Consider the following 115343-nt stretch of genomic DNA (forward strand, 5'->3'; position numbering starts at 1 on the left):
CCTCAAGGCTTCGCACCTGACACCTAACACTCATGGGGCACTTAGCGGTGCTTTTCACCCACAATGGTGGCGGGTGTTCGCCATACCAACAGCGCGCCCAGCAAGAATAGGCCCGATGCGGCCCACATGGTAATAGGCAGGCTAGTAGCATCAACAACCCGGCCACCGACCATCGCGCCCAGCCCAATGGAGAGGTTGAACACAAAGGCCATCAGGGCGGTCGCAGCTTCGGTATTGGGTGCGGTGCGTAAAATCCACGTCTGTATGCTCACCGACACGCTGCCAAACGCGGCCCCCCACACCATGAGTAGCAGCACGCCGCTGACAGGCTCGACCCCGAGCAGCGGGAAAGACGCCACCACCAATAGCAGCAAGCTTGGGATCGCCAGCACCGCCCGATAAGGATGGCGCCCAGCGAACATGCCTGCGGCGATATTGCCCAGTATTCCTGCCGCCCCATACAGTAGCAGCAAGCTGCCCACATGGCGCTGAGCTACACCGCTTATCTCCTGAAGGATAGGGCTAATGAAAGTGTACGCTGCAAAGTGTCCGACAACTACAAAGCCCGTGACCAGAACCGCGACCCGAACGCCACGGCTAGTGAACTGCTGGGCCAGCACTTTGAGACGGACTGGCTCCCTGGGTGGAAGTGGCGGCAGCCAGCACCACAGTGCCAGTGCGGTTAACAGGCTAAAACCGCCCAAAGCCCCAAACGCGATTCGCCAGTTGCTTAGATCACCCAGTAAGGTACCCAGTGGCACGCCAAGCACCGATGCAGCGGCTACGCCGCCAAAAATAATCGTCATGGCCTTGGGCACTTTATCGCTGGGCACCAAGCGCGGAGCAATACTCCCGGCCACGGCCCAATAACCGCCGATACTGACACCCACCAGCACGCGGGCGGCCAGCAGTAGGATAAAGCTACTGGCCAGCGCTGAAAGCACGCTACCAATCACCATGACGACCATGAGTAGCGTGAGCATAATGCGCCGATCCAACCGGCCTACCGCCACGGGCAGTAGCGGCGCCGAAAAAGCGGCGACCACGCCCGGTACCGTTACCATCAAGCCAGCGACACCGGGCGTTACATCCATGGATGAAGCCACCTGAGACAACAACCCGATAGGCAGCTGTTCAGCGGTTACCAATAGAAAAATGCCGATCATCACGGCGACCACCGCCCACCAACGCGGTGCCTGTTCCTTCTCCATGCCTACTTCCTTCTAACTAAAACGTCCACCCAACCAAACGCTCTTTTAATCACACTTTCTTTCAACCAAACGACTCCGCCCCCGCAACCAGGGGCTACGGGGGCGGAAGAGACAACCTTACGGCGACTTAGCCCGCGGTGTTCTCACTTTCAGCGGCAAACGCTGCTTTCTCTTCTTCGGTGATCTCTTTCATCGAGAGCTTCACGCGGTTGCGGTTATCGATGTCGAGCACCTTCACAATCACGTCGTCGCCTTCGTTCAGGAAATCGCGCACGTTGTTAACGCGCTCAGCCACGATTTGCGAAATATGCACAAGACCATCAGTACCCGGCATGATGTTCACAAAGGCACCGAAGTCAGCAATACGTACGACCTTGCCGTTATACAGCTTGCCAATTTCCGCTTCTGCCGTAATCGCCAATACGGTATCGATGGCTTTTTTCGCCGCAGCCTTGTCTTCAGCGTAGATGCGCACGGTACCGTCGTCATCAAGGTCGATAGACGCGCCGGTATCATCGCAAATCTTCCGAATGGTGGCGCCGCCTTTACCAATAACGTCACGGATCTTGTCCGGGTCGATCTTGATGGTGGCCATGGAAGGCGCATTATCGGAGACGTCGGTACGGCTCTGGCTGATGACTACATTCATCTGCTCAAGAATACCCAGGCGCGCTTTGTGGGCTTGCTGAAGCGCAGTCTCCATGATCTCTTCGTTGATGCCTTCAATCTTGATGTCCATCTGCAGGGCAGTAACACCCTCTTCTGAACCGGCCACTTTAAAGTCCATATCGCCAAGGTGATCTTCATCACCCAGGATATCGGTCAGTACCGCGTAGCCATCTTCGTCTTTCACCAGCCCCATGGCGATACCCGCCACCGGTGCTTTCAGCGGTACACCCGCATCCATCAGCGCAAGTGAAGAGCCACATACTGACGCCATCGAGCTTGAGCCGTTGGATTCAGTAATTTCCGATACCACACGAATAGTGTAGGGGAAGGCTTCTTCAGACGGCAGCATGGCCTGAACACCACGGCGTGCCAAACGGCCATGGCCGATTTCACGACGTTTCGGGCCACCCATAAAGCCCGCTTCACCGACCGAGTAGGGAGGGAAGTTGTAGTGCAGCATAAAGCGGTCTTTACGCTCGCCTTCCAGCGACTCGATCAGCTGAGAGTCACGCAGGGTGCCCAGCGTTGCCACTGCAATCGCTTGGGTCTCACCACGAGTGAACACCGCCGAACCGTGAGTCTTGGGCAGCGCGCCCACTTCGATCGCTAGCGGGCGCACGGTGAAGTTGTCACGGCCATCAATGCGTGGCTCACCTTTTACAACGCGTGAACGTACAACGCGTTTCTCAAGACCAGCAAAGGCACCTTTTACTTCGTCTTTGCTGAACTTGTCGTTAACCGGTTCACCGTCAATGGCTGCCAGCTGTTCAACCGCCTGATCTTTCAGGGCTGCCAGGGCATCCTGGCGCTGCATCTTATCGGTGATGCGATAGGCATCGCCCACCTGCGCTTCAAACGCATCCGCAATGGCGGTTTTCAGCGCTACGTTCTCAGGGGCTGGCTGCCAGTCCCAACGCGGTTTGCCGGCCTCGGCAACCAGCTCGTTAATCGCGCTAACCGCGACCTGCATTTCCTGGTGACCAAACAGTACGGCGCCCAGCATCTCGTCTTCCAGAAGCTCTTTGGCTTCGGACTCGACCATCAGCACGGCGTTTTCAGTACCGGCAACGACCATGTCCAGCTCGGAAGTCGCGAGCTCTTCAACGGTCGGGTTAAGGAAATACCCCTGCTCTTCGTTGAAGCCAACGCGCGCAGCACCGATCGGGCCATTGAACGGCACGCCAGAAATGCTCAGTGCAGCGGAGGTACCCAGCATCGCGGCAATATCCGGGTCGTGATTACGATCGGTGGAAAGAACGGTACAGATAACCTGCACTTCGTTCATAAAGCCTTTGGGGAAAAGCGGACGGATCGGACGGTCGATCAGACGCGAGGTCAGAGTTTCTTTCTCGGTCGGACGCCCTTCGCGCTTAAAGAAGCCGCCGGGAATTTTACCTACTGCGTAGGTTTTTTCCTGGTAATGAACCGAGAGCGGGAAAAAGGGTTGGCTGGGGTTGGCTTCTTTGCGCGCCACCACGGTACACAGCACAACGGTATCTTCCATGGTGACCATAACGGCCCCCGTGGCTTGACGAGCGATACGCCCGGTTTCTAGCGTGACGGTGCTACGACCGTACTGAAACGTTTTTTTTACCGGATTCACGGCGACTTCCTTTAACATTAATATCTACTTGTCTATTCGTTTGGGTCGTTTTGACTCGCCACCATTCTAGGCGCTGTAGCGCCATACGGCTACCAGAAACCCAAAATCACCGGGGCAAAGCTACGGCCTGTGGGCGACATACATAAAAAAACGGGCAGCTCACAAGGAGCTGCCCGTTTCTCAATCTTCGCCAACAATAGCTTAGCGGCGCAGACCTAAACGCTGGATCAGAGACTGATAGCGTTCGAAATCTTTACGCTTCAGGTAGTCCAGCAGTTTACGACGCTGGTTTACCATGCGGATCAGACCACGACGCGAGTGGTGATCCTGCTTGTTGGTTTTGAAGTGGTCCTGCAGGCCATTGATGTTGGCGCTCAGCAGTGCAACCTGCACTTCAGGGGAACCGGTATCGTTATCGCCGCGGCCGTATTCGTTGACGATTTCGGCTTTCGTTTCAGCGGTTAATGCCATCTGTCTCTCCAGTAAGCAATATGCCTAAAATTTAATGGGTGAGACCACGCATATTTGCAGTCTCAGGCGACTCTTTTCGACGTACTGTTTCCAGCACTATTTCAAGTACCGTTTCCAGTACTATTTCAAGTGCTATTTTCGCGTAAATCGTCACATCCTTGCAACGTTTCACCCGGACTCTTACGAGATAGCGACGGTACTTAACAGCCGCTTGGGTGCTACTTCCTGAGCACCTTTTACAACACCGAGGCCGATAAACGTCTCAGCATAATAAAGCCTTGCCAACGCATCGGGAGCCAGCGTACCAATACTCAAGTTGGCCGATTGACCGTGGGCTAAGCGCCCGTAAGCCGTTTCGTCCACCTCAAGCGTCGGCAGATGATCCACCAGCACATCAGCGGGCATTAATTCAGCCTCACGCGAGGTCTGATCCGCCAATGCTTCAAGCGCTTCGAGGGTCCACATCGTGTCACCCGTAAAAGGCCCGGTTTTGAGCCTGCGGAGCTGACTGATGTGAGCACCACACCCCAGCGCCAAACCGATATCTTCGGCCAGCGTACGGATGTAAGTCCCCTTGCTGCAGGTGACTTCAAGCTCGAAGGCTTCGCCGTCAAATGCAAGCAGGCGCGCATCATACACGCTTACCCGCCGCGCTGCACGCTCTACCTGCTTACCCTCACGGGCCAGCTCATAGAGTTTCTTACCCTGATGCTTGAGCGCCGAATACATCGGCGGCACCTGATCGATCTCACCGCGAAAGCGCGCAATCGCGGCTTCAACGTCATCCGCTGTCAACGACGGCACATCGCGGCGCTCAATCACCGTGCCTTCTGCATCACCGGTGTCGGTGATCACACCCAGCTCAACGCGGGTGCGATACATTTTGTCGGCTTCCAGCAGGTGCGCGGAGAACTTGGTGGCCTCGCCCAGGCAAATCGGCAGTAAGCCGGTTGCCATAGGGTCCAGCGTGCCGGTATGTCCGGCTTTTTGGGCCTCGAACAAACGACGTACACGCTGTAGGGCATGGTTGCTGGAAACGCCCTTGGGCTTATCCAGCAGTAATACCCCATTGACCGGTAAACCGCGACGGCGACGAGCCATTAGCGCGTCTCCTCACCTTGATCAGAATCACCCTCTTCATCCACTTGACGAGCCCGGTCAGTCGACACGGCCTCTTCAATCAGGGAAGAGAGGTGCTGCCCACGCACCACGCTCTCATCGTAATGAAAGCGCAGTTCAGGGACATGGCGCAACTGAATGCGTTTGGCAATCTGGCTCCTTAGAAAACCGGCGGCACGCTTAAGCACCTGCAGGTTCTCTTTGATACGCTCAGGCTCCTGCTCACCCAACAGGGTGACATGGATATCGGCGTAGCCAAGATCACGGCTAACGGTTACGCCGCTCACCGTGATCATGCCCAAACGCGGGTCTTTCACTTCGCGTTGAATAAGTACCGCCAGCTCCTTTTGGAGCTGGTCGGCTACTCGGTCGGTACGCTTAAATTCGCGCATGGTTGTCTCCTCGCGGCCTTACAGGCTGCGCTCGACTCTGACTTGATCGAAGACTTCGATCTTGTCGCCGACCTGGACATCGTTGTAGTTCTTCACGCCGATGCCACACTCCATACCGTTACGCACTTCTTGTACGTCGTCCTTGAAGCGGCGCAGCGATTCGAGCTCGCCTTCGTAGATGACCACGTTGTCACGCAGTACGCGGATGCGTTTGCTGCGAGACACGGAACCTTCGACGACCATACAACCCGCCACTGCACCGATCTTCGGCGCACGGAACACATCGCGCACTTCGGCAACACCGACGATTTCTTCTTTCCAGTCGGGGGCGAGCATACCGCTCATCGCCTGCTTGACCTCATCGATCAAGTGGTAGATGACGCTGTAGTAACGCAGATCCAAGCCTTCACGCTCGATAATCTCGCGGGCAGCGGCGTCGGCACGGACGTTGAAGCCGACCACGATTGCCTCAGAGGCCAGCGCCAGGTTGGCGTCAGTACCGGTGATACCACCAACACCTGAAGAGACCACAGCCACTTGTACTTCATCAGTGGAGAGTTCTTCAAGGGCACCTTTAATCGCCTCCAGAGAGCCTTGTACGTCAGCTTTAAGAACGATATTAACCTTGGCCACTTCATCCTGACCCATCTGGCTAAACATGTTCTCAAGCTTGGCTTTCTGCTGACGCGCCAGACGTACTTCGCGGTACTTGCCTTGACGGAAGTTAGCCACTTCGCGGGCTTTCTTCTCATCGGCCACGACCATGAAGTCATCACCCGCATCCGGCGTACCGTCCAGGCCCTGAATCTCAACGGGCATGGCCGGGCCAACGCTCTCAACCTGCAGGCCAAGCTCGTTGGTCAGCGCACGTACACGGCCGTAGTGCAGGCCAGCCAGAACGATATCGCCTTTCTGCAGCGTACCGTTTTGAACCAGTACGGTGGCAACCGGGCCACGACCTCGGTCAAGACGTGACTCAACGACAACGCCTTTAGCAGGTGCCGACGGCACTGCTTTCAGCTCAAGTACTTCAGAAACCAGCTGAATCGCTTCCAGCAGCTCTTCAATACCGTCACCGGTCTTGGCGGAAACGTGTACAAACTGCGTATCACCGCCCCACTCTTCGGAAATCACGCCGTGCTGCGAGAGTTCGTTACGAATGCGGTCAAAATCAACACCAATCTTATCGACCTTGTTCACCGCAACGACCATGGGTACTTCAGCCGCTTTGGAGTGCTCGATCGCCTCAATGGTCTGGGGCATCACGCCGTCGTCAGCAGCGACCACCAGGATAACCACGTCGGTTGCCTTGGCACCACGAGCACGCATGGCGGTAAACGCCGCGTGGCCAGGGGTATCCAGGAAGGTCACGCCACCATGGCTGTCTTCAACGTGGTAAGCACCGATATGCTGGGTGATACCACCCGCTTCACCGGTGGCCACTTTGGCACGGCGAATGTAGTCCAGCAGTGAGGTCTTACCGTGGTCAACGTGGCCCATAACGGTCACGACGGGAGAGCGGGTGATCTCTTCGCCTTCATAGGAGATGCCTTCAAGCATTTCCGTTTCCAGCGCATCATCCTTCACCAGCTTGACCTTGTGGCCCATCTCTTCCACTACGATGGCCGCTGTATCCTGGTCAATCGTTTGGTTGATGGTCACGGCCGCGCCCATGTTAAACATGGCCTTGATGACTTCGTTGGCCTTGATCGACATTTTGTCGGCAAGCTCAGCCACGCTGATTGACTCAGGGATCGATACTTCACGTACGATCGGCTGAGTCGGCTTTTGGAAGCCGTGCTTGCCATTGCCGCTCTGACTTGGGCCACGGCGGCCGCCACGACGCTCGGCACGTTTTACTTTCTTCGCCCCGCCGCCGCGCTTACGCTCTTCGCGATCACCACGGTCATCTTCGTCATCACGACCTTTTTTCTTCGCGACAGCTTTCTTGGGCGGTGCAGTACGACGGTCGGTACGGCCCTCTTTCGGCGGTGCTGGCGGCATTTCCTCTGTCGCTGGCGCAGCTTCGATCTGAAGTTCGGGCACTTCAAGTTTAGGCTCAGCCGCTGCTTTCGCTTCGGCTTCTTTACGCGCGGCGTCTTCCGCTGCCTTGGCTTTAGCGGCGGCTGCTTTCTCGGCAGCTTCACGTGCTTCGCGCGCTTTACGCTCGGCTTCGGCTTCGGCCATATCGCCCACTAGCTGGCGTGGACCTGAATGCTTGGGCTCAGCGACTTTCGGCTTATCCTCTTCGGCGCTTTTAACGTACGTTTTTTTCTTACGTACTTGCACTTCAATCGTTTTACCGCGTTCGCCGGTTTTAATGCGGCTGCGCGTTTTACGGGTCAGCGTGATACGGTTTTTGCTTGTATCAGTGTCGCTGTCGCCGCCATGGCTTTTCTTCAGAAAGGTCAGCAGTTTCTGCTTGTCTTCTTCAGACACGGCATCGCCTTCAGAGGCGTGCTTCAAGCCAGCTTCTTTCATCTGTTCTAGTAGGCGGGGCACATCACGGCCCACCTTTACTGCAAAATCTTTAACTGTCATATCTGACATAGTGACCCTCCTCAGCCCGTGACCTGTTTACTGTGTGTTCGAATCCGATGCGTTATCGTCTTCAAACCAGGGCGCACGGGCAGTCATGATCAGTGCCGCTGCGCGCGCTTCGTCCAACTCCTCGATATCGACCAGATCGTCGACAGACTGCTCGGCGAGATCTTCCATAGTGACAATGCCACGGCTAGCCAGAATGAAGGCCAGATGGCGCTCCATGCCGTCCATTTCCAGCAGATCAGTTGCTGGCTGGGCACCGTCTAGCGCTTCTTCCGAGGCAATCGCCATCGTCAGCAGCTCGTCTTTCGCACGTGCACGCAGCTCTTCAACCAGATCTTCATCGAACTCTTCGATCTCGAGCATTTCTTCAAGCGGCACGTAGGCAACTTCTTCCAGGGTAGTAAACCCTTCTTCTACCAGCAGGCGGGCCACGTCTTCGTCCACTTCAAGGTGCTGAACGAACGTGTCCACCAGGCTATCAATCTCCTGCTCGCGCTTGGAATCAGCTTCTTCTTCGGTCATCACGTTGATACGCCAGCCGGTAAGCTCTGACGCCAAGCGTACGTTTTGACCACTACGCCCAATTGCCTGTGCCAGGTTATCCTGAGCAACCGCCACGTCCATTGCGTGGGCATCCTCGTCGACAAGGATAGACCCAACATCAGCGGGCGCCATGGCATTAATGACCAGCTGGGCGGGATTGTCGTCCCACAGCACGATATCGACACGCTCATTTTGCAGCTCAGACGAAACAGCCTGAACGCGTGAACCACGCATCCCCACACACGCCCCTACCGGGTCGATGCGGCGATCATTGGTCTTAACGGCAATTTTGGCACGTGAGCCAGGGTCGCGCGCAGCCCCTTTAATCTCAATCAGCTGTTCAGCGATTTCAGGTACTTCAATTTTAAACAGCTCGATAATCAACGCCGGGTTGGTACGCGACAGCTGCAGCTGGGCACCCCGTGCATCCGGGTCAACTTTAACCAGCAGTGCGCGAACCCGCTCGTTCATGCGGTAACGCTCGCCGTGGATCATCTCATTGCGCGGCAAGAAGGCTTCAGCATTCTCGCCCAAATCGATAATCAGGCCGTCGCGAGTGGTCTTTTTGACAATACCAGCCACCAGCTCGCCTTCACGGTCCGCATATTGGCGAACCACTTCAGCGCGCTCAGCTTCACGCACTTTTTGTACGATGACCTGCTTGGCGGTTTGGGCGGCAATGCGTCCAAACATCGCGTTTTCGATCTGCTGTTCGACAACGTCGCCAAGCTTCAAAGGCGGGTCGCGCTGCTCGGCGATGGTTTCTTTGATTTCGTAATCTGGCGTTTCGAATTCGTCATCTTCAACCACTGTCCAGTAGCGGAAGGTGTCGTATTCCCCTGTACGGCGGTCGATACGCACCCGCACATTGGCTTCTTCATTTTCAAAACGCTTGCGTGACGCGCTCGCAAGAGCCGCTTCTACCGCCTCGAAGATGACATCCCGGGGGACGCCTTTTTCGTTGGAGATCGCGTCAACGACCATTAAAATTTCTTTACTCATGCGTTTGCCTCGCCAGAAAACCTGTCCTTTTGTGCATCACCCCGGCAGCCTGCCGGCAGCGCCGCCACCCGGTTAATCGTCGAACTGCGGTACGATGTGCGCTGAATCAATGCTTTCAATCGGAAAGCAGAACTCCTCGCCATCCAGTTGTAGCAGTACTTCATCACCCTCGACACCTGCCAAGAGCCCCTGGTATTTGCGCCGTCCATCAAACGCCACGCGCAGCTTAAGTGCGACATGGTGGCCTTGATAGCGGGTAAATTGATCCAGGGTATATAAAGGGCGTGCCATACCGGGCGAAGAGACTTCCAGCCGGTACTCACCGGGAATGGGATCTTCCACGTCCATCACAGCACTGACTTGGCGACTAATATCAGCGCAATTTTCCACACTGACACCGCTTTCGCTTTCGATGTAAACCACCAACCGCGAATGCTTGCCTTGGGAAACATGATCGATGCCCCATAGCTCAAAGCCCATGGCGGCGACGACAGGTTCAATTAGCGCATGTAGCGCTGCGTGTTTAGTGGCCACAGACAAAGCTCCTATAGCCGTTGCATCAGGCACCTGGCCAGGAGTTATTAGAGAAGCCAGGAGGCTGATTGGCGTTACCCGGAATGTGTCTCCGGCAACTCGGACGATATCCGCTCTTGAGACACGCTTGTTAACAAAAAGCTTGCTAACAAAAAGCCCCTTCACAGGAAGGGGCTTTTCATAAGAAACCTGTAATACCAACCAGGAAACACAGCGCAGGATTTACCTACTTGGCAATTAACCCTTATCGACATCTCATTACCATGATCTGTCAGGCTAGTCGCCTATCTAACGTGCTACCAGGAAATGGTAGCGGGGACCGGATTTGAACCGATGACCTTCGGGTTATGAGCCCGACGAGCTACCAGACTGCTCCACCCCGCATCAATCTAGGTCGACGATAATAGACACTTGAACCACTTACGTCAAGAACTCTTTTCGTCTCAGGCGCTAAACCTGGGTTTCTTTATCAAAACGTTTTTTGACGAACGTTGTTTGATAAAGAGTCTGGGAAGCTGGCGAGCCAGCAAAATAGATGGTGCCGAAGGCGGGACTTGAACCCGCACGACCATACGGTCACTACCCCCTCAAGATAGCGTGTCTACCAATTCCACCACTTCGGCATCAGGGGAGGCTAAAGAAAGCGACATCAAGCATTTACTCGCTGCTTTCCTCTAGCACTGGCGCGGTATTATCCACACTTGCAGGGCTATCGTCAAGCGTTGGAACGCTTTGCTGTTGCTCGATCAGGCGTGAATCAGGAATACCCGCTTCCGGCGCCTGGCCTGCTTGCGTTGCAAAGTACGCCAGCGCCATAGAGGTTACGAAAAAACCTGCTGCCAGAACCGCGGTGGTACGCGACAAAAAGCTACCGCTACCGCGCGAGCCAAATACCGTTTGCGAGGCACCGCCTCCAAACGCGGCACCCGCTTCGGCACCTTTACCCTGCTGAAGCAGGATCAATACAACCAGGGCGACCGCAATCACCACGTGGACCATAAGAATTGCAACTTGCATGGCGTTATCCTGCTGACTGACAAATGGCGTAAAAATCATCGGTTTTGAGCGAAGCACCGCCCACTAAACCGCCGTCGATATCCGGCTGGGCAAGTAGCTCAGCCGCATTTTTTGCGTTCATACTGCCGCCGTAGAGCAACCGCATCTGCTCAGCGAGCGCTGCACTAAACTCTGCGAGGTAGGCGCGGATTCCGGCCATTACGTCCTGCGCCTGCTCGGGCGTTGCTGTCCGCCCGGTACCAATCGCCCATACGGGTTCATAGGCAATCACGACCGCTTGGCGCTGCTCGGGCGCTAAACGCGTCATCGCATAGCCTACCTGGCGCAATACCACATCCATGGTCTTCTCGGCATCGCGTTCGGCAAGTGACTCACCCACACACAGAATGGGTGTCAGGCCATTATCCAGCGCCGCCAATAAGCGATCAAACACCTGCTCATCGCTTTCACAGTACAGCTCGCGACGCTCGGAGTGACCCACCAGCACATACGCCACTTCGAACTCTTTGAGCATACATCCGCTCACTTCACCCGTGTGTGCACCAGACTCGACAGGATTGAGCGTCTGGGCGCCTAACGCTAGCGGTGTATTGCGAAACGCCTGACGCGCCGCGTCCAGATAAGGAAAGGGGGGAATAAGCACAACGTCCAAGGCTGCAGGTAACGAGACATCAGCAAACGCGCTGCCAAAATCATTTATCAGTGCAGCGGACCCGTTCATTTTCCAATTACCGGCAATTAATGGCGTACGCATGAACTCTCCTCACTCAAGGTGGAGCGAAATGGTATAGGAGCGGCCTTGACAAGACAACCGCTGACAAGCACAGCTGCCTTATTTGAGCAAGGCTTGAACACGATCAGCCAGCCCCTGAGTCAACTGATCAACATTCAAGTGACCGCAGCCTTCTACCATCACGCGAATCAATGGCTCGGTGCCGGAGGGCCGCAACAGCACCCGCCCTTGATCACCCAGCTGTTTTTCAACGTCAGCAACAGCGTCCTGCAGGGCGCTTAATGCCATGACATCATGCGCCAAGGTCCCAGCGGGCAAGCGCACATTCACCAAGGCCTGCGGGACTTTCTCAAACCCTTTCAGCAATTCCGGCAGCGATGCTTGCTCACGGATCATCAATGCCAACACCTGTAGAGCAGCGACAATGCCGTCTCCAGTGGTTTGCACATGACCGCATACAATATGCCCCGACGCTTCGCCACCCAGCTCCCACTCGTTAGCCGCCATCATCTCCATGACAAAGCGGTCGCCTACCTTGGCCCGCTTAAAGGGAATACCCAGCTTTTCAAGCGCGACAGCAAGGCCAAAGTTACTCATTAAGGTGCCGACCACGCCGCCTGCTAACAGGCCTCGCTCATGACGGTCACGAGCAATCAAATAGAGGATATCATCGCCATCAATTTCGCGGCCATCACTATCCACCATCAGCACGCGGTCCCCATCACCATCAAATGCGATGCCTAAATCGGCCCCCCGGTGGATGACCGCAGCACGTAGCGCCGCAGGATGTGTAGAGCCTACTTGATGGTTAATATTCAAGCCGTCAGGTGACGCGCCGATAACGCTGACCTCTGCGCCTAGCTCGCGAAACACGTTTGGCGCAATGTGATAGGTCGCACCGTGGGAGCAATCCAGCACAACGTTTAGCCCATGCAGGCTTAAGCGGTCTGGCAGTGTCGATTTGCAAAATTCAATATAGCGGCCAGCGGCATCACCGATCCGAGTTGCCTTGCCCAACTGGGCCGCTTCAGCGGTCGTTAACGGCGCCTCCAGCATGGCTTCGATACGGTCTTCTGTCTCATCGGGGAGCTTTTTGCCCTCTGCCGAGAAAAACTTGATGCCGTTATCATCAAACGGATTATGTGATGCTGAAATCACGATCCCTGCATCGGCACGAAACGTGCGGGTGAGATACGCAATACCTGGTGTCGGCATGGGCCCCAAAAGCGACACATCAACGCCAGCGGCTGAAAGCCCGGCCTCTAACGCCGACTCAAACATATAACCTGAAATACGCGTGTCTTTACCAATCAACACCCGCGTCCGACCCTTTTCGCGGCGCAATACCTGGCCCGCTGCCCAACCAAGCTTGAGCATAAAATCGGCAGTGATTGGTGCTTGTCCGACCGTGCCCCGAATCCCGTCGGTACCAAAATAGCGTCGTGTCATGAATATTTTTCCTCGTTTAGCGGCATGTCGCACCCCTCCTGGAGTACCGCCCAGGCCATATTAACGGCATCGACCGTCGGCCCCACATCGTGCACGCGTAGGATTTTAGCGCCACGTTCAACGGCCATGGCAGACAGCGCAAGACCACCCGCCAAACGCTCTTCTACCGGGCGCCCCAGCACTTTACCAATCATGCTTTTACGCGACATTCCCACCAATAGCGGCAAACCAAGCGCCTGCAGGGCATCCATATATTTTAGCAGGCGCAAATTGTGCTCAACCGTTTTTCCAAACCCAAAGCCCGGGTCGAGCAGCAAGCGGCTGCGACGCAGGCCAGCAGCCTCGCACTCCGCGACACGCTGCGCTAGATAATCAGCGACAGCCACTTCCACCGGCTGGTCATAAGAAGGTGACTGCTGCATATCCTGTGGCTCACCCTGGCGGTGCATTAAACAGACAGGAAGCCCGCTGCCAATGGCCGCCATTAAGGCATCTTCACGCTCAAGCGCACGCACGTCGTTAATCATTCCAGCGCCCAACGCACTTGATTCGCGCATCACCAGCGAGCAGCTGGTATCGACTGATACCAACGCATCCAGCTCACGAACCAGCGCCTCAACAACCGGCGCGACCCGGTCCAGCTCCTCTTGAGCACTTAGCGGCTCAGCCCCGGGGCGCGTCGACTCGCCGCCCACATCAATAATCGCAGCACCTTCGGCAAGCATACGCTCGGCATGACGCAGCGCGTCATCCAGCGCTACGTGCCGACCACCATCAGAAAAAGAGTCGGGCGTAACATTTAAAATCCCCATAACGCGAGGAAAAGAGAGATCCAGCACATGGCGCCCACAACGCATGTGCACATTCTCATTCATTGCGGGTGATAAAGAGGGGTCAATTATTGATTTCATGCGGCTGCCTATTAAAAAGAAGCACTGCTACTGCCTGAATAACAGCATAACAAAAAGGCGCCCCATATTGGGGCGCCTTTGCAGTGGCCGGAGCGTATCAGGAGCCCGTTGAACCACCAAGCGGGTCAGAGGGGCGTCGGCGAGGCTTGTCATCATCCTCGTCACCCTCATCCCCTGAAGCACCACCACCAGACGCATGATCAGTGGCGTTCGGTGAATCGTTCTGCGTCGTCGGCACGTCATCGCTAACGGGCGTTCCACCGCCAGGTGAATCACCGTCGTTCCAACCTTCCGGCGGACGCGGATCACGGCCTTCCATGATGTCTTTCAACTGGTCGGCATCGATGGTTTCGTACTTCATCAACGCTTCGGTCATGGCTTCCAGCTTATCGCGATTATCGGTCAATATCTGACGCGCCTGCTCATAACAATCGTCAATAATCTTACGAATTTCTTTATCAAGACGCGTCGTTGTGTCACCCGACTTCATCTTGCTGCCGCCCTGGCCCGGGCCACCGAGAAACTGATGTGACTCATCTTCGTCGTACATGATCGGGCCCATCTCGTCTGACAGCCCCCATTTCGTGACCATGTTATGAGCCAGTTCGGTAGCGCGCTTGATGTCATTAGAAGCACCGGTGGTGACACCGTTGGCCCCCAGCGTCATCTCTTCGGCGATACGACCACCGAACAGCGAACAAATCTGGCTAAGAATCTGCTGACGCGACAGGCTATAACGGTCTTCCTCGGGCAGGAACATGGTGACACCTAATGCCCGACCACGCGGAATAATCGTTACCTTGTAGACCGGATCATGCTCAGGCATCACCAGACCGATAATCGCATGGCCCGATTCGTGATAAGCCGTATTCAACTTCTCTTTATCGGTCATGACCATCGATTTGCGCTCAGCGCCCATCATGATCTTGTCTTTGGCAAGCTCCAGCTCTTCCATGCTGACCAAGCGCTTGTTACGGCGTGCGGCGAACAGCGCTGACTCATTCACCAGGTTAGCCAAATCGGCACCTGAGAAGCCTGGCGTTCCACGCGCAATGATCGACGGTTTAACGTCTTCCGCCAGCGGCACCTTACGCAGGTGAACGCCCAGAATATGCTCACGGCCACGGATGTCCGGCAAGCCAACGGTCACCTGACGGTCAAAGCGGCCTGGACGCAGCAGCGCCGGGTCGAGTACGTCCGGGCGGTTGGTGGCGGCAATCACGATAACGCCTTCGTTGGCTTCAAAGCCGTCCATTTCAACCAGTAGTTGGTTGAGCGTCTGCTCGCGCTCGTCGTTACCGCCACCCATACCAGCACCGCGTGACCGGCCAACCGCGTCAATCTCATCGATAAAGATGATGCAGGGCGCCTGCTTCTTGGCCTGTTCGAACATGTCACGTACACGCGATGCACCGACACCCACAAACATTTCAACGAAGTCGGAACCGGAAATCGAGAAGAACGGCACCTTGGCTTCACCGGCAATCGATTTTGCCAGCAGCGTTTTACCGGTACCCGGCGGGCCCACCATCAATACACCGCGAGGGATCGTACCGCCCAGGCGCTGGAACTTGGTTGGATCGCGCAGGAAGTCGACAAGCTCCTCCACTTCCTCTTTCGCTTCATCACAACCGGCTACATCGGCAAACGTGGTTTTGATCTGGTCCTGAGAAAGCAGCTTGGCCTTGGACTTACCAAAGCTCATCGGGCCGCCTTTACCGCCACCAGCGCCGCCCTGCATCTGGCGCATAAAGAACATAAAGATGGCCAGGATCAACAGAATCGGGAAGCTTGCGATCAGCAGGCGCATCCAGATGCTTTGCTGCTCTGGCGCTTTACCCACCACCGTTACATTATTGCTTAGCAGGTCATCCATCAGCTTGGGGTCTTCAGCCGCCGGACGAATCGTCTGGAACTGCGAACCGTCCGTACGCTCACCGTTAATGGTATAGCCATCAATGGTAACGCTACGCACCTGCTGATTTTGCACCTGCTCCACAAACTGGGAGTAATTGGTGCTTTGGGGAGCACTTTCGGTACTAAAATTGTTGAACACTGTCAGTAGCACAGCCGCGATGACCAGCCACAGAATCAGGTTCTTCGCCATATCGTTCAAGGGGCTACCCTCATTACAAGAATCCGTCAGTTAAACGCCAATACTGAGACCTTACACCAGTACCTGGCGTTCAACCATTGCCAAAGCACTATTAACTTTGGGCCATCTGTATCACGCTTATCTCATGCGTATAATGTGACACACCTTGCGCCTGCCTGTCTGGCAATCGCGATGATAAATCTTTGCTATGCACGACCTGTCAGTTTAGCCGCGAAACCCCTCCGCTAAAAAGTAGACTTCCCGCGAACGAGCCCGCGAGGCATCTGGCTTACGGATCACGACACGATCAAAACTGCCGCGCAATTCTTTAAGGTAGGCGTCAAATCCTTCCCCCTGAAACACCTTGGCCAGAAAGCGGCCTTTGGGGGGCAGTGTCTCACGGGCGAGCTCTAGCGCCAGCTCTACAAGGTACATAGCCTGAGGCTGGTCAATCGCAGCCATACCACTCATATTGGGGGCCATGTCGGACATCACAAGGTCTACCTGACGATTTCCCAGCCGTTCAAGAATCGCATTAAGCACCGACTCTTCCGTAAAATCGCCTTGAATAAAGTCCACCCCTGCCAGCGCGTCCATCTCCAGTATGTCAGAGGCGATCACCACACCGTCCATACCGACTTTTTCAGCGGCGATCTGACTCCAACCGCCAGGCGCCGCGCCTAGATCAATGATCGTCATGCCCGGGCGAAGCAGCTTATCTTTTTCATCCAGCTCCAGCAGTTTATAGCTTGCGCGAGAGCGATAACCATCCTGCCAACTCTGTTTCACGTACTGGTCGTCAAAGTGCTCTTTCTTCCAGTTGTTGCTGGTTTTGCTCACTGAATGTTTACGACTCGGGGGCTTTTGCTGCATATCAGAATCTAACACTGCAATATAGAGATGGGCGCGTTAACGCGATAGCTTTCACTTGGTGGCATTTCACCGTAAGATGGAACGTTAAGCGCTAACCGGGATACCGCAAGATACCATGAGCTTGTCACAGGCACAAAAGAAAGCATTTCGCAGCATTGGCCACCATTTGAACCCAGTGGTCACCGTTTCTGAAAACGGCGTCTCCGAAAATTTGCTCACAGAACTCAACCGCGCGCTCAACGATCACGAGCTTATCAAGGTGAAACTTGCCCTGCCTGAGCGTGACGACCGTGCGGCCATGCTAAACGAACTGGTCACCGGCAGCCGCGCCGACGTCGTGCAAACGATTGGCAAAATGGCACTGCTTTATCGCAAAAACCCTAAAGCCAATCCGAAGCTCTCTAACGTTTCACGCTTCGAGGGTCACCACGGCCGCCACTAACGCGTCACTGTCTGGCTGTTACAAAGAGCGATAAAAAGCCCGCGATTCGGTTGATATCAACCTGATAAGCGGGCTTTTTTATGGGCACCCATTAAGTTGGGCACCCACTAGCTCTATAGACCTAGCGCTTAGGCATATTCAACACTTTCGATCTCATACTCAACGTCGCCACCGGGTGTTTTCACCACGGCAACGTCGCCCTCTTCTTTACCGATCAGCGCACGTGCAATAGGGGACGTGACAGAAATGCGGCCAGACTTAATATCTGCCTCATCTTCGCCCACAATGCGGTAGGTCACGCTGGCATCCGTATCCAGGTTGAGCAGAGCGACCGTGACACCAAAGATCACTTTCCCTGTATTCGGCAGCTTGGTGACATCAATCACCTGCGCTACCGAAAGCTTGCTCTCGATTTCCTGAATACGGCCTTCGATAAACCCCTGTTGTTCACGGGCAGCGTGGTATTCGGCGTTCTCCTTAAGGTCGCCGTGCTCACGCGCTTCGGCAATCGACGCAATCACTCGCGGGCGCGCTTCGCCCTTCAAATGATTGAGTTCTTCGCGAAGGCTTTTTTCACCCGCAACCGTCATCGGGACCTTGTTCATTGACTTGCTCCTGCATGCAGATCCTGAAGGCGACGCACCGTAATCTCCCTACCGTACTCAAGTGCCATACAAACGGCATTAGCGCCCGCCAAGGTGGTTGCATAGGGCACCTTGCGCGCAAGAGCAGTACGGCGAATGACCGAAGAGTCATTAATAGCCTGACGACCTTCGGTAGTGTTCACGATGTAGGCGATTTCGTCGTTCTTAAGCAGATCGACGATATGGGGACGACCTTCATAGACTTTATTGACGTGCTCGACCGCAAGCCCAGCGGCTTCCAGTGCTTCGGCTGTGCCGCGTGTCGCGCATAGTGTGAAGCCTAATGTTAGCAGAGAACGAGCGACTTCGATAATCCCCGCCTTGTCCGGCTCACGCACGGAAAGGAACGCCTTGCGGTCACCCTCAAGCGCCGGGATTGCTTCGCCAGCACCCAACTGCGCCTTAAAGAATGCTTCGGCAAAGGTCTCGCCTGAACCCATTACTTCACCGGTGGACTTCATTTCCGGCGACAGAATCGGGTCAACGCCCTGGAACTTATTGAACGGGAAAACCGCCTCTTTCACGCTATAGAAGTGCGGAATGATTTCGCGCTCAAAGCCCTGCTCGGCAAGTGTCGTGCCCGCCATGCAGCGTGCCGCAATCTGGGCCAGAGAGGTACCAATGCACTTGGAGACAAACGGCACGGTACGCGACGCACGCGGGTTAACTTCAATCACGTAGATCTCGCCATCCTGCCAGGCAAGTTGCACGTTCATTAAGCCCTTAACGCCCAGCTCCACGGCCATCTGCTTGATCTGCTCGCGCATCTCATCCTGCACGTCGGCGGGCAGCGAGTAAGGCGGCAGCGCACAGGCGGAGTCACCGGAGTGAACGCCCGCTTGCTCGACGTGCTGCATAATGCCGCCAATGACTACCTGCTGGCCGTCTGAAACCGCATCAATGTCGATCTCAATGGCAGCACTCAGGAAGTGGTCCAGCAGCACCGGTGAGTCGTTGGAAACCTTGACCGCATTGGTCATGTAGTTCTCAAGCTCAGAGGCGTCGTAGACGATCTCCATGGCCCGACCGCCCAACACGTAGCTGGGGCGCACTACCAGCGGGTAACCGATGGCTTCCGCCTTGGCGAAGGCTTCTTCAAAGCTGCGTGCGGTAGCGTTAGGCGGCTGTTTCAGGCCAAGCTTGTCGATCATCACCTGGAAGCGCTCGCGGTCTTCAGCACGGTCAATCGCATCCGGTGTGGTGCCGATAATTGGCACACCAGCCGCTTCCAGCTCACGAGCCAGTTTCAGCGGCGTTTGACCACCGAACTGAACAATCACGCCAACCGGCTTCTCTTTGTCAGCAATTTCAAGCACGTCTTCCAGCGTCACCGGCTCGAAGTAGAGGCGATCAGAGGTGTCATAATCCGTCGACACGGTTTCCGGGTTGCAGTTGACCATGATGGTTTCATAGCCGTCATCGCGCATGGCGAGCGCAGCGTGAACACAGCAGTAGTCAAACTCGATGCCTTGACCAATACGGTTCGGCCCGCCACCCAGCACCATGATCTTCTGGCGATCAGATACGTCCGCTTCACACTCCTCTTCATACGTGGAATACATGTAGGCGGTATCAGAAGCGAACTCGGCGGCGCAAGTATCCACGCGCTTGTAGACCGGACGAATACCGGCGGCCTGACGCGTTTGGCGGAACTCTTTTTCGCTCACGCCCAACAGCTTGGCCAGGCGCGCATCGCCAAAGCCTTTGCGCTTGAGCTGATAGAGTTCGCGCGCAGAGAAATCGCTTAGCGAGCGCTTGGCAACGGCGGCTTCCGTCAGCACCAGGTCTTCCATCTGGGCCAGGAACCAGGGGTCGATATTAGTCAGCGCAAAGACGTCATCCACGCTCATGCCCGAACGCATGGCATCGGCAACATAGAAGATACGCTCAGCGCCTGCCGCCTGAAGCTCTCCCTTGATCAGGGCCATATTTTCCGGGTTGAAATCGGTAATAATCGGGTCGAGGCCGTCGTTACCGGTTTCCGTACCGCGCAGTGCTTTTTGCAGCGACTCCTGGAAGGTACGGCCAATGGCCATGACCTCGCCCACCGACTTCATCTGAGTCGTCAGGCGATCATTGGCCTGCGGAAACTTCTCAAATGTGAAGCGCGGGATCTTGGTGACCACGTAGTCGATAGACGGCTCGAACGACGCTGGCGTGCGTCCACCGGTAATATCGTTTTGCAGCTCATCCAGGGTGTAGCCAATCGCCAGCTTGGCGGCAATTTTGGCAATCGGGAAGCCGGTTGCCTTGGACGCCAGTGCGGAAGAGCGTGACACCCGCGGGTTCATCTCGATCACGACCAGGCGGCCGGTTTTCGGGTCCATTCCGAACTGTACGTTGGAGCCACCGGTTTCCACGCCAATCTCGCGCAGCACCGCAAGGCTTGCGTCGCGCATGATCTGGTACTCTTTGTCCGTCAGCGTTTGTGCCGGTGCGACAGTAATCGAGTCGCCAGTATGCACACCCATCGGGTCAAAGTTTTCAATCGCACAGACAATGATGCAGTTATCTTTTTTGTCGCGCACGACCTCCATTTCGTACTCTTTCCAACCCAGCAGCGACTCATCAATCAGCAGCTCGTGGTTGTTGGAAAGCTCGAAACCACGCGTACAAATCTCTTCAAACTCTTCCTTGTTGTACGCCACGCCGCCACCGGAGCCGCCCATGGTGTAGGAGGGCCGAATAATGGTCGGAAAGCCAAGCTCGGCTTGAATTTCCCACGCTTCGTCCATGGTGTGCGCGACTTTCGCTTTCGGGCACTCAAGGCCAATACGCTTCATGGCCTGGTCAAACAAGTCACGGTCTTCGGCCATGTTAATGGCGTCGGCGTTGGCACCGATCATCTCCACGCCGTGCTTTTCCAACACGCCATGTTTTTCCAGATCCAGCGCACAGTTAAGCGCGGTCTGACCACCCATGGTGGGCAGAATAGCATCGGGCTTTTCAGCCTCGATGATCTTCTCAACGGCCTGCCAGGTAATCGGCTCAATGTAGGTAGCATCCGCCATGGCCGGGTCGGTCATGATGGTGGCCGGGTTGGAGTTCACCAAAATAACCCGGAACCCCTCCTCGCGCAGCGCCTTACACGCCTGGGCGCCGGAGTAGTCGAATTCGCAGGCCTGGCCGATAACAATCGGGCCAGCGCCAATGATCAAAATACTGTTTAAGTCGGTACGCTTAGGCATAACGGTTCCCGCAAAAAATGGTGACGAAGAGCGACAAAAGCGGCATACAGTGATGAAGCAGAGCCTGCGTTAGCGGCGTGCCTGCATCATCGTGATGAAGCGATCAAACAGCGGCGCTACATCACGCGGGCCGGGGCTGGCTTCCGGGTGACCCTGAAAACTAAATGCGGGTCGGTCGGTGCGCTCAATACCCTGTAGCGTGCCGTCGAACAGCGAACGATGGGTGGCGCGCAAATTGGCCGGAAGGCTCGTTTCATCGGCGGCAAAACCATGGTTCTGACTGGTGATCATCACAGCGCCCGTGTCCAAATCCTGAACCGGATGGTTAGCACCGTGGTGGCCATGGTTCATTTTGACGGTTTTGGCACCCGAGGCGAGCGCGAGCAACTGGTGGCCCAGGCAAATACCGAACACCGGCGTGTCCGTTTCGAGTACATCCTGAATGGCTTTGATGGCGTAATCGCAGGGTTCGGGGTCACCTGGGCCGTTGGCCAGGAAAACACCGTCCGGATTCATCGCCAGCACGTCAGCGGCGGGTGTTTGCGCGGGCACCACCGTCAGGCGGCAGCCGCGGGCAGCCAGCATGCGCAGAATGTTGAATTTCACGCCGTAATCAAACGCCACAACATGGTAAGGGCGCTCGCCTTTCGTTGCATCCGCATAGCCTTCGCCCAGCGTCCACTCACCCTCTGTCCACTCATAAGCCTCTTTGCAGGAGACTTCTTTGGCCAGGTCCATACCTTTCAAACCAGGAAAGGCGTTGGCGGCCGCCAACGCGCGCTCAACGGCGTCATCACCTTGTGCGTCTTCGCCTGCCAAAATCGCACCGTTCTGGGCACCTTTATCGCGCAAAATACGCGTCAGGCGGCGGGTATCAATATCAGCGATACCCACAACGTTTTGGCTTGCCAGGTAGTCAGACAGCGTTTGCTCAGAGCGGAAACTGCTGGCCATCAGGGGCAAGTCGCGGATAACCAAACCGGCGGCGGCAATAGAAGCTGACTCAATGTCTTCAGCGTTAATGCCGGTATTGCCGATATGGGGGTAAGTGAGCGTTACGATTTGGCGGGTATAGGAGGGGTCAGTCAGGATTTCTTGATAGCCGGTCATGGCTGTATTGAACACTACCTCACCGCTTGTTAATCCGTCCGCGCCAATGGCGATTCCATGAAACACGCTGCCGTCTTCCAGGGCCAAAATCGCAGGTTTGCTCAATGCGGGGTTATTCAAGTCAAGGTCCTCCCATGCTGGTGGGAGCCTGTGGGCGCAGGCTCAGCGATGCTGGTTGAAAGCATCCGCAGGACACCCTCACCAGAATCGAGATTAATGTTTGAAGTCTGGTTTTTTAAACCCGGTGTTGAAACCCAGCTACCAAAACTTCAGTATCAAATGCTTAAAACTCGGGTCGTAAAAAAGCGGGACGAAGCCGATAAAGAAAAAATCGGTTTCATCCCGCTTGTTGTTCTGGGCATCTCAGGTCTGTGATCAGGCCTATATGCCAAAGGCAATACAGACGCTGTAGCTAATTTCGCTGTCACTAAATTCGCACTAACGAACCTGAGTAGGCAGTGGGCTGACCAACGCAACAAGCGCGCCGTCTGTTTTTCATGGGCCACCCGGCCAAAATTTATGGAATGTTACAGCATATTCTGGCCTTTGACTACCCATAAAAACCCGCAACGCGTGGTGCGCTTCTAAAGCGGGCCAAGATCGATGCGATGCTTCTCACTAAAGCCCTAACACATCCTGCATGTCGTAACGGCCATGCTTTTGGCCTGCGACCCAGCGCGCCGCACGTACAGCCCCTTTGGCAAACGTCATGCGGCTGGAAGCCTTGTGGGTAATTTCGATGCGCTCGCCTTCGGTGGCGAACATCACCGTGTGCTCGCCGACGATATCGCCCGCACGTACAGTGGCAAAGCCAATCTCTTTATCGGTACGCGGACCACACTGGCCTACTCGCTCAAACACGCCGTGCTCTTTTAAGGTACGTCCGAGGCTATCGGCCACCACTTCGCCCATTTTAATCGCAGTGCCGGAGGGCGCATCCACCTTGTGGCGGTGATGCGACTCGATAATCTCGATATCGTAGCCTTCATCGCCCAGCGCTTTAGCGGCGGTTTCCAGAAGCTTGAGCGTGAGATTAACCCCAACGCTCATATTAGGTGCGAACACCATCGCCACTTTATCGCGGTAGCTATCCAGCTGGGCCAGCTCATCATCGCTCATGCCCGTGGTGCCAATCACCATGCGCTTATCGTGCTTGGCACAAAATGCCAGATTCGCCAGCGTTACCTGAGGCGCGGTAAAGTCGATCAGCACATCGAAGTCGTTAACGATTGCATCAAGGGAGTCGACTGCGCTAACACCGCGCTTGCCCACGCCCGCTAACTCACCAATATCCGCACCTGCCAACGAGCTGCCTGGCTCGACAATTCCACCGGCGAGCGTCGCGCCAGCATCCTGTTCAATAGCGCTTACCAGCGTACGGCCCATTCGGCCAGCCACGCCTACAATGGCAACTCGGGTCATGCGAACTCCTGCATTTTGCGATCAATTACGTCGAATCAAACTGAATAGTAACCAAGCGGTGATTATAACAGACGCTTCAAGCAGTGCTGTGCTTGTGTTTCAGGCGGCCTGACTTTCCTTGCCGCTGGTTTTCAACGCTCTAGCATCTAAAGGCATGTCTTCTAAAAGCGTCAGTTTTGCCAAACGACAATCAGTTCCTCGTCTTTCGCCATGCGCACAAGGTGATTTTCCACCACGCCTTCCAACTGATCCAGATGCTCCTCTTCCAGGGCTTCGATAGACACCAGCAACTTGTCAGCTTCTGCGTGCAACAAGCAGGTGCCTTTGTCAGGAAATACAATCCTGCCCTCCTGCTGGCTGTGCTCAACCTCCAACTTATGCGCCCAGTGCTTGCAAAGCCGGTTAATGATGCGCTCGCCTGATGCAGTCGCAATTTCAGCACGTGATAAAGGCATAGTATTCTCCACTGGATAAAGGGTGTTACCTCTAGCTTATGGGTAACAGGGATAGCCGCCAAACAGTTAAATGCCTTGATAGCGCAACAGCGTGTTCAGCATCTCTGAAAAATGTTCTCACCGTAACAGATGTCATCTCGACAGCTACATCGGATTCCATGATAATGCATCACTATGAGAATGCGAATTATACCCAAAAACTTTATATTCGATGCTATGCGCTGACACCAGCTCCAGCCTGGCGCACTGACAACCGACCCACCCACAAGTGATCAATACGCTTATGACGTCCTCTCTTTTAAAAACGCTGATAGGTACGGCAGCGGTTGTGAGCTGCACTACGGCAGCGGCAGACCCTGTTACCGTTACCGATGTTACCGGCCGTGAAGTCACACTGGAGGCGCCCGCTGAGCGTGTTATCCTGGGAGAGGGTCGTCAGATCTACTTGCTCGGTCTACTGGAGCCTGAGGCCCCGTTTGCGCATATCGTCGGCTGGCGCGAAGATTTTTTCCAAGCAGACCCTGATAACTACGCCCGCTACGCGGAACGCTTTCCCGAAATTGAAGCTCTGCCAACGTTTGGCGGCTTTAAAGACGGCACCTTCGACGTTGAGCAGGCCGCCTCGCTTAACCCTGACGTGGTCTTTATGAACCTTGAGGCCAAAGCCGCCACCGAAGATGCCGCCTATGATGACAAACTTGCTCAATTGGGCATTCCGATCATCTACGTCGATTTTCGTGAAGACCCCATCGAGCACACCATCCCCTCCATGCGCATCATGGGCCAGGTCATGAACGACGAAGCGGCAGCTGAGGAGTTTATTGACTTCGCTGAGGCGCAGCTGGCGCGGGTGACCGATGTCATTAACGAAGCGAACCCCGAGCGCCCCAGCGTCTTTATCGACCGCGCGGGTGGCTACTCGGATGAGTGCTGCATGAGCTTTGGGCCCGGCAACTTCGGCGAGTACGTGACACTGGCAGGCGGCATCAATATTGCCGACAGCATCATTCCCGGCAGTTTCGGCACGCTGAATCCTGAGCAGATCATTGCTGCAAACCCTGATCACGTTGTTGTGACCGGCGGTAATTGGGACGCCTACGTACCCGGCGGTGCCTGGGTAGGCGTAGGGCCCGGCTCTGATATGCAAGCCGCTCACGCCAAGCTTGAAGCGCTGACCTCGCGTACCGCCATGACCGGCATCCAGGCAGTGGAAGATGGAAACTTCCACGCCATCTGGCACCAGTTCTACAACAGCCCCTACTACTTCGTGGCCATTCAGCAGCTCGCCAAATGGCTGCACCCATCACTGTTTGAAGATCTAGACCCTGAAGCCACCCTGCAGGAGCTTCACGACCGCTTCTTGCCTATTAATTACGAGCCGGGTTACTGGGTATCGCTCCATGACGACTGAGACCATCGCCCCCGACAGCTACTCACAGGGGCGCGCCTTCTACCGCACTCAGGTATTCCGCCGCCAGATGATTCTTCTGGCGCTGGTGGTGGCGCTGTTGTTTAGTCTCTGTGTTGATTTGGCGCTGGGGCCAGCCCGCTACAGCCTGGGCGAAGTGGTCGCCGCTCTGCTGACCCCCCAAAGCGTCAGCCAGCAGGCACGTGTCATTCTCTGGGAAATCCGCATGCCGGTGGCGCTAATGGCCCTGGTGGTGGGCGCCAGCCTTTCGGTAGCGGGCGCACAGATGCAGACCATCCTGAGCAACCCGCTGGCCAGCCCCTTTACGCTGGGCATTTCCGCCGGAGCGAGCTTTGGCGCCGCCCTTGGGCTAGCCTTCGGCGTGGCGATTGTACCCGCCGCCATTGAGTTCGTGGTGCCGCTCAACGCCTTTATCATGGCCATGTTCACCGCATTTCTCATCCACGCGCTGAGCCTTAAACGCGGCGTTACGGTGGAAACCATCGTACTGCTCGGCATTGCCATGGTGTTTATCTTCAACTCACTAATGGCGCTGATCCAGTTTTTTGCAAGCCAGGAAGCCGTCTCGGCAGTGGTGTTCTGGACCATGGGCAGCTTAACCAAAGCGACATGGCCCAAGTTCTGGATTGCGCTGGGCATTCTTGCCGCCGTTATGCCGCTGCTTGCCCGTCACGGCTGGGCGCTTACCGCCATGCGCCTGGGCGATGCCAAGGCCGAAAGCATGGGCGTTAACCCGCGTGCGCTGCGTTTGGAAGTACTGGTGCTGGTATCGCTGCTTGCCGCAGTGGCCGTGGCGTTTGTGGGCACTATCGGTTTTATCGGCCTGGTGGGGCCGCATATTGCGCGCATCCTGCTCGGTGAAGACCAACGCTTCTTCCTGCCGGGTTCAGCACTTTGCGGTGCACTGATTCTTTCGGTGGGCTCGGTGATCTCCAAGATTATTATTCCAGGCACGATTATTCCCATCGGTATTATCACATCGCTGGTGGGCATTCCCTTCTTCCTGTTTCTGGTGCTCAACCACAAGAAGGCTTCATGGTAACCCTACAGCTAACCCGCGTTTCGGCCCGCTACGGGCGCCGCTCAATTCTGGAAGATATCACGACGCCCTGCTTTCAAGGCGGTCAAGTCGTCGCCCTGCTGGGCCCTAACGCCGCCGGGAAATCGACGCTTTTCAGGCGTATTCTAGGCCTGCTGAAAGGCGAAGGTGACGTCGCTATACGCCATACGAGCGCCGAGCGCCCAGTGGCCTATATGCCTCAGGACACGGGCGCCAAAGCGGTGTTGACGGTTTATGAGTCGGTGCTGCTCGCACGCATGCAAGGGCGCAGCCTGAAAGTGCAGCCAGAGGATCTGGCCCAGGTGGACCGGGCACTTGAAGAGCTTAATATTACGGCACTTGGCGAGCGTGACATTGGCGATTTAAGCGGCGGCCAACGCCAGTTGGTCAGCGCGGCGCAGGCACTGGTACAAGAGCCCGAGATTCTGATGCTGGATGAACCTACTTCGGCGCTGGACCTTAACCGCCAGATCAACCTGCTAACGGTCTTACGCCGCTTGGCAGATGAACGCCAGATGCTGATTCTGGTAGCGCTCCACGATTTGGGCCATGCGCTGCGCTTTACCGATGCTTCCATGGTGCTTGAAAACGGTCGCCTGATCGCATGCGGCCCCACAGAAGAGGTCATTACTCCTGAGCTTTTGCGCCAGGTGTACAAGGTGGCGGCACGTATCGAGCCATGCTCGAAAGGCCGCCCCCAGCTTATCGTCGAAGAAGCTGTCTAAACCGCCGCCCTTCCAGGGCGGCGAGCGCCACCCCACTGAGCATCAAGGGAAGCGCCAGCAAGAAATTACTCGATACCGGAATACCGAACAACACCCAGTCGGCCGCTACTGGCCAAATCAGCGCAATGTACTCAAACGGTGCAAGCCGCGATGCCTCGGCATAGCGAAGCGCCAGCGTCATGGCAATATGCGCCGCGCCACCAAACAGCCCCGAGAGCACCAACAGCCAAAGGGCCTTTGTATCCAGCGCCGCCCACCCCAAAGGTAGCGTGGCCAGCCCCGCAAGCGCAGACACCAAAATAAAGTAAAAGGCGATAGAAGCCGCCGTTTCAGTACGTGAAATGCGCCTAACGGTAAGCAGCGCCCCCGCCGTTAAAAGTGCGCTTAGCGCGCCCAACGTATAGCCGGTCATCAGGCCACTTTCAGAACTAGCATTAAGGCCAGGCAGCACCAGCACCGCCATACCGGCAAGCGCCAGCAAAATGGCCCCCGCGCGATAATACGAAAACCGCTCACCCAGTAACAGCACCCCGCCCACCGCCATAAACACCGGCGTCAGCTGAGCCAACAGCGTTGCCTCGGCAACGGGCAGCAAAGCGACCGCCGCAAACGAGGCAAACATTGCCGCCGCCCCCAACCCTGAACGCAACGCATGGCCCAACGGACGACGCGTCGCCAGCCCTCCCGGGAATTCCCGACGAATCATCAGAAAAACCATAATCGGCAACAGCGCAAACAACGAGCGGAAAAACACCGACTGCCCCACCGGCACTTCATCACTCACCGCTTTAATACATACCAGCATGCCGGTAAACAGCAGACCGGAAAGGATTCTGAGCCAAATGCCCAACGTGGGCTTGTCCTGCAAGCTATCCATTACGCTTTATGTTCCTTAAACGTCAAAAACCCCCGGCCTGGGCCGAGGGTCTGCGGAACCTAACATTGTACAATTACGTTAGGGCAGTCACACCAAAATCAGGGCTTCATCTCTTCAAAGAACTTCTTCACGCTGTCGAAGAAGCCAGTTTTCTTGGGTGAGTGGCTATTGCTGCCTTCCAGACTTTCCTGGAATTTACGCAGCAAATCGCGCTGCTCTTCACCCAGGTTGACCGGGGTTTCGATAACGACTTTACAGAGCAGGTCGCCCGGCGCACCACCGCGTACTGGTTTGACACCTTTGCCGCGCAGACGGAAGAGTTTGCCGGTTTGCGTCTCCGGCGGAATCTTCAGCTTCACACGGCCATCCAGCGTGGGTACTTCAAGCTCGCCACCCAGCGCTGCATCGACGAAGTTGATCGGTACGTCGCAGTGCAGGTTTTTACCATCGCGCTGGAAGATATGGTGCGCTTTGATAGAAACCTGAACGTAAAGATCGCCCGCTGGGCCACCATTAACGCCGCTTTCGCCTTCGCCGTTCAGACGAATGCGATCACCGGTATCAACACCCGGCGGAATCTTCACAGAGAGCGTACGCGTTTCACGCACACGGCCTTCGCCGTTACATTTGTGGCACGGCACTTTGATGTGCTGGCCGCTACCGTGACAGGTTGGGCAGGTTTGCTGTACCGCGAAAAAGCCCTGCTGCATACGCACTTGGCCGTGGCCATGACACGTGGGGCAGGTTTCCTTGGAAGAGCCTGGCTCAGCGCCGTCGCCATCACAGCGGTCACACTCAATGTGGCGTGGCACGCGGATGTCGACAGTGGTACCGGCTACCGCACTCTCAAGGTCCAACTCCAGGTTGTAGCGAAGGTCGGAGCCACGTGCGGGCGCGTTAGGACCACGACGGCGGCCGCCGCCCCCGCCACCGAAAATATCACCAAACACATCGCCGAAGATGTCGCTAAAGTCACCCGCGCCACCGCCACCGAAACCGCCGCCGCCAAAGCCACCGCCTTGGCCATCAACACCGGCATGACCAAACTGGTCGTACGCCGCACGTTTTTCGCCATCGCTAAGCACTTCGTAAGCTTCTGACACTTCGCGGAATTTTTCCGAGGCAGTATCATCGTCCGGGTTTCGATCAGGGTGGAATTTTTGCGCCAGGCGGCGGTAGGCCTTTTTGATCTCTTTCTGATCGGCCCCTTTATCGACACCCAGGACTTCGTAATAATCGCGTTTGGACATGGGTCCTACGCCTCCTGGTTAACTATGCTCTTGATTAGGCGTCTTGACCGCGGAAACAGCAACGCGGGAGTCTCCTCCCGCGTTACCTTCTTCCTTGGTAGAAAGAGGATGTTACGACTGCTTTTTATCGTCGTTGACTTCTTCGTACTCGGCGTCAACCACGTCATCTTCCTGCTTGGTGCTAGCATCTTCAGCACCTTCACCCGCCTGCTGAGCAGCTTCCGCCTGTTCGGCGTACATCTTCTGCGCCAGCTGACCAGACGCTTCGGTCAGTGCATCCAGTTTCTTCTGGATGTTGTCCGTGTCGTCAGTCTTGACGGCTTCTTCCAGCTCGCTGATGGCGGTTTCGATAGCCTGTTTCTCATCATCCGTCGCTTTGTCGCCCGCTTCTTGCACGGTTTTGCGCGTTGCGTGGATCATGCCATCGGCCTGGTTACGCAGCTGTACCAACGCTTCGAATTTTTTATCTTCGTCAGCGTGGGCTTCAGCGTCGCGTACCATTTGATCGATCTCTTCATCCGTCAGACCGCTGGACGCTTTAATGACAATCGACTGCTCTTTACCGGTCGCCTTGTCTTTGGCAGAAACGTTCAAAATACCGTTGGCATCCAGGTCAAACGCCACTTCGATCTGCGGAACACCGCGCGGTGCAGGCGGAATATCAGACAAGTCGAAACGACCGAGCGACTTGTTCTGAGTCACTTGCTTACGCTCACCTTGAACGACGTGAATGGTCACGGCCGTCTGGTTGTCATCCGCCGTGGAGAAGGTTTGCGTCTTCTTCGTCGGGATGGTGGTGTTCTTGTCGATTAACGGCGTCATCACGCCACCCATCGTTTCGATACCCAGAGTCAGCGGGGTTACGTCCAGCAGCAGTACGTCTTTCACGTCGCCGCCCAGAACGCCACCTTGAATCGCTGCACCTACGGCAACCGCTTCGTCAGGGTTAACGTCTTTACGCGCTTCTTTACCGAAGAAATCAGCGGCTTTCTTCTGCACCATCGGCATACGTGTCTGGCCACCGACCAGGATCACTTCGTCGATTTCAGACGCAGACAGACCCGCATCTTTCAGCGCCATTTTGCAGGGCTCAAGTGAACGCTGAACCAGCTCTTCTACCAGCGATTCCAGCTTGGCACGAGTCACCTTAACGTTAAGGTGTTTCGGGCCAGTGTTGTCAGCCGTGATATAGGGCAGGTTAACGTCGGTCTGCTGGGCGCTTGAAAGTTCAATTTTGGCTTTTTCAGCGGCTTCTTTCAGACGCTGCATGGCCAGGTTGTCACCCGACAGATCAATACCGCTGTCAGACTTGAACTGGTCAACCAGGTAGTTGATCAGCGCCAAGTCGAAATCTTCGCCGCCCAGGAAGGTGTCGCCGTTGGTGGCGAGTACTTCAAACTGGGTTTCGCCTTCAACGTCGGCAATTTCGATGATCGAGATATCGAACGTACCGCCACCCAAGTCATAAACGGCGATGGTTTTGTCACCGCGTGACTTGTCCATACCGTAGGCGAGTGCTGCTGCGGTCGGCTCGTTGATAATACGCTTAACGTCCAGCCCCGCGATGCGGCCTGCATCCTTAGTGGCCTGGCGCTGGCTGTCGTTGAAGTAAGCCGGTACGGTGATAACCGCTTCCGTTACCGCTTCACCGAGGTAATCTTCGGCGGTTTTCTTCATTTTCTTCAGCACTTCCGCACTTACTTGCGGCGGCGCCATTTTTTTACCTTTTACTTCTACCCATGCATCGCCGTTATCAGCTTCAGCGATCTTGTAGGGCACCATCTTGATGTCTTTTTGAACAACGTCGTCTTTAAAGCGACGGCCGATCAGACGCTTGATGGCGTAAAGCGTGTTTTCCGGGTTGGTAACGGCTTGGCGCTTGGCTGCCTGGCCTACCAGGGTTTCGCCGTCATCGGTGTAAGCGATGATCGAAGGCGTGGTACGGCCACCTTCAGCATTTTCGATAACTTTAGCACTGTCGCCATCAAGTACTGCCACACAAGAGTTGGTAGTACCCAGGTCAATACCAATAATGCGTCCCATAGCAAAAACCTCGAATTCAGTTGTATCAATACTTAAAACGTGTGCGGGATTTCCCGCGTGGTTGGCCTTTATCTGGGGGCCGCCAGTGACTTTTCAAGGGTTTTTTTACACTTTGCGTCACTAATCGGCTTAATTTGCCTTCTGGCTGACCACAACCATCGCTGGGCGAACCAAACGCCCATTGAGCAGGTAACCTTTCTGCATCACTTCCATTACGGTATTGGGTTCAAGCTCGGGGTTCGGCACCATCGCCATGGCTTCGTGCACTTGGGGGTCAAAGGGCTCGCCTTGGGGCTCAATGCTTTCAACACCAAATTTATTGAGCACCCCCAGCTGCATATTGAGCGTCATGGAAACGCCCTCGCGGTGCGCCTCAGAGGCGCCGTCCTGCATGGATTCAAGCGCTTTTTCCAGGCTATCCACCACAGGCAGCAGCTCTTTTACAAATTTTTCCAAGGCAAACTTACGTGCCTTGTCCGCTTCCTGCTCGGCACGGCGGCGAACATTCTGAGCTTCAGCGGCAGCGCGCAACGCCTGGTCCTTGGCTTCTGCCAGGTTTTGCTCCAGCTCATTTACCTGAGCGGCTAGTACGTCGGCCTCGGGGTCGGCGAAGCTGCCTTCAAGCGGCGCTTCGTCGTTAATCAGGCCTTCCAGCTCCCCATCAATCAAGCGCTCTTCAGACTCCTGGTCCCTCATATCGGCTTCCCGCTCTTGGCGAGCGAGTTCGTCATCTAATGGAGTTTGCGGTTCTTTTGCCATGCCATGCTCCTCAAAAGGGGTTCGGGCTTTATCTGCCCAACACTGCTCATAAAAAATAATCAATAAATCAGTTTTAAAACAGCCCTAAACACGTATAGAGGCTATATGGGGGCCATAAAAGCCATCTCAAGAGGAGCATTGAAGTCAGTTATCGACTACTGTATAAAACAACATTTATTGGATAAGTATCCAGCTTCTGTGTCGCACCGCCTCAGGAGGCATCATGCTTACTCAGCTAGCGATTCAAGATTACGCGATTGTCGACCGCCTTGAGCTTGACCTAACCCACGGTATGACGGCCATCACGGGGGAAACAGGTGCAGGCAAATCCATTCTTCTAGGCGCGCTGGGCCTGTGCCTTGGTGAGCGTGCCGATGCTGGCAGCGTACGCCACGGCTGCGAGCGCACCGACCTATCAGCGCGTTTCGACATTCAACACCTGCCCGCCGCCGTCGAGTGGCTCACAGCCCGCGAGCTCCCCACCGACGAATGCCTGCTGCGCCGTGTAGTGACCGCCAGTGGGCGTTCAAAAGCGTGGATTAACGGCCAGCCAGCGACCATCACGGACTTAAAATCGCTTGGCGAGCAGCTCATTCAAATTCATGGCCAGCATGCTCATCAAGCGTTAATGCGTGAAGAGGTGCACCTGGCCCTGCTGGATGATTATGCCGGGCTACGGGAGGCTCGCCAGCAACTGGCAGAAACCTTCCACGAATGGCGCAATGCGCGACGACGGCTTAAAAAGCTCAGTGAAGAAGGTAGTGAAGTAGAAGCCAAGCGCCAACTGCTGCGCTACCAGGTTGAAGAGCTGGACCAGCTTGGCCTGGGTGAAGGCGAACTACAGACGCTTGAAGAGGAGCAACTGACCCTTGCGCATGCCGAAGAGACGCTGCGTGAAACCCAGTTGGCTGCCGACTGCTGCGCCAGCGATGAAGGCGGCGCGCTGTCGCTTCTTAATCAAGCTTATGCACACTTAAGCGCCCTGCCGGGCAGCGATAAGGGCACGCTTGCTAATACGCTCGCCATGCTCAGCGATGCGCGCATTCAGGTGGAAGAGGCCGCAAGCGAGTTGCAGCACTTTGCCAGCAGCACCGAGCTCGACCCAGAGCGCCTGATGTGGGTGGAAGAGCGTTTGACTGACATACACCGCATTGCGCGCAAGCATCATGTCGCGCCTGAAGAAATATGCGCCCTGCATAGCGCGCTTCAACGTGAAGTGGCGCAGCTTGAAACCAGCGATGAAGACCTTGAAGCGCTGAGCGGTCAGGTCGCCGAGTACCGTGAGCGCTACCGCAGCGAAGCCAAGAAAATCAGCGATACCCGTCAAAAAGCTGCCCTACGGCTGGGTAAAGAAGTTCAGCAGCAGCTGGCCTTTCTGGCCATGGGGAAGGCACGCTTTGAAGTGGCCGTTGCTTCGCGTGAAACACCCACGCCTGAAGGGCTGGATAGCGTACAGTTTTTGATCAGCGCCAATCCAGGCCAGCCTGCTCGCCCGCTCGCCAAAGTTGCCTCCGGGGGTGAGCTTTCGCGTATCAGCCTGGCGATTCAGGTGGTGGCCGCCTCGCATTCGACGATCCCAAGCCTGGTGTTTGACGAGGTGGATGTGGGTATTTCAGGCGCCACGGCGGAAATTGTCGGCCAGTTATTGCGCAAGTTAGGACAGAACGGCCAGGTAATGACCGTGACGCACCTGCCCCAGGTGGCCGCACAGGCGCACCAGCACCTGCATATTGAAAAGCGTGCCAAGCGAGATTCTACGCGTACCTATATGGCCTTGCTGGACGAGCGGGGGCGCATCAGCGAGCTTGCGCGCATGCTGGGCGGGGTCACGCTCTCTGACCAAACACTGGCTCATGCCCAGGAAATGCTGCATGCCAGCCAGCGCCTGCCTCATTAAGAGCTTTCTCAAATCACGCTTTCATTAACGGCACGCAAAACACCCCCATGCTGCTCCCTGTAACAAGGAGCGGCATGGGGGGTTCGTCGCGGCCAAAACAGGTTTGCGGGAAACCCTATTTTTTATTGATCGACACGTTAACCTGGCGCGTTACGTCCGACCCGCGAGGGCGTACGTAAAGTACCAGAGCGTGATCGACAAGCTCGTAGCCGTGCTCTTCTGCAATTTCTTGCTGGCGTCGTTCAATGATGTCATCAAGAAACTCGATGATTTCACCACTTTCCAAACACACCATATGGTCGTGATGGTCTTCTTGCGTCATCTCAAAGACAGCGTGGCCACCGTCAAAATTATGACGAATTACCAAACCTGCTGATTCAAATTGCGTCAGCACGCGGTAAACGGTTGCCAAGCCAACATCCTCGCCCGCATCAATCAGTGTTTTATACACTTCTTCTGCGCTAAGGTGGTGTTGACCCGAAGCATTTTCGAGAATCTGAAGGATCTTGACGCGCGGCAGGGTCACTTTCAGCCCGGCTTTGCGCAGTTCATGGTTCTGATCGGCCATGGTTGCTCTTCGCAGTAACAGGTTAGGTCGGGTATGATCGACCGAAACCACGATAGTGAAGAACAGGTCCAAATGCAAAAATTGACTCGCATCATTACGCTTTCCGTTGCCCTTACTGTTGTAAGTGGCTGTAGTTACGTCGGTGTTTACAAACGTGACATCCCACAAGGCAACCTGGTAACCGAAGAAATGGTTAGCCAGCTTCAGCCGGGCATGACGCAGGAGCAGGTCACCTACGTTATGGGCCGCCCTTTGTTGGAAGCCCCGTTTGATTCAAGCCAGTGGGATTACGTCTATCGATTGGACGAAGCGTACGGTGGCGTTGTACAGCGACGCGTCACACTTACTTTTGACCCGATGGGCCGCTTAGCCAACGTTCAGCAGCAGGGCGATTTTTCCACCGATCTTCCGCTAAGCACCGACTCCAGTCTGGGGCCTGCCGTTGAAGGCGCTGACCCGCTGAATACTCTTCCCCAAGAGAATATAAGCACGCAAACACCGGAGACAGCACCCGCACCTCAGCCCGTATTGCGCGCTGAGTAACAACGTTACTGGCCGCTTGCTTGGCGTTTGGCACGTTCCAGGCGGGCGGCTTTAGGGTCGATCTCAAGCGGGCGATATACTTCGACACGATCACCGGTGCGCAATGTTTGCGTCTCGGGGTTGCGTAGCGCTTTGCCAAAAATACCCAGCGGCGCCTTGTTGAACGTGTCTTCGGGCAATTCCGGAAACAGTTGAGGCAGGTTAGCAAGCGCTACCGCCTGCCGGGCAGTGGTGCCCTCAGGTACTTCCAGCGCCACTAGGCGCTGTTTGGCAGGCAATGCGAAGGCGACCTCTACCTGAAGGCGATCACCGTCCATACAGCTCGTCAGCGCGCTTAGTGAAAGCGTCTACCAATTGACCGGCTATTTGCTGGAACAATCGACCAAAGGCCATGCTGAGCAGGCGACTGGCAAACTCAAATTCCATTTCCAGACTCACCTTGCAAGCATTATCTCCCATCGGAGTGAACCGCCAGTGGCCTTTCAAGCGCTTAAATGGCCCTTTTACCAGCGACATCTCGATTTGCTCGGGGGCAAACAGGTCGTTACGTGTAGTGATCGTTTGCTCTATCCCCGCACGGCCCAGCGTCATTTCCCCAATTAAATGGGTGGCGTCACGCTCTACCAGACGCGCCTGACGACAGCCTGGTAAAAACTCGGGATAGTGTTCGAAATCGTTGACCAGATCGAACATTTGCTGGGGGGTGTGCCGCACCAGGGCGGAACGATTGACGGTTGGCATTGACCTCTCCGCTGACTTCACAGTGCCCAAAGCGTATCATGGGAAACATTTATTCAGACCTTGAATGGTATCACGCCTCCCCATATAACGAAGGGGGTGCCACCGACAGATTATAGATGAGGTTTCATGGCCACTAAGAAAGGTAACAGCAAGGGCCCCGGCAGCAGCGTTATTGCCCAGAACAAGAAGGCAAGATTCGAATACCATATCGATGAGACCTTTGAAGCGGGTTTGGCACTCGCCGGCTGGGAAGTCAAAAGCCTGCGAGCGGGTAAAGCTCAGCTTACCGACACCTACATTCTGGTGCGTAACGGCGAGGCATTCCTGCTTGGCAGCCACATCATGCCGCTTAATACAGCAAGCACTCATGAAATTGCCGACCCTACGCGCACGCGCAAACTACTGCTGCATCGTAAAGAAATCGCCAAAATCTTTTCGATTACCCAAGACAAGGGCCACACCTGCGTGCCGCTCAAGCTCTATTGGAAGCGCAATAAAGTGAAGTGCGAATTGGCGTTGGTGACCGGTAAACAGCTGCATGACAAGCGGGCGACAGAAAAAGATCGTGACTGGAGCCGTCAAAAAGGACGAATTATGCGGGAACATAACAAGGCTTAACTGGTCAATCAGGTGTGAGCACGTTAGAATGCTCATCTGAAATAAGGGGGCGACATGGTTTCGACGCCGGTGACAACCCTTGCGGTGCATGCCGAGAGCGTGATGTATCTCGTAAATCCCACATCACGAAAAAATAGTCGCAAATGACGAAAACTACGCTCAAGGCGCGCTAGCAGCTTAAACTGTTAGCTTCTTGTCTGGCCCCAAGGTGATGTGCCTATTCATCATTGAGGGGATACGAGCTAAAGCTGATAGGACCGCGTTTGGTGGTGTCTTCTCGCCAAGCGTTAAACTTTAGAAGGCTCGCGTTGCTGAATCCTGATCGTCGGAGTCAGTGGCGTTAAAACAAATGACGAAATCTAAGCATGTAGAGCCAATAGGCGCGTGCTGGCGGACGCGGGTTCAATTCCCGCCGCCTCCACCAGACACCCCTACAAATCAAGCACCTAGCGGTGCTTTTTTTGTTTCTAAAGGCAGCCTTTGTATTAGCTACCTTACACAGCTAAGGTCGCCCTCTTCGCAGCTGGCATGCTCTTGCAGGCTTTGCGTACGTGCTTTGGTGAGCGCTTCAAGGCAGCCATTACGCACCATGGGCTGGGCGCTTCCCCCTTCGACCGCGCGACTCTCGAACGCACATTCGGCGTCACGAAAATCAATCCACTTGCGCTGGGCCACTCTGAGCTTCTCAAGCGATAAATCATTATTCTCAAGCCTTCCAATCAACGCCTGATAAGCCTCATTAAGCTCATCATCAGCCGCTTGATACGTTTTCGCTGAACACTGCGTCATTTCCGCTTGGGTTTCAGGGCTAGCACACTCTTCATTAGCGCTTACCAAGCCGCTGAAGATCAAAAGCCCCATACCTGCCCATCGTGAAAGTAGTCGCATCGTCGTACCTATTTGGTGAATAAAGCCAACGTGGTAGCAAGAACGCTACCTGCCTTACAGATTAGCCTCTTTTTCATTCGCCCATAACGGCAAAACGCCAGCATTTCTGCTGGCGCCCATCAACTAGCTATAAAAAAAGGTGGCTCGACCTTAATGAGCGGTCATTTCTTCAGCGATTTCATTACCGTCTAAATCGGATGGATAGTAGGTCGGCCAGTGAGAGACTTCTTCCAACAGTGCTTCGCGATCATCGCCCCAATAGAGGTGAAAGTGGTGCGCGTCGGTTGGGTAGATATCGTGGTCGCTGAATTGAATGTACTGAGGAAGATTTTCAGCGCTCTCACCCTCTAACTCGAAAATAAACCTCACGCCACGATTGCCTGCGTCGTAGGTTAAAATCTCGTAGCCGTCATATTGATACTCGCCCGTGCTCTCTTCGCCGTCTTCATAAAAAGTGACGTTATTGCCTTCAATAACGATGCGGTCAACCGCTGTTTGGTAACCAGTGTCGTAGTACTCCTTGTGCTCTTCAGCCGTTTTATCGCCATGCTCGGCTTTATGAGCAAACACCTCATCCAGCGTGCCATCCTCTAGATAAGGATAAACGGACTGCCAATCACCTTCCCAGTCGGAAAGTGGACGGTCCGCTACTTGGTCATCACTGAAATGCCCGGAATAAATATCACTACTGTGGTCGTGCGAATGACCACGGGAGTGATCATGGTCGTGGTGTTCATGCTTGTCATCTGCAACCACCGGCTGAATACCCGCCAATGCCAGCAAGCTGATGGCTAATCCGCTGAGTGCTTTTGATGAAAGTAATGGCATTTTTCAGACTTCCTTTTTCAGAGAATGAATGGTTCTTAAATCATCACAAAAGATACATTATAACATAACATCAATCAAACAAAGCATGTTGGCCTGAAGCGTTAAAGCACCTAACGGTTCTTGGCGGCAAGCGGGTCGACCATCATCGTACCGGCCATGCCAGATCCAACAAGCACAACGGAGCCATTATCACTAGCCAACCAGTCGCCAAACTTGGTCGAAGTAGAAATTATTTTCGAAGAGGTTATACATTATATAGCTTTTATTAAAACAACATAAATTAGAAGTCGGCGCCATTTTATTGACAGTCAAAATAGCTTAACTATAAAGAGCTTAACGCTCTCTTTATCTGGCGAGACATTATATATGGTGCTCTTAACAATCATTGTTATTTTAACTATCTCCGCTTCTTTCCTTTGTTCGATACTTGAAGCCTCATTACTGTCGATTACACCAAGCTATATTGCTCAGCTTAAAGAAGAGCGCCCTAAATTACATAAAGCACTTGATACGTTAAAAGCCAACATCGACCGCCCGCTTGCGGCTATTTTAACGCTTAACACCATCGCCAATACGGCGGGCGCAACGGGGATAGGCGCCCAGGTAGCCGCTATATTTGGGGATGTGTATGTCGCTGTTGCCTCGGCAGTTATGACAATCCTCATCCTGGTATTTTCAGAAATTATCCCTAAAACGCTAGGTGCCAACTACTGGCGCCGTTTGGCTCCTTTTCTACCTCCTATTTTAAATACCTTAATGGTGGTGTTAATGCCCTTTATCTGGCTATCAAAAATGATTACTCAACGGCTGGGTGAGGCGGATGAAGGCATTGATGTGCGCAGTGAAATAAAAGTATTAGCGCGCGCAGGCCTGGAGGAAAAAGTGATGGATAATGATGAAACACGCACGATCACTAATATCCTTAATCTGCATGAGATTCCGGTGACCAAGGCGATGACACCACGCGCCGTCAGTGAAACGGTCACCCCAGAAATGACGGTGAGCGCTTTCGATGAGCGCTTCGGCAAGCTCTCTTTTACGCGCTACCCTGTGATGGATGCAAACGAGCAGGCGTTAGGCTATGTACATAAGCTTGATGTTTATCACGCCGAGCCTGGCCAAACCATGCAAACGTTGATGCACCCAATGGGGACCATCGCCGATAGCGCAAGCGTTGAGCAGGTATTTACCGACATGCTAACCAGCCGCCACCATATGCGTGTGATCCATGATGAACATGGGACATGGCTTGGCATTATTACCCTTGAAGACGTTATCGAAACGATTTTGGGGCAGGATATTGTAGATGAAACGGATAAAATTCAGAACCTTAGAAACCATGCAAAGCAGCGTTGGCTCAAGCAAGTAACGTCCGATACGCCCCTTCACTAGCTGACCCTTAGCGAATATTTTAACCCCCTATGGCTGAAAAATAATGTGTCTCGCCACGTACCGAGTTTACGCTTATAGTCACTAACAATAAGCGCTTAGACTACATGAGAGGCCCTTTATGCTGCTTTATGGACTGAGTTTATTAGCCGGTATTGTGCTTTTAACGCTAGGTGGCGAAGGATTGATTCGCGGCGCCGTCGCCGGGGCCAAACGGCTGGGCGTATCACCGCTGTTTACCGGATTGGTGATTGTCGGCTTTGGTACCTCATCGCCTGAACTGGTGGTCTCGATCCATGCCGCCATGAACCAGCAGCCCGACATTGCGATTGGCAATGTGGTCGGCAGCAATATCGGCAATATCCTGTTGATTCTGGGCCTTTGTGCACTTATCTGCCCGCTGACCACCCAGCCCCAAGCGCTTAAGCGCGATGGGTTGGTAATGATGCTCGCCACTGGGCTGTTTATTCTTTTAGCGTTTAACGGCAGCCTGGGGCGTTTCGATGCAGCAGTGCTACTCGCAAGCCTGGCGGCTTATCTGGTATGGGCCTACCGCAGCGAAAGCGGCCAGCACTCCCCTTCTGCCGAGCTACACACGGCCGAGGCAGAGGAAGTGACCCAACTGCCCAGCAGCACGCTGTTTATCGTGGTGGCTTTAATCGGCGGGTTGGCTCTACTGATCGGCGGCTCCCAATTGCTGCTTTATGGCGCCGTCGGCATTGCTCAGGCGCTGGGGATTTCAGAAGCGGTTATCGGGCTTACCATCGTGGCGATCGGCACCTCACTACCTGAGCTCGCGGTATCGGTGATCGCGGCGCTGCGGCGTCATGCCGATGTGGCAGTGGGCAACATTCTGGGCAGCAATATCTTTAATTTACTCGGCATACTGGGCGTCTCCGCCTTTCTTCAGCCGCTACCGCTTGTTGAGCGCATGGCATCCTTTGACCAGTGGGTAATGCTGGGCGCCTCTGCGCTGCTGATTGCTTTCCTCTATACCGGCCTACGTTTATCACGTGGTGAGGGGTTATTGCTCCTGGTAGGATATATAGCGTATTTAACGGCCAGTTTTACAGTGATTAGTTAGGCTTTTTACGACAACGGCTTGCGCTCGACCATACGGCGTTAACGGCATAAGGAAGCACAATGATTCTTGGTACTCTGGGGCCTGAAGGCAACAATCATGCGCTGGTCGCTGAGCGCTATCTCAGTGGTCGGGCAGCGCATGGCGGCCAATGTATTTTCTTCGACACGTTTGAGGCGGCTTTCGAGGCACTGCTGGCCGGAGAACTAACCCATGTACTGCAATGTACGGCCCACTTCAGCCATGCCGACTGCGTAGGTCGCTATATGCATCGCGCCTTTCCAGTCGATACGTTTATTGCGGGCAGTAAGCCGCTGGCGCTGCTCGCCCGTCGTGATGCTTCCGAACCAGAACACATCGCGCTTCAGCCTGCCACGCGTTACTACACTGATTTAAGCGCGTTCAAGACGATCATTGAGGCACCGACAACCGTCGACGTTGCCAATGGATTAATCGAAGGTCGTTATCAAGCCGGCATTTGTGCAGAAGAAGCATTGGCCCAGGCACCTGACACGCTAACCTTGGTACGCTCGCTAGGACCGGCCATTGATAGCTGGGTTATCTACGCCACCGAAGCGCTGAATGAAGATTCGCCGCTGCATTTATAGCGCACATTGGCAGCGACGAACCCGGCAAGCTAGTGTGCGAAGATAATCAGCGCGCCCACCACCACAAGCGCCAGGCGCAGCCAGAGCGCTTTATGGGCAATGATGCCAAAGGAGATCGCCCCCAAGCCTACGGCCACCTTGGCGGTATCGAACAGCGCACCAGCGGGGTCAAAGGCAAGCCGAATCATGTCAGGGTTAGCGACCATTGCTAGCGGAATGATATAAAGCCCGATGCCCAGCGCCATGGCCTTCAGCGCTACCTTAAGCCAGTTCTCTCCCACCATGCCCGCCGCGATAAAGACACCACCACACACCGGCGGTGTAATCGTCGACAGTAGCGCATACCAGAAGACAAATAGGTGCGCGAGGAGCGGCTCAAGCCCCAGCGATGTCAGTGCAGGTCCCGCCACTGAGACACAGATGACATAAGCGGCCGTGGTGGGGACTTCCATGCCCAGAATCAAACACGCCAGTGCCGTCAGCAACAGCGCCGGCCACAGCATATCGTTGGAAAGCGACAGGATACCGGAGGTAATTTTCACCCCAAGCCCGGTCAGCGAAAGCACGCCTATCACCAGCGAGGCGCAAATAATAATCGCGCCAATCATCGCAATCTGCCGCCCAGCGGTCACCATGGCAAGCATAAACCGGGCTATAAAACCGGAAAGAGAAAAACGCAGTGTGACGTTAAAAAACAGCAGGGCCAAACTGGCGAAAATGGCAATGCTCGCCGCATACTGAGGGGGTGTATCCGCTGATAAAAATACACGCCAGTAGCAACACAAACGGGACCGCAAAAAACAGTGAGGTAATCAACACCTCTTTACGGCTGGGCTGATCGCTTTTATCCAAAGGCTGCAAATCATGCCGAGTCGCGTAAGCATTAATCCCCATCCAGACCGTTAGAAAGTAAAGAAACGCCGGTAAAACAGCCGCCGCCATAATCTGTGTGTAGGGGGTTCCAGTGAGCTCCACCATGACGAAAGCCCCCGCTCCCATCAAGGGCGGCATGATTTGCCCACCCGAGGAGGCCACGGCTTCCACCGCCCCTGCCAGGGATTTCGGATAACGCAAACGCACCATGGAAGGAATGGTAATGGCCCCGGTAGACGCCACATTGGCGGAGGCCGACCCGGAAATGGACCCCATCAGCGCCGAAGAGATCACCGAGACTTTCGCCGCGCCACCGGTTAATCGGCCCGCCACAGCACTTGCCAGATTCATAAACCCTTGGCCTGCCTCGCCCGCGTTAAGCACCGCGCCAAAAATAACGAAAATCGCGACGACGCCCACACTGACACCAGTAAGCGACCCCCACAGCCCGCCTTCGGCAATGGTCAGCGAGCCCACCATGCTTGGCAGGGGAATACCTGGGTGACCAAACGTGCCGGGCACATACTGTCCAAAAGCGCCATACAGCAAAGCGAGCAACGCAACCAACGGTAAGGGCCAGCCAATAGCACGACGCGCCGCTTCAAGCGCCAGAGCGATCAAAAAAAGCCCAATTCCCATCTGCAGATGGCTATCGATAAAACCGTACTGGTTGGCCAGTGATGCTTCGTTAAGGGCGATATAGCCACAGGCCGCCACACCCAGTAGTGTCAGTACCCAGCCGCTCGCCCGCTGCCAAGGCGTTTTGGCCATAAATATCAGCACCCAGGGCAGCAGTAATGCCATATGCAGCGGTCGACTAATTAACGCAGGCGTTAACCCATAAAAGATAAGCCCCATGTGGAAAACCACGCTTAAGGTGCCCAGCGCTACCCAGCCACGCACAGCGGGCGCCTCGTCGTCTAGCGTCGAAGTTGAAAAAGTGTCATGCCCTATGCCTATCAGAAACGAGTCAACAACAAATAGCGACGCCACGAAGCGGGCCTCGTGGCGTCGGCACTGCCTGGGAGAGAATTAACGCAGCGATTCGGGAACGTCGATGCCGGCTTCCTCGTAATAGCGCAGAGCGCCGGGGTGCAGCATACCTGCCATATTTTCGAGCTGTTCCGGGGTAATACCGCCCCACCACGCGGTCTCTTCGGCCATGGCATCACGGCGTTCCCAGAAGGTTTTGGTCAACGTATACGCGGTTTCGTCATCCATTTGTGATGTGGTATACGCCATGACCGGCAGCGACGTGGTTTGTACGTCCTCATCAATACCTGGGTAGGTGCCGCCAGGAATTACCTGACGCGGCGCGCCGGTCATGTCGATCTGCTCGTCAGTGAGACTCACCATCGCAATCGGCATGCCCGCAGCCACTTCGATAATATTGGGCGTTGGGTAAGAGCTTGCGGTTACAAAGCCGTCAATCTGCCCATTTTTTAACGCGTCGGGGCCGCTGCCCAAGGCAGCATCGGCAACCTGTACGCTCTCTTCCAATCCAAACAGCGCCAAGTAACGCGCGGCTTCACGTGCGCCGAACGTGCCCCGGCCAATCAGGATATGTTTATCTTCAAGTTCCTCAATACCCACGACACCTTTATCCTCGCCCAGGATGAAGTGCATGGTAATCGCTGGAATGGGAAACAGGCCGCGGATCTCCTGAAAACGTGGGTTCTGACGTTCAGCAAAAGGTCCTTCACCCGCCATGGCCTGGTCAACCAATGCAGGCGGTGTGGTAAAAACATAGTTACCCTGGCGCGCCATGACTTCCATCACGTTTTGCACCGAGCCTTGGCTCTCTTCCAGGGTAAGAATAATAGCGTCATCCGTGCCTTGGCGAATGGCTTCTGATAACTCGACGCCCATCTGATAATAAGCCGTTCCCGCCGTTGCCGACTTATAGGTAACGCGGGTTTCCGCTTGGGCAGCCAGGCTAAGTGAAAGCGTGGTGGCTACGAGTAAGGGTGTGCATAAAGCAGAGCGTATAAAGGGGAGCATGTGTCAATTCCTGGTATCCAGCGACCTCAACGGCCTGATTTTTTTGTCGCGCTGAAAGAATAATAAACGCCAGCGGGCCAGGTCGTGAACAGTGCCCCGCCTAGCGCCGCTAACATTAGCATGTAATACGCCGAGCAGGAACGCTGTGCCTCAACGGAGTAGCCCGACCAAGACAGCCCGAATTCGATGCATAGGCAGCACTGACGGGCAATAATGGCAAACAGAGTATGGCACTCATCGTTCGTCTTACTGCATCGCTTATCGCTTGCAACTTTGGTTTATTACCATAAAGATTAATCACTGTTAAAATGTATCGCACTTTATCAACAAACTTACTATTAGCTAAATGGGTAATTTGCTAAAAAAAGATGCCATGGCGAGTTAATAAACGATCTTTATTCGGTTTTATTCTTTATTTAGAAAACAGGCAATTTGTTATACTTAACGCCGCTTATTAACCCTTCCTACCACCTTTAAATAAGGATAAACGCATCATGTTGACGCAGGATTGCGACCCAGGCCAGCCGAGATTTTCTCGTCGCTGGCTTTTTTTGTTAGCCCCCTTACTATTTTTCTATAGCGTGTCGACCTTTGCTGTGACGGGTGAGATTGATTTAACGACATCTTTTATCGGTTTTTTTGCTGTCGCCATTTTTGTTTTGGCATATGCCTTGGTGATGGCAGAAGAAAAGATTCATATGCGTAAATCAAAGCCAGTGCTAATAGCGGCAGGTATTATTTGGAGCCTCATCGGCTGGGTGTACGTTCAAAACGGCATGTCAGAAACCTCAGAATATGCGTTTCGCATGACCCTTTTAGAGTTCACCGAGCTGATGCTGTTCCTGCTGGTGGCCATGACGTATATCAACGCCATGGAGGAGCGTCGAGTATTTGATGCTCTGCGCTCCTGGATGCTGCGTAAAGGATTTAACTATCGCACGCTTTTCTGGCTGACCGGCGGCTTGGCATTTATTCTTTCACCGATTGCCGATAACTTAACCACCGCGCTGCTAATGTGTGCCGTCATCACCAAGGTGGCCGAAGGTGACAAGCGCTTTATTAACCTGGCGTGCATTAATATTGTGGTCGCCGCCAACGCGGGGGGCGCCTTTAGCCCATTTGGAGACATCACCACGCTGATGGTATGGCAGGCAGGCATTCTTCAATTCCAGGAGTTTTTTACTCTTTTCCTCCCTTCGTTGGTTAACTTCCTGATTCCGGCCATGATCATGAGCCTGTTTATCAAGGACCAAAAGCCCGGTAGCGTGTATGAGGATGTGCAACTGAAACGCGGTGCACGACGGATTATCGTGCTTTTCTTACTGACCATTTTAACCGCCGTCATCTGCCACACCTTCTTACACTTGCCGCCCGTGCTTGGCATGATGACAGGGCTTGGTTATCTTCAGTTCTTTGGCTTCTACCTACGCAAGAGCCTGCCCCGTTCGCTGGAGCGTAAGCGTGAACGCTACAGTCGTCGTGGGGATAACAAGAAACTGGCGCAGTTAGGTAGCGTGGTACCGTTTGACGTATTTAACCGCGTGGCGCGGGCCGAGTGGGACACACTGCTGTTTTTCTACGGCGTAGTGATGTGCGTAGGTGGGCTTGGCTTTATGGGCTACCTTGGCTTGCTGTCCGAGGCGCTTTATACCAACTGGGATGCTACGTGGGCGAACATTGTGTTGGGTGTGGTCTCCGCTGTGGTGGATAACATTCCCGTGATGTTTGCGGTGCTCACCATGCAGCCTGAAATGTCTGACGGGCAGTGGCTATTGATCACCCTAACCGCTGGTGTTGGAGGCAGCCTGCTCTCTATTGGTTCAGCAGCTGGCGTTGCGGTTATGGGCCAAGCACGCGGCGCTTATACCTTTATGGGCCACTTACGCTGGGCGCCGGTTATTCTATTGGGCTACATCGCCAGTATTGCCGTTCATTTATGGCTTAATGCAGGAAGCTTTACCGCCGCTTAAGACAGCTTGATACGCTGCTTTTAACACACCTCCTCACCACAATAGATAACGCCCTTATCCAGGGCGTTATCGTTTAGCTTTTAATAGCTTTCAAACAAGCGATCAATGGATGTCGGGCGGCCAAACAGGTAACCCTGATAACGATAACAGCCATGACCTTTTAGCCAATCCAACTGCTCCTGCTTCTCGACCCCTTCGGCTACCACCGTTAACCCAAGGCTCACTGCCAGCAAAATGGTGGTATCGACGATGGCCGCATCCGCTTTATCGGTTAAAAGCTCACGGATAAACGACTGGTCAATCTTTAGTTCATCCAAGGGCAGTCGTTTAAGATAGCTTAACGACGAGTAGCCAGTACCAAAGTCATCAATCGCAAAGCGAACACCTTGCGCGCGCAGTTTGAGCATTGTATTGCGCACGCGTGTTGGATCTCGCATTAACAGGCTTTCGGTGACTTCCAGCACCAGCCGCCCAGGCGGCGCTTGGGTCTGAGCAAGAAGACCTTCCAAGTTGCGTACAAATTCAGGCTGCTGAAACTGTACCGAGCTCACGTTAACGGAAATCGTCAGCGCAGCATAAGTGGCCTGGTTGGCCCACTTGGCAAGCTGCTCGCAGGCAGAATGAAGCACCCAATAACCAATGGGTATAATTAGCCCATTCTCTTCTGCTAGAGGAATAAAGGTCGATGGCGGCACCCAGCCTCGCTGGGGGTGACACCAGCGTAAAAGCGCCTCCACACCGGTGGTAATGCCTTGATGATTTACCTGAGTTTGATAGTGCAACGCCAGCTCATGACGTGCCAGCGCATGGTGTAAATCGGCTTCAAGGTTGGCCCGCTCGATCAAGCGTGTTTGCATACTGCGATTAAAAAAGCGCAGCGTATTCCCACCCGCGGCTTTAGCCTGCTGAAGTGCCAAGTCGGCCTGTTGGAGCACGCTGTTCATACTATGATCAGAGCCATCGAATAGCGTAATACCAATACTGGCGTTGACGGGCAGCGAACGCCCCGTACGCAGTTTGGAGATAGCGTCCAACAACTGCTTAGCTGTGCGTTCAGCGCTTAGCGCAGCATCCGCCTGATGCTCGCCCAGCTTTGCCAGTAGCGCAACAAACTCATCCCCACTAAAGCGGGCCAACACAGCCCCTTCTGGTAACAGCGACCGCACCTGCTTGGCCACATCAATTAACAACTGGTCGCCACTTTCATGGCCCTGAATATCGTTAACGAGATGAAAGTTATCCAGATCAATGGTCAGCAGTGCGCTATAGAGATGGGGCGTATTCTTCTGCTCAATTTTCCCGCTTAACGACTCCATCAATAAGCGTCGATTAGGCAGGCCTGTCAGCGCATCGTAAAACGCCAGATGATTGGTACGCGATTGCAGCTCAAGGTAATCGGTTAGTTCAGTGGAAATACCGCACAGACTCGCGGGCTCGCCTGGGGAGAGGGACAACGGCATTTTAATAGTAACAAACGTGCGAACCTTATCGTTGTGCCGTAGTACGTTACTCTCTTCGAGCGTTATTTTTTTGCCTGATTCCATCACACTGCGGTCAATCTGGGCTATTTCATTCGCGGTTGTGCGATCAAAAAATGCCTCGTCGCTCTTACCCAGAATTTGCTCTTTCGGCAGCCCAAAGAGCTCAACCACCCGCTGGTTGACAAACTGGTAATGTAACGAGGGTGTTTTGATATAGATGTAGGCGTCCACGTTATTAAGAATAGTGGCCAGCATGGCCTCATTAGCATCGAGCTGTGCCCTATTTAGCGTGACACGCCGTTTAAGCCACCATGCACTGCCTAGTGCCACAGCCAGTAGCGCCGTTAACAGGCCAAGCCCGCCCCATAACCAGGTAGAGATCGTATCGGGTGGCGTTTCGGCACGCCAGGAACGCAGTATCCTAAAATACGCTGAACGTGGATTTTGCTTCCAACCAAGCAGCACATCGTCGATACGGTTCAGTATGGTTGCCGACAAAGTAGGCGACCCGGCATAGAACAGCCGGATAGGTTGAAAGATGATGGGCGTTTCATATAGCCCATAGTCCTGCGCGCGCCAGTCTCCGAAGATGTGGTCGGTAACCGCCAGGTCCGCATCCCCCATGGCCACGGCTTGAAAAGCATCCGCATAGCTATCAACGGGCAACCAGGTGACCGCAACACCGAAGCGTTCTGTCACGGCGCTCAGGTAGTTCTGTTGAATAGAGCCATCTACAATGGCGACGCGTTTTTGTTCAAGGTCAAGAATCGCCTCGACCCGCTCGTTTTCGCGCTGATAAATCTGCGACCAGCTTTGGATAATCGGTTCACGATGAAACGCGATACGTTCACCACGCTCTTCACCCCAGGCAGTCCCGGGCAATATATCGATATCACCCTGTTCAAGCAGGGTAAGACAGTGGTGGAATTCGCAGGCAATACTCTCAAGCTGCCAATCCTCTTCTTGTGCAATTGCTGCAAGCAGCTCACCCAAAATGCCGCGCAAACGCCCCTGGTCATCCACGAATATTTTTGGCGGATTGTTATAAACGCCCACCAACAAGGTGTCGCTGGCCATGCTTGAAAAAGCCAAACTCCAGAGGCCCAGCAACGTAGCGGCCTTAATAGCGCCTCTGCGTGTACGAGCAAGCAGTCGTCCTGACATCAACCACAGCGGGTGAGTAACGTATCCAGCCTTATCCTGCATCGTCCTGTTACTCGCCTGGCATAGTGAGCGGGCCTGCTCGCTCGACCACACGCTGCCAGGCAGGGTCAGCATCAATACGCGCTACAAACCGCATAATGGCGGGATACGTTGTCAGCGTTTGGGTGGCAGCTATGGCCTGAAGAGGAAAGCTCATTTGAATATCGGCCCCGCTTGGCCACTCTCCTGCAAAGTTCTCTTTACGCGCTAAATGATCTTCGATAAAGCCCAGATGCTGTTTAAGCTGAGGCGCTAAAAATTGCTGACTAACCTTATCGCCAATGCCTTTAGCGAGCGGTTTAATTAACCAGGGAGACTGTGCGGGTATCTTTTTAAACACCAGTTGCATCACCAGCAGTGGCATTAAAGAGCCTTCGGCATAATGTAGCCAATAGCGGTAATCAACCCAGTCGGCGATATTATCGGCAGAGGGTTGCAAGCGCTCTTTTCCGTAGGTGTGTATTAAGTAATCAATGATTGCCCCTGACTCTGCAATCACTAACTCGCCATCCATAATGACTGGGGACTTACCTAAAGGATGAATGTTTTTTAGTGCTTCAGGCGCCTGCTGAGTTTTACGATCACGCTGATATACATGGATGTCATAGTCCAACGCAAGCACTTCGAGAAGCCATAAAATTCTATGTGAGCGCGACTTTTCCAAATGATGGACGTGAATCATAAAGTACTCCATGAAGACGATGTAATACGCAGGCGCTAGGCCTGCAGCAGTTGTCCTTTTACTGCAAGCTTAGTTAGCGTAGCAGCGTTGCCCCTCATGGAGTACATATATCCAGGTAAAAAAAGGTCTTATGTTCGATTAATGCGCCGCACATGTATCCACCTATCCATTGGTGACCATTTCCCTCGCAGCCAAGGCGACAGTAACCGTGTGGAGAGTGGAATAAACACAAACACCATCACTGGCGTTAATATCAGAGTGCTCACTAACACGCGCGGGATCAGTGCCCAATCGGCCAACATCCCGCCAAATACCCACTGAAAGAGTAACGAGATAGGAAAAAAGGCCAACCAAACGGCAACGGCCTGCTTCCAGCGAGGCGGCACACTGCCTGAGCCGGTTTGAAACCAGGCATCCAACCCCGTGGCACGGTGCTCATGAGGCGCATCATAAAGCCCCTTGCCGCGCACAAGCCAGGCATGACGTGAAGCCGAGTGCTCCCATGCATGGAGCGTTTCACTGCTGCTAAAGCGGAAGATAATCTGATATTCATCGTGATGCTCGGGTGGCGCTAGCACTCCTGAGCCCAGATAACCTGGAAAATCAGCCGCTAGCTCGCGACCTTCGTTCAACCACCGATTAAAATCATGGTAACGGCCACTGGCAATGCGCCGAGCTACCATCAATGTGACAGGTGAGGCAGACATGGTATATCTCCTGATATAACCACAACCAATGCTGGGTAAGCAGGTTGTAAACGACCCGGCGGATAAGCCTGATCGCGTTAACGGCATAAGCGAGGGATACCGCTTATGAGATGACGTAATTATATAGACAATAGCAATGCCATGTGGGTTATTTAACAGGTGCCGTTAAGCCATCTTAAGCGCTCTAAGCGTGCAGCCTATGCATTAACGATAGGAGAGCGGATGGATACTCGTAAAGCGCCCTTGCGCTGAGAACTCCAGCCGGAAAACGCCATGAACACCGTTTTTCCCTACCACACGTCGAATAGCATCGGAGGGAAACACCACCCAACGCCCATCCACGCTGCGGGTACGCACGTTGGCAACGCGCCCTTCATAATGGGCCAAGCATTCATCGGGACTAAGATGGAGAATCACATCAATGGACGGCATAGCGGTATCAGTTAAAAACGGTTATCCAGCAAGTGACATGCCCTTGCACGCTTCTATTGGTTTACGAATGCGCTATAGTAACGCAACCGTACAATAACGTAATGACTCAAACGGCGGTAACTGCTTATGGATGCGACCATCAGTGCTTTTTCCCCGGTTGGGGCAGCATATACCACGACCTCCCATCGTGGGTCGTCGACTGTCGACACCGAGGACACGCTAAAAGCGCCTTCCACCTCCGAAGGCGAAACGGCCAAAACAGATAATGAGGCGGCTGCCCCTACGCGCCCCGATGGAACGCCTCTAGCGCCGGAAGAAATCAAGCTGATTGAGCAGTTAAAGCAGACCGACCGGAATGTTCGTCAGCATGAGATGGCTCACCAGATTACCGGCGGGGCCTATACTGGCGGCGCCACTTACGAATATGAAATAGGCCCCGATGGAAAGAAGTACGCCGTTGCGGGTGAAGTGCCTATCGATTACGGCCCTATCCCGGGGGACCCACAGGCCACTATCGAGAAAATGCAGACGGTGATTGCTGCCGCGCTGGCGCCAGCCGACCCGTCGCCAAAAGACGTGCAGGTAGCCGCTCAAGCCCGCCAATACTTGCTGGAAGCCCGCCTTGAGGCTTCCCAGCAAGAGAGCGCCACAAGATCTGCGCAGAGTGAACCTGAGCAGAACGAGCCTGAAGCGGCCGACTCGGAACAAGCCGCTTAACCGCTGCCCCGAAGCCGCAGCGCTTATGGAAGTTATGTAAGCGACTGCCAATCGGCTCGTAACGGCCATCGCAAAAGCCAAGCATTAGGGCTGCTTTTTCGGCCCGAAGAGAACTCATTAAAAAGCGACCTTACGTCCCATAAGGTGGGATGTAATCGTAAGTAGGTGCGTTAAAGGTGCAGGCAAGGTATCAAGGTGCAAGTGCAGCGGCGCCTAAAAAGCGCTGCTGCCAGTAGTCGACATCCAAGGGAACGCTGACCACGGCGCGACCACTTCCCGGTGCATGGATCATCTGCTGGTTACCGCGATAGATGCCTACATGCGTGGCCTTGCTACGCTCTCCAAAGAAGAGCAGGTCGCCAGGCTTGGGGGTATTGGCTGAAGGTAGCGCACGGAACTGTGCGTCTGCGGTGCGCGGTACGCGCATACCGGCCGCGCGATACGCCATTTCAACAAGCCCCGAGCAGTCGAGGCCGTCGGGCGTATTGCCGCCAAAGCGGTAAGGCGTGCCAATGGCCTGCTGAGCGTGGGCCAGGATCAGCACGCGCTCCATGGAGAGCCCTTCGCGGGATTCGGCGGGCGAGGAAGGGGGTGCGATAGCGACATCACGGCTGGCACAGCCCGAAAGCCACATTAACATCATCAAAGCGAACGTAAACCTTCCCAACGTGATGGGCATTAGCTGCTCTCCTTGTGGCAATGCCCTTATCATGGCGCAAACTGAAGGGCAGCGCCAAGCTCAACTAACGGCCAATCCACTCAATAAAGCTGGTTTCGCCTAACGCATGGCGTTCGTGGCGTACACGACTCATCGCAGCGTAAGGCAAATCCATTGCCAATACACGCCCTAACGGTTGCCCCAGCACCTGGCGCAGCAGGCCATTGCAAACAAACAGATGCGCCACTACCAACACATGCTTACCGGGCGGGTTTGCCAACACGTTTTGCCATACTTCAGCAAGCCGTGAATCAAAAACATCCATCGCCTCGCCCTGCGGTGGTGATACAGTCTCGGGGCTGTTCCAGAAAGCGCTCATCGGCGCGGAGCCCTCCTCGCTAAACACCTCAGCGTGGGTTTTGCCCTCCCAGCGTCCCAAGTGCAATTCGGCAAGATCGTCTTCAATCTGTACTGGCAACTCAAACTCTTCACCTAACCACAGCGCAAACTCACGACAGCGCATAAGCGGCGAGGTAAGCACCGCATCGTAAGGCGGCCTGCCGTCAACGGTATGGCGCATGATGGCATCCGTTACCTGCTGCCAGCCGGTTTCACTCAGCGGATGGTCAGTAGAACCGCGCAGCATACGCCCGCCAACGGGTTCGCCATGGCGCAGCAAATCAATGGTGGTGACATCAGCATCAGGAAACCGCATTCAGAACTCCTCGCTTGGCGATTTATCAGTCCATGGGTTAAATAATCGCGTGGCGGACACGGGCGGATATCCATTCCGAGACCAATACCGTGGCGAAGATCATGACAAAAATAACGCTGACCTGCTTCCAGGCAAGCATATTGATAGAGGCATTCAACTGAAGCCCGATCCCCCCAGCGCCCACCAGGCCAAGCACGGTGGATTCACGAATATTGATATCCCACCGGTAAACACTGATACCCGCAAACGCTGGCATGATCTGAGGCAGAACGCCGTAGTTCATAATCTGTAATCGGCTGGCACCGGTTGCGCTGATGGCCTCGACAGGCGTCGGGTGAATTTCCTCAATGGCCTCATAAAGAAGCTTGCCTACAAACCCAATAGAGCGCAGCGCAATGGCGATAATGCCTGCCAGGACGCCTGGACCCAAGATCGTTACCAACAGCATGGCCCAAATCAGCGAATTGATAGAGCGTGACGACACGATCACCATCAACGCCAGGCTTCGCACAAGAGGATGCGGAGTCGTGTTACGCGCGGCAAGAAACGCCACAGGAAACGCCATCACTATTCCCAAGGTGGTGCCCAGGGTGGCAATGTTCAGCGTGTCCCACATGGGTTTCCACAGCACATTGGCGTATTCCCATTTGGGGGGCATCATCCGGCTTAAAAGATCACTGCCCTGGCGTCCAGCATCCTCAACAAACACCCACATGGTGTTGTCGGAAATCACCTTCCAGCAGAACAGGAACAGGCTAACCCCAACGAGCCATGCACTAAATTGCAGCCACTGGGCACGCGTGGTACGTAGCCGCCATACCGGGATCCCTTGCCGGGAGGTTGAAACAGGCATATAGATTCTCCGGAGATTACTGCGTCCAACGGCGGACATGGCTAGAGCTGTATTCGCACAGCAGCACAATAGCGATGATGATCAACAAAATGGCGGCCGACGTATCGTACTCATAGCGGCTAAGCGAGGTATTCAGCGTGGCGCCTATTCCGCCTGCACCAACAATGCCGATCACTGACGACTCACGAAAATTGATATCCAAACGGTACATGGAAAGGCCAATTAAGCGCGGCATGACTTGAGGCTGAATGGCGTGATTCATGGTTTGCCACCAGCTGGCGCCGGTCGCTCTCACTGCCTCTACCTGGCGCCAATCCAGGTCTTCAACATCTTCTGCCAACAGCTTGGCCATAAAGCCGATAGTGGCAAACGCCAGCGTAATCATCCCCGCCAGCGGGCCAAAGCCAAACATCACCACAAACATGATCGCAATAATGATCTCTTGAAAGGTACGTGAGACGGCAATGATGCTACGGCACACGAAATAAATCGGCAGCGGCGCAATGTTGCGTGCAGCGCCTAATCCCACGGGGATCGCGAGCGCCACCCCAATGACCGTGGAGGTAAGCGTCATGGTCAAACTCTCGACCAGCCCATTGATAATATCGTTACCACGGCTGAAAAAATCAGGCTGCGCAAACGCGCTAATAAAACGCAGCCCGCGGCTGGTACCTTCCGCCACACGTGCCCAGTTCACCTCAACAGAGGCCAGCGCCAACCCCAGGTAAGCCACCACACCCAAGGCAATAGCCCAACGCAACCACTGGCTATGCACAAGAGGTAACCGACGCCAATGCCCCTGGCGGGCCGCGTGTTGGCGGGCTTCAAAATACGCAGAGCTCTGCTCACTCATGGCGCTACCCCAGCCATCTCAACTGCGACAGAGCGACGCTCACAGGAAACGGCTTCACTGTCAGGCTCATCGGCAGGTTCAGGGGAGGTATCCCAATCCTCTTCGCCATAAATCGTGGTGAGAATCTCGCTGGTTAGCTCGTCAGGGCGGCCATCAAACACGATCTGGCCAGCCCGCAGACCCACAATACGGTCCGCAAACTGCTGGGCGAGCGCCACGTCATGAATATTGATAATCGTCGCCAACTCGCGCTCAGCACAAAGCTCACGAATCAGGCGCATAATCTGGCGTGAGGTTTTGGGGTCCAGGCTGGCGGTTGGCTCATCTACCAGTAGCAGCTTGGGGCTTTGTAACAGTGCCCGAGCAATCCCCACTCGCTGACGTTGGCCACCGGACAACGCATCGGCGCGCTTATCAATAGCATGAGGCAGGCCTACCCGCTCAAGCAGACGAAACGCTTCAGCGACGGCATCCTGCGGATAGCGACGCAAAAAGCTACGCCAGAAGCCCACGTAGCCAAGCCGTCCGGAAAGCACGTTTTCCATCACGGTCAGGCGGTCAACCAGCGCATACTCCTGAAAAATCATGCCCATTGAGCGGCGTGCCTTACGCAGGCCGCTGCCCGAAAGCCTGGTAAGCTCTGTTCCTTCCAGGCAAATGCTGCCCGCCGTAGGCTCTACCAAGCGATTTACACAGCGAATCAGGGTGCTTTTACCCGCACCAGAGGGGCCGATAAGCGCCATCACCTGGCCTTTAGGCAGGGTAAGTTCGATATCGGTAAGCGCACGGTCCCCGGTTGGATAGCGTTTGGTAACGCCGCTGAGTGTCAACATCGCTCTATCTCATCTACATAATGTAACGGCCAGAAGGGATTAACCTTCTGGCCGAGTAACTGCAAAATTAAGGGCTTACTTAGTCACATTCGTACGTCACACCGTTAGCATCGGCGATCGTGCGGATAACGGACCAGTGCTCTTCATAGGTAATCGGCATAAATTGCGCTTCACCCGAGTTGGCAAACTCAGCCTGTAGCGCAGACCCTTCCCAGTCGTAGCTGAAGAACGCGTCTTGGATCTGTTCAGCCAGTTCAGGCTTCAAGTTATGCGCCAAACCGTACGCTGTGGTGGGGAAGGTTTCTGAGGTGTAGATAATGTCGTAATCGCCTTCATTAACTACGCCCCGGGCAATCATGCGCGTGCCAACGGAGTTAGCAATGGCCGCTGCGTCGTAGTCTTGATTCACAACGCCCAGAATGGAGTTATCGTGGGAACCCGAGAACGCTGTCTCGAAGGCTTCCCCTGCTTCCATGCCATATTCAGAACGCAGCAGCGCAGAAGGTGCCCGGAAGCCTGAGTTAGAGGTCTCAGAAGTAAACGCCAATTGGCGGCCTTCGAGGTCTTCAACCGACTCAATACCGCTACCTGGATAGGTGATGATTTCCATTTCATAGCCATAGCTGCCGTCGTCTGCTGCCATAATGGCAAACGGACGGAAGCCACCGCAGTTCACGGCAACCGGAACACCACCGGTGTTAAAGCCCGCTACATGCAGGCGGCCAGCGCGCAGCGCTTCTTGCTGTGCCGCGTTGGACTGCACCGGGAAGAACTGAACGTCTTTGCCTGTGGCTTCACTCAGATGGTCCAAAAAACCGGCCCAAACATCCGCGTAAACAGCCGGGTCTTCAACCGGTGTATAAGCAAATACCAACGTATCGGGGTCGACCCACTGCGACTCGTCCGTGGGTGCATCCGCCACCATGTCGCCGTCGTTATCAACATAGCGCGCAGAGAGGTCTGCCGATGCATTAACGGCAACCAGAGCAAAGGCACTGACAACAGCAGCGCTGATCAAAGTACGGGGAAGAGTCACAGCATGCATACGTCACCTGGAAGGTTGTTCAAAGATAGCGCCATCCTGCCGACGCTAGATGACAACACCGCGACACTTAAGTGACCACTTGATGACGGTTTCAAAACACTTAATGCAGCTCTACCAATAGCCCTGCCTGCATGGCCACATCAAACAAGCGCAGCGGCGGTGTTTTAGGCCCACGTATCAGACCTTCATAGCCGTAAATAGAGTGCTGGCTGGCATCCGCGATGGGTTGAAACAACACGTGCAGATCTTCTGATTCAATAACACGGTTAAGCCATTGAGCTTCCTGGGCGGTCAACGGCTGAATGCCTCTTGTATTAGAGACGGTGTTAGAGGCAGTTTGCAAAGGCTTTTTACGAGGACTGTCTAGTTAGCAAGCGTGCGACTTTTTTATGACACTGACGTGACAGTTAGCGCGCTAAAATAGCTTACGTGTGCAGGGTAGTGGGCGGACGAACGTCAGGGAATAGCCTCTAAAGGGGACGTGCTTGAGGTCATGGCGCCAAGCGTGAACGCAAGCGTCGATGCTGCAATCAAGCTTGCCGCATGTGCCTCGGAGCGTGCCAGCCTTGCATCCAGAAGGCCGGACTCCGCCGCAGTAGCCTCAGTGATAGTGCCTACCCCGTTGCGATAAGCATCAAAGGCCGCGTCGTAAGTCACCGCTGCCGCTTCGGTCAACGCATCAGCGGCGTCAAAAGCTGCCAGTGAGGAGCGCAGTGCATCAGCAGCAACGACCATCTCGCGCATCGCCGTGTTGCGAATTTTCTCGAATGCCGCTTCGGCTGAAGCCGTGACAGAGACTGCCTGCTGGCGTTTGGCGGCAAGAAGGCCGCCATCATAGATAGGCATTGTCACCCCCAGGAACACCCCGGTGCCTGTGGTCTGGTTGCCAATACTGGGCAAATGACCAATGCTCAGATTTTTCTTGTTGGTTCCCGTGGCGGCGGCAACAAATACCCGGGGCATGAAGTCGGCATCGGCGGCACGCTCTGTCGCTTTGGCAGCTTGCAGCTCAGCATAGCTGGCCAGCACATCCGGCCGCTTGCTGAGTGCCGCCTCAATCGCAGAATCCACCGATGCCAACTCGTCAATACCCGGTAGCGGGCGATTCGATGCGCTGGCCACCTCGACCTGTGTCGTCGGCGAAGCACCGAGAGCACTCAACAACTCCTGATACTGATCGCGCAGCATACTCTGTGCCTGCACCATCCGCAGGTTGGATTGGGCGACAAGCTGGCGGGCTTGAGCAACAGCGATGCTGGTGCCGGTGCCATTGGCGTAGCGGGACTCAGCAGCATCCTGCAGCAGGCGGTTGTTGACCAGCACCTCCTCAGCAATCGCCAGCCTGTCCTTGGCAGCACCGTACTGGTAATAGCTACGCGTCACGTTGTAGATCACCGCCTGGTGGGCACCATTGAAGTTGACGTTGGCCGCATAGGCATTGTGCCGGGCGGCATCGCTGAGCGCTTCGCGCCGGCCAAAATCAAACACTAGCCACTGCAAAGCAAGGTTTGGCGCCACACCGCTGACGGTGGTATCGACATGGTGAGTGTCACCATCCAGCAACCCGCGATAAGGAATGCTGGTTTGCTGTCTGCCAGCAAACACATTGGCGGTCAGGATCGGCAGAAACGTGGCTTCCACCATTCCAGAGGCCAGCGCCAGCTGGCGCGCCTGCTCCCAGGCAATTCGGGTTGACGGGTTATGGCGTTGCGCAAAGTCTATCAGTTCGGGTAACTGATACACCTTGTCCGACTGTAGATCCTGTGACACCGGGTCTGGCAGCAAGCCGATATCAGCTGAACCTGACACGGAAAAATCGCCAGGTAGCACGGACTGACCTTGAGGCACCCAGGGTGTGCTGGGGGAGGCGGAAGTATTCTTCAGCGCATCCGTTGCACAGCCCTGCAGGCCCCCTATAGTGCCAAGAACAACGCCCAGAGCAATACAGGTTCTGAGCTTGGCTAATCTGAACACGCTAGCTTTTCTCAACATGCACAATCCGCTCTATCCGAGTGAGTTGCCGTTCTATATCACTATACGCGCCGTCGTCGAGGGGAGAGCCCTCGTAAGTCGAAGACGCCCTGTTACGTCGGTTTTCAAGCTCAGTGACCAGCTGTGACTTGAGTCGCTGCAGGCGCTCTTTGATAGTGCCGTCATCCTGTTCTGCCATGTAAAGCTGGCCGGTGAGGTCATTGAGTTCTTCAACAATTCTCTCCACGCGCTTCAGCTCATCAGCACTGGCACGCAGACGCGACGGCTCGAAAGGCACCATATCGAGCAGCTCTTCGGCCTGGCCCAGTGCAAAATATGCAGTAGATGCCGCCTGGGTGCGCAACTGTTGATCCTGCCTGGAAAGCGTACTGAGATCGCTCAAGGCATCCAACGCATCGTTGAGCTGCCGTGCCACTTGATTGATGACACTGCGTGGCCAGAACTGGGTGAAGATCACATAGATGACAAAAATACCCAGCAAAATTCCGTAGATACGGTTGCTGGCCTGGGAGATATCAAAGCTGGGGCCGAACCCGTTGAGGGTGGTCAGCAAGAAAGCCAAGGCGATCTGCACGCCGGCATAATAGATCCGCTCAGTACCTGATGACACCCAAGCACCGATCAGCACGCCAAAGAACACCAGCCCCATCAGGCCACCGACGGAGCTTAGGTGCGGCATGATAAAGGCTAACGAAAAGATCCCCATCGCTGCGCCAATCAGACAACCGACGATCCGCAACGTCAGTTTGCGCAGTGTTTCCCCCGTAGTGCCGAGCGCGGCCACATAACAGGTGATCATCGCCGTATGAATGCCATCCCACTGCATGCCGGTATAAATCAAATAGCAGAGCACTGCCGCGGCGGATGTCTTTAGCGCATAGCGCTGATGTATCGGGTTAGAAAACGCATCGGCAGCCAGCAAAGGTATTTTTCTCGGACGCGGTGGCTGTGCAGCGCCTCCATCCGGCTGTGACAAACCCTGTAAGGCGATATAAAGCGGCTGTAAGCCGGTTTCTGTCGCCTCCGGCGCCACCTGTAGCACTGGGCACGTATCATTGGCGATAGCATCCGCCGCTTGGCGTAACTCAACCGCCAGGTCACTCCTTGCTGCACGACTCAGGCTTTCAGGCAGGGCCTCCGCGATAATCAGGATGCGATAACTTGTCTCAGTGGCTCCGCTGAGCCAGCGAGAGCGTGCCGTCGATATCAGGTGCAGTAACTTGACGAGCTGCATTTGCTGCAACGAGTCATCATTACCTTCACTCACCAGGGTGTTAAAAGCTGTGGATGCTTGCTGTATCTCGATGCGGTCTGCCGCACAGCGCAGTCTTTCGACAATCCGGTTACGCACTAGTGTTTGCGAAGGGGTGCCGAACAGCAGGTTAAAAAGGATCATCAAAAACATCGGCATGCAGGCCATTTTCCATGCCATCAGCAAGCCTTTGTCAGCGACCTCACCAACCGGCACCATGGTCACCAGCGTCATGATAAAGGCGATCACCAAGCCAACAATGGCCGCCTGCTCGCCCAGCGGGGTCGCTGAACTGAGAAACAGGAAGATATACGAGGCGAAAAACATAACTGCCAGCCGCATGGCAGGGCTGTCGATGCTAACGTTGATGATCGGAATCATCAGCACCACCACGGTAGACGCCATCAAAATGACGCCCAAAGCCATAATGCAGTTCTTGACGGCATCCTGCTTGGACAGAAAAATGATCAGATAGCAGCTAATCGCGGCCTCAGGTATTTTCAGCAGCATGGCCGTTGCAGACACCAGAGCACACAGTAGCGCCACGCGCCAGGTCAGGCCCATCCTTCCGGGAAAGGGCTGGATATCCGCCCACGCCTGGCGGGCGATTTTCCCCCACGGAGATTCAGCAGCCATCGTGGTGGTGAACCGTTGCCACCGCCGATGCGCCGACACGCATCAATTCTGCTGGCGGGTCATCCAGCCGAATGCGGACGGGAAAGCGCTGCTGAACTCTCACCCAATCAAGAGATTTCGGCACAATCGGCAGCGATAACGGCAGGTCGATCAGGTCTTTCGAGGCCACGCCCCAGCCTATTCCCACCACCGTGCCTTTAATGGCACGGTCGCGGTTAGCCAGCGCGTATACCGTGGCGCAGTCACCGACAGCGATATTACCCAGCATGGTTTCGGTGAAGTTGGCCGAAGCATACCAGGTGTCCGTCTTGACCAGATTGAACTGGGACTGGGCAGGCAGCGCGTAGTCACCCACAGAAACGGTCACTCCGACAACCCGACCGTCGGCAGGCGCATAGACCCGAGTGCCGTCCAGCTCATGCTGGGCAATGTCCTGAGCGGCCCGGCGCGCTTCAATCAACGCCAGGGTTGCTTCATCATTACCCACCAGCGCCTCAGCAGCCTGACGCTGCTGAATCGCTTCCTGCAAGCTGATTTCGGCATTGCGTTTAACAGTACGCGCGTCGTGGATCTGCTGCTGAGAAACATACCCCTTGGACTCCATCGGCAGCAGACGGTCAAGGGTCTGGTTCGCCAGCGCCAGGTTTGTTGTGGCTCGATTAATTTGGGCCTCGGCAATTTCTGCATTGGCCTGCTCCGCGCGGATAGTTCGAGACTGATCACCACTGGCCGCCGTTGCCATGGCCAGGTCGGCCTGTGTCTGTTTCAGGGCCAGCCGATAGGCTGTGTCATCAATTTCCAGCAAAAGATCGCCCTTGCGGACAAAGTCGTTTTCCTCAACATGCAAGGCCACGATGCGGCCTGCGACCGACGGAGCAATGTGGACAATATCGGCCCTCAGAGTGGCATCATCTGACAGCGGATTGGCGCGCGCATTCTCGTAGCTGTGGTAAGCCAGAACAGCAGCGCCCGCAATGATGGCAATGGCGATCACGGCTCCGACAATGGATGCTACCCGCTTGGAAGCATGACCTTTCATGATTCAGCGTCCAAAAAAAAGATGAGAAGATAACAGCGTCATGGCCAGCGTCAGCGACAGATATACCAGGACACGCCACGGAATGATGTCATCAAGCTTCGTCACCACGAAAATGACACGGATAAAAATCGTTACCACCACACCGATAAACAGCGAGATTAGCCAGTAAGGAAAGAAGCTACCAAACATGCCGACAGCCGGAGCGGCTGCCAAGGCCGGAGTGGCTGCCATCAACAAAAGGATCGCCAGAAAGGTTCTTTTCAGCAGCCGTTCTTTCCTGGCAGCGCCTGCTCTCAGCACCAGAGCCTCCTATTCATTGCAGTCTGCCCCTATCAAATCTGCCCCTATCAAAATAGTGCCCAACAGGGCCTTTTACTTTTGTTCGATCTTGATGAGGCGATGCACCTGGTGCATGCCATCCCCTAAGCATGCTTACTATGGCATGCGCGGTTCGCGGCTGTCTATGCCGCCGCCCGCGCTACACGCTATTCCAGCGAACAGCCCTGTTGTTTGCCATGCACTGACGTCAGATACATGTCATCAGATAAAGGGAAGGTCAGCGGGCGGGGGAAAGACAACGTCATTGCCGTTGGCGTCCAACTGGCGAATATCCACCGGGCGGCCCTCAATATCCAGCGTTACAAGGCCTATACCGCTGGCGTTCCAAAGCCGCTCGCCCGCGCTTGCCCCGCTGGGGTCACGCGGGTGGATACTCAGCTTGCGACGTTTGGTAAACCAGTTAAGCGGCGACCAGGGCGCGTAAAGCCATCGGTTAAGCCGATCAAAAGTATTTAGCAACTGCACGGGGAAAGTGTTCTTGATGCCGCTGGAGGTCACCTGCCATAAATGTGGCGCACGCTTTTGGCGACGCACAATAATGTCGTAAGCAAACGAGTAGTGCACATCGCCAGAGAGAATCACGTAATTGCCCGGCGTTTTGGAATGACGCCAGATTTGCAGCAATGTATTGGCGGCGCCACGGTGGGCCATCCAGTTCTCGGCATCCACCACCAGCGGCTTGCCCGCCCAAGTGAACATCTTCTGAACGCCTTCAATCAGCTTTACCCCAAACATGGGGGCTGGCGAGACGATGACAGCGCTTTTGCAACCCAATAGCGCCTGCTGCATTTCCATCAGCGCCTCCCAATCCATTAAGCCGGACGGCTGTTGGGGGCTACGCTCGCTACGCCAGCGGCGGGTGCGGGTATCCAAAACAATCAGCGCAGGCGTACCGGGCACCTGAAACTCCCACCCTTGAAAACGCAGTAGCCGTTCGATCAATGCATCCTGCCTGGCGCACGAAAGCGGCAGCCCTGGCTCACGGAACAATTCGGCCGCCTGTTCGACCAGCGGGTTAAGCTTATCCGGTGCATTGCCCCACCCCTGGCAGAGCAAATAGGCCACCAGCGCATTGCCAATAATGCGCTTTGAGAACGGATGACCATACGCACAGCGCTCCCAATCGGCGGTCAGGTTCCAGTCGTCGGTAACATCGTGGTCGTCAAAGATCATCAAGCTGGGCAAATGCGCCATTAACCGAGCGCACTGCGGTAACCCGACCACAAAATCATCCAAAGCCGCCTGCTCCTGGCGATAACGCTGGGCTGCTTTATCGTTAAGGGCAGGCATCGCTGGGGCAATCATTTGCCAAGCAACCGGCGACCACACTAAACAGTACATGGCGAGCATTTCCGCCAGTGTCATTAGATGATTGGAGGCGTTCGCCGAGGTAAACACCGGCTTTTTAACGCCGCCGAAAAATCGCTCGCGCAGCGCCACGTTGCTGGTGACATCAGGCAGCAGCGACTCACGCTGGTAATAGCTATCAGGCGAGGCATAAAGCGCCTGGCTATCCTCCACCGTGGCGCCCTCCAGCCGCTCATCGACTAGCCCTAAGCGTTCAATAAGTGCATGCACCGCACGCAGCATGGGGCCTGCAACATCATCCACATACACTTGGTCGCCGGTCATTAATAACCATGCTGGCCACTCTTTCGGCGCTTGCTGCTTGTCCGCCAGCCAGCTGTCGCCGCGCACTAACCCATCGGCGCTCGCATGGTGAGGCTTACGGCACGAACCGTGCATTAACCGGTGATGGCGTGAGGCAATGACAAAGGCAGGATAAGCAGCGCCTTCATGGCACAGCCAAGGCGCCCACTCGGGCAGCGCCTGCCACTCCCCCGTCGCCGCTTGAAGTCGCAGATCGTATTCGATGCGTTCATCAGTGGGTAGCGCGTGCGGCAAGCGCAGGTCAATCAAGTGAATAAACGCGTGCCGACCGATAGTCAGGCACTGGTGATGATCATTTAAGTGAAAGCGCTGCTCATCGCTGCCGCCCGGGAAAAGCACCAGCGACATATCAAGCGGGCGCGTTGCCACTAACCACAACACCAGGCGTGTGGGGCTAATGCGGCGCAATAGCGGGCCGACCAATACATCCGGCAACGCATCATCCATTGTCATTGCATTTGTTCTCCCTTAGCCATGCGCCACCACCGGCAGTTCAACAGTGACCTCAAGCCCCCCAGCCTCTGCGCGCTGAAGGCGCATTTGGCCATGATAGAGCGTGACCAGGTCCGCTACGATGGCAAGACCCAAGCCACTTTGGGAGCGCTGTTCATCCAATCGCTTGCCGCGCTCAAGTGCCTCCTGGCTCTCTTGCTGTGTCATCCCTGGGCCATCATCACTGATGCTCAACCAAAGTGTCTGGTCGACAACCCACACCCTAAACGTCACTTCATGGTTTGCCCAGCGCAGCGCATTATCCAGTACGTTGCCGATAAGCTCCTGAATATCTTGGGCATCCAAGTGCACACGCGGGTGATTTTCCCAGATTTGATGCAGGGTAAGCGTGCGACGCTGAGCCAGCCGACCCAGCCCGCTGAGCAGTGGCGATAGCGTATCGTGCAGCGAAATCGGCGCAAAGCGGCCACCGTCACCTGCGGCAGAGGCCCGTGCCAGGTGATGGCGAACGGCACTGTCCATTCGGGTTAACTCGGCTTCCCAGGCGGCGCGATGCGCGTCTGGCAGCTGGTGGACCAGCAAGCGCATAACGCTTAAGGGGGTTTTCAGGGCATGGGCCAAATTACCTGCTGTATGACGGCCACGCTCAATCAAGCGCTGGTCGCGGGCCAGTACGGCGTTCATGGAAGCCGCAAGCGTAGCAAGCTCATTAGGCAGGTCTGTTGTCATCGCTGCTGCGCGCCCTTGCTCAACGTCTTTTAAGTTGGCCTGCATACGCCGCAGCGGCGCAAGCCCCCAGCGCACCTGTAGGCCCAGCACGCCTAACAGCAATACTCCAAGACTGACCAGGCCCAGCCAGAGCAAGCGCTGGAACTCGCGTATATCGGACTTCAGCTCATCATCGCGGGCCGCTACGCTAATATGCAAAGGGGCTTCTAAAGGGGCCAGGTAAATATCTCGCTCGACGATACGCAGTGATTGCCCACGTGGGCCGGGCAACGAGCGCGCGCTCACCTCTTCATTATCGGTGACCGGCAGGCGTTGATCCCACAGCGAGCGCGAGGTGATCGTGTGCGTTTGTTGATCGGTAATTTGCCAGTACCAGCCCGAGAAGACCTGGTCAAAAAGTGGGTCCCCAAGAGCGCGGTCATAGCGCAACTGCTCACTTAGCGGGTCAACGGAAACGCCCGCAATAATCACGTTCAGCGTTGCTTCAAGGCGTTCATCAAACGACTCGGTCGCCGCGTTTCGGTAATGATGCGAGAGCAGCATTCCAGCGATCGGCAAGGCCACTCCGATCATGACTAAAACGGCCAGCAGCAAGCGAAGGCTAATCGAGCGGCCTGCCCAGCGCGTTCGCCAAGTGGGCGTTACCTTGCTCATTCGCCGCCGGGCACTTCGGCCAAGAGCCGGTAACCCTGCCCACGCAGGGTGGCAAACCGCCAGGCCCCCAGCTTGCGACGTAGTCGGCTGATCTGCACATCAATCACGTTTGAGTCGGGCTCATGGTCGCGGTCGTAAACGTGTTCAGAAAGCTCGCTTCGACTGACAACCCGAGGCGCGGCGTGCATCAGGTAGCCAAGCAAGCGTGTCTCTTGGGCAGTCAAACTTACCGGGCGGCCTGCCAAGGCAACGTGCTGGGTATGGGTATCGAGACTAAGCTCGCCCACTTTGAGTACCGGATGAGCATGGCCGTGGGTACGCCGCACCAGTGCCCGTAGCCGAAACAACACCTCACCCGGCTCGAAAGGCTTGGTAACGTAGTCATCGGCACCTGCGGTAAAGCCCGCCGCTTTATCGGCCCAACGCTCTCGAGCGGTCAGAATCAGCACAGGCAGATCAATGCCGTCTTCACGCCAGGCAGCCAGCCAACGCGTGCCGTCGCCGTCGGGCAAACCTACATCAAGTATTACCGTATCGTAGGTTTCGGTACGTACCAGAAAGTCGGCCTCCTGGCCATTGTCGGCATGCTCAACGACCCAGTCACCGTCACGCAGCGCTTGGCTCAGCTCGCGGGCAATCGCCTGATCATCCTCTACCAGCAAACACTTCATGGCGTCATACCTTGTGGGCGGCGCATCTCATTGATACGCACACCCTCTATTTTCATTAACTGACCATTGTGACCATCAAATTCAAACTCAACCACTTGACCTTGTGGGCCCAGCAGCTTGATTTCATACTCTACCAGACCCTGCTCGCGCTCTACCTCCACTTCCAGCACGTCTCCCAGATAGTTCGCTTCCAGCCAGTCTAAAATGGTTTCCAAGGGCACCACCTCCCCACGGCGCACTTCACTGTGCAGTGTTTCCCAGTGCTGGTCACCTACAGCGCTGCCTATCAATATGGCAACCAGCAGCGCCCCACCCATCCACTTGGCAGAGGAGAGGAAGCAGTAAAAGAGTCGGTGCGTGAATCGATGGCGGAGTGACTTCATTAGACTAGAATGCCAGAAGCAACATGAACGCTAGATGAATGGATTGTTCAGCTTGGGGAAATAACCGCAGTGCTATAAATCCTCTGTCGCATTCGCTGAGTGATCTGTATCAGACCACATTCATCGGGCAATGCCATTCATTAAGCAAAGAAGGAATTTGATATGAACGTCATGCAAAAAATGCTGTTGATACCCGCCTCTGCTCTGCTACTCACCGCGGCAGCAGGCAGCGCTCAAGCAGACGCGCTGTCCATGGATCGGGTTGACGAGGTGCTGGTACCTGCCGTCGATTATGGATTCACCCATTATGAAGAGATCAGCATTAAAAGCCGTGGACGCGCCGAGGTAGAAGGCTGGCTGGATGATGAGTGGTACGCCGACGTTGAATTTTCTCTGGATAACGGCGAAACCCTGAAAGAAGAGCGTAAACGCTTAATTACCGGTGCGTGGGGAATGAGCGAAGAGGACGTACGCCAGGCGCTGGAAGTGGCACGAAAAGAGGGCATGAGCGAGTTTGAGGATATCGACATCGATAAGGGCGGCGTTATTGATATCGAAGGCCGGGATGAGAATGGCCGCGAGCTGGAAATAAGCCTGCGTCAAGGCTCTTACGAGATTACTGAAATTGACCGTGATTAATGGCTGCTAGCGGTAGCACCCTATCACTGGCTAAGTGTTACCACACGGTGCGGGCCCTACGGGGCCCGCTTGTGTTTTTACCACTACCTAGCGACAGTGATGCCAAGGGGAGAACATCGTGGAACTGATAACGTGGAAGTAAGAAGGCATTGTGCTGAGAAAAGCGAAGAGATGATAGCGCCGGGGGTGGCCCAAATAGCGCATGATTTGGCGTGGTTGATAACAGCGCCCGACCTGGTCACGCTCCCGCCGCCCATGCCAAACGGTGGCCGCCCGACGTGTCAGGAATTGGGCCTGGCCACAGGCACTGCTGACTGGCTACAGCAAATAACGCCGCTACTCGCAGGTGTTAACCGCCAACAGACAGGCCGCATGGGGCACTACCACGAGCGGCTGTGGCATCTCCTGCTGGATAACGCGCCTAATACGCGGCTACTCGCCAAAAATGTGCGCATCTTTAAAAAGCGTACAACGCTTGGCGAGCTGGATATGCTTTACCGCACCCGCGATAACCCGGCGCCCGTGCATCTGGAAGTGGCGATCAAGTTTTATTTGGGCCTGCCTGAAGGCCCCGGCCCGGCCGACAGCCCAAGCCGCTGGATCGGTCCTGGTGGGCTGGATAGCCTGGCGCTAAAATGCGCTCATTTATGCCAGCACCAGTTGCCGCGCTCCATAACGCCCGGGGCACTGGCCACGCTGGCTCACTGGCTAACACCCCGCGACATCGCCACCTGCTCGTCCACGGTAGGAGAGCTTCTTACTCATCGCCTCGCCATGCCGGGCGTCTTGTTTTACCCGTGGCATACGGCGCTGCCTTCCCCCCAACATGCTACGCCGGACCATCACCGCGGCAGGTGGTGTTTTTTGCGTGACTGGCCTGCGCTGCGCGATAGCCTGGGTGCGTCGTTACGCATAGTCTGGTTACGAAAACCGCACTGGCTAGCGCCGCCCAGAACGGAAGATTTTCAACCAGTGGCCGCCGTGATACCAGGCATTGAGCGACTCATCGAACAGTACGGGCCCCAGCAAATAATGCTCTACCTGCCCCACCAGCAGCGCATTGAGCGGGTATTTATTGTGCCCAACGACTGGCCCCGCCAAGTGCCCATCGCCCCCAAGGCAAAGTAGCGCACACATAAAAAAGCCGCTTACTGATCACAGCAAACGGCGTTTTGATGATGTTCTATTTCAACCAATACCCGGGCAAAAACCAGGCGCTAGATCACGACCAGGTTATCGCGGTGAATCAGTTCATGGGCTTCTACGTAGCCCAAAATAGCCTCAATTTGGTGACTCGGCTGACCCGCCAACTGATGCGCTTCATCCACGCCGTAATTGACCAGCCCTTTAGCAACCGGCGTGCCCTGCTCATCGACACACACCACCATATCGCCCCGCTTGAACGTGCCTTTGACACCCCGCACCCCTACCGGCAACAGGCTGGAGCCTTTTTCGCGCAGGACTTTTACCGCCCCGGCATCCAGCGTCAGCGTGCCACGCACTTGAAGTTGCCCCGCCAGCCAGCGCTTACGCGCCGCCATCGGTGCCTGCTCCGGATGCAGTAGCGTTCCCAACGCTTCACCACTCATAAGCCGGGTAATGACATCTGGCTGGCGACCACTGGCAATCACTGTAACGGCGCCTGAACGCGCGGCAAGCTTGGCAGCACGTACCTTGGTACTCATGCCTCCCCGCCCCAGCGCCCCGCCGCTGCCCGCCACCACTGCCAAGCGCGGGTCATCTGCGCGCCCTTCGGCGATCATCTGAGCATTGGGGTTATAGCGTGGGTCGGCATCGAACAGGCCTTCCTGGTCGGTCAGCAGCAGTAACGCGTCCGCTTCCAGCAGGTTGGCTACCAACGCACCCAGCGTATCGTTATCGCCAAAGCGTATTTCGTCAGTCACCACCGTATCGTTTTCGTTGATGACCGGCACCACGCGCATCTCCACCAGCGTGCGCAGGGCCGATAACGCATTGAGGTAGCGTTTGCGGTTGGAAAGGTCGTCATGAGTAAGCAGAATCTGCGCAGTGAGCATTTCGTGGCGAGCAAAATGTTGCTCATAGCACTGAGTAAGGCCGTTCTGGCCCACGGCGGCGGCGGCCTGCAGCTCATGCACCGCACTCGGGCGTGCTTGCCAGCCTAACCGCACCATACCTGCTGCCACGGCGCCGGAGGAGACCAGCACCACTTCAACACCCTGTTGATGAAGCTCGGCAATCTGGTCAACCCAGCCGCCAATAGCGGCTTCATCCAGGCCACGGCCGTCGTTGGTCAGCAGTGCGCTGCCGATTTTCACTACCACGCGGCGCGCACAGCTTAGCGCTTCGCGGCCCATCCCCTGCTCATGACTCTCCATCCGTCTCTACCTTATCAGGCACATTGTTAACGCTATTCAGCAATGATATTCGACAACAATATTCAACGTCGGCCATTACTGGCAGGCTGAGCAAGCCTGCCGGTTTCGGCCGTTAAGGTGCGTACTCAACCTCAACGTCGTAATCATCGTCATCGAAGTCATCGTCGTCGGCTTCTTCAGCAGGCCGCTTGCGGCGACGCCCCAGACGCTCTTCGATACGAGCGACCGACTCATCTTCCATGCGGCGGCGCATCTCCTGCTCGCGGGCCAGCGCCTCTTCGTCTTCGTTCTCAAGGCGACGCTGCTCGGTCAGCCAGCGGTACGCGGCCTGAACCAGCTTGTCCGTGCCTTCACTGCTAATCGCCGAGATACGGAACACCGGGCCTTCCCAGCCAAGCGCATCAATGATCGCCTGGGCGCGCTCTTCGCGCTCCTCTTCCGGCAGCAGGTCAAACTTGTTCAACACCAGCCAGCGCGGGCGCTCGGAAAGCGCCGGAGAGAACTGACCAAGCTCATGCACAATCGCTTGAGCGGCTTCCACTGGGTCAGACTCATCAAAGGGCGCTATATCGACCACATGAAACAGCAGTCGCGTGCGGGTCAGGTGCTTAAGAAAGCGCTGCCCCAGGCCCGCACCATCAGAGGCACCTTCGATCAACCCCGGCACGTCCGCCATCACAAAGTGCTCGTGCATCCCCAGCTTCACCACCCCCAGGTTAGGCACCAGTGTGGTAAACGGGTAGTTGGCGACTTTAGGTTTGGCCGCCGATACCGAGCGAATCAGGGTGGATTTGCCAGCATTGGGCATGCCCAACAGGCCAACATCCGCCATCACCTTCATTTCCAGACGCAAATTGCGACGGTCACCTTCGGTACCTGGCGTGGTGCGCCGCGGTGCACGGTTAGTGGACGACTTGAAGTGGATGTTACCCAAACCACGTCGACCACCTTCCGCGACCAGTACCACCTGGCCAATTTCGGTAATATCCGCGATGACTTCCAGTGTATCAACATCCACAACGGTGGTGCCTACCGGCACCTTAACGTGCAGGTCTTCACCGGCTTTACCGCTCATCTGGCGGCCCATGCCGCCCTGGCCGTTCTCAGCCTTGTAAAAACGCTGAAACTTGAAGTCGACCAGCGTATTGAGCGCATCGTCACCAATCAGGTAAACGCTGCCGCCGTGCCCACCGTCACCACCATCGGGGCCACCCTTGGGCACATATTTTTCGCGGCGAAAGCTCAGACAGCCATTGCCGCCATTTCCCGCCTCAACAATAATCGAGGCTTCATCGACGAACTGCATAGTTTCTCCCGGCCGCTTCCGCCGCCCTATATGCAACGCTCCTGCCTCCATTCATTGGGCAAGAGGGTTTAAACAGACAAAAAAGCCCCGCCATAGCGGGGCTTTTTTTCATTAACTACGTTCTACGCAACCAGAGTTGCTTATTCAGAAACGATGCTAACGAATTTGCGGTTTTTCGGGCCTTTGGTCTCAAACTTCACAAAGCCTTCGTTCAGTGCGAACAAAGTGTGATCACGACCTAGACCAACGCCAGTACCCGCGTGGAAACGCGTGCCGCGCTGACGAACGATGATGCTACCTGCGTTCGCTGCTTGGCCACCGAAAAGCTTAACACCGAGGCGTTTGGATTCGGAATCGCGACCGTTACGCGTGGAGCCGGCTGCCTTTTTATGTGCCATTGCAAAATTCTCCTTTCAGGGAATGAACCGCTTACGCGGAAATTCCGGTAATTTTGACTTCAGTGAACCACTGACGGTGGCCCTGACGCTTCATGCTGTGCTTACGGCGACGGAATTTAATGATCGTCACCTTGTCACCGCGGCCGTGGGAAACGATTTCAGCGGAAACCTTGGCGCCACTCAACAGCGGGGCACCAATGTTTACGTCGTCGCCGTCTGCAACCAGCAGCACTTCATCAAACTCAATCGTTTCGCCGGTAGCGACTTCGATTTTCTCGAGTTTAAGGGTCTGACCTTCTTGAACGCGGTACTGCTTGCCACCGCTTTTGATAATTGCGTACATGTCGCTCTCCGGACTTGTCGGTAATGCCGTTATGCGTTGCATAACCAGCGCTCATCGCCTGACGCTCTTATTGACCTGCTGCGAGTGGCGCCCCTTTTGGAGCCATCTGACAGGGAGCATGATGAGTGGGTCGCGGATTATAACGACAATCGCCTTCTACCACAAGACGACAGGCCGTTGTCAATTGATGATTATTGTCGCACGTCGAATGGATACCCTGCACGCGCCTTGACGCTTTCCCGGTAGCCCCATAGCATGACCTCAATTCAGGGGCGTACCCCTCCACCTGCCGCGATGAACGGAACCCATGACCGCCAACGTCTCCCCAACCCCGACTGCCAGCCCTACGCCCTCACCGCTGCACGCCGTGGTGGCAGATGACTTTGAAGCCGTCAACCGGACGATTGTTGAGCAGCTCACCTCGAAAGTCCCGCTCGTCGAGACCATTAGCCAATACATTATTGAAAGCGGCGGCAAGCGTTTGCGGCCCATGCTGGTACTGCTGGCAGCTCGTTCACTGGGCTACCAGGGCGACAAGCACATTACCCTGGCCACGCTGATCGAGTTCATGCACACATCCACACTTCTGCATGACGATGTGGTGGATGAGTCTCACATGCGCCGCGGCAAAAAAACCGCCAACGATGCCTGGGGTAACGCGCCATCGGTGTTAGTCGGCGACTTCCTCTATTCGCGCTCATTTCAGCTCATGGTTGATGTTGGGTCGATGCAGATCATGGCGATTCTCTCCAGCGCCACCCGCACCATCGCCGAAGGCGAAGTGCTACAACTGACCAACATTGGCAACCCTAGCGTCTCTGAAGCGGACTACTTTGAAACCATTCAAGGTAAAACCGCCATGCTGTTTGAAGCTGCCAGCCACAGCGGTGCCGTACTTGCTGATGCCACACCAAAGCAAGCCCAGGCGCTACAGTTATATGGCCGTTACCTGGGCCTTGCCTTCCAGTTGATTGATGACCTGTTGGATTACCAGGGCGATGCCGACGCCATGGGTAAAAATGTCGGCGATGACCTGGCCGAAGGCAAGCCCACCCTGCCGCTGATTCACGCCATGGAGCAGGGCACGCCTGAGCAGGCCAAGCTAATTCGCCAGGTGATCCGCAAAGGCGGCCTTGAGCAGTTGGATGACGTACTCGCCATTGTTCACGCTACGGGCGCGCTTGAGTACACCCGTAAACGCGCCAATGAAATGGCCGATAAGGCACTGGCGCAATTAGAGTTACTTTCACCCAGCCCATATCGCGATAGCATGGCGCAACTCGCCCGCTTGGCCGTTGACAGGCAAGCATAAATTCGCACAACAGGGGTGCTGATGCTTGATAAAAAGCGTCCCTTTGTGTAAGATACGCCCCGTTGTTGAGCACCGCTCACAACCTTCGGAATATAGCTCAGCTTGGTAGAGCGCTGCCTTCGGGAGGCAGAGGTCGTAGGTTCGAATCCTGCTATTCCGACCAAGAACACTATTAAAAACAGCCACTTAGCTATTACAGCAAGTGGCCGTTTTTTTAATCTACACTTCCCTTCCGCTAGCCTATTCTTCGAGCAGGTCAGGCGCGACGCTGACAACCTCGTTTCTATAGTCATTCAGCGCTTTTTCAAACAGCTCTATCCAAGCCGCGTTGGTAGCAAACGGGCGAATCTGGCGAGTGCGGACAAGAATACTTTCTTGCGTTTCACTAGATCGTAGCTCAAGGGTTGTGGAGATCCGAGTGTTCAAGGTAGTTTCCAATCCTGGAGTGAGCCACCCCCAAAACTCATCGATATAAACATCTATGACCGGACTATTAGCTGCAGCAACTGCTGACTGAGGAAGCACACTGCAACCGGATTCGTTCAGAGCAAGAGCCAAATTGCTACGCACCACGCTATCAACGGTTTGTCCATTTTCCAACAAAACGTCTCCTATCGCATAACCGTATTTATTCTTTTTTCGACCAATCGCTCTTGCTTTGGTCTGGTCGGATGCTTTACTTGCCCCGCCTTTTCCAAGAGAAGGAGTGCTCGGATTAATCGGTGACTCTTCGAAAACTCGCCGATCAATAACCTCTCCTATTACTATGGTCTGCTCTGTACTCGCATATTGGTTTGAATTTGCCTCAGGCAGCGGCAACGCTATTTCGCTACGGTTGATAGCACAACCAGACAACAGCACTAAACAGAAAACTGCTAAAACCCTTGAGTATCTATTAGTTATCAACCCTTTATTCCCTTAATGTTAGTTTTCATATGAAGTTCGTCTAATAACCTTTGTTATTAGATATGAAAAGCTTCGTCCCCAGGGCGGATTATGTCAACTTAGACATAGCTGAACGTCTCTTATTACTTCATCAACATACGTGTTTAACGATCAACCAGCCCCTCACTCTTCCGGCTTTGCCAAAACAGCCAGCTGGGTCAATCTACTGGCACAGTGTCGCTGTCGATACACTAGCACCAAAATAGTAGCTTGCTAACGGCAGTGCTATCATCAGTGCCTTTGCCATCTCGATGTTCATCTAGGGAAGCTCACCATCAACCATTTAACCCATACCAAAGCCGTTCTGCTGTTTGCCAGCACCATGACGGTGATGTCGGGCGCGATTATTGCGCCTGCTTTGCCGGGTATTAGCCGCCATTTTTCGGATCATCCGCAGGTGTTGATTCAACTGATCCTGACGCTTCCTGCGCTGATGATTACGCTGTTCAGCCCACTGATGGGCTATCTGGCCGACCGGTTTGGGCGCAAGCCGCTACTCCTGATGATGCTGTCCATTTATGGCCTGGCGGGTGGGGCGGGCTTCTTGATTGATAGCGTGAACCTGTTGTTAGCATCACGGGCGCTGATGGGCATCGCCGTGGCCGGTATTTTAAGTATTAGTACTACGTTAGTTGGCGACTATTTTGATGGCCCCGAGCGAGTGCGTTTTTTGGGTCTGCAAAGTAGCTGCATGGCGCTCGGTGGCGTGGTGTTTATTAATCTGGGTGGGCTACTCTCCGACTGGAGCTGGCGGGGGCCTTTCCTGCTTTACCTAACCGGGGTGTTTCTACTGCCTTATGCCTGGACGATGCTCAAGGCGCCTAAGCTCCAGAGCAATGCGCAGACAGGCAGCGTCAACGCGCCGGTCAAGGTCGACTATATGCGCACCGGGATTGCCTATTTGGCGGGCATGCTGAGCATGATGATGTTTTATATGTTCCCGGCGCAGCTGCCTTTTTTGCTTTCAGAGCAGGGTGAGGTCAGCGGTTTAGCCATCGGCATTGCGCTCTCGACCGCTGCCTTTACCGCCAGCATCGTGTCGTTCTGCTATGGCTACTACAAACCCTTTTTGTCGGTCATGACGATCTATATAGCGGGCTTTGTACTGGCCGCGCTGGGCTTTATGGTGGTGGGCCTTACGCAGAGTTATGCCATGGCGATTGTCGGCGCGGCCATTTCGGGACTTGGCCTGGGCGCTTTTATGCCCAACACCACGGCCTGGCTAATGCGAATTACGCCACAGCGAGTGCGTGGCCGCGTGTTTGGTGGCTTTACCGCTACCTTCTTTCTTGGTCAGTTTATCTCGCCCATTGCGGTCGCCCCTGCGGTTACCTGGCTTGAGTCACTGCGCAATGTTTATACCGGCATGGCCGTGCTCTGCTGCGTGTTGGCGGTGATACTGGTTATCCTGGGCAGGACGCTGCTACGCGCTGACAGCACGCTTTAAGCGGTAGCAACGTTTTCATGTCAAGCCGATCATCAAGAAGGCGAGAATCAAGAAGGCGAAAATACCAACCCTATGATGCTGACAAAGATCAATACCGCTCCCAGCACCCGGAAAAACACGCCTGTATCGGCTTTGATGATATAGCGGTGCGCTCGCTCACCCACCAGGTGCCCGGCATACGCGCAGGGCAATAGCCATAGTTGATGGATCAGCTGTAGGTCCACACCGGCAAATACAAACGAGATCATCTTGATCACGACCAGAATGAACCACAGCACGAACATGGTATCGCGCAGCTGCTCCTTGGCGACATGTGAGGCAAACACCGCCACAATCAGCGGCGCACCAATCAGCGACGTACCGCTGACATAGCCGCCCAAGGCCAGCAGCACATAGTCGACGTACCTGTTGTTGCTTTGAAACGGCTTATTGAGCACATAGCCAATAGCGTAGACCAGCACGATGCCGAAAATGATGCTGGTCATGATAGTGGCAGGCAGCGTTAACAGGCCCACCACGCCAACCAGCTTGGGAATGATCATGATTTTCAGGGCCTTGCGTAAATAGGCCCAATCAATATTGCTCTGTGCCGGCGCGTTGCCACTCTCTCGCTTTATTTGGCGGTTACCCTGCCAGGCGATCCAGCTGGAGAAGATCAGTAGATGAATGGCGATAATCGGCAAGAAAAGTAGTGGATCGTTAACCACCAAGAGTAGAAACGGCAACGCCAACACCGCACCGCCAAACCCCAGGCTGGTTCTAACAAAACCGCTCCAGGCAAAAATCAGCCCGATTAACGCATACTGATACCACAACAAATCCGCCATTCACTTGCGTCCCTGGTTATCACGTTGGTTATCAAAACGATGACCCGCCTACCGCCCACCAGCTGGGTAATAGCGCCTGCACGCGGGTGTGAGCAAAACGATCATCCATTAATACCACAACCCCCTCATCAAAGGGGCTGCGGATCACTCGTCCGGCGGCTTGTACTACCTTGATCATCCCCGGAATGCGGTAGGTGTAGTCATCGCCCTGGCCAAACCGTGCCGTGAGGCGCGCTTTAAGCGCTTCGTTGAAGGCGTTAAAGGGCGGTAAGCCCAGCGTTGCAATAAACGCCCCAATCAGTCGATCGCCGGGCAGGTCGATGCCTTCAGCAAAGGCGCCGCCCAGTACCGCAAAGCCGATGCCCTGCCCACCCAGCGTAAAACGCTGCAAGAACGCTTCGCGCTCGGCTTCACGCATGCCCGGCGTTTGGGCAAATGCAGGGATGTCAGGGTACTGTTCACAAAACCGCTTAAGCGCGGCATTGAGGTAGGTGAAACTGCTAAAAAATGCCAGATAGTGGCCCGGCGCCTGCTCGTACTGCTGGGCCATTTCGGCCACCATCGGCGCAAGCGACGCCTCCCGGTCGCGAAAGCGGGTCGAGATATCCTGGCGAATGCGCACTTCAAGCTGGCGGGCCACAAAGGGCGAGCACACTTCGCGCCATACCGTGTTCTCTGGCAGGCCCAGCAGGTCACGGTAATAATGGGCAGGCGTTAGGGTGGCGGAGAACAGCACGGTGCTATGCGCGGCCTTGAAGCGTGGCGCTAAAAAATCCGCCGGTATCAGATTACGCAGCCCCATCAGCGCCTTCCCTCGGCCTTTTAATGTGAGATCACACAGCGAGTGATCGCCGAAATTCTCCGCCAGGCGGCAAAATGCCAGCGCCTCAAACAGCAGCTCCTGCAGCTCATAAGAGATATCTTCGAGGTGCTCGCCCAGGTGGGTGGTGATCGAGGCGGCAGCGTTCTGAAGGGCGCCCACCAGTTTATCGGGTAGCGACTCAAGCAGGTGATAGCCTTCCCGCTCAGCCTCATCCGACTTACTTTCGGCGACGTCTTTCACCACGGCCTGCCACTGCCGACCTAGGCTTGCCAATGAGCGGCTCAGCGCTTTGGGGGCACTGCGCTTAACGCGGTTAAAGCGCTGCTGGTCAAGCTCGGCGCTATACATGCCACGTGCCCGCTCGACCAGGTTGTGCGCTTCATCCACCAATAATCCCACTCGCCAATCATTAGCTTGTGCCAGGCCATGGAGCAGCGCATGGCGATCAAACCAGTGGTTAACGTCGCCCACAATCACATCGGCCCAGCGCGCCAGTTCCTGGCCCAGGTAATAAGGGCAAACACTGTGAGTAAGCGCTAACTTGCGCAATGTTTCGCGGTCCCACCCGCTTTCAGCCACGGCGGCCTGGCGTGCAGCGAGCAGGCGGTCATAGAAGCCCGCCGCTAACGGGCAGGCATCACCATGGCAGGCGGTTCCGGGGTACTCGCAGGCTTTTTCACGGGCAATGAGTTCCAGCACACGCGGCGCGCTGTTATCAGAATGTTCGGCGGATTGTCCAGAAGGGCGAAGCTGAGCCAGGGCGTCCAGCGCCAGGCGGCGCCCGGGCGTTTTCATGGTCAGGAAAGCGATCCGATCAAGGCGCTGGCGAGGCATGGCGGTGAGCATGGGGAACAGCGTACCCAACGTTTTGCCGATCCCGGTAGGCGCCTGGGCCAGCAGGCAGCGCCCGGTACTGGCGGCCTTGTAAACATCTTCGGCTAGCTCGCGCTGGCCGGGGCGAAACGTAGTATGAGGAAATTGAAGGTCGTTTAACGCTGCATCGCGGGCTTCACGATGCACCGCTTCCTGTTCGGCCCAGGCAATAAAGCGCTCGCACTGAGTGGTAAAGAACGTCTCAAGCTCGTCTGCACGCACTTTTTGGCTAAGCAAGGTCTCTTTTTCAGTGGCGATATCCAGATACACCAGCGTGAGCGTGATCTCCTCCAACTCGCGCGCTTTACATAACAGGGCGCCATAAATTTTCACCTGCGCCCAGTGCAGCGCGCGCTGGTTGTCGGCCATGCGCTCAAGGCTGCCGCGGTAGGTCTTGACCTCCTCCAAACGGTTTTCGGCAGGATCATACCCATCGGCGCGTCCGGTGACGGCCAGGCTTTTGTAGGTACCGGAAAGCGGCATTTCGGCAATATAGTCATCGCCTCGGCGGCTGGCGACCAGGCGCTGGGTGACGGGGTAAAGCGGTGATCCAGGTCACCCTCGCGGGCGGTAAAATCACACAGTGCGCGAACGGCTATCCGATACTCCGCAGCGCTACTCATAACGTACCTAGCGAGTCAGCCAGCCACTGCACGTAACATACTGCAACCGGAATACGATGCTGATGAAAAAATGCCAGCCAGCGGCGCTGGTTATCCTGAAGCCGGTCACCAGGGCCTTTCACTTCAATAAGCCGATAGCGGGGTTCATTCTTCGGTGCGTTGGGTAAAAACTGGATCAAGTCGGGCAACCCTGCCCGGTTAGCTTTAAGGTCTTGTAAAAGCCGTTCAAAACAGGCTTTCAAGTGGGCGGCAGGCAGGCACTCAAGCGCCAGCGCTAAAAGCGTTTCATCCAGCAATGGCCAGTGCACAAAGGGGGACGCCAGGCCGTGTTTTTGCTGCCTGGTTGTGTGAATCGTCTGCTGGTAGCTGCCATCCTCTAGCTGTGCCAGGCACTCATCAAATAAACCACGCCGCCGGGCGACGAAATCTTCACGATAAAGATCCGCAGGCCCGCTATGAAACGGATGAAAAAACGCCCCGGGCAGAGGAGCAAAGATAGCGGGCCAACAGAGCAGGCCAAACAAGCCGGTGATTAGCATGTTTTCCGCATAGTACACCGGCGCTTCAGGCGTGCCGACATGCTGCCCAACGGCGCGCTCTACCGGCTGAGGGCCGGGAAGCGTTAACTCCCAGCGCGTGTAGGCAGGCTCATGCACCGGCGGCTGCGCCTCCATTTTCAACTTTTTACGCAGCCGAGGCAGCAACCGTGCGAGTGCCTGAGCTTCGGTTTCATTGGGCGTAAGTCGCTGGGCATCCATTGCCAGCTCAAATGCCTCCTGATACCTACCCAACCGCTCCAATACGCGCAGCTGGCGAACGCGGGCTTCGCTGCTATCCGCTTGTGCATAAAGTAAAATGGCCTGCTCGGTTTGGCCACTGCGCTCCGCTTCGCGGCCCATCTGCAACACCACGCGAGCGTGTCGAGTCGCTAACCAGGCGTTAGCGGGTTTGGGCGGTAGCTCATGCTGTAGATGTTCAAGTGGCTCGCCCTCTTCAAGGCGCTGCCTAAGCCTATGCAAGTCGAAGTAAGCATTCACTTCTTCGCGTTTCTGGAAGGCACGCGAGGCGGCGGTGAACGGTACCTTTTCAAACCGCTGAAGCCCCAGCTCCGTTAGCACGAACTCGGCCCAGTCCTGGCGAAGGTTGCCAAAGAACATCAGCCGTAACCGGTCGCACACGTCCATTACGTTAAGACGCACGATGCTGTCCGACGCTTTTGGCCACCACTCAGTTAACGGTTTTATCTCAGTGAGCTGGAGCGTTAGCGTGGCCTGGAGTACCGCTTTGCCAGCAGACGCGGGAAGCCCCGCATCGCGTATAGGCGTTGCCAAGGCTGAGCGCAGCTCGGCCAAGCGCAGTTGATGAAACAGCTCATTCACACTCAGCGCCGGGGCAGTATCCACCCAACCAAGCGAGGCCAAAGGTGCGAGGGCATCTGCCGTGTCGCCTATTTCCGGGTAGTTGAGTTTGTAAAGCCGGAACAGCTCGCCCTTGCGCATTACCATACGGGTAAGCAACGCCTGGGAAGAGCGCGGCAGCGTATCAAAGCGGCTTATAAAGGTGAGTTCGTCGGTATCTAGAAGGTCAGCGTGGCGCTCACCCACCCACCCCAGCACGAAGCGAAAGTTCGTCAGGTAGTAGAAGGGATCGTCGAGCGAAGCAGTAACGGAAGTGGCAGAAGCACTGTTCATGCATCCATTGTATCAGCGCGATTTGCCCCGCGTCATGGGCTATTTCAGCCCACGCGGTGCTGCATTAATACCTCAAGTGCGTCATCCACTTCATCATGGGAAGCGCTGGAAGCCACGGGGGCTTGGCGGGTGGTGCGGGGCTTCGCACTATCACCTACCAGTACGTACCATTCGGCTTCGGTGAGATAGTGCTGACACCAACGACCCAGGCCGTCGGCGACTACGTCACGGCTCTGCTCGCCACCGCGAAAGCCGTGGGCCAAGTAAAGCAGGTCCTGCCGGGCGGTGCGCGCACGGGCATTGCCGCCATGTACCTTGGAAAGCGGGCAGCGCCGGTCGTAGGCCGCGTTGGTTAACGCATTAAGCCAACGCTCCAATTCATGCCCCTGAATACCGCCGTAAACTGCCACGCCTGCGCTCCCTGCCCGTTAGTGGGGGCGTTAGCCTGCCCTAATAAAGGCCAGCTGTCATCTATCTCGCGAGTTTATCTGCTCAAACCCTTGTAGCACATTGACGACGTTGACACCTATTTCTTCAACCGCATAGCCTCCCTCCATTAAAAAGGTGGTGGGTAGACCGGCTTCTGCCAAACGCTTGCCCAAGGCAATAAAGTCATCGCGCTTGAAAGTGAACGCGCTAATAGGGTCGCCTTCGAAGATATCCACGCCGAGCGATACGATCAACAGCTCACACTCATGGGTTTTGATGGCAATAAGCGCCTGCTCCAGCGTTTGCATCCAGGTGGCTACGCTGGTGCCAGGCGCCATCGGGTAGTTGAGGTTGAAGCCCTGCCCTTCGCCCGTACCGGTTTCATCGGCGTAGCCTAGATAGTAGGGAAAGGTCACATCAGGGTCGCCATGTAGCGAAGCAAATAGAACGTCGTTACGCGCATAGAAAATCTGTTGGGTGCCGTTGCCATGGTGGAAGTCGACATCCAGCACCGCCACGCGGCGTCGGCCTGCATCCAGCGCGTGCTGGGCAGCAATCGCGGCATTGTTAAAAAAGCAGTAGCCACCAAACTGGTCAAATGCAGCGTGGTGCCCCGGCGGGCGGCACAACCCAAAGCTGGGCTCTCCCGTGGCCAAGGTATATTCCTCAGCACCCAACGCGGCGTCCTTACTCGCCATGGCCGCTTCAAAGGTGCCTTCACAGATAGAGGTTTCCGCCGCAAGCGCGTAGTAGCCAAGCTGGCCACTCACCGAGAGCGGAATTTTATCCTGACGCAGGGTGCGCGCTGGCCAGATATTGGGGATCGCCTCACCGCTATGCCCGGCTGCTTGCCATGCCTGCCAGCAGGTTTCAAGGAAGCTGACGTAACTGGCGTCGTGAATCGCACATACCGGCTCAAGGCCATAGGCGTCAGGAGCGCGCACTTCGAAACCGGCCTGGCGCAGTTGTTCGAGCACCAGGTCAACACGCTCGGGGCACTCAAAGGGGCTGACAAGTGCCCCGTCATGAAGCTCCGTTCGCGCCTGGCGCAAACGACTATCCTCAGAGAAAAACGTCAGCATGTTGGCTCCTGAATAACCGGGAAAGGCGGCAGGCTCGTATAAAAACGAGCGCTTTAGCTTTACGTTAGCTTAATCCACTTCTATCGAAAGCGGCCAGCGCGTTGCCCAATGACGTTTTTGAACAGAGGTTTGCTGTTTCAACTGATACTCCGCCCGGCTGGCGGCGGCCCTATCTTCAAACGGCTGGGCGCCCAGCAGAGCAACCGGTGGGTTAGCACGGGTATAACGCGCCCCTTTGCCCGCACAGTGGGCGCGATAGCGTTTAGCGATATTGTTGGTGATGCCCACATAAGTCCCGCGTCGGCACTCTAATAAGTAAACATACCAAGGGGTTGAGGGTAACGACATCCCAGCTCCTTAGGGAGATAAATGGGCAATAAAGGCTTGCAGGGCTTCCACTGGCATCGGCTTGGCCAGTAGATAGCCCTGGAAAATATCACACTGATAGCCCAGCAGGCGCTGATACTGCTCTTCGGTCTCCACTCCTTCAGCCACGACCTTGAGCCCCAAGTGGTGAGCCATGGAGATAATCCCTTGCACAATCGCCGCATCATCGTAGCTATTGGTGAGCTCATTAATAAAGCTGCGGTCAATTTTCACCGTGCTAATAGGCAGGTCCTTAAGATAACTAAGGCTTGAATAACCCGTACCAAAATCATCGATCGACACGCCAATGTGCATACTGCGCAGGGCATGCAGCGTATCAATCGCGCCTTCGGCGTTATCCGTCAAAATACCTTCGGTCAGTTCCAGACTCAGCTGTTCCGCCGGCAGGCCGGTAGTCAGTAGAGTTTGGCGCAGCGTGGCGAGAAAATTGGAGCGCTGGAACTGGAGCGGTGAAAGATTAACCGCCACACGTATTTTACCCAGCCCTTGTTGCGCCAGTGACTGCATATCCTGGCAAGCACGTTGGAGTACCCACTCGCTGATCGGAATAATTTGCCCGGTGGTTTCTGCCAGCGGAATAAACCGTGCGGGAGAGATAAAGCCTTTTTCCGGATGCTCCCAACGCAATAGCGCTTCCACACCGACAAGCTTTCCTTCCCGATTCATTAACGGCTGGTAATGCAGCGCGAACTCTTCGCGCTCAATGGCTTCCTGGAGATCATTACGCAGCACCATGCGCTCGCTAACCGTATCGGTAAACGCGTGGGCAAACCACTCATAGGCATTACGCCCTTGCTGCTTGGCCTTGTACATCGCCATATCGGCTTGTTGAATCAGCGTTTGTGGCTGAAGTGTATCTGGCTGGCTCATCGCGATACCGATACTCGCGGTCAGGTAAAGCTCTTGGGATTCAATACGGTAAGGGCGCGCCAACATAGGTAGCAACCGCTCCACCAAATCAACAACGTCAGACTCGTCGTTAATCGCCGTTTGCAGAATAACGAACTCATCCCCGCCCATACGGGCAACCGTATCCTCAGGCCTGACCGCATTGATAAGCCTACGGGCAACTTCGACCAACACCTGATCACCCACTGCATGCCCCAAATTGTCGTTAATGGGCTTGAAATCATCCAGATCCACAAACAGCACGGCCAGGCGCTTTTTATCCTTACCCAGCCTGGAAAACTGCTTTAACAGCATTTCCTCAAAGAATGTACGGTTAGGCAGGCGGGTCAGGTCATCATGTGAAGCATTGTGAGCCAAACGCGCCTCGTACGCTTTATGCTCGGAAATATCTTGCTGTACGCCGACAAAGTGCGTTACCTGATCGTCCTGGTCGCGTACCGGTGCTATATACAGATCATTCCAGAATAGCGTGCCATCTTTGCGGTAATTGCAGATAGTGACGTTGACGTCTTTCTGCTCATTAATACAAGCACGAATGCGTTGGATAACCACCGGGTCGCTGCCAGGCCCCTGAAGCAGGCGACAGTTTTTACCAAGGATTTCCTCCTGGCGATATCCCGTTATTAACGTAAACGCTTTATTGGCATAAACAATGGGCAAATCAGGCTGTCCAGCATCGGCGATCACAATGCCGTTAACGCTGGCTTCCACACTGCGCTCCAGGATACGCAGGCGAGACTCCTGTTGACGAGCAGCCGTCACCTCCTGAGCAATGGCATGCACCCCTTGCACGGTGTTATGCACCACCATCGGCAGGTGAATAATATCCAATTGATGCAAACGACCCGCGCGGTCTTTCAGACTGAGTTCATATCGGTCAATCCCCCCTTGCAGGGCCGTTTCGATATAGGCCTCTACGCGCGTCACATCCTGTTCAGCAATAAAAAAGGTGAACGGCTTGCCGAGCATTTCCTCAACCGAGTAACCGGTTAGTGACGCGCAGGTGGCATTGGCCGTTACAAAGCAGCCCGCCTCATCCAGGGTAAATACCGCATCAGGATGATGGGTAAACAGTGAGCGATAGCGCTGTTCGCTCTCCTCCAATGAGCTCCGCACCTGAAAACGCTCAACGGCCAGCGCCATCAAGCCAGCCGCTTTTTCAATTCGCACCGTATCGGCACTGCCTGGGGTGCTGGGCTTTGGGTAGTAAACCGCAATAGTGCCTACCAGTTGGCCCTCGCCACCGTAGACAGGGCTCGACCAACAGGAGGCAAGCCCGGCCTGTTTGGAAACGCCATGATAGCCCCGCCAGCGCTCATCCTCGGCAATATTAGCGCATATAACCGTTGCCCCCTGGTAGGCGGCACTACCACAAGCGCCATTATTCGCGCTGATCAAAATGCGTTGTATCGCGCTGCGGTAGGCGGCGGGCAGCCGGTCTCCCGCGATGAATTCCAGGTGAGTACCTGTATCGTTAGCCAACATGACAGAACAGATTGCCGAAGGTAACTCGCGCTCCAACATAAGACACAGACTTTCCAGCGTTTCCTTTAGGGGCTGCTCTTGGGCAATCATGTGCTGAATCGCCTGCTGGTCTTCCAGTGACTGACGCGTCTGAGCAAGCTCGCGGGCACGAGAAACACTGACGCTCACAACGCCAAGACTAAAGGCCAACAAACCACTAAGCAGCAAGCTGCCTAACGCAACCGCAAACGACAGCAGGTTCAATTGATGCCAGTTGTACTGGTTACCTGGGTAGGCATAAAGCGCCAGGTTAATGCCGCCGGGCAAGCCGATATAGCGTGATGCCAGCGCGAGCTCTGGCGTTTCCATACGGTCGGCAGCAAAACCAGCGGGGTGTAACTTCATCAGCGGCATGTCATCACGATTCACTCTCACCTGGAAAGGGCCCACCTCAAGGCGCAACTCGTTTTCCAACATGGTGGCCAGGTTAAAACTGGCGAATAGGTAATGATTGTTAGCGGGAACCGGGATAACAAATATTGCTTCGTGGGGTCGGCTGGTATCCGTCATCAACATCCTTGGACGACCGAGCGGAATTTGCATCCAGGCACGTGTTTGCTCTTCCTCCAACTGCTGATGTAGCCATCGTTCCATTTCAGCCGTCCGCCCCACTCCCCACTCCCAGGTCAACTGCTGCTGATCAACTATCGCAATGGCGCTAATACTGGGGATGTCCCGAAGGTAGTGTTGTGCGTCATTATCCAGCAGGTTCACATCCCAGTCTGTGCCCATGGCGCTCAGCCGCTCTGCCATTCGTTGCATTAATCGCAAGCGGTCTTGTGTTGCTCGCTCGATATTGAGTTGAACGTTATCTAATAGATAGGCGGCTTGCTGTTGCAGCGACGTTTGTTGATAGGCGTTTAACAATAGCCAGATAAAACAACTGATCGTAACGCCCCATAGCGAGGCGACGACGGTCACCCGGCCTGGATTTAGACGTTGCGGTTTACCCCGTAAGCCTGCTGCCAGCATGGCGGTACCTAAAAAGCAGGTAATGACCAATGCACCCATGGGCGACGATGAGAACAGAGGAGATGCACCGCTTAGCGTAAGCCATAGTTTTCCAACCACAAAAAGGGCAAGCCCCCACAGGCTTAGCCCACCGGCTATCCATAACCAGCGCCGCCATGCGCTAGAAAGCCCCACCCAAAAACACACCCCAATCATTAAAAAAAAGCCTGCCGACAAGCTGGTGATACGCGGCCCATTGCTGAGCCATGAGTCGCCTCGACCGCCTTCCAGGCTATTATGTACCAAGGTGTAAGTGACGACCAAAAACAGAGATAAGACACTGATAACTCTTGTTTTCCCCCACCCCTGAAGCGTCGCCAGTAGCGCAATACCGACCAGCAGAGTGACCAGTGCTCCATCCGGCAATAGCGTTGCAAAAAATGGCCGTGTCGGCACACTGAGACCGACCACTACCCCAACGACTCCCATGCAAACGAGGGTTGCCGATATCATAAGTAGCAGGGTTTCCAACGCCAATTGGCGCGTATTTATCCGCATGGTTCTACGCCCCATCAGGCCTTGGCAGTGATATCTTTCATTGTCCAAAGTGTACCCGTTCTGTGAGTGATACCAGCTCATTAAATTGCTCATCCAAATAGTCGCGATAAGTGCTCAGCGACCGATAATCAATTAATGAGCCATACTCATGTGTAATCCGATGACGTAATGGCTCGCTGGCAAGCGCGTAAGCTAACGCATCGTTCAAAACGGCAAGTTCTCCCGGCGGTGTTCCCGTAGGCGCAAAGTCTGCATGGGAAAACGAAGCGAGCCCCGCCAGGTACGAAAGATCAATTGTTTGATGACTGCCGAGCAACGTATAACCATCGGGCGAGGCATTTTTGACATACTGAGCGCCCCGCATGGCTTCACGACCGGGCATATTAACCACAAGCACAGGCTGGTCTAGATAAATTTGTGCCGTGTCAAAAATATCCCGAAACAGCACATCGGTCGCCCCTCCTAAACCAAAGGGAATGACAACGGTAATTTCTCTATCCGGGTACCGATTTTCAGCAAACGCGAACGTCGTTCCCCACAATAACAACCCACTGACAAACCCTAATGTGATGCAATAACGAGCGAGTCCCCTGCCACTATATGCCATGACATCAACCCCTCGTTTTTATTAGTTAACGCATAGCTACTCTTTGCAACATAGCTTTAATTTTCGGCCGCTACCACAAAAGCAGGGATCGTTACGCTGCGGCTTGAGACGCACGACCTCAGGCGTACCATCCACGTACCACCACCGGCTCTGCTCAAACACGAAACGCGAGTTTTCTTCAAGCATGTGCCAGCGGCCACGCTCTTTGAAATAAGCGCGAAAATGAACATAACCTTTATCAGCATCAGGGGGCGTCTCTTCGGATGCTGCTTTAACAATGGTGAGAGCTTTCCACTCGGTGTTAAGGTCCGGTGATAGCGCTTCCGGGCGAGTGCTCACGTGCCAAGTGGCAAGCACGTAGTCGCATAGATTCAGCGCAAAGGCACTGTAGCGAGAGCGCATTAGCGCTTCCGGGGTAGGGGCTGGCGCGCCATCGTGGTAACGGCCACAGCATACGTCAGTCGACAATCCTGTACCGCAAGGGCAACTTTTTTCAATTAGAGACATCATAGAAAGGCTCATATATCACGGTCACTTAAGCCTAACCGATAATCCTTAAAACCGTCCTACACATGGCCCATGTTTTCGTTCGATTTTGGCCCCATGTTAAGCGTATAGTGGCTGAGCAAGATTTTTTTGACTTACGGAGTACGAAACACGACCCAAGATTCTTTCCAAATGCAGCGGAGGTTCTCATGAAGGTTTATAAACCCGAATGGCAGTGCACGTTTAGCGTAAACGAGGGCGCAGAAGAATCAGCCAACTGGAAAGAGCGAGTCGCCTGGCGACTGCGGGCGATAGCCGACCGTTTGGACGGTGTTGGTCGGACGCTGAAGGTTAATTGTCATGTTTCTCCTCAGGTCAGCCAGGAGGAAATGGATACCTGCCTGGGCAAAGGGTTTGAAGTGACCCAGCAGCTGTTAACCCAGTTGGCGCATCAGCAAGCGTGTGAAGATGTGATGCGCAATGCCAAAGCCGAGCTTTTCGAACAGAACCACCAGCATCATTAACGTGGAGGAGGCTCCCACCCGTTGAGCGGGTGGGTTGAAATACGTCCATTCACATCGTTTTCAAACACGTTCTCAGATACCTTTCCCCACGACGTTTTCAAGTGCTTGTCTAATCAGCGCGATAGGGTTGGTGTAGCGCGTCTCCCAAACGGTCCATAAACGTCAGGCACGCCTCAAGTTCGCTTTTCTCAATATATTCATCCGGCTGATGCGCTTGAGCGATACTGCCCGGACCCAGAATAATCGTTTGTAACCCTTGGCCTTGATATTGTCCCGCCTCGGTGGCGTAGGCCACTGCGTGGTTGCAGCACTCACTTGGCAGGTGATCCTTGGCCAAGCGCAGTACAGCGTGGTTATCTCGGTCGGCAAGGCCTGGCACCGTTACATTCAGCGGCTCGGTCGTAATCTGGACGTCCTTGCCACGCGCCCTTAGCTCGGCACTTAACGTATCGGCATACGCTTCAAAACGCGCAAACACCTCATCAAACGTCTCGGTGGGCAGGTGGCGTATTTCCCACTCGAACTGGCACTCACGCGCCATGATATTGATCGCCGTACCGCCCTTGATCTTGCCTACGTGGAGGCTGGTGTGGGGTACGTTGAAAGCCTCATCCACTTTGCCCTCCTCCACCAACGCCGCCATGGTGTCTTCTATGAAGGTGACCAGTCGCGCTGCCACATGAATGGCCGAAGTGCCCTGGTTCACCTGACTGCTGTGCGCTTCGCGCCCTACGACGGTGGTGCGCAGATTGGTGGCGCCCTTCTGGGCCACGACGGGCTGCATGCTGGTCGGCTCACCGACAATGACGTGCGCGGTGGTTGAGTAGTGCTCGTAGAACCGTTTGATCAGCGCAGGCGCACCGACACAGCCAACCTCCTCGTCATAGGAAAAACCAAAATAGATCGGCTGCTGCAAAGGCGTTTTCACCCACGTGGGCACCATGGCAAGAGCGCAGGCAATGAAGCCTTTCATATCACAGGTGCCACGGCCGTAAAGCTTACCGTCCTGGCCGTCATGCAGGGCGAAAGGATCTGTCGACCAGGGCTGGCCTTCCACCGGCACCACATCGGTATGGCCGGAGAGCATCACCCCACCCGGCGCATCAGGGCCTATACGGGCAATCAAGTTCGCCTTGGTGCCGCAGGGGCTCATCACCCGTTCGGAGGCGACGCCGTACTCTTCAAGATAAGCTTCGACAAATTCGATCAGCGCCAGGTTAGAGCCACGGGAGGTAGTATCGAAAGAGACCAGTTTGGTTAATAGCGCTATTGCGTCACTCATACGACTCTCATTAGTTATGCACATTGTCTCAACCCTATCATCGCCCTCGCAGAGCGCCTACTACCAATGCCCTTGGATAAAACCCAAAGCTTTTATAAAACCTTGGTCCAGTTAGCATTCATCAAAATGTCATCTACACTCATTATTGTTCAGTGCACCCACAAATCTTAAAAAACGCATTGTGCCACCTGGCTCGCGCCAGGCCCAAAAGGAGCTCACATGTCTCGTTTTATGTTACGCGCGTTATCTACTGGCATCACCGCGGCTACGCTGAGTGTTTCCGCCCACGCCGCTACCGAGATCACCTGGTGGCACTCCATGGGCGGCGAGCTGGGCGAGCGCTTGAGCGCGCTTGCCGAAGACTTCAATGCCACCCAGGATGAGTACCGTGTTACGCCCTCCTATCGGGGTGAATACGAACAAACCATGGTTAACACCATTGCCGCTTTCCGTGCAGGCGAGCAGCCTCACATCGTACAAATTTACGAAGTGGGCACCGGCACCATGATGGCCGCCCAAGGCGCTATCTATCCGGTGTTTGAGCTGATGGAAGAGCACGGCAACACCTTTGACCCGGCTGATTATCTGCCTGTGGTAACCGGTTACTACACCGACACCAACGGCAACATGCTCTCCATGCCGTTCAACTCGTCCACACCGATTCTTTACTACAACAAAGCCATTTTTGAAGCGGCTGGCCTCGACCCTGAATCACCGCCTACTACGTGGGCTGAGATGGGCGAGATGGGTCAGCAAATCGTCGATGAAGGCGCGGCCTCTTGCGGTTTCACCATGGCCTATGCGGCCAACTGGGTCGGCCTTGAGAACTTCTCAGCGCTGCACAATCAGTCCATCGGCACCCAGGAGAACGGCTTCGGCGGTCTGGACACCGAGTTTGCCTTTAACGGCGACGTACAGGCGCGCTTTTGGGATCAGTTGAAAGAGTGGTCGGATAGCGGCGTCTATAGCTACGCAGGCCCAGCAAACGGCCCGGACGCGGCGCCCTCGTTCTATTCCAGCGACTGCGCGATGTACATGAACTCGTCAGCATCACGCGCCGATGTGTTGGCTAACTCCGACTTCGACGTAGGCTTTGGCATGCTGCCCTACTACGACGACGTAGACGGTGCACCGCAAAACTCAATCATCGGCGGCGCGACTCTGTGGGTGCTTTCCGGCCATGAAGACGACGAGTACACCGGCGTTGCTGAATTCCTTGAGTACCTCTCCTTGCCTGAAATTCAGGCCGAGTGGCACCAGGGCACCGGCTACCTGCCGATTACCACTGCCGCTTACGAGCTGAGCCAAGAGCAGGGTTACTACGACGAAAACCCAGGCGCGGATATCGCCATCGAGCAGATCAACTTAAACGAGCCGACAGAGAACTCCAAAGGCCTGCGCTTTGGCAACTACCCCCAAGTGCGCATGGTTCTGGACGAAGAGTTCCAGGCCGTACTAGCCGGCGACAAGAGCGGTCAGCAAGCGCTGGATGATGCGGCAAGCCGCGGCAATCAGATTCTTCGCGACTTTGAGGCAGCCAATAACTAAGCGCTTCTCGTTACTTGTCAACAAACCCCGGCTTTTATAGCCGGGGTTTGTTATAGGAGCCATCCCATACGCCCAAGTCACCGGGGCCTATGGGATGGCTTACTTCCTGGCAGCTGAGCACAGCGGCCAGCCGCACCAACGCCCGTACGACAGGATGTGTCATGCAGACCAAACGTTCCACCTATCAAAACCGGTGGCTCCCTTTCCTACTGTTAGCGCCGCAGTTGGCGATTACGCTGGTGTTTTTTATCTGGCCGGCAAGCCAGGCGGTTAAATCGAGTTTCGAGCGCACCGATGCGTTCGGCTTTAAAACAACGTTTGTCGGTCTGGAGAACTATGCACGCGTTCTGGCCGACCCCAGCTACCTGAACGCACTGGGGCGCACCGCGATTTTTTCCGTCTCAGTGACGGTACTTTCCATGAGCCTGGCGCTTTTACTGGCCGTTTGCGTCAACCGTGTGCTGAAGAGCGCCAAGTTCTATACCACGCTTCTGGTATGGCCTTACGCTGTTGCTCCGGTAGTAGCGGGTGTGTTGTGGTGGTTTCTGTTCAACCCCACCATCGGTCTTCTGCCGCATCTGCTCGACTGGTTCGGTATCAGCTGGAATCACCGCGTTTCGGGCTCTCAAGCCATGATTTTGATCACCATTGCCGCCGCTTGGAAGCAGATCTCCTATAACTTCCTGTTTTTCCTGGCAGGGCTGCAATCTGTTCCGCAGTCGCTCATGGAGGCAGCGGCCATTGATGGCGCGGGCCCCTTTAAGCGCTTTTGGACCATCGTGCTCCCGCTGCTATCGCCCACCACTTTCTTCCTGCTGATCATCAACATCAACTACGTGATGTTCGACACCTTCGGGGTGATCGATGCCACCACCGCTGGCGGGCCTGGCCAAGCCACCATGACATTGGTCTACAAGGTCTACACCGATGGCGTAGCGGGGCTGAATATAGGCTCCTCATCCGCCCAGTCGGTCATGCTGATGGGCATCGTGATTATCTTGACGTTTATCCAGTTCCGATACGTGGAACGCCGGGTCAACTACTAGTGCGTTAAGGAAGTAAACATGGTTGAAAACAGACCCTTTCTAAATATTCTGACCCACCTGGTGCTCATTGCAGGCGTATTGGTGGTGGCGTTCCCGGTGTATGTGGCCTTTATCGCCTCGACCCACGAATCCAGCGCCTTCGTGCGTGGGGTGTTGCCGCTGCTTCCCGGCGACAACATGTTTGCATCCTACCGGCAGATGCTCAGTTCCGGTTGGCAGGTAGGCGGCACGCCGCCGGTCTGGCTGATGCTGGGTAACTCGCTGATCATGGCACTGACGATTGCGATCGGTAAGATCGCTATTTCGATTCTTTCCGCTTTTGCGATTGTCTATTTCCGCTTTCCGTTTCGCATGCTGGCGTTCTGGATCATTTTTATCACGCTGATGCTGCCGGTCGAAGTGCGCATCATCCCCACCTACGCCGTTGTGGCAGATCTCGGCATGCTGAACTCCTATGCGGGCTTAACCCTGCCACTGATTGCCTCTGCTACCGCGACCTTCCTATTCCGCCAGTTCTTCATGACCGTGCCGGAAGAGCTGATGGAGGCCAGCCGAGTGGATGGCGCCGGGCCGATGAAGTTCTTCAAGGACATATTGCTGCCGGTATCGATCACCAATATCGCCGCTCTCTTTGTGATCATGTTTATTTACGGCTGGGTGCAGTACCTGTGGCCACTGCTGGTCACCACCGACGAAGACTTCTACACCATCGTGCTGGGCATCAAGCGCCTGATGGCCTCGTCCGACCGCGTACCCGCCTGGAACCTCATTATGGCGACCGTCACGCTTGCCATGCTGCCGCCGGTATTAGTGGTGCTGTTTATGCAGAAACTGTTCGTGAAAGGCCTGACCGAGACGGAGAAATAAGATGGCCAGTATTACCTTGGAAGGGCTTAGAAAAACCTACGCAGGCGACGTCCATGCCGTTAAAGGCATTGACCTGGCGATTGAAGACGGTGAGTTTGTGGTGCTGGTAGGCCCTTCAGGCTGCGGTAAATCCACGCTATTACGCATGGTGGCCGGGCTTGAAACGATTACCGACGGCACGCTCAAGATTGGTGATCGGGTGGTCAACAGTCTCGAACCCGCCGAGCGCGATATCGCCATGGTATTCCAAAACTACGCGCTCTATCCGCACATGACGGTGTACAACAACCTCGCTTACGGGTTGAAAAACCGCGGCTTTAAAAAACCCGAGATCGAAGAGCGGGTACGTAAAGCGGCCAAAATGCTTGAAATCGAAGAATTTCTTGCGCGCAAGCCGCGCAAGCTCTCCGGCGGTCAGCGCCAGCGCGTCGCCATGGGCCGGGCATTGGTGCGCGAGCCCGCGGCCTTCTTGTTCGACGAACCGCTCTCTAACCTGGATGCCAAGCTGCGTGTGCAGATGCGGGTGGAGATCAAGCAGCTTCAGCGGCGCTTGAAGACTACCAGCCTCTACGTAACCCACGACCAGTTAGAAGCGATGACGCTGGGCGATCGCTTAGTGGTGCTTAGCGCTGGCAAAATCGAGCAGGTAGGCACGCCCATGGAGATCTACGCGCGCCCTGCGTCGATGTTCGTGGCAGGGTTTATCGGCTCGCCTGCGATGAACATGGTGCCGCTTGAGTACCTGCAAACGCGCGGCACCCATGACCTGCTAGACGATCTTCCCGCCGAGACCGACACAGTCGGCATTCGCCCGGACGATATGCGCCTATCGCCACCCAATGCCCCCCACCTGGTGGTCGACTCCACGCTTGAGCTTTTTGAAGCCGCCGGCGCCGAAAGCCACCTTTACGTGCGGCTCGCCGACAGCGACCAGCCCACTGTGATTCGGGTGAGTGGCCAGCCGCCGGTCAACGAAGGCGAAACGCTACGCTTCTATGTCACCCGCGAAGCGCTGCACCCGTTTAACAGTGTAACCGGCCAGCGCGCGGGGGATTGACTCGCCTTTTACGAAAACAACAGCCAGTAGAAAAAGAGCAAGTAAAAAGGGGCGCTATAGGCTAGGTTTGAGAAAGCATTATTGACTATTATCCACTTTGGCGCCCCTATAGATGCGAATGGGTCTTCTACCATGCGTCCTAAACCCTCCTTACTCGATGCCCTTTACCGTACTCATGCCAGACGTGTTCAGGCCACCCTGATCCGTCTGCTGGGAGACTTCGAGCTTGCCGAGGAAGCCATGCAAGATGCCTTTGTCGCCGCAGCTCAACAGTGGCCTGCCAAAGGCGCCCCCGATAACCCTCAGGCGTGGCTGATCCGCACCGGCTATTACTGCGGAATCGATCAAATTCGTCGACGCAGTACAGCACGACGCCGGGCACATTTGCTATTACCGATGGAAGAAACCTGGGAATTCGACGATGTCGCTATCGCAGATGACTCACTGCGGCTGCTGTTTACCTGCTGCCACCCAAGCTTAAGCATAGAAGCACGCCTTGCGCTAACACTACGAGAGATGTGCGGGCTAACCACCGAACAAGTCGCCCGTGCCCTACTGATGAAACCTTCAACCGTGGCACAGCGCATCGTACGGGCAAAACGCAAGATTCGCGATGCGCATATTCCCTATGCGGTACCTGCGCCGGAGGCATTGCCCGAGCGTTTGCCGGACGTACTCCAGATTATTTACCTGGTTTTCAATGAAGGTTATTCAAGCAGTAGCGGCACGGCGGTGGTCGATATCAGCCTGACCCGCGAGGCGCTACGTCTTGGCGAGGAACTGGCAGCGTTGCTACCCCAGGGTGAAGTGTTTGGGCTACTGGCACTCATGCTGCTTACTAACGCCCGCCGGGATGCCCGCCAGGATCAACAAGGCGGCCTGGTCACACTGGAAGCGCAAAACAGGCGCTTATGGCACCAGAAGGAAATTCACACAGGTATTGAGTGGCTCGAACAGGCACTCGCCCTTACCCCTGTTGGTTTTTATACCCTCCAAGCCTCAATTGCCGCCGTACACGCCCAAGCCCATGACCCTGGGCAAACCGACTGGGCACGGGTTGTCCGGCTGTATGACGCTTTATGCCGCCATTACCCATCGCCTGTCCTGACCTTGAATCGCGCGGTGGCCGTTGCCATGCATGATTCCCCAGCAACCGGATTGAGCCTGCTTGATGAGCTATCTCATCATCCTCAACTCTCTCGCTACTATTTATTGTATGCGGCACAGGCGGATTTGCTACGTCGACAGGGCAACAATGACGCCGCGCGCGATGCCTACCAAAAGGCCCTGACATTAACCTCTCAGTATCCAGAAAAACGCTTTTTGCTCGACAGATTGACCGAACTTTAAGCATCGCTATAAAAACATCGTTATAAAAAAATAATCTGCAGGCCTGTCGATTTGCGAACACGCCAGACGTCTAGAGAGTATCCACCACAATAAAAGAGACTCTCAATGAAATTCATGCTGATACGGCGTGCCGATGCGGCCACCGAAAATGGCGTTATGCCATCCCAGGAAATGCTTGCCGCCATGGCTGATTACAACGAGCGCATGATGCAAGCCGGTGTACTCGTAAGCGGCAACGGCTTACATCCAACAAGCGATGGCTGCCTGATCCAGTTCAATAACGGCACTCCCACTATCCTCCCCGGCCCTCTGGCTCCTGCCAGTGAGCGTATCGCTGGTTATAGCGTGCTGGAGACACCTTCACTTGACGTCGCTTTGGAGTGGGCACAACAGTGGCCAACGCTGGATGCCGACGGCAACGTACTCCTTGAGCTAAGGCGCTACTTTACACTTGAGGAGTTTGAGCCCGGCGCAGGCCTGGATAAGCATCACGACCATGCTCGCGTACCGGATGCCATGAATGTGTATGTCGCCTTTCCTGGCACCTGCCGGGAAGCCATGCAGTTCTATGCCGACGTGCTCGGCGGCCACATAGAGTGCTTGCTGACTTACGCAGAAACCCCAGCAGCGGAACATGTCCCCCCTTCACTGCATGACCGCATCATCCACGCCTCGCTGAACCTACGCGGTCGTCGCTTGATGGGCGCCGACATGGCGCCTGAACAGTACATGCCACCACAAGGCGTGCAGATTCAGCTGGAGTATCAGGAGATCGAGCAAGCCTCCCTAACCTTTACACGGCTTGCCGAAGGCGGAGAGGTGATCATGCCTTTTGAACCAACATTCTGGTCTGCAGGGTTTGGCATGGCCACTGACCGCTTTGGCGTGCAGTGGATGATCAATGTGTCGGCGGATAGTTGCCTTTCTACTGAAGGAGAAACGCCATGAAATATGCGGCCTTAGTGTACTACCAGGAACAACTTATTAGTGCCATGAGCGACCAGGCGTGGCATGACCTTAATCAGGAGTGCATCGCGGGGGTAGAGCGATTGAGTGCTCAAGGAAATTACCTAGCCGGTGAAGCGCTGCAGCCAATAGACACTGCTACCACGGTGCGTGTACGCAATGGCGAGACAGTGATTACCGACGGCCCGTTTGCGGAAACCAAAGAACAGCTGGCCGGTTTTTACCTGCTCGAAGCGCGTGATTTAAACGAGGCCCTACAGCTAGCCAGCCGCATTCCACCCGCGAGACTCGGCAGCATTGAAGTACGCCCCATTCGAGAACTCCCGCCCAAAGCCCAGACTGGAGAAGCATCATGAGCACCACCACTCAACGCTATATTGATGGTTTCGTCGCGGCCGTGCCCACGGCTAATAAAGAAATATTCATCGAGCACGCCCGTGTTGCTGCCGAAGTTTTCAAAGAGCATGGCGCGCTGCGGGTAGTCGAGTGCTGGGGCGAGGATGTCCCCGAAGGGGAAATCACCTCTTACTCCATGGCTGTTCAGCGCAAGGATAATGAAACCATTATCTTTTCGTGGATCGAATGGCCATCCCGCGCCGTGCATGATGAGGCGATGCCCAAGGTCATGAAGGACCCGCGCTTACAGCCGGATATCAATCCAATGCCGTTTGATGGCAAGCGGGCGATATTCGGTAGTTTTGCCACGCTTATCGATGAGTGACCAAGCTTCTGCCTGGCTTTCATGACTCTGAATAAGGGCCGCCTCTGCGTAACGTCCGGACGGCCCGTCATCCACGTTTAATGCTGGCGAGCCTGGTCAGTGATGCGCCCTTCGACCTGATAATCCACGCCACCTAACGAAACCATATAGTCACGCAACATTTCCCAGTCGGTATTGCCAACAATGGTGCTGCGCTCATCCTCATAGGCGGCTTCTAACGCGGTATGGCTGTCGCCACCAGCTGCGGTAAAATGGTTGGTGGCGATGGTGTAGGTACTTTCAGGGTCTACCGGCTGCAACATGCCATTCTGCGTCACCTTCAGGCTTACAACGCGCTCACCAACGGGTTGGCGACTGTCATATACCAACTCGGTACCGTTCGACACCTGCAGGAAACCGCCGTTTTCATCCGGGGCATTTGCCAGTCCAATCTCGAACGTTTCCAAAAGCTCCGCGCCCGTCACGCTCACCAGCGCCAGGCGATTGCCAAACGGCTGCACGGCAACCAGCTCACCCACACTCACATCACCCTGGGCGATGGGCTCACGAATACCGCCGCTATTTTGAATGGCCAGCACGGTTCCCGGGTTCACCCGGCGGGCAGCAACAAGCTGACCATCGGCAATCAGATTTCCCAGCGCCGTTTCATCGGCACGCACGCTCTGTTCATCACCCTTGCCGTGGCGGGGGTTAGGCAGGGCTGAAACCACCCGAGCGCCCACCAGCGTATCGCGTACCTCCTCAATTTTCGCGGTATACGGCGCCAAGAGGGCGGCAGCTTCGGCGTCTGGCTCGCGCTCTGCGGTGGCAAGCAGCTCCCCGTTAGCCTCCAGTACGTTGCCATTATCATCGAACGTTACCTGCATGACGCCCAGGTGCTGACCGTACTCGCCTGCCTGACCAATCACGGTGGGCGCTATCGGCTCGCCCCGGTCGTTTTCGGTTAGCATAACAGGGGCTTGCAAGTGAGTATGGCTGTGCCCGCCGATGATCACGTCCACTCCTTCCACATGCTGGGCGAGCAGCAGGTCATTGCCCATACTCGGGTCGCTGTCGTAACCTAGGTGAGTAAGCGCGACGATCTTGTTGACCCCTTGGGCTTCAAACGCTTCCACCATCGCTTCAGCGGCCGCCCTATAATCGCTAATGGTTACCTTACCGGGGCTGGAGACGGTCTCGCTGCCTTGCGTGCTTAGCCCGAAGATGCCGATTCGCTCGCCACCTTGCTCTACCACAATGCCATCGTAAAGGTGGCCAGGCTTAGGCTTATGTTCGAGCCCAGTGCTGATCGAATTGCCTAGTAGATCGGCAAACTCGGGCGAGGTAGAGAAGTCCAGATTCGCGCCCACAATGGGGAAGTCAGCGGCGGTAAAGAAAGCCGCAAGAGCCTGATGGCCCTCTTCCGGATCGCCCAGGTCGAACTCATGGTTACCGGGCACGAACGCGTCATAGCCCATCAGGTTCATGAACTCGACGGCGTCCTGCCCTTGGTATTCGGTGAAATAGAGCGTACCCGAAAAGATATCCCCAGCGTACAGCAGCAAGCCATCGCCGAACCGCTCGCGCGCCTCGTCCAGCGTGGTGATGAGCTGAGGGTAGTGGTCGGTACGTCCGTGCAGGTCATTGGTATGAAAAATGGTCAGCGTATAGGGCGCAGCATACGCCGAGGTAGTAAGCAGCCCCGCCGCTATCCCTAGCGTAATACTGTGAGGAATAAGACGCATCAGTATGGTTCCTTTTATATAAGCGTTATAGCAAAACGATAGCGTGCCCTAAAAGCCTGACAAATTGGTGACGGTCCTTATGCATGTCATTTCAGCGCACTCATTTACCTTAGCTTAAGTGATACAAAAATAGCCTTTTACCTCATTTTGCTCACGGCAACAGGCAGACTAAATAGTCCTCACTGTTCCAACCACCATGTCATGAGATAGAGATAAAACCGTCATCTTCGCTACACCCAAGTGTCATCAACAGCTGCCACTCTATGGAGCCATCACTCCATGCTAGGCAAGCTACAGCTGCGTTGCCTCTGATATCTCCTCTCTTGGGAAGCTCACAATGCACAAGTCACTCCTCGCGCTTGCACTCTCCACCGCCGCAACGCTGGCAACGACCGCCACCACCTACGCCAATGAAGATTTAAGCGACATCTGTCCTAATCCGCTGCGTATGGCCGACACGGGGATTGAAGGCATGGGGCCACTGGCAGAAGCGTTTGGCCCCTTCGCTGAGGCGTTTGAGGAAACGACCGGACTTGAGCTTAAGATGTTTAGCCTAAGCAACCGTACGGCGGCGGGAACAGCGCTTCAATATGACGATGTGGACCTGGTATTTGCCGGTCCTTCGGAATTCGTGCTGTTCGATCGCGAAAGCGATATTGAAATCCTGTTCGCCATCGAGCGCCCACACTATGGCAGCAGCTTCTATGTGCCCGCCGATAGCGATATCGAATCTCTTGAAGATTTAGCAGGCAATCGCGTAGCGCTGAAGGATGTTGGCTCTACCAGTGGACATATTTTCCCAAGCCAAATGCTGGTGGATGCCGGGCTGGATATTAACCGGGACCTGGAAATTATCATGGCTGGCGACGCGCGTATTGCTGCCCTGATCAATGGCGATGTCGATGCCATGGGCGGCGGCAATCGCGACATTGATGAGATTCAGGCAATGGATCCTAACGGCGAATACCGTGTTATCGCCACTAGCGATGTACTGCCTGGCGACCCCGTGGTTATGCGGGGCTCTTTAGATGATGCCTGTAAAACAGCACTGCGTGACACGCTAAATGCCAATGCCGATACGCTGTGGAGTGCATTGATTGCCACAGAGCGCAACGAAGGCAAATTCTTAAACCGAGACTCATCGCTGGGCTTTGACCGCACCAATGAAGATTACGACGTAGTCCGTCAAGCGTACGAAGCCGCGGGCATTCCCCTTTAACGGTTAGGTACCCAACATGCACAGGGACGTGCCGTTTAAAGGTTTCAACATGATGGCCTATAACTTCCCCCTCCTGGCAGTAACGCAGGAGGTTTTTGTATGAATGCGATCACGATTACTGACTTGCATAAATACTACGCAAAGCTTCATGTACTACGCGGCTTAAATCTCAGCGTTACTCAAGGCGAATGCGTTATTTTGCTGGGCGCCAATGGGTGCGGCAAATCGACGTTGATGCGCTGTCTCAACGGATTGGCCCCCCACGACCAAGGCAGTATCCACATCCTGGGTGAGCCGCTAACGCGCCTGTCGACAGCCCAAATGCGCAGGCTGCGCCAGAAAATAGGCGTTGTGTTCCAGCAGTTCAATCTGGTGCAAAACGTGAGTGTTTTTCAAAACGTTTTATACGGTGCACTTGGCCAGCAGCGTTTAGGACTTCTCACCAGCCTTGCCTGTTTCGCCAGTGATGAGCTGCGCGAGCGGGCGATGGCGGCGCTTGAGCGAGTAGGGTTGGCGCATAAAGCACAGGCTGAATGTCGGGCACTTTCAGGCGGCCAACAGCAGCGCGTGGCCATCGCCAGAACACTTATGCAGGATGCCGAAATTATTATTGCCGATGAGCCTGTTGCCAGCCTTGATCCTAAAGCCGGCCGTGAAATCATGGATTTATTGCTGGATGTCGTGACAGAGCGAGGCATGACGGTGCTCTGCACGCTGCATCAGCTAGAGCTCGCCCAGCAATACGGCGACCGTATTGTGGGGATGAAAGCAGGAAGAATTGTCCTGGACTCGCCACGCCAACAGGTCGAATTAGACGATATGCAGCAACTGTATCAAGGCGAGACCCGTGTCGATCAACCACTGCTTTCGACCCCTACTCGTTTAACGCCCGTTCCCCACTAACTGCCGAGAGCAGCCCATGCCTACTAATCGTCCGCTTGCGACGGCGTTGCCGCCCCGATTTAAACGACCGTCACTGTTTACCTGGGGTATTGCGCTGGCGTTTTTAGCCCTGTTTATTCAAGGCACCATGGCGACCAACGTCACGCTTGAGCGCTTGCTGCGCGGGGTCGTGAATCTGAGCCATTTTTTGGGCCGCGCTTTCCCTCCCGATCTCAGCAATCTAGATGTATTGGCATGGTCGATGTTTGAAACGCTAAACATTGCCATTGTGGGCGTGACGATTGGGGTAATACTTAGCCTACCGTTTGCCTTGCTGTCGGCGCGTAATACCACCCCCGCCTCCTGGGTTCGCACCCTAACGCGGTTTATTGTTTCGACGATGCGCACCATTCCAGATTTGATTTGGGCGCTTATTTTCGTGGTGGCCGTTGGCTTGGGCCCCATGGCTGGCGTGCTGGCGATCATCATGGACACCATTGGTTTTGCAGCGCGCTTTTTCTCGGAACGTATCGAAGAAGTCCACCCGGGCCCTTCTGAAGCGCTTAGCGCTACCGGTGCGGGTAAGCTTTCAGTGATCGGCGGCGCAATTTTGCCGGAGACGCTGGCTTCCATGACCGCGACTAGCCTATATAGCGTCGAAAAGGCCCTGCGCTCAGCGGTTACGTTAGGCCTGGTCGGCGCTGGCGGCATCGGTGTTGAGTTAGCTGCTGCCATGCGGCTTTTCAATTTTGATCGCGCACTGACTATTATTCTATTCATTCTGGTGGTCGTGATTGCCTTTGAGCAATTGTCCTCACAAATCCGGAAACGAGTGATTTAGCGCACAATCAAATATAAGCGCTTACTTATCTAAAATCGCCGTTGGCTGTCACTATAAATGCGCTAATACAGAAGGCCGCGGCGTCTCCGGAATACTCATTCAAATTCCCCTTTCACGCTTTAACTTAAGTTCAATCCCGGGCCGCCCGCTTTTACAACCCTCCCCCCTTGACTACCTTTTGACCAATACATCTGCGCATTAAAGAGGACTGATACCAGGATAAAAAACAAGGGATCCATGGAGGAATGCCCACATGAACCGACCGTGCACGATTACGTTTGATGATAAAACATTAACCGGCAACGCCGATGAACCGCTAATCGACTTTCTAAAAGCCCAAGGCATTAACTTACCCAGCGTCTGCTATCACCCCTCCCTGGGGCCTATCGAAACCTGCGATACGTGCTGGGTTAATGTTAACGGCGAGATAAAACGAGGCTGTACGCTGCGTACCGAAGAGGGTCTTAACGTTTCCAGCCAAGACAGAGAGGCCGAAGCCGCTCGCCATGAAGGAATGGATCGCTTGTTAGCCAAGCACGAGCTTTACTGCACCGTATGCGAGAACAACAATGGCGACTGCACGGTGCACAATGCACTGGTAGAAATGCAGATACCCATCCAGCGCTACGAATTCACGCCCAAGCCTCATGAAAAGGATACTTCTAGCCCTTTCTACACCTACGACCCGGACCAGTGCATTCTGTGCGGCCAATGCGTGGAAGCGTGCCAAAACGTCGAAGTTAATGAGACGCTGAGCATCGACTTTTCCAGCGAAAACCCGCGCGTACTCTGGGATGGTGGCGAAAAGATCAACGACTCAAGCTGCGTACATTGCGGCCACTGTGTAACGGTTTGTCCGTGTAATGCGCTGCAGGAAAACAGCATGTACGGCCAGACAGGCCCGCTGACCGCACTGCCCTGGTCGCTTAAACGGCCGATGATTGAAATAGTCAAGGAAGTCGAAAACACCACCAGCGCCATACCCATCACCGGTGTTTCAGAACTGGATGCCGCTTTGCGCGAGCCGGGCATCAAACGTACAAAAACGGTATGCACCTACTGCGGTGTAGGCTGCGCGTTTGAGATGTGGACCCGTGATCGCAACATTCTTAAGGTTCAGCCCACGCCAGATGCCCCGGCTAACGGTATCTCCACCTGCATCAAGGGCAAATTTGCCTGGGACTTTGTAAACAGTGAAAAACGCCTCACGACACCGCTGATTCGGGAAAAGGGTCAGTTCCGTGAAGCCAGTTGGGACGAAGCGCTGGATCTGGTGGCGAGCCAACTGATAAGCGTGCGCGACACCCACGGCCCACAGAGCGTGGGCTTTATTGGCTCCAGTAAAGCCAGCAACGAAGAGGCCTACCTAACGCAGAAAATTGCCCGGCTGATTATTGGTACCAACAGCGTGGATAACTCATCCCGCTACTGCCAAAACCCGGCGACTAAAGGGCTTTTCCGCACTGTGGGTTACGGTGGCGACGCCGGTACCATCAAGGACATAGAGCAGGCTGAAGTAATGGTGCTGGTAGGCAGTAATACCGCCGAAAACCACCCAGTGATTGCCTCGCGCATCAAGTCCTCACAGAAGCTGCATGGCCAAAAGCTGGTGGTGTTCGACCCGCGCAAACATGAAATGGCCGAGCGGGCGAATCTTTTCATGCGCCCCAATGTCAGCACCGATTTAATCTGGGCGTCGGCGCTATCACGCTATATGTTCGATAACGACCTGGCCGACCATGAATTCCTCGGGCGCTGGGTCAATAACGTCGATGAGTATCGTGAATCGCTGACGCCGTTTACGCTTGATTTTGCCGAGCAGAAAACCGGCATTCCCAAACAGCAATTGATTGAGGCCGCTGAATTAATCGGCCGGGCAAAACGTGTCTGCCTGCTATGGGCCATGGGAATTACGCAGCATAGCCACGGTTCGGATACCAGCACCGCGCTCTCCAACCTGCTGTTGGTCACGGGTAACTACGGCAAACCGGGCACCGGTGGCTACCCCATGCGCGGTCATAACAATGTGCAGGGGGCCAGCGACTTTGGCTGCCTGCGCAATATGTATCCAGGCTATGAAAAGGTTACCGACGAAGACGCCCGTAAGCGGTGGGCCAAAGGGTGGGGCGTTAAGCCTGAACAGCTCTCCAGTGAAATCGGTTATGGCAACTTCCTGATGGTGCAAGCCGCCGCCGAGGACAAGCTTAAAGCCATGTACATTATTGGCGAGGAAACGGCCTTCTCCGACTCCAATACCCATAACGTCCATTCCGCGTTTGAAAGTCTCGATTTTATGGTAGTGCAGGATGTCTTCTTGAGCCGTACCGCAGAGTTTGCCGATGTCGTGCTGCCCGCCTGCCCCAGCGTCGAGAAAGACGGCTCCTTTGTTAATACCGAGCGGCGTATTCAGCGCTTCTACCAAGTGCTTGATCCACTGGGCGACAGCCGCCCAGATTGGCGTATTTTAACGGACCTTGCCGCGCAAATGGGCCACGACTGGGGCTATAACCACCCCTCCGAGATCATGGCAGAGTGCGCATCTATATCCCCCATGTTCGCGGGGGTCAGCTACGAGCGCCTGGAAGGCTGGAAGTCGTTGCTCTGGCCGGTTGCCGAGGACGGCACCGATACGCCACTGCTGTATACCGATGGATTTCCGACGGAGGATGGCAAAGCTAGCCTGTTTCCGCTGGAGTGGAAAGAGCCTTCAGAGGCCTCGGATAAAGAGTACGGCCTAATGTTGAACAACGGTCGTCTGTTGGAACAGTTTCAGGGAACCAATCAGACTGGCCGCTCGCCGGGTATTTGTGACCAGGTAGCCCATGGGTTTGTTGAAGTTAGCCCCGAGCTTGCCGCCGAGCGCGGGATCGAAGACGGCACATGGGTCAAGATAGCTTCACGTCGGGATAGCATTGAGTTTCCAGCTATCGTCACCGAGCGTGCCGCAGGAAAAACTCTTTTTATGCCCATTCACTTCGGCAAACTGGGGGTTAACTCGCTGACCGGCGAACATAACGACCCCGATGTGCAAACACCTGCCTATAAGGAAGTTGCCGTAAAGCTTGAAGTGCTCGACAAACACACCGCCCTCCCGCTCCCCAGTAACAACTACCGCTACGGCCACCGTACGCCCAATAAGGGCGTTGCGGTCGAGGTCAAATGGGCAAAGGATGACTACCAGCTTCCGCCTGCCCAGCAAACCAATCCGAGGAAAATGTGATGGCCGAACGAATTTCCTACGACGTGCCGCCGCCTACTATCGGCCCGGATGCTCAGGAGGAACTTGATAGGCTGGTGCAAACGCTCCATGAGCACGGTCTGCTGCGGTTTGCCAATGACATGGTTGCCTCTAATCATGAGCTAATGCGTATTGCGGTAGACGGGTTAAATAAACCCGGCTCGCTTAACACTATTCAGAACTTATCGGTCATCGTGATGACGCTTTCAACGCTACCACCAGATCGGTTTTACCAAGTGATATTTGCGCTTAAAGAGGGAATTGAGCAGGTTGGCAACCATCGCCATGAGGACAAGGCCAAGCACAAGGAGCAAGCACGAAGCCAGGACAAAGAGAAAGAAGAAAAAGACAGCGCCCCCGGCATCACCGGGGTGTATCACATGCTCAAAGATGACGAGCTGTGGTATGCCCTTAAACCGATTCTGGCAGGCCTGCGGGCTTTTTCCGAGCGGCTGGACCAGCCCATAGATAAACCGGTGACGGATTTCACCAGCAAGCCTACCGAAGGGCCTTAAACATATTGCTTAAGGCTGTGTATGGTTATTAACGGTGGCGTGAGTTTAATCCTTCTCAAGATAGACAGTCCGAGAGGGGAAGGCAAAATCGGCGTCATGACCATGCACGATAGTGATGATATTAAGGTAGATATCTTGCTGGATCGCCAGCCATTCAGCCCATTTCGTGGTCCTGGTAAAACCATAGACCATAATATTTAGTGAGGAATCCGCAAATTCGTTGAAGTAGACGAGGAGAGTCTGCGTGAAATCAATGCCGTCGTGCTTCTGAAGCATCGCGCGAATATCGTTGACGACGGCGGCAACCTTGTCGGCATCCTCGTACCTGAGGCCGACCGTAGTACTGATGCGCCTGTTACGCATCTGCCCCGGATTTTCGACGCTGATCGTTGAGAAAACGGAGTTAGGGACGAAGAGCGGGCGGTTATCGAAGGTGATGATCTTCGTCATTCTCCAACCGATTTCCTCGACGGTACCCTCAATATTACGGTCTGGAGAACGAATCCAGTCGCCAAACTTGAAGGGGCGGTCGAAATAGAGCATCACGCCGGAGAAAACATTGCTTAGAACATCCCGTCCGGCAATACCGATGGCGATACCGCCGAAGCCGCCAAAGGCCAAGAGGCCCGAAAAGCTCAGGCCCAGATGTTCACTGAACAAAAGCAGTAACACCAGCACCATTGCAAGTTTAAGGATGCGAGCGATGCTTGTGGCCGAGGTTTTATCGCTTCCCTTCGTTACCTGATCGGCCGTCAGGCGGTTAATCAGCAGGAAGGTTTGCTGCATGGCGGTCAGACCAATAGCCACCAAGGTCAGGTCGTCAATGATATCCGGCTTTATGGCGGAGACCTTCCTGTCGACCAGTATCTGATTGATGGTCTTATTCAGAGTCAGCAGGAAACCCGCATTCGCGGCGAACAGAACAACGTGAACGGAGATGCTGTGGGACCAGCTCTTTCTTTTCCGCATGATAAAACCGGAGGCCAGCGCGACCGTCAGAAAAGCTATCAAGAGCCCCGCATTTATCCAGTCGTTGATCATCATGTTTCCGTTCCTTGTTCCAGGAGCCGCCAATTTCGCCCAGCTTCATCGCCATGTAAAACCAGTGTTCATTCATGAATACCCATCCAAGCATGGCAAATCTTCTTTATTAAAACGTCATTAGAGCCTAATAAAACATACCACTTCTTAGCAACGCACTACCAATATGCTCAAGCAACATCACAGAACGTAGTGGCATGCGCCCACGGCTCTTTTTAGTTGTCCGTGAAAACCCTATTGTCCTAATAACACTGCAGCACACCCAACGGTAAAAAAAATAGCCAACGAATCTTTTATTATAAAATTCCTCTTTCAGTTGCTTTTATCAGGTTGTAATCTATTAATAATAACGCCGTTAAAAAGCAGGCCTATCAATAAGTAAACAAACGGCGATTGATATTTATGTCACTAGTTTTTCACTGTCCTGACTTGGCAATGTCATCGTTACCGGCCACACTAAGTTAAAATATGATTAAGGGGCGTATCGTTTATGCGGCTATGTATTGTGAGTGAAACGTGGTCACCCGATATTAATGGCGTTGCGCACACGCTAAGCCGCATTAACCACGAACTGCACCAGCAGGGCGTAACGGTCGACGTGATTCGCCCGCGCCCCAAAGTACCCGGAAGCGCTACGCATATTGCCCAGGAAATGCAGGTTAAATCTGTCGCTTTACCTGGCTATGCGGAAGTACAGGTAGGCTTGGTAACGCCCGCTAAGCTGCGCCGTTTCTGGCGTAAGTACCGTCCTGATACGATCTATCTTGCTACCCAAGGCCCGCTTGGCTGGGCGGCACGACATGCGGCGAGGCAACTCAATATTCCTCTGGTGGCGGGCTGGCATACCAACTTTGACCACTACTGCCACGATTACGGTGTGTCGTGGTTATCCTCTGCCACGCGGCGCTATTTACGCTACTTTCATAATGGTTGTACCACCACGCTGGTCCCCACCCATTTACAAGCCGAGACGCTACGCCGCCAAGGCATTCACGGTGTTAAGGTGCTGTCGCGCGGGATCGACGGAGAGTGCTTTTCACCCGCTTTTCGTGATAGCGCGTTACGCCGTCAATGGGGAGTGAGTGACCATCAGCCCGTGGCCATTTATGTCGGTCGTTTAGCCGCTGAGAAAAACCTCACGCTACTCCAGGAAACACTGCAAGCCATGCGTGAAGTGCGCCCGGATATGGCCCAGGTCATTGTGGGCGATGGCCCAGCGCGTACGCAGCTTGAAAAGGCGCTACCTGATGCACACTTCACCGGGTTCATCGATAAACATGAATTAGCCCGCCACTATGCTAGCGCCGATATCTTTGTCTTCCCTTCGCTGTCAGAAACCTGGGGCAATGTGATTACGGAAGCCATGGCCAGTGGTCTGGCTGTTGTGGCCTATCAATACGCAGCAAGCGCTGAACTGATCGAAAATGATCAAAACGGAATGACGATAGCGCTTGATGATGGCGACGCATTTCAGCAAGCGGCGGTCGAGCTTTGCCAACACCCCGCCGACTATGCACGGCTAGGGCGTGTTGCGCGCCATCGCGCACTTGAGCAAAGCTGGTCGGGCATTGCAGACCAGTTTATGCAGTACCTTCAGCAAGCCCAGGAGAATTATCATGCGTCCGCGCCCGCTTGTCGTATTCGATCGTCTTGATTTACTGGAGTGGCGTCTCTGCCAGCGGGTGACACGACTCAACCTGTTTCGCCCGTGGCGAATTCTCTTGCAAGCCGCCAGTCGAATAGGTGACTGGCCTATCTGGGTACTGCTGATAGCCGCTCAGCCCTGGCTACAGCCGGATGGAACCTGGCGTATGGTGCAATACACCAGCATCGCACTGCTGGCGATGGCGGCTTATCGCTTAATCAAAACGCGGTTATGCCGCGAGCGGCCCTTTATTACCTACCTAGGGGGCGTGCATTGCGGTGAGCCTGCGCGTGATCGTTACAGTTTCCCCAGTGGCCACACCATGCACGCCGTAATGTTTAGCGTACTGGTGGCGGCTCATACGCCGTGGCTACTTCCCTTGGTATTGCCTTTGGCCCTGCTGATTGCAGTTTCCCGTGTTGGCCTCGGACTCCACTACATTAGCGATGTTCTTGCAGGCGCCGCTATGGGTTATGGCTTTGCTCTACTTAGCCTCTATTGGGCAGGCTAGGGTCTGTCTGAAAAGTTGACGAGCGAAGACAAGACAAGGCAAAAATTGGCGAAAAAACGGAGTTTACATGTGTAAATGAGTATTTTGAGCCAATTTTTAACGCCGTATTGTCGAGCGCAGACACTTTTCAGACAGAGCCTAAGCATTAACTATTCGCCAATTTAACCACGACGCACTACGTTAAAACCAACCCTGTCATTTACTTGGTCTTGCGAAGGCGGCATACGCCCTCTCGCATTCATTAAGGAGTGATGTGATGACCATGACGGTTGGTGAGCTTTTTATTGCACTGGTGATTATCTCTCTCGCGCTCGTCGCAAGTAATGCGCTGCGGCTCCGGATTGGCTGGCTACGTAGGCTATTCTTACCCAGTTCCGTCATTGCTGGTCTTGTGCTTTTATTGATGGGCCCAGACGTTATCGGACGCTTGCTGCCTACTTTTTTTGAAGAAAGCCCCGGTCTTTTCCCCGCGTATGTACAAGAGAGCTGGTCTGCGCTACCTGGCCTTTTGATCAACGTGGTATTTGCTGCCCTCTTTATCGGTAAAACGATTCCTGGCATTCGTACTATTTGGCTGCGCGCAGGCCCCCAGGTCGTTGTTGGACAAACAATGGCGTGGGGCCAATACGTGGTGGGTCTGACGCTGGCGCTGTTGATACTTGCCCCCTTGTTTAATATGAACCCCATGGCGGGTGCCCTTATTGAAATTGGCTTTGAAGGCGGCCATGGTACGGCCGCTGGCATGGCCGATACGTTCTCTGACCTGGGGTTTGAAGAAGGCGCTGACCTTGCACTTGGTCTCGCCACCGTGGGCATTGTTTCCGGTGTACTCATTGGCACGCTCATGATTAACATTGCCGCGCGCCGCAACATCATTACGCCCAGCAACGAGAACGATGAACCTGATGACATGATCCGTGAGGACAGTCGTCCTTCTACTGAAGAGTTTAGCGAATTTAAAAAAGACCTCATGCATGAAGCAGGAACCACTGACCCGCTTAGCCTGCATATTGGGTTGGTGGGCATTGCCATTTTAATAGGTTGGCTGCTGCTCTCTGGCCTGCAGTGGGTTGAGCAAGCCACTTGGGCAAGCAATGGAGGTCTTGAGATATTAGCGCACGTGCCGCTATTTCCTATCGCGATGATTGGCGGCGTCATCGTCCAGTTAGTGATCACGCGCTTTGGCCTGGAGCACCATGTTTCCACACGTACCATGGCGCGAATTGCTGGCACCGCGCTTGATTTCACCATTGTCGCTGCACTTGCCACGCTGTCACTCACCACCCTGGGGGAATACTTCCTGCCCTTTTTACTGCTTGCCGTCGCCGGCATTGCTTGGGGGTTATTCGTTCTTATCGTGATTGCCCCCCGAGTGATTCCAGAAGGCTGGTTTGAGCGAGGCATTGGAGACTTTGGGCAATCCATGGGGGTCACAGTGACGGGCTTATTGCTGATGAGAATGGCTGACCCCAGCAATAAATCCGGCGCGCTTGAGAGCTTTGGCTATAAGCAGCTCATGTTTGAACCGGTAGTAGGTGGTGGGTTATTTACCGCCGCTGCTTTGCCCTTGATAGGCGAGTTTGGTGCGCTCGCCATACTGGGCTTTTCAGCTATTTTAACCGTCGGCTGGTTAGTCTTTGGCCTGCTGTACTTCGGACGCATGGTGCCCGACAGAGGCCGTGGCCGCTGGCAGAAAAAGTAGCCCGCCGCGTTATGCTCACCCCAAACGATCATGCCCACTTGCGTGGGCATGATCGTTTGTGTACGTATTCTTTTTAGAACGCGCCGTTGGGCGGTAACCATCAAATATCAGGCGGCATATCTTCGCGATCTTCTATTGTGATCATAAAAGAGGTTTTAAACATCATGTATAACCCGATAGCTGAAAATCCCAAGAACAGCACAAACATGCATAACATCAATCCCATCGCCATAACGCTTGTCCCTGAAATGCGCGGCTGCTGCATTGGCATGTTCTAACCGCTTAGATTTAGTATGCTGCAAGGATAGACTATATCGGTGGCTTCATCTGTACAAAGCTTGTGCAAATTATAATTAATAAACAAAACTTTATAATTTTCAATGGCTTAAAAAATACGCAACGCAAAAAGACCACACCGCTTACGCGAAATGGTCGTTTTGCATCTCTGCCGATCCTTGGCTTCGACGATTGGCATATCCTTACGCCAATACATATGAGCGGATGAGTGTCCTTTAACGTCCTGTTCTCTACTTGGCTCCTGCCTTCCCTTGTTTCCTATCAATCCGCTCATGTTGTTCCTACTCATAATACTGCAGGCTTTAGGCCAACTGCCAGAAAATAAACAAAAAGCCAACAAAATCAAAAATTTGTAATAAAAACACTTTCCTAAAAACAACGAAAAACTCTCTTTAACCGTGTGCAAAAAAGGCACATGCGACAAAAATACCTGCTCATCGAATGGTCACCGTGACACCAATCACCACTTGGGAAGCTGAACGTTTGGCTATTGCTCACTTTATTTCGGCAAAAACGTACTACTTCTTACCCTAACGTGTTATTGCTGGCTAATATAAAGAGAAGGCAAGATACTTCGAAGGCGCGCTTGGTATGGGCTACTGCGTTGCTGATGGCAGCCTTACTGTTTTATGCAAGAATGGTTTTACGCAGGACTGTTTCTACTCACGACTATTTCTGATCAACAAGAAGGGATCATTCAATGAAACGCACATGGGCGATGGGTGTAGTGCTATTAACCACACTGCTGGCGATCAGCGGTTGTAATACGATTCATGGCGCGGGAGAGGATATCTCGGAAGGCGGCCAGGCGATTGAAAGAGCAGCGGAATAACCATAATGATGACCGTCTATCTTTCACACGGCCTGGAAAGCGGGCCCGGTGCCTTGAAAATTCAGGCACTCAAAGGGATCGCCGAAACGCTCGATGATTGTGAGCCGGTCGTTATGGATTACCGTGGCATGGCAGAGCCCCCCAGGCGGCTGGATCACCTGTTGGATACTCTGTCAAAACGCAATGATAATCCCGCAGCGTGTGTGCTAGCGGGTTCTAGCTTGGGAGGATGGCTGAGCGCTGCGGTTAGCGCTCAGCATCCCCTTTTAGGTTGTTTTTTACTTGCCCCTGCGCTTGGCTTACCGGCGTACCCTGAAACCTCGCCGATGATTCAGGCTCAGCTTACCCATATCATCCACGGCTGGCAGGATGATGTCGTGCTGCCCGGCCCCGTTATTGAACGCGCCCGATTACAGCAACTCTCGTTACGGATGGTCGATGACGACCATCGTCTTCACGCTAGCCTGGACACCATACTGAGCGACTTTGAGCGTTTTCTAACGCAGTGCCAAGCGCTTACCAAGCAATCAATGCTCGTTTAGCGCGCACAGTGGCAGCGTTATTCGTCTGCCAGGGCGGGTAGCAACGTCTTTAATTTACGCGTTAGTGTATTGCGCCCCCAGCCTAACAATTCTGCTGCTTCTCCTTTACGCCCACCGGTGTGCTTTAACGCCGTCTCAATCAGAATTTTCTCAACGTCGGGTACGGCCTCTTCCAACAGATGTGTATGCCCTTCGGCCAGAGCACGGTCGGCCCATTCCCGAAAGGCGCTGCGCCATTCGCCATGACCGCCGCTTTCAGTTGCCTGGGGGGAGCGTAGCTCTGGCGGTAAATCCTCCACCAGAATTTCACGCCCAGACGCCATTACCGTTAACCAGCGACAGATATTTTCCAGTTGGCGCACGTTACCCGGCCACGCCAGGCGCGTCAGGTGCTCCTCGGTTTCGGCCGTGAGTACCTTGATGTCGGTGGCAAGTTCTTTGGCGGCTTCAGCAAGAAAATGCCGTGTGAGGCGTGGGATATCCTCACGGCGTTCGGCAAGGCGCGGCAAGTGAATGCGGATAACGTTCAGGCGATGGAAAAGGTCCTCACGAAAGCGCCCGTCATCCACCAGCGACTCAAGGTTCTGGTGCGTCGCGGCGATAATCCGCACGTCAACCTTGACCGGGGTGTGCCCGCCCACTCGGTAGAACTCACCGTCGGCCAATACGCGCAGCAAGCGAGTTTGGGTTTCAGCCGGCATATCGCCGATCTCATCCAGAAACAGCGTGCCGCCGTTGGCCTGCTCAAAGCGCCCCTGGCGCTGGGCAGCGGCCCCGGTAAACGCACCTTTCTCGTGGCCAAACAGTTCAGACTCAATCAGATCACGCGGGATGGCCGCCATGTTCAGGGCAATAAACGGCTTGCCCGCCCGGGGGCTGTGCTGGTGGAGTGCCTGGGCTACACGCTCTTTACCGGTGCCCGACTCGCCATTGATGAGCACAGTAATATGCGAATGAGAGAGTCGCCCAATGGCCCGAAACACCTCCTGCATGGCCGGCGCTTCACCAATGATTTCTGCGTTCAAACCTTCGGGAACGCTGATCGGCCGTTGGCGCTCGCGCGCATGAGCCACCGCCCGGCGCACAAGCGCCAGCGCTTCATCCACATCAAACGGCTTGGGCAGGTACTCAAACGCACCGCCTTGATAAGAGGCCACTGCGCTGTCGAGATCCGAATGAGCGGTCATGATGATGACCGGCAAATCCGGGTGCGCCTCACGGATGTGCGACATAAGATCCAGCCCATCAATGCCCGGCATGCGAATGTCAGTCACCAGCACATCCGGTGGGGTTGTCAGCAGTCGTTCCAGTACGGTATCGGCGCGTTCTATGCACTCTACATCAAGATCCGGCTGTGCCAATGCACGTTCAAGCACCCAGCGGATAGCGCGATCGTCATCCACAACGACCACCCGTGCAACCTCGTTACGTGTCGCCTCTATCATGATGCTTCTCCGGTACAATTAATAACCAATGGAATCAGTAAGCGGAACTCGGTGTGCCCGGGACGTGAGTCACATTCAATCAACCCTTGATGCTGATGCAGGATCGACTGAGCGATGGACAACCCCAATCCGCTGCCTTCAGCACGCCCTGACACCATCGGGTAGAAGAGCGTCTCTTTAAGTCCTTCCGGGATACCAGGGCCGTTATCGATCACACCCACCTCGCTCACTAACCGGTGGCGCTCAGCACCCAGGGTGAACTGACGCCGGGCACGGGTGCGCAGCATCAATTTGGGCACAGGGGTCTCGGCATCGCTCATGGCCTGCACGGCGTTCCTGGCCACGTTAAGCACGGCCTGGATCATCTGCGCCTCATCCCCGGAAAGGTCCGGCAGGCTAGGGTCGTAATCGCGGTGGATGGTGATATTCGGATGTTCAGCCACCAGCAGCGTTCTTACCCGCTCCAGCACTTTGTGGATGTTCACCGGCGCGTGCTTAACAATGCGATTCGGGCCAAGCATCGAATCCACCAGATCACGCAAGCGGTCAACCTCCTCCACGATGATATGGGTAAACTCACGCAATTCAGGCTTATCCAGGTCACGCTCTAATAGCTGAGCCGCCCCGCGGATGCCGCCCAGCGGATTTTTCACTTCATGGGCCAAGCCTCGGGCTAGCACTTTGATGGTTTCCTGGCGCGTGGTTAGCGCTTCCTCGCGGGAAATTTGCATCAAGCGGTCACGAGGCTCTACTTCCAGCAGAAGCTCGTCTGCCGACAGGGGCGTCACGGTGTAATCCACCGTCAGCGCTTCACCGTTAACCGGGGTAATGCGCGCCTCGCGCTGGGTGTAGGGATGAAAGGCATCCCGCGCCTTGGCCAACACCTGGTCAATACTTTCATCACCGCCCAGCAGGGTATCCTGGCTGCTCCCCTGCACACGGCTAAAGCTTACTGCCAACAGCGCTTCGGCGGCAGGGTTCATCCAGCGTACGCGGAGCTCACCGTCCAGCAGCAGCACTGCCATGGAGAGATGTTCTAGTAAACGCTGATACATGAAGTGTCCTGAATGTCGCTGATAAAAACGTTCAATACGCAAGAGAAACTGCAAAAAGCACGCCAGGTTGGCCCCTTTCATCAGCATGCACGCCTTATGGGCGCCAAGCCTTGATTCAACGAGCGTTAAGCGCGCAACCTGCCATGGTGCGATCCACCACATGCACTATTTTAGTGCATGGAGTACCGTTAAGGCGCACCCTCTCACTGGTTAAGTGCAATAAAAAACCCCGCCGAAGCGGGGTTTTAGGGCTATCGCGTCAAAACGCGATTAGCAGCTGTAGTACATATCAAATTCGATAGGGTGCGTGGTCATGCGAATACGCTCCACTTCTTCCATCTTGAGTTCGATATAGGCATCAATCATATCGTCGGTGAACACGCCACCTTCGGTCAGGAACGCACGGTCAGCGTCGAGCGCTTCCAGAGCCTGGTCCAGGCTGTTGGCAACGGTCGGTACCAACTTGCCTTCTTCTGGCGGCAGGTCGTACAGGTTCTTGTCCATGGCATCGCCAGGATGAATCTTGTTCTTGATGCCGTCGATACCTGCCATTAGCAGGGCAGCAAACGACAGGTACGGGTTAGCGGTCGGGTCAGGGAAGCGGGTTTCAACGCGCTTGCCTTTGGGGCTGACCGTATAGGGAATCCGGATAGAGGCGGAACGGTTACGGGCGCTGTAAGCCAGCATAACCGGCGCTTCAAACCCCGGCACCAAACGCTTGTACGAGTTGGTAGAGGCGTTGGTGAAGGCGTTCAGAGCGCGTGCGTGCTTGATCACACCGCCGATGTAATACAGCGCCATTTCCGACAGGCCTGCGTATTCATCACCGGCAAACTGGTTCTGACCATCTTTCCAGAACGACTGGTGAATATGCATACCAGAACCGTTGTCGCCAACCAGCGGCTTGGGCATGAAGGTCGCGGTTTTGCCGTACGCGTGGGCCACGTTGTGGATCACGTACTTCATTTCCTGAACTTCGTCCGCCTTCTTCACCAGCGTATTGAATTTAACGCCGATCTCGTTCTGCCCCGCATTCGCCACTTCGTGGTGGTGAACTTCAACGGTCTGACCAATCGCTTCCAGGGTGTTACACATAGCGCCACGGATATCGTGGAAGCTGTCGACCGGAGGAACCGGGAAGTAACCGCCTTTAACGCGCGGACGGTGCCCCAGGTTGCCGCCCTCTACCTGATTACTGGTCGCCCAGGCGCCCTCGTCGGAAGAAATCTTGTACATGGAACCCTGAATATCAGACTTCCAATGTACTTCGTCAAAAATAAAGAACTCAGGCTCCGGACCGAAGAAAGCAGTATCGCCCAGGCCGGTGGACTCCAGGTACGCCTCAGCGCGCTTAGCAATAGAACGCGGGTCACGATCATAGCCCTGCATCGTGGCTGGCT

General features: G+C 55.0%; 105 protein-coding genes, 3 tRNA genes, 1 other RNA gene and 2 pseudogenes (1 of these 111 running past the window's edge). 38 read left to right on the forward strand and 73 right to left on the reverse strand.

Annotated elements, in window-relative coordinates; translation table 11 throughout:
• Positions 1-41: 41 nt before the first annotated feature.
• From ACT3R4_RS06520 to rlmE, 17 genes are all read right to left on the reverse strand, one after another.
• Complete coding sequence (locus ACT3R4_RS06520) at positions 42-1211, reverse strand: MFS transporter (RefSeq protein ID WP_172117588.1); 1170 nt, start codon at positions 1209-1211, stop codon at positions 42-44.
• A 127-nt stretch (positions 1212-1338) separates the two neighbouring features.
• Positions 1339-3501, reverse strand: a complete 2163-nt coding sequence (pnp, locus tag ACT3R4_RS06525) for a polyribonucleotide nucleotidyltransferase (protein WP_441678229.1) — start codon at positions 3499-3501, stop codon at positions 1339-1341.
• A 183-nt stretch (positions 3502-3684) separates the two neighbouring features.
• A complete protein-coding gene (gene rpsO, locus ACT3R4_RS06530; RefSeq protein ID WP_018917553.1) occupies positions 3685-3954 on the reverse strand; it encodes a 30S ribosomal protein S15 in 270 nt (89 codons plus the stop codon).
• Between the two features lie 31 nt (positions 3955-3985).
• Positions 3986-4126 (reverse strand): hypothetical protein, encoded by a 141-nt coding sequence (locus ACT3R4_RS06535; protein ID WP_172117590.1) that lies wholly within the window; start codon positions 4124-4126, stop codon positions 3986-3988.
• Positions 4127-4134: 8 nt separating this feature from the next.
• Entirely contained in the window at positions 4135-5055 is a 921-nt protein-coding gene (gene truB, locus ACT3R4_RS06540; RefSeq protein WP_441678227.1) for a tRNA pseudouridine(55) synthase TruB, read from the reverse strand.
• Positions 5055-5465: a 30S ribosome-binding factor RbfA gene (gene rbfA / locus ACT3R4_RS06545; RefSeq protein ID WP_172117592.1), complete on the reverse strand. Its 411-nt coding sequence runs from the start codon at positions 5463-5465 to the stop codon at positions 5055-5057. The genes truB and rbfA overlap by 1 nt, the downstream gene beginning before the upstream one ends.
• A gap of 18 nt (positions 5466-5483) precedes the next feature.
• Positions 5484-8015 (reverse strand): translation initiation factor IF-2, encoded by a 2532-nt coding sequence (infB, locus tag ACT3R4_RS06550; RefSeq protein ID WP_172117593.1) that lies wholly within the window; start codon positions 8013-8015, stop codon positions 5484-5486.
• Positions 8016-8042: 27 nt separating this feature from the next.
• Positions 8043-9557 carry a transcription termination factor NusA gene (gene nusA, locus ACT3R4_RS06555; RefSeq protein WP_172117594.1) on the reverse strand — a complete coding sequence of 505 codons (1515 nt, stop codon included), beginning with the start codon at positions 9555-9557 and terminating at the stop codon, positions 8043-8045.
• 72 nt (positions 9558-9629) lie between these two features.
• A complete protein-coding gene (gene rimP, locus ACT3R4_RS06560; RefSeq protein ID WP_172117595.1) occupies positions 9630-10091 on the reverse strand; it encodes a ribosome maturation factor RimP in 462 nt (153 codons plus the stop codon).
• Between the two features lie 307 nt (positions 10092-10398).
• Positions 10399-10475, reverse strand: a tRNA-Met gene (locus ACT3R4_RS06565).
• Positions 10476-10627: 152 nt separating this feature from the next.
• A tRNA-Leu gene (locus ACT3R4_RS06570) sits at positions 10628-10714 on the reverse strand.
• Between the two features lie 34 nt (positions 10715-10748).
• Positions 10749-11108 carry a preprotein translocase subunit SecG gene (secG, locus tag ACT3R4_RS06575; RefSeq protein ID WP_172117596.1) on the reverse strand — a complete coding sequence of 120 codons (360 nt, stop codon included), beginning with the start codon at positions 11106-11108 and terminating at the stop codon, positions 10749-10751.
• Between the two features lie 4 nt (positions 11109-11112).
• On the reverse strand, positions 11113-11862 hold the full coding sequence (gene tpiA / locus ACT3R4_RS06580) for a triose-phosphate isomerase (RefSeq protein WP_441678224.1): 750 nt from the start codon (positions 11860-11862) through the stop codon (positions 11113-11115).
• Positions 11863-11940: 78 nt separating this feature from the next.
• Positions 11941-13290, reverse strand: coding sequence for a phosphoglucosamine mutase (gene glmM, locus ACT3R4_RS06585; protein WP_172117598.1), 1350 nt, complete (start codon positions 13288-13290; stop codon positions 11941-11943).
• Positions 13287-14201, reverse strand: a complete 915-nt coding sequence (gene folP, locus ACT3R4_RS06590) for a dihydropteroate synthase (RefSeq protein WP_441678223.1) — start codon at positions 14199-14201, stop codon at positions 13287-13289. The genes glmM and folP overlap by 4 nt, the downstream gene beginning before the upstream one ends.
• A gap of 97 nt (positions 14202-14298) precedes the next feature.
• Positions 14299-16317, reverse strand: a complete 2019-nt coding sequence (ftsH, locus tag ACT3R4_RS06595; RefSeq protein WP_441678221.1) for an ATP-dependent zinc metalloprotease FtsH — start codon at positions 16315-16317, stop codon at positions 14299-14301.
• Positions 16318-16521: 204 nt separating this feature from the next.
• A complete protein-coding gene (gene rlmE, locus ACT3R4_RS06600) occupies positions 16522-17169 on the reverse strand; it encodes a 23S rRNA (uridine(2552)-2'-O)-methyltransferase RlmE (RefSeq protein ID WP_172117600.1) in 648 nt (215 codons plus the stop codon).
• Positions 17170-17284: 115 nt separating this feature from the next.
• Between rlmE and yhbY the strand changes: the two genes are divergently transcribed.
• The gene (gene yhbY, locus ACT3R4_RS06605) at positions 17285-17611 is read left to right on the forward strand and encodes a ribosome assembly RNA-binding protein YhbY (protein WP_087108709.1); all 327 of its coding nucleotides are present in this window, start codon (positions 17285-17287) and stop codon (positions 17609-17611) included.
• A 128-nt stretch (positions 17612-17739) separates the two neighbouring features.
• On the opposite strand, the gene greA is transcribed toward yhbY, so the two are convergent.
• The 3 genes from greA to carA all read right to left on the reverse strand — a co-directional run bounded on the left by greA (position 17740) and on the right by carA (position 22658).
• Positions 17740-18216 carry a transcription elongation factor GreA gene (gene greA / locus ACT3R4_RS06610; protein ID WP_172117601.1) on the reverse strand — a complete coding sequence of 159 codons (477 nt, stop codon included), beginning with the start codon at positions 18214-18216 and terminating at the stop codon, positions 17740-17742.
• Positions 18213-21443 (reverse strand): carbamoyl-phosphate synthase large subunit, encoded by a 3231-nt coding sequence (gene carB, locus ACT3R4_RS06615; protein ID WP_441678219.1) that lies wholly within the window; start codon positions 21441-21443, stop codon positions 18213-18215. Before carB ends, greA begins: the two co-directional genes overlap by 4 nt.
• 69 nt (positions 21444-21512) lie before the next feature.
• Positions 21513-22658: a glutamine-hydrolyzing carbamoyl-phosphate synthase small subunit gene (carA, locus tag ACT3R4_RS06620; RefSeq protein ID WP_172117790.1), complete on the reverse strand. Its 1146-nt coding sequence runs from the start codon at positions 22656-22658 to the stop codon at positions 21513-21515.
• A gap of 45 nt (positions 22659-22703) precedes the next feature.
• Between carA and ACT3R4_RS06625 the strand changes: the two genes are divergently transcribed.
• On the forward strand, positions 22704-22928 hold the full coding sequence (locus tag ACT3R4_RS06625; RefSeq protein ID WP_441678217.1) for a hypothetical protein: 225 nt from the start codon (positions 22704-22706) through the stop codon (positions 22926-22928).
• A 243-nt stretch (positions 22929-23171) separates the two neighbouring features.
• Here the strand turns inward: ACT3R4_RS06625 and dapB are convergent, their stop codons facing one another.
• Both dapB and ACT3R4_RS06635 read right to left on the reverse strand, forming a co-directional pair.
• A complete protein-coding gene (gene dapB, locus ACT3R4_RS06630; protein WP_087108717.1) occupies positions 23172-23975 on the reverse strand; it encodes a 4-hydroxy-tetrahydrodipicolinate reductase in 804 nt (267 codons plus the stop codon).
• Positions 23976-24145: 170 nt separating this feature from the next.
• Complete coding sequence (locus ACT3R4_RS06635; protein WP_087108719.1) at positions 24146-24430, reverse strand: DUF2218 domain-containing protein; 285 nt, start codon at positions 24428-24430, stop codon at positions 24146-24148.
• Positions 24431-24713: 283 nt separating this feature from the next.
• On the opposite strand from ACT3R4_RS06635, the gene ACT3R4_RS06640 reads away from it, so the two are divergent.
• From ACT3R4_RS06640 to ACT3R4_RS06650, 3 genes are read left to right on the forward strand one after another with little or no spacing between them, the layout of a single operon-like run.
• Entirely contained in the window at positions 24714-25841 is a 1128-nt protein-coding gene (locus tag ACT3R4_RS06640) for an ABC transporter substrate-binding protein (protein ID WP_441678214.1), read from the forward strand.
• Complete coding sequence (locus ACT3R4_RS06645; RefSeq protein WP_087108723.1) at positions 25831-26901, forward strand: FecCD family ABC transporter permease; 1071 nt, start codon at positions 25831-25833, stop codon at positions 26899-26901. Before ACT3R4_RS06640 ends, ACT3R4_RS06645 begins: the two co-directional genes overlap by 11 nt.
• A complete protein-coding gene (locus tag ACT3R4_RS06650; RefSeq protein ID WP_087108725.1) occupies positions 26895-27644 on the forward strand; it encodes an ABC transporter ATP-binding protein in 750 nt (249 codons plus the stop codon). Before ACT3R4_RS06645 ends, ACT3R4_RS06650 begins: the two co-directional genes overlap by 7 nt.
• On the opposite strand, the gene ACT3R4_RS06655 is transcribed toward ACT3R4_RS06650, so the two are convergent.
• The 4 genes from ACT3R4_RS06655 to grpE form a co-directional block, all read right to left on the reverse strand.
• On the reverse strand, positions 27622-28521 hold the full coding sequence (locus ACT3R4_RS06655) for a DMT family transporter (protein ID WP_441678212.1): 900 nt from the start codon (positions 28519-28521) through the stop codon (positions 27622-27624). The two genes, ACT3R4_RS06650 and ACT3R4_RS06655, sit on opposite strands and share 23 nt — an antisense overlap.
• 98 nt (positions 28522-28619) lie before the next feature.
• On the reverse strand, positions 28620-29771 hold the full coding sequence (gene dnaJ, locus ACT3R4_RS06660) for a molecular chaperone DnaJ (RefSeq protein WP_192528395.1): 1152 nt from the start codon (positions 29769-29771) through the stop codon (positions 28620-28622).
• Positions 29772-29882: 111 nt separating this feature from the next.
• Positions 29883-31814: a molecular chaperone DnaK gene (gene dnaK, locus ACT3R4_RS06665; RefSeq protein WP_192528396.1), complete on the reverse strand. Its 1932-nt coding sequence runs from the start codon at positions 31812-31814 to the stop codon at positions 29883-29885.
• 129 nt (positions 31815-31943) lie between these two features.
• A complete protein-coding gene (grpE, locus tag ACT3R4_RS06670; protein WP_087108733.1) occupies positions 31944-32573 on the reverse strand; it encodes a nucleotide exchange factor GrpE in 630 nt (209 codons plus the stop codon).
• 223 nt (positions 32574-32796) lie between these two features.
• Between grpE and recN the strand changes: the two genes are divergently transcribed.
• On the forward strand, positions 32797-34470 hold the full coding sequence (gene recN / locus ACT3R4_RS06675) for a DNA repair protein RecN (RefSeq protein WP_441678209.1): 1674 nt from the start codon (positions 32797-32799) through the stop codon (positions 34468-34470).
• Between the two features lie 115 nt (positions 34471-34585).
• Here the strand turns inward: recN and fur are convergent, their stop codons facing one another.
• Positions 34586-35038 carry a ferric iron uptake transcriptional regulator gene (gene fur / locus ACT3R4_RS06680; protein ID WP_018917582.1) on the reverse strand — a complete coding sequence of 151 codons (453 nt, stop codon included), beginning with the start codon at positions 35036-35038 and terminating at the stop codon, positions 34586-34588.
• 72 nt (positions 35039-35110) lie between these two features.
• Here fur and ACT3R4_RS06685 point away from each other — a divergent pair, with 72 nt between their 5' ends.
• Positions 35111-35581, forward strand: coding sequence for an outer membrane protein assembly factor BamE (locus ACT3R4_RS06685; RefSeq protein ID WP_441678207.1), 471 nt, complete (start codon positions 35111-35113; stop codon positions 35579-35581).
• A gap of 5 nt (positions 35582-35586) precedes the next feature.
• Here the strand turns inward: ACT3R4_RS06685 and ACT3R4_RS06690 are convergent, their stop codons facing one another.
• Both ACT3R4_RS06690 and ACT3R4_RS06695 read right to left on the reverse strand, forming a co-directional pair.
• The gene (locus tag ACT3R4_RS06690) at positions 35587-35898 is read right to left on the reverse strand and encodes an RnfH family protein (RefSeq protein ID WP_087108738.1); all 312 of its coding nucleotides are present in this window, start codon (positions 35896-35898) and stop codon (positions 35587-35589) included.
• Positions 35888-36322, reverse strand: a complete 435-nt coding sequence (locus ACT3R4_RS06695; protein WP_441678205.1) for a type II toxin-antitoxin system RatA family toxin — start codon at positions 36320-36322, stop codon at positions 35888-35890. The genes ACT3R4_RS06690 and ACT3R4_RS06695 overlap by 11 nt, the downstream gene beginning before the upstream one ends.
• Before the next feature lie 126 nt (positions 36323-36448).
• Between ACT3R4_RS06695 and smpB the strand changes: the two genes are divergently transcribed.
• Together smpB and ssrA are read left to right on the forward strand one after the other, a co-directional pair.
• Positions 36449-36940 carry an SsrA-binding protein SmpB gene (gene smpB / locus ACT3R4_RS06700; RefSeq protein ID WP_087108742.1) on the forward strand — a complete coding sequence of 164 codons (492 nt, stop codon included), beginning with the start codon at positions 36449-36451 and terminating at the stop codon, positions 36938-36940.
• 45 nt (positions 36941-36985) lie between these two features.
• Positions 36986-37364, forward strand: a transfer-messenger RNA (tmRNA) gene (ssrA, locus tag ACT3R4_RS06705).
• A gap of 65 nt (positions 37365-37429) precedes the next feature.
• On the opposite strand, the gene ACT3R4_RS06710 is transcribed toward ssrA, so the two are convergent.
• Positions 37430-37828, reverse strand: a complete 399-nt coding sequence (locus tag ACT3R4_RS06710) for a lysozyme inhibitor LprI family protein (protein WP_441678203.1) — start codon at positions 37826-37828, stop codon at positions 37430-37432.
• 150 nt (positions 37829-37978) lie between these two features.
• Complete coding sequence (locus ACT3R4_RS06715) at positions 37979-38656, reverse strand: ZinT family metal-binding protein (protein ID WP_441678202.1); 678 nt, start codon at positions 38654-38656, stop codon at positions 37979-37981.
• A gap of 366 nt (positions 38657-39022) precedes the next feature.
• On the opposite strand from ACT3R4_RS06715, the gene ACT3R4_RS06720 reads away from it, so the two are divergent.
• The 3 genes from ACT3R4_RS06720 to ACT3R4_RS06730 all read left to right on the forward strand — a co-directional run bounded on the left by ACT3R4_RS06720 (position 39023) and on the right by ACT3R4_RS06730 (position 41734).
• Positions 39023-40048, forward strand: coding sequence for a CNNM domain-containing protein (locus ACT3R4_RS06720; protein ID WP_441678199.1), 1026 nt, complete (start codon positions 39023-39025; stop codon positions 40046-40048).
• Between the two features lie 121 nt (positions 40049-40169).
• Positions 40170-41129: a calcium/sodium antiporter gene (locus ACT3R4_RS06725; protein ID WP_441678240.1), complete on the forward strand. Its 960-nt coding sequence runs from the start codon at positions 40170-40172 to the stop codon at positions 41127-41129.
• Positions 41130-41188: 59 nt separating this feature from the next.
• Entirely contained in the window at positions 41189-41734 is a 546-nt protein-coding gene (locus tag ACT3R4_RS06730; RefSeq protein WP_441678197.1) for a hypothetical protein, read from the forward strand.
• Between the two features lie 29 nt (positions 41735-41763).
• Here the strand turns inward: ACT3R4_RS06730 and ACT3R4_RS06735 are convergent.
• Both ACT3R4_RS06735 and ACT3R4_RS06740 read right to left on the reverse strand, forming a co-directional pair.
• Positions 41764-43465, reverse strand: a pseudogene (locus ACT3R4_RS06735) (TRAP transporter permease).
• Between the two features lie 174 nt (positions 43466-43639).
• Positions 43640-44608: a TAXI family TRAP transporter solute-binding subunit gene (locus ACT3R4_RS06740; RefSeq protein ID WP_441678195.1), complete on the reverse strand. Its 969-nt coding sequence runs from the start codon at positions 44606-44608 to the stop codon at positions 43640-43642.
• A 494-nt stretch (positions 44609-45102) separates the two neighbouring features.
• Here ACT3R4_RS06740 and nhaD point away from each other — a divergent pair, with 494 nt between their 5' ends.
• Positions 45103-46578 (forward strand): sodium:proton antiporter NhaD, encoded by a 1476-nt coding sequence (gene nhaD, locus ACT3R4_RS06745; RefSeq protein ID WP_193053211.1) that lies wholly within the window; start codon positions 45103-45105, stop codon positions 46576-46578.
• Positions 46579-46658: 80 nt separating this feature from the next.
• Here the strand turns inward: nhaD and ACT3R4_RS06750 are convergent, their stop codons facing one another.
• The 4 genes from ACT3R4_RS06750 to ACT3R4_RS06765 all read right to left on the reverse strand — a co-directional run bounded on the left by ACT3R4_RS06750 (position 46659) and on the right by ACT3R4_RS06765 (position 51083).
• Positions 46659-49265 carry an EAL domain-containing protein gene (locus ACT3R4_RS06750; protein WP_441678193.1) on the reverse strand — a complete coding sequence of 869 codons (2607 nt, stop codon included), beginning with the start codon at positions 49263-49265 and terminating at the stop codon, positions 46659-46661.
• 7 nt (positions 49266-49272) lie between these two features.
• Positions 49273-49944, reverse strand: a complete 672-nt coding sequence (locus tag ACT3R4_RS06755) for a glutathione S-transferase (RefSeq protein WP_172117620.1) — start codon at positions 49942-49944, stop codon at positions 49273-49275.
• Between the two features lie 128 nt (positions 49945-50072).
• Positions 50073-50651: an antibiotic biosynthesis monooxygenase gene (locus ACT3R4_RS06760; RefSeq protein WP_441678191.1), complete on the reverse strand. Its 579-nt coding sequence runs from the start codon at positions 50649-50651 to the stop codon at positions 50073-50075.
• A gap of 204 nt (positions 50652-50855) precedes the next feature.
• Positions 50856-51083: a DUF2835 family protein gene (locus ACT3R4_RS06765; protein ID WP_087108764.1), complete on the reverse strand. Its 228-nt coding sequence runs from the start codon at positions 51081-51083 to the stop codon at positions 50856-50858.
• Between the two features lie 126 nt (positions 51084-51209).
• On the opposite strand from ACT3R4_RS06765, the gene ACT3R4_RS06770 reads away from it, so the two are divergent.
• On the forward strand, positions 51210-51800 hold the full coding sequence (locus tag ACT3R4_RS06770) for a putative metalloprotease CJM1_0395 family protein (RefSeq protein WP_441678189.1): 591 nt from the start codon (positions 51210-51212) through the stop codon (positions 51798-51800).
• A gap of 190 nt (positions 51801-51990) precedes the next feature.
• Here the strand turns inward: ACT3R4_RS06770 and ACT3R4_RS06775 are convergent, their stop codons facing one another.
• From ACT3R4_RS06775 to ACT3R4_RS06845, 15 genes are all read right to left on the reverse strand, one after another.
• Positions 51991-52479 carry a C40 family peptidase gene (locus ACT3R4_RS06775; protein ID WP_172117623.1) on the reverse strand — a complete coding sequence of 163 codons (489 nt, stop codon included), beginning with the start codon at positions 52477-52479 and terminating at the stop codon, positions 51991-51993.
• 64 nt (positions 52480-52543) lie between these two features.
• The gene (locus tag ACT3R4_RS06780) at positions 52544-53173 is read right to left on the reverse strand and encodes a histidine phosphatase family protein (protein ID WP_193056528.1); all 630 of its coding nucleotides are present in this window, start codon (positions 53171-53173) and stop codon (positions 52544-52546) included.
• A gap of 37 nt (positions 53174-53210) precedes the next feature.
• Positions 53211-54026, reverse strand: a complete 816-nt coding sequence (gene phnE / locus ACT3R4_RS06785) for a phosphonate ABC transporter, permease protein PhnE (RefSeq protein WP_441678187.1) — start codon at positions 54024-54026, stop codon at positions 53211-53213.
• Positions 54027-54042: 16 nt separating this feature from the next.
• The gene (phnE, locus tag ACT3R4_RS06790) at positions 54043-54879 is read right to left on the reverse strand and encodes a phosphonate ABC transporter, permease protein PhnE (protein WP_441678185.1); all 837 of its coding nucleotides are present in this window, start codon (positions 54877-54879) and stop codon (positions 54043-54045) included.
• A complete protein-coding gene (gene phnC, locus ACT3R4_RS06795; RefSeq protein ID WP_193056531.1) occupies positions 54876-55712 on the reverse strand; it encodes a phosphonate ABC transporter ATP-binding protein in 837 nt (278 codons plus the stop codon). The genes phnE (ACT3R4_RS06790) and phnC (ACT3R4_RS06795) overlap by 4 nt, the downstream gene beginning before the upstream one ends.
• 79 nt (positions 55713-55791) lie before the next feature.
• On the reverse strand, positions 55792-56757 hold the full coding sequence (gene phnD / locus ACT3R4_RS06800; RefSeq protein WP_172117627.1) for a phosphate/phosphite/phosphonate ABC transporter substrate-binding protein: 966 nt from the start codon (positions 56755-56757) through the stop codon (positions 55792-55794).
• Between the two features lie 100 nt (positions 56758-56857).
• On the reverse strand, positions 56858-57052 hold the full coding sequence (locus ACT3R4_RS06805) for an EAL domain-containing protein (RefSeq protein WP_253927011.1): 195 nt from the start codon (positions 57050-57052) through the stop codon (positions 56858-56860).
• A gap of 161 nt (positions 57053-57213) precedes the next feature.
• Entirely contained in the window at positions 57214-58749 is a 1536-nt protein-coding gene (locus ACT3R4_RS06810) for a TolC family protein (protein WP_441678183.1), read from the reverse strand.
• Positions 58733-60637: an FUSC family protein gene (locus tag ACT3R4_RS06815; RefSeq protein ID WP_441678182.1), complete on the reverse strand. Its 1905-nt coding sequence runs from the start codon at positions 60635-60637 to the stop codon at positions 58733-58735. The genes ACT3R4_RS06810 and ACT3R4_RS06815 overlap by 17 nt, the downstream gene beginning before the upstream one ends.
• On the reverse strand, positions 60627-61676 hold the full coding sequence (gene mdtN, locus ACT3R4_RS06820) for a multidrug transporter subunit MdtN (protein WP_441678180.1): 1050 nt from the start codon (positions 61674-61676) through the stop codon (positions 60627-60629). Before mdtN ends, ACT3R4_RS06815 begins: the two co-directional genes overlap by 11 nt.
• 3 nt (positions 61677-61679) lie before the next feature.
• Entirely contained in the window at positions 61680-61976 is a 297-nt protein-coding gene (locus ACT3R4_RS06825) for a YtcA family lipoprotein (RefSeq protein WP_441678179.1), read from the reverse strand.
• A 240-nt stretch (positions 61977-62216) separates the two neighbouring features.
• Positions 62217-64139 (reverse strand): alkaline phosphatase D family protein, encoded by a 1923-nt coding sequence (locus ACT3R4_RS06830; protein ID WP_441678177.1) that lies wholly within the window; start codon positions 64137-64139, stop codon positions 62217-62219.
• Positions 64140-64154: 15 nt separating this feature from the next.
• Entirely contained in the window at positions 64155-65522 is a 1368-nt protein-coding gene (locus tag ACT3R4_RS06835) for a sensor histidine kinase (protein ID WP_441678175.1), read from the reverse strand.
• Entirely contained in the window at positions 65519-66193 is a 675-nt protein-coding gene (locus ACT3R4_RS06840) for a response regulator transcription factor (protein ID WP_441678173.1), read from the reverse strand. The genes ACT3R4_RS06835 and ACT3R4_RS06840 overlap by 4 nt, the downstream gene beginning before the upstream one ends.
• On the reverse strand, positions 66190-66510 hold the full coding sequence (locus tag ACT3R4_RS06845; RefSeq protein WP_441678238.1) for a PepSY domain-containing protein: 321 nt from the start codon (positions 66508-66510) through the stop codon (positions 66190-66192). Before ACT3R4_RS06845 ends, ACT3R4_RS06840 begins: the two co-directional genes overlap by 4 nt.
• A 228-nt stretch (positions 66511-66738) precedes the next feature.
• Between ACT3R4_RS06845 and ACT3R4_RS06850 the strand changes: the two genes are divergently transcribed.
• Both ACT3R4_RS06850 and ACT3R4_RS06855 read left to right on the forward strand, forming a co-directional pair.
• Positions 66739-67215, forward strand: a complete 477-nt coding sequence (locus ACT3R4_RS06850) for a PepSY domain-containing protein (RefSeq protein ID WP_087108803.1) — start codon at positions 66739-66741, stop codon at positions 67213-67215.
• Between the two features lie 171 nt (positions 67216-67386).
• A complete protein-coding gene (locus ACT3R4_RS06855) occupies positions 67387-68343 on the forward strand; it encodes a DUF1853 family protein (protein ID WP_441678237.1) in 957 nt (318 codons plus the stop codon).
• Between the two features lie 89 nt (positions 68344-68432).
• On the opposite strand, the gene proB is transcribed toward ACT3R4_RS06855, so the two are convergent.
• The 4 genes from proB to rplU form a co-directional block, all read right to left on the reverse strand.
• Entirely contained in the window at positions 68433-69572 is a 1140-nt protein-coding gene (gene proB, locus ACT3R4_RS06860; RefSeq protein ID WP_441678171.1) for a glutamate 5-kinase, read from the reverse strand.
• A 112-nt stretch (positions 69573-69684) separates the two neighbouring features.
• Positions 69685-70878 carry an Obg family GTPase CgtA gene (cgtA, locus tag ACT3R4_RS06865; protein ID WP_441678169.1) on the reverse strand — a complete coding sequence of 398 codons (1194 nt, stop codon included), beginning with the start codon at positions 70876-70878 and terminating at the stop codon, positions 69685-69687.
• A gap of 140 nt (positions 70879-71018) precedes the next feature.
• Positions 71019-71276, reverse strand: coding sequence for a 50S ribosomal protein L27 (gene rpmA / locus ACT3R4_RS06870; protein ID WP_018917617.1), 258 nt, complete (start codon positions 71274-71276; stop codon positions 71019-71021).
• Positions 71277-71307: 31 nt separating this feature from the next.
• The gene (gene rplU, locus ACT3R4_RS06875; protein ID WP_087108812.1) at positions 71308-71619 is read right to left on the reverse strand and encodes a 50S ribosomal protein L21; all 312 of its coding nucleotides are present in this window, start codon (positions 71617-71619) and stop codon (positions 71308-71310) included.
• 307 nt (positions 71620-71926) lie between these two features.
• Here rplU and ispB point away from each other — a divergent pair, with 307 nt between their 5' ends.
• Together ispB and ACT3R4_RS06885 are read left to right on the forward strand one after the other, a co-directional pair.
• Positions 71927-72931: an octaprenyl diphosphate synthase gene (gene ispB, locus ACT3R4_RS06880; RefSeq protein WP_441678167.1), complete on the forward strand. Its 1005-nt coding sequence runs from the start codon at positions 71927-71929 to the stop codon at positions 72929-72931.
• Between the two features lie 86 nt (positions 72932-73017).
• Positions 73018-73094, forward strand: a tRNA-Pro gene (locus ACT3R4_RS06885).
• A gap of 77 nt (positions 73095-73171) precedes the next feature.
• Here the strand turns inward: ACT3R4_RS06885 and ACT3R4_RS06890 are convergent.
• The gene (locus tag ACT3R4_RS06890) at positions 73172-73837 is read right to left on the reverse strand and encodes a hypothetical protein (protein ID WP_441678166.1); all 666 of its coding nucleotides are present in this window, start codon (positions 73835-73837) and stop codon (positions 73172-73174) included.
• Between the two features lie 346 nt (positions 73838-74183).
• Here ACT3R4_RS06890 and ACT3R4_RS06895 point away from each other — a divergent pair, with 346 nt between their 5' ends.
• Entirely contained in the window at positions 74184-75323 is a 1140-nt protein-coding gene (locus ACT3R4_RS06895) for an MFS transporter (protein WP_442353123.1), read from the forward strand.
• 47 nt (positions 75324-75370) lie between these two features.
• On the opposite strand, the gene ACT3R4_RS06900 is transcribed toward ACT3R4_RS06895, so the two are convergent.
• The 9 genes and pseudogenes from ACT3R4_RS06900 to ACT3R4_RS06940 form a co-directional block, all read right to left on the reverse strand.
• Positions 75371-76150, reverse strand: a complete 780-nt coding sequence (locus ACT3R4_RS06900; protein ID WP_441678164.1) for a TSUP family transporter — start codon at positions 76148-76150, stop codon at positions 75371-75373.
• 31 nt (positions 76151-76181) lie between these two features.
• Positions 76182-78469 (reverse strand): annotated as a pseudogene (locus tag ACT3R4_RS06905) (helicase C-terminal domain-containing protein).
• A complete protein-coding gene (locus tag ACT3R4_RS06910; protein WP_441678162.1) occupies positions 78466-80160 on the reverse strand; it encodes a VRR-NUC domain-containing protein in 1695 nt (564 codons plus the stop codon). Before ACT3R4_RS06910 ends, ACT3R4_RS06905 begins: the two are co-directional and overlap by 4 nt.
• Positions 80161-80204: 44 nt before the next feature.
• On the reverse strand, positions 80205-80570 hold the full coding sequence (locus ACT3R4_RS06915; protein WP_441678160.1) for a hypothetical protein: 366 nt from the start codon (positions 80568-80570) through the stop codon (positions 80205-80207).
• Between the two features lie 57 nt (positions 80571-80627).
• The gene (locus ACT3R4_RS06920; RefSeq protein ID WP_193053601.1) at positions 80628-81671 is read right to left on the reverse strand and encodes a histone deacetylase family protein; all 1044 of its coding nucleotides are present in this window, start codon (positions 81669-81671) and stop codon (positions 80628-80630) included.
• Between the two features lie 69 nt (positions 81672-81740).
• Positions 81741-82019, reverse strand: coding sequence for a GIY-YIG nuclease family protein (locus ACT3R4_RS06925; RefSeq protein WP_087108829.1), 279 nt, complete (start codon positions 82017-82019; stop codon positions 81741-81743).
• 9 nt (positions 82020-82028) lie between these two features.
• Entirely contained in the window at positions 82029-86000 is a 3972-nt protein-coding gene (locus ACT3R4_RS06930; protein WP_441678158.1) for an EAL domain-containing protein, read from the reverse strand.
• A gap of 37 nt (positions 86001-86037) precedes the next feature.
• Positions 86038-86607: a type 2 periplasmic-binding domain-containing protein gene (locus tag ACT3R4_RS06935; RefSeq protein WP_441678157.1), complete on the reverse strand. Its 570-nt coding sequence runs from the start codon at positions 86605-86607 to the stop codon at positions 86038-86040.
• Positions 86608-86643: 36 nt separating this feature from the next.
• On the reverse strand, positions 86644-87117 hold the full coding sequence (locus ACT3R4_RS06940) for a YchJ family protein (protein ID WP_172117660.1): 474 nt from the start codon (positions 87115-87117) through the stop codon (positions 86644-86646).
• Between the two features lie 185 nt (positions 87118-87302).
• Here ACT3R4_RS06940 and ACT3R4_RS06945 point away from each other — a divergent pair, with 185 nt between their 5' ends.
• Entirely contained in the window at positions 87303-87617 is a 315-nt protein-coding gene (locus ACT3R4_RS06945) for a hypothetical protein (RefSeq protein ID WP_172117661.1), read from the forward strand.
• Between the two features lie 109 nt (positions 87618-87726).
• Here the strand turns inward: ACT3R4_RS06945 and argE are convergent, their stop codons facing one another.
• Positions 87727-88899: an acetylornithine deacetylase gene (gene argE / locus ACT3R4_RS06950; protein WP_172117662.1), complete on the reverse strand. Its 1173-nt coding sequence runs from the start codon at positions 88897-88899 to the stop codon at positions 87727-87729.
• A 219-nt stretch (positions 88900-89118) separates the two neighbouring features.
• Here argE and ugpB point away from each other — a divergent pair, with 219 nt between their 5' ends.
• From ugpB to ACT3R4_RS06990, 8 genes are all read left to right on the forward strand, one after another.
• Positions 89119-90447, forward strand: a complete 1329-nt coding sequence (gene ugpB / locus ACT3R4_RS06955) for a sn-glycerol-3-phosphate ABC transporter substrate-binding protein UgpB (protein WP_172117663.1) — start codon at positions 89119-89121, stop codon at positions 90445-90447.
• 161 nt (positions 90448-90608) lie between these two features.
• Positions 90609-91493, forward strand: coding sequence for a sn-glycerol-3-phosphate ABC transporter permease UgpA (gene ugpA, locus ACT3R4_RS06960; protein WP_193053612.1), 885 nt, complete (start codon positions 90609-90611; stop codon positions 91491-91493).
• 18 nt (positions 91494-91511) lie between these two features.
• A complete protein-coding gene (gene ugpE, locus ACT3R4_RS06965; protein WP_193053613.1) occupies positions 91512-92360 on the forward strand; it encodes a sn-glycerol-3-phosphate ABC transporter permease UgpE in 849 nt (282 codons plus the stop codon).
• A 1-nt stretch (position 92361) separates the two neighbouring features.
• A complete protein-coding gene (locus ACT3R4_RS06970) occupies positions 92362-93417 on the forward strand; it encodes a sn-glycerol-3-phosphate import ATP-binding protein UgpC (RefSeq protein WP_193056562.1) in 1056 nt (351 codons plus the stop codon).
• Between the two features lie 132 nt (positions 93418-93549).
• Entirely contained in the window at positions 93550-94767 is a 1218-nt protein-coding gene (locus ACT3R4_RS06975; protein WP_441678154.1) for an RNA polymerase sigma factor, read from the forward strand.
• Positions 94768-94872: 105 nt separating this feature from the next.
• Positions 94873-95715, forward strand: a complete 843-nt coding sequence (locus ACT3R4_RS06980; RefSeq protein WP_193056564.1) for a YciI family protein — start codon at positions 94873-94875, stop codon at positions 95713-95715.
• Positions 95712-96089, forward strand: coding sequence for a YciI family protein (locus tag ACT3R4_RS06985; RefSeq protein WP_193056565.1), 378 nt, complete (start codon positions 95712-95714; stop codon positions 96087-96089). Before ACT3R4_RS06980 ends, ACT3R4_RS06985 begins: the two co-directional genes overlap by 4 nt.
• Positions 96086-96454: a DUF1428 domain-containing protein gene (locus ACT3R4_RS06990; protein WP_193053616.1), complete on the forward strand. Its 369-nt coding sequence runs from the start codon at positions 96086-96088 to the stop codon at positions 96452-96454. Before ACT3R4_RS06985 ends, ACT3R4_RS06990 begins: the two co-directional genes overlap by 4 nt.
• 77 nt (positions 96455-96531) lie before the next feature.
• Here ACT3R4_RS06990 and ACT3R4_RS06995 read toward each other — a convergent pair whose 3' ends face one another.
• Positions 96532-98178 (reverse strand): bifunctional metallophosphatase/5'-nucleotidase, encoded by a 1647-nt coding sequence (locus ACT3R4_RS06995; RefSeq protein WP_193056566.1) that lies wholly within the window; start codon positions 98176-98178, stop codon positions 96532-96534.
• Between the two features lie 337 nt (positions 98179-98515).
• Between ACT3R4_RS06995 and phnD (ACT3R4_RS07000) the strand changes: the two genes are divergently transcribed.
• From phnD (ACT3R4_RS07000) to ACT3R4_RS07020, 5 genes are all read left to right on the forward strand, one after another.
• Positions 98516-99397: a phosphate/phosphite/phosphonate ABC transporter substrate-binding protein gene (phnD, locus tag ACT3R4_RS07000; protein WP_193056567.1), complete on the forward strand. Its 882-nt coding sequence runs from the start codon at positions 98516-98518 to the stop codon at positions 99395-99397.
• Between the two features lie 99 nt (positions 99398-99496).
• On the forward strand, positions 99497-100300 hold the full coding sequence (gene phnC / locus ACT3R4_RS07005; protein ID WP_193056568.1) for a phosphonate ABC transporter ATP-binding protein: 804 nt from the start codon (positions 99497-99499) through the stop codon (positions 100298-100300).
• Between the two features lie 16 nt (positions 100301-100316).
• Entirely contained in the window at positions 100317-101120 is an 804-nt protein-coding gene (phnE, locus tag ACT3R4_RS07010) for a phosphonate ABC transporter, permease protein PhnE (protein ID WP_193056569.1), read from the forward strand.
• A 253-nt stretch (positions 101121-101373) separates the two neighbouring features.
• Positions 101374-104340 (forward strand): formate dehydrogenase subunit alpha, encoded by a 2967-nt coding sequence (fdhF, locus tag ACT3R4_RS07015; protein WP_193056570.1) that lies wholly within the window; start codon positions 101374-101376, stop codon positions 104338-104340.
• Positions 104340-104873, forward strand: coding sequence for a helical membrane plugin domain-containing protein (locus ACT3R4_RS07020; RefSeq protein WP_441678152.1), 534 nt, complete (start codon positions 104340-104342; stop codon positions 104871-104873). Before fdhF ends, ACT3R4_RS07020 begins: the two co-directional genes overlap by 1 nt.
• Positions 104874-104918: 45 nt before the next feature.
• On the opposite strand, the gene ACT3R4_RS07025 is transcribed toward ACT3R4_RS07020, so the two are convergent.
• Positions 104919-105917: a mechanosensitive ion channel family protein gene (locus ACT3R4_RS07025; protein ID WP_441678150.1), complete on the reverse strand. Its 999-nt coding sequence runs from the start codon at positions 105915-105917 to the stop codon at positions 104919-104921.
• Positions 105918-106404: 487 nt separating this feature from the next.
• Between ACT3R4_RS07025 and ACT3R4_RS07030 the strand changes: the two genes are divergently transcribed.
• From ACT3R4_RS07030 to ACT3R4_RS07040, 3 genes are all read left to right on the forward strand, one after another.
• Positions 106405-107568 carry a glycosyltransferase family 4 protein gene (locus ACT3R4_RS07030; protein ID WP_441678148.1) on the forward strand — a complete coding sequence of 388 codons (1164 nt, stop codon included), beginning with the start codon at positions 106405-106407 and terminating at the stop codon, positions 107566-107568.
• Complete coding sequence (locus tag ACT3R4_RS07035; RefSeq protein ID WP_441678146.1) at positions 107531-108070, forward strand: phosphatase PAP2 family protein; 540 nt, start codon at positions 107531-107533, stop codon at positions 108068-108070. The genes ACT3R4_RS07030 and ACT3R4_RS07035 overlap by 38 nt, the downstream gene beginning before the upstream one ends.
• Positions 108071-108326: 256 nt before the next feature.
• A complete protein-coding gene (locus tag ACT3R4_RS07040; protein WP_441678144.1) occupies positions 108327-109772 on the forward strand; it encodes a sodium/glutamate symporter in 1446 nt (481 codons plus the stop codon).
• Positions 109773-109872: 100 nt separating this feature from the next.
• Here ACT3R4_RS07040 and ACT3R4_RS07045 read toward each other — a convergent pair whose 3' ends face one another.
• A complete protein-coding gene (locus ACT3R4_RS07045; RefSeq protein WP_441678142.1) occupies positions 109873-110043 on the reverse strand; it encodes a hypothetical protein in 171 nt (56 codons plus the stop codon).
• A gap of 726 nt (positions 110044-110769) precedes the next feature.
• Between ACT3R4_RS07045 and ACT3R4_RS07050 the strand changes: the two genes are divergently transcribed.
• Positions 110770-110901, forward strand: a complete 132-nt coding sequence (locus ACT3R4_RS07050; protein WP_087108872.1) for an entericidin A/B family lipoprotein — start codon at positions 110770-110772, stop codon at positions 110899-110901.
• A 5-nt stretch (positions 110902-110906) separates the two neighbouring features.
• Positions 110907-111443, forward strand: coding sequence for a YqiA/YcfP family alpha/beta fold hydrolase (locus ACT3R4_RS07055; RefSeq protein ID WP_441678140.1), 537 nt, complete (start codon positions 110907-110909; stop codon positions 111441-111443).
• A 17-nt stretch (positions 111444-111460) separates the two neighbouring features.
• On the opposite strand, the gene ntrC is transcribed toward ACT3R4_RS07055, so the two are convergent.
• The 3 genes from ntrC to glnA all read right to left on the reverse strand — a co-directional run.
• The gene (ntrC, locus tag ACT3R4_RS07060) at positions 111461-112888 is read right to left on the reverse strand and encodes a nitrogen regulation protein NR(I) (RefSeq protein ID WP_172117681.1); all 1428 of its coding nucleotides are present in this window, start codon (positions 112886-112888) and stop codon (positions 111461-111463) included.
• Positions 112885-113943: a nitrogen regulation protein NR(II) gene (glnL, locus tag ACT3R4_RS07065; protein WP_441678233.1), complete on the reverse strand. Its 1059-nt coding sequence runs from the start codon at positions 113941-113943 to the stop codon at positions 112885-112887. Before glnL ends, ntrC begins: the two co-directional genes overlap by 4 nt.
• 270 nt (positions 113944-114213) lie before the next feature.
• Positions 114214-115343: the 3' portion of a glutamate--ammonia ligase gene (glnA, locus tag ACT3R4_RS07070; protein ID WP_172117682.1), read on the reverse strand. It continues 277 nt past the right edge of the window; only the last 1130 of its 1407 coding nucleotides appear in the window; the start codon falls outside the window, past its right edge — the gene reads right to left on this strand; it ends in the stop codon at positions 114214-114216.

Origin of the sequence: Halomonas sp. AOP7-E1-9 (assembly GCF_052376035.1) — a bacterium.
Taxonomy (GTDB): domain Bacteria; phylum Pseudomonadota; class Gammaproteobacteria; order Pseudomonadales; family Halomonadaceae; genus Vreelandella; species Vreelandella citrativorans.

Coding starts and splice junctions, on each gene's coding strand:
- ACT3R4_RS06970 (WP_193056562.1), top strand. CDS start 92,362: ATGGCCAGTATTACCTTGGAAGGGCTTAGAAAAACCTACGCAGGCGAC.
- ACT3R4_RS06765 (WP_087108764.1), bottom strand. CDS start 51,083: ATGCCGTCCATTGATGTGATTCTCCATCTTAGTCCCGATGAATGCTTG.
- ugpE (WP_193053613.1), top strand. CDS start 91,512: ATGGTTGAAAACAGACCCTTTCTAAATATTCTGACCCACCTGGTGCTC.
- ntrC (WP_172117681.1), bottom strand. CDS start 112,888: ATGATAGAGGCGACACGTAACGAGGTTGCACGGGTGGTCGTTGTGGAT.
- dnaJ (WP_192528395.1), bottom strand. CDS start 29,771: ATGTCCAAACGCGATTATTACGAAGTCCTGGGTGTCGATAAAGGGGCC.
- ACT3R4_RS06995 (WP_193056566.1), bottom strand. CDS start 98,178: ATGCGTCTTATTCCTCACAGTATTACGCTAGGGATAGCGGCGGGGCTG.
- ACT3R4_RS07040 (WP_441678144.1), top strand. CDS start 108,327: ATGACCATGACGGTTGGTGAGCTTTTTATTGCACTGGTGATTATCTCT.
- dapB (WP_087108717.1), bottom strand. CDS start 23,975: ATGACCCGAGTTGCCATTGTAGGCGTGGCTGGCCGAATGGGCCGTACG.
- ACT3R4_RS06840 (WP_441678173.1), bottom strand. CDS start 66,193: ATGAAGTGTTTGCTGGTAGAGGATGATCAGGCGATTGCCCGCGAGCTG.
- ACT3R4_RS07030 (WP_441678148.1), top strand. CDS start 106,405: ATGCGGCTATGTATTGTGAGTGAAACGTGGTCACCCGATATTAATGGC.
- rpsO (WP_018917553.1), bottom strand. CDS start 3,954: ATGGCATTAACCGCTGAAACGAAAGCCGAAATCGTCAACGAATACGGC.
- ACT3R4_RS07045 (WP_441678142.1), bottom strand. CDS start 110,043: ATGCCAATGCAGCAGCCGCGCATTTCAGGGACAAGCGTTATGGCGATG.
- ACT3R4_RS07050 (WP_087108872.1), top strand. CDS start 110,770: ATGAAACGCACATGGGCGATGGGTGTAGTGCTATTAACCACACTGCTG.
- ispB (WP_441678167.1), top strand. CDS start 71,927: ATGACCGCCAACGTCTCCCCAACCCCGACTGCCAGCCCTACGCCCTCA.
- phnE (WP_193056569.1), top strand. CDS start 100,317: ATGCCTACTAATCGTCCGCTTGCGACGGCGTTGCCGCCCCGATTTAAA.
- ACT3R4_RS06740 (WP_441678195.1), bottom strand. CDS start 44,608: ATGCTCCCCTTTATACGCTCTGCTTTATGCACACCCTTACTCGTAGCC.
- phnD (WP_172117627.1), bottom strand. CDS start 56,757: ATGCATGCTGTGACTCTTCCCCGTACTTTGATCAGCGCTGCTGTTGTC.
- ACT3R4_RS06640 (WP_441678214.1), top strand. CDS start 24,714: ATGACGTCCTCTCTTTTAAAAACGCTGATAGGTACGGCAGCGGTTGTG.
- ACT3R4_RS06635 (WP_087108719.1), bottom strand. CDS start 24,430: ATGCCTTTATCACGTGCTGAAATTGCGACTGCATCAGGCGAGCGCATC.
- phnC (WP_193056568.1), top strand. CDS start 99,497: ATGAATGCGATCACGATTACTGACTTGCATAAATACTACGCAAAGCTT.
- phnC (WP_193056531.1), bottom strand. CDS start 55,712: ATGTTGACACTCAGCGGCGTTACCAAACGCTATCCAACCGGGGACCGT.
- tpiA (WP_441678224.1), bottom strand. CDS start 11,862: ATGCGTACGCCATTAATTGCCGGTAATTGGAAAATGAACGGGTCCGCT.
- ACT3R4_RS06685 (WP_441678207.1), top strand. CDS start 35,111: ATGCAAAAATTGACTCGCATCATTACGCTTTCCGTTGCCCTTACTGTT.
- rlmE (WP_172117600.1), bottom strand. CDS start 17,169: ATGCAGCAAAAGCCCCCGAGTCGTAAACATTCAGTGAGCAAAACCAGC.
- glnL (WP_441678233.1), bottom strand. CDS start 113,943: ATGTATCAGCGTTTACTAGAACATCTCTCCATGGCAGTGCTGCTGCTG.
- ACT3R4_RS06920 (WP_193053601.1), bottom strand. CDS start 81,671: ATGCTGACGTTTTTCTCTGAGGATAGTCGTTTGCGCCAGGCGCGAACG.
- rpmA (WP_018917617.1), bottom strand. CDS start 71,276: ATGGCACATAAAAAGGCAGCCGGCTCCACGCGTAACGGTCGCGATTCC.
- ACT3R4_RS06930 (WP_441678158.1), bottom strand. CDS start 86,000: ATGCGGATAAATACGCGCCAATTGGCGTTGGAAACCCTGCTACTTATG.
- ACT3R4_RS06815 (WP_441678182.1), bottom strand. CDS start 60,637: ATGGCTGCTGAATCTCCGTGGGGGAAAATCGCCCGCCAGGCGTGGGCG.
- ACT3R4_RS06850 (WP_087108803.1), top strand. CDS start 66,739: ATGAACGTCATGCAAAAAATGCTGTTGATACCCGCCTCTGCTCTGCTA.
- ACT3R4_RS06845 (WP_441678238.1), bottom strand. CDS start 66,510: ATGGGTGGGGCGCTGCTGGTTGCCATATTGATAGGCAGCGCTGTAGGT.
- ACT3R4_RS06925 (WP_087108829.1), bottom strand. CDS start 82,019: ATGTCGTTACCCTCAACCCCTTGGTATGTTTACTTATTAGAGTGCCGA.
- recN (WP_441678209.1), top strand. CDS start 32,797: ATGCTTACTCAGCTAGCGATTCAAGATTACGCGATTGTCGACCGCCTT.
- ACT3R4_RS06770 (WP_441678189.1), top strand. CDS start 51,210: ATGGATGCGACCATCAGTGCTTTTTCCCCGGTTGGGGCAGCATATACC.
- nhaD (WP_193053211.1), top strand. CDS start 45,103: ATGTTGACGCAGGATTGCGACCCAGGCCAGCCGAGATTTTCTCGTCGC.
- ACT3R4_RS06690 (WP_087108738.1), bottom strand. CDS start 35,898: ATGGACGGTGATCGCCTTCAGGTAGAGGTCGCCTTCGCATTGCCTGCC.
- nusA (WP_172117594.1), bottom strand. CDS start 9,557: ATGAGTAAAGAAATTTTAATGGTCGTTGACGCGATCTCCAACGAAAAA.
- glmM (WP_172117598.1), bottom strand. CDS start 13,290: ATGACACGACGCTATTTTGGTACCGACGGGATTCGGGGCACGGTCGGA.
- ACT3R4_RS06810 (WP_441678183.1), bottom strand. CDS start 58,749: ATGTTGAGAAAAGCTAGCGTGTTCAGATTAGCCAAGCTCAGAACCTGT.
- ACT3R4_RS06645 (WP_087108723.1), top strand. CDS start 25,831: ATGACGACTGAGACCATCGCCCCCGACAGCTACTCACAGGGGCGCGCC.
- rbfA (WP_172117592.1), bottom strand. CDS start 5,465: ATGCGCGAATTTAAGCGTACCGACCGAGTAGCCGACCAGCTCCAAAAG.
- ACT3R4_RS06775 (WP_172117623.1), bottom strand. CDS start 52,479: ATGCCCATCACGTTGGGAAGGTTTACGTTCGCTTTGATGATGTTAATG.
- cgtA (WP_441678169.1), bottom strand. CDS start 70,878: ATGCAGTTCGTCGATGAAGCCTCGATTATTGTTGAGGCGGGAAATGGC.
- argE (WP_172117662.1), bottom strand. CDS start 88,899: ATGAGTGACGCAATAGCGCTATTAACCAAACTGGTCTCTTTCGATACT.
- ACT3R4_RS06900 (WP_441678164.1), bottom strand. CDS start 76,150: ATGGCGGATTTGTTGTGGTATCAGTATGCGTTAATCGGGCTGATTTTT.
- smpB (WP_087108742.1), top strand. CDS start 36,449: ATGGCCACTAAGAAAGGTAACAGCAAGGGCCCCGGCAGCAGCGTTATT.
- ACT3R4_RS07035 (WP_441678146.1), top strand. CDS start 107,531: ATGCGTCCGCGCCCGCTTGTCGTATTCGATCGTCTTGATTTACTGGAG.
- ACT3R4_RS06750 (WP_441678193.1), bottom strand. CDS start 49,265: ATGCAGGATAAGGCTGGATACGTTACTCACCCGCTGTGGTTGATGTCA.
- ACT3R4_RS06980 (WP_193056564.1), top strand. CDS start 94,873: ATGAAATTCATGCTGATACGGCGTGCCGATGCGGCCACCGAAAATGGC.
- ACT3R4_RS06520 (WP_172117588.1), bottom strand. CDS start 1,211: ATGGAGAAGGAACAGGCACCGCGTTGGTGGGCGGTGGTCGCCGTGATG.
- ACT3R4_RS07020 (WP_441678152.1), top strand. CDS start 104,340: ATGGCCGAACGAATTTCCTACGACGTGCCGCCGCCTACTATCGGCCCG.
- ACT3R4_RS06945 (WP_172117661.1), top strand. CDS start 87,303: ATGAAGGTTTATAAACCCGAATGGCAGTGCACGTTTAGCGTAAACGAG.
- greA (WP_172117601.1), bottom strand. CDS start 18,216: ATGAACAAGGTCCCGATGACGGTTGCGGGTGAAAAAAGCCTTCGCGAA.
- truB (WP_441678227.1), bottom strand. CDS start 5,055: ATGGCTCGTCGCCGTCGCGGTTTACCGGTCAATGGGGTATTACTGCTG.
- ACT3R4_RS06695 (WP_441678205.1), bottom strand. CDS start 36,322: ATGCCAACCGTCAATCGTTCCGCCCTGGTGCGGCACACCCCCCAGCAA.
- infB (WP_172117593.1), bottom strand. CDS start 8,015: ATGTCAGATATGACAGTTAAAGATTTTGCAGTAAAGGTGGGCCGTGAT.
- ugpA (WP_193053612.1), top strand. CDS start 90,609: ATGCAGACCAAACGTTCCACCTATCAAAACCGGTGGCTCCCTTTCCTA.
- dnaK (WP_192528396.1), bottom strand. CDS start 31,814: ATGGGACGCATTATTGGTATTGACCTGGGTACTACCAACTCTTGTGTG.
- ACT3R4_RS06780 (WP_193056528.1), bottom strand. CDS start 53,173: ATGCGGTTTCCTGATGCTGATGTCACCACCATTGATTTGCTGCGCCAT.
- ACT3R4_RS06715 (WP_441678202.1), bottom strand. CDS start 38,656: ATGCCATTACTTTCATCAAAAGCACTCAGCGGATTAGCCATCAGCTTG.
- ACT3R4_RS06990 (WP_193053616.1), top strand. CDS start 96,086: ATGAGCACCACCACTCAACGCTATATTGATGGTTTCGTCGCGGCCGTG.
- ACT3R4_RS06650 (WP_087108725.1), top strand. CDS start 26,895: ATGGTAACCCTACAGCTAACCCGCGTTTCGGCCCGCTACGGGCGCCGC.
- phnE (WP_441678187.1), bottom strand. CDS start 54,026: ATGCCTGTTTCAACCTCCCGGCAAGGGATCCCGGTATGGCGGCTACGT.
- ACT3R4_RS06985 (WP_193056565.1), top strand. CDS start 95,712: ATGAAATATGCGGCCTTAGTGTACTACCAGGAACAACTTATTAGTGCC.
- ACT3R4_RS06710 (WP_441678203.1), bottom strand. CDS start 37,828: ATGCGACTACTTTCACGATGGGCAGGTATGGGGCTTTTGATCTTCAGC.
- ACT3R4_RS06855 (WP_441678237.1), top strand. CDS start 67,387: ATGATAGCGCCGGGGGTGGCCCAAATAGCGCATGATTTGGCGTGGTTG.
- ACT3R4_RS06940 (WP_172117660.1), bottom strand. CDS start 87,117: ATGATGTCTCTAATTGAAAAAAGTTGCCCTTGCGGTACAGGATTGTCG.
- proB (WP_441678171.1), bottom strand. CDS start 69,572: ATGGAGAGTCATGAGCAGGGGATGGGCCGCGAAGCGCTAAGCTGTGCG.
- pnp (WP_441678229.1), bottom strand. CDS start 3,501: ATGTTAAAGGAAGTCGCCGTGAATCCGGTAAAAAAAACGTTTCAGTAC.
- ACT3R4_RS06975 (WP_441678154.1), top strand. CDS start 93,550: ATGCGTCCTAAACCCTCCTTACTCGATGCCCTTTACCGTACTCATGCC.
- secG (WP_172117596.1), bottom strand. CDS start 11,108: ATGCAAGTTGCAATTCTTATGGTCCACGTGGTGATTGCGGTCGCCCTG.
- grpE (WP_087108733.1), bottom strand. CDS start 32,573: ATGGCAAAAGAACCGCAAACTCCATTAGATGACGAACTCGCTCGCCAA.
- ACT3R4_RS06835 (WP_441678175.1), bottom strand. CDS start 65,522: ATGAGCAAGGTAACGCCCACTTGGCGAACGCGCTGGGCAGGCCGCTCG.
- ACT3R4_RS07025 (WP_441678150.1), bottom strand. CDS start 105,917: ATGATGATCAACGACTGGATAAATGCGGGGCTCTTGATAGCTTTTCTG.
- folP (WP_441678223.1), bottom strand. CDS start 14,201: ATGAAATCAATAATTGACCCCTCTTTATCACCCGCAATGAATGAGAAT.
- ACT3R4_RS06755 (WP_172117620.1), bottom strand. CDS start 49,944: ATGATTCACGTCCATCATTTGGAAAAGTCGCGCTCACATAGAATTTTA.
- fdhF (WP_193056570.1), top strand. CDS start 101,374: ATGAACCGACCGTGCACGATTACGTTTGATGATAAAACATTAACCGGC.
- yhbY (WP_087108709.1), top strand. CDS start 17,285: ATGAGCTTGTCACAGGCACAAAAGAAAGCATTTCGCAGCATTGGCCAC.
- ugpB (WP_172117663.1), top strand. CDS start 89,119: ATGTCTCGTTTTATGTTACGCGCGTTATCTACTGGCATCACCGCGGCT.
- ACT3R4_RS06830 (WP_441678177.1), bottom strand. CDS start 64,139: ATGACAATGGATGATGCGTTGCCGGATGTATTGGTCGGCCCGCTATTG.
- ACT3R4_RS06730 (WP_441678197.1), top strand. CDS start 41,189: ATGATTCTTGGTACTCTGGGGCCTGAAGGCAACAATCATGCGCTGGTC.
- ACT3R4_RS06910 (WP_441678162.1), bottom strand. CDS start 80,160: ATGAACAGTGCTTCTGCCACTTCCGTTACTGCTTCGCTCGACGATCCC.
- ACT3R4_RS07055 (WP_441678140.1), top strand. CDS start 110,907: ATGATGACCGTCTATCTTTCACACGGCCTGGAAAGCGGGCCCGGTGCC.
- phnE (WP_441678185.1), bottom strand. CDS start 54,879: ATGAGTGAGCAGAGCTCTGCGTATTTTGAAGCCCGCCAACACGCGGCC.
- mdtN (WP_441678180.1), bottom strand. CDS start 61,676: ATGAAAGGTCATGCTTCCAAGCGGGTAGCATCCATTGTCGGAGCCGTG.
- ACT3R4_RS06720 (WP_441678199.1), top strand. CDS start 39,023: ATGGTGCTCTTAACAATCATTGTTATTTTAACTATCTCCGCTTCTTTC.
- ACT3R4_RS06655 (WP_441678212.1), bottom strand. CDS start 28,521: ATGGATAGCTTGCAGGACAAGCCCACGTTGGGCATTTGGCTCAGAATC.
- ACT3R4_RS06935 (WP_441678157.1), bottom strand. CDS start 86,607: ATGGCATATAGTGGCAGGGGACTCGCTCGTTATTGCATCACATTAGGG.
- fur (WP_018917582.1), bottom strand. CDS start 35,038: ATGGCCGATCAGAACCATGAACTGCGCAAAGCCGGGCTGAAAGTGACC.
- carB (WP_441678219.1), bottom strand. CDS start 21,443: ATGCCTAAGCGTACCGACTTAAACAGTATTTTGATCATTGGCGCTGGC.
- rplU (WP_087108812.1), bottom strand. CDS start 71,619: ATGTACGCAATTATCAAAAGCGGTGGCAAGCAGTACCGCGTTCAAGAA.
- phnD (WP_193056567.1), top strand. CDS start 98,516: ATGCACAAGTCACTCCTCGCGCTTGCACTCTCCACCGCCGCAACGCTG.
- ACT3R4_RS06760 (WP_441678191.1), bottom strand. CDS start 50,651: ATGTCTGCCTCACCTGTCACATTGATGGTAGCTCGGCGCATTGCCAGT.